We start from the raw sequence: 115,343 nt of genomic DNA, 5'->3' as shown, positions 1-115,343 counted from the left end.
GCAAATCCTGACGAGAAGCTCGAAGTTCGGCTCGCGCTCATCCGACACGTACCTGGCGTATCGAGGCTGGCTTAGTCCCAGGCCGTGGGCGACGTCCGAATCCGTCAAGCCCAACGCTTGTGATCGAGCCCTCAGTTTTGCGCCAAATCCCTTCATGTCGAGATTTGTGGCGCCCCAGCCTCATCCTTGCTATTACCGTTTTGGCAATAATTTTCATGCCATTCCGACATTATCCTTATCGCCGATTTCCCCGGCGTCTGAGCCCATGACTGTTACGCTGACATTTCGTGAAGCCGAGTGCCTGCGGCTGCTGGCCGAAGGGGAAGGCGTCAAACACATCGCGTTCGAATTGGGCATCAAGCCCAAGTCCGTGGACGCCTATCTGCTTCGTGCGCGCCGGAAATTGGGGGCCAAGACGTCCACCCATGCCGTCGCCGTGGCCATGTCCATGGGCTTGCTGAAACCATGAACGCCGCCCGCAGCACATCAAGGATTCGAAACCTCCTGAAATGCTGGAGGACCAGGTTGCCGGACGAAATCGTTCTGGCAAACCAGATCGAGGTCGCCCTGATCACGACCCTCAAGGAAATCTCCGATCACGTGGTGACGCGGATCAGGATTCCGGACATCGAGCATGCCACGGACAAAGATTGGCTGAACGTCGCTTCTGGGCTGGTCGCTGATAAGGATCCGTTCCCTTATCGAGAGGACATCATTGGAAGCGCGCTATGGCTGGCTGCGGGCGATATCCCGTGGGCCAGACTCATGCTGGTCCTTTATGCCTCTCAAGTCGCGGCGAACAAGCTGAGCCAAGTTCATCGTTTGGCTAGGAATCTTTCCTGCGGCCAATTCGATCCGGTCACGGTGCTGAAAGATTACCGGGCGTTGGACACGGTGAGGGATGCCGTCACCGAGGACATCCGCACCGAATTGCTCAAGGAACAATCCCAGCAGTTGCCGGAAACCAACAGCCAGACGATGTGGTTCAGGCCGGTTCCGTTCACAGCGGATCTTGGAAAATACGAAGCCCTGCGTCGGCCGATGAGGTTGGTGGGCACCACCGATCTGGTGTCCGCACAGAAAACCCTGGTTTCCGAATTCCCATGGCTGGCCGAAATCATCGAGTCGATCATGATGGATCTGCGCCTCGGCCAAGCTTGTGGGCGTCCCTACATTCGTATTCGGCCCGTCTTGCTGCATGGCGCGTCTGGGATCGGGAAAAGCCGATTTGCGCGACGGCTTCTGGAGGTGTTGCAGATTCCCGTCACGACGATCATGGCGGCGGGAGTGTCCGATAACAGAATGATGGCCGGGACGGCGAAGGGATGGTCATCGGCCACGCCCAGCTTGCCGGTGAAGACGATGTTGGCTGACGGGGTGGGCAATCCCGGTTTCATCATTGAAGAGATCGATAAGGTCGGCGGTAGCGATCAGGGTGGCAGGCTGGCCGACACGTTGTTGGCCATGACCGATCCCGAGGTCTCGAAACGGTGGTTCGATGAATGCGTTTCGGCATCGGTGAACCTGTCGAAGATGAACTGGATCATGACGGCGAACCGGCTTGACCAGGTGCCCGCGCCTCTTCGCGCCAGGTGCATGGTGTTGCTGGTCAAAGGCCCGCAGCTGACGAACTTCGAAGCCGTCCTCAGAACCGCGCAACGGGACATCGCCGACGAGTTCGATATCCACCATGCGATGCTGCCTCGATTGGACGAGCAGGCCGTTGAACTGATGCGCCGGGAATTTTGGCGTGGCGAACTGAATGCCCGACAGTTAGCCGGAATGGTTCGGCGTGCCCTAACTATCGCCGCCGGCGGCGGCGAACATCTCGTCAGCTAATTTCCCAATGCCGAGGTCATATTCCCCTGCCGTGGGCGCGCGAATGGCCGCCCGCGACCTTGGGAGGGTGCTGCGCGCAGCCAGACTGCGGCGCCGCATGTCCAAGACCGCAGTCATCAATCTGGCGCTCATCTCCCAACAAACGCTGGATCGCGTTGAACAGGGCGACCCCACCGTTTCCTTCGGCGCCTATGCCGTCGTGCTGCATGCGGTTGGCCTGGGCAGCGCAATGGTGCTGCTCACCGACGACAACGGCTAACAGGGCCGCGTTCGGCCGCCCGCCATCTGAATCTTGAAAGGAAAACCATGATCTATACCGACCGTCCCTATGCTCCTAAACTGGCGGCCAGGGAAGCCGACATTTACTGGCGGCTCAGCAACGATCTCAATCTCTTTGCCCTGGGGCATTCGCCACACATGGAGATCCTGGCGGGGGCACCTATCATCGAAAATTACGCGATCTTTGAACGTCCCAGCATCTCGCTGCGCGGCATAGTCACCGATCACCCGCGTCTTGGGAACGGCCCGGTGATCACCAGCCAGGTGCTGCTGTTCAATATCCCCGATGGCTGGATCCGGACGCGGTCTCGATATTATCGCCTTGGCCAGCCCCATGAGATGTTCGACAGGGACGCAGGAAGTACCCTGTTGCCGACACGGTGATCACATCAGCTTGACGCCGGGGGCGGGTGATTGGGCCAGTAGCTCATCGACGGCGGTCATGATCCGCTTCGACAGCAGGTACTGGTCCATATCCCCCTGGGCCATCCATTCATCGGCCCGCATCGCAGCGAAGACGGCTGCCTCGGCACCGAAGCGCTTTACCAAGGCGTAAGCGGCGGCCCACACGTCCCGGTCGCTGACATCGGCCATCACGGGTCTCCATTCGTCGACACGTCATAGTAACCAAATCACAATAGAATGAATTCGGAAATTACGCTTTCACGTCACAATAATCTAATTCTTATCCAGAATTACGCGAGGCTGCTTCATGTGAATTGACATAACAAAATATTTCAACATACGATTACAGTATTAAAAAGGATATAAAATGAACCGTAAGAAATATATAAATATATTTGATTATGCATACTGCATCAGGGAAAATCTAAGGTCAGGGCATACCGAGGCTGCCAGGCATTTGCTAAATCAATTGAAAGAGAATGGCTATGGAAATTTATCAGATGGCGATATAATAAATATATTCCCGCCATCTGATAAAAAGACATTACACAAGAGAACAAAAGAATCCAGATCTAAATTTTTGGAACGTCTGGGTCATATTTTTCTTTATTTGATAAATCGATGAGATTCAGCAAATTTTCCTTAAAGTATTTTTCTGCGGCAGCTACGCTTAAAAATCTACCAACAGGATTCCCATGGGAGTTATACAGAACGGCACTAGATTTTCCTGAAGGCCAATAGAATTCAACAATATAATAACCATACTCCAGCTCTATCATCTTCGAAGAAGAAGGTGCCATGCTGAGATTTGCATAAAGATACGCAGTTGAATTATCGATATATCTGTGAATTGCTTCTATTGCAGCCGCAATCGTAGGAAAAACCCCAAGATCAGTGCCGTCCGTCCCTACCGCCCTCCAAGCTTCTCTTCCATTCTCTGTTTTTTCTTTATATACTGACAATCTATTTCTCCTGCCAATTTCTTGTGTAGATTAACTCGTCGCCATTGGGTTCTAAAATCTCTAAGTTTCTGAGAAGCCCTTCCTCAGAATAAAGATTGCGAGCCGCAGCCACTGAGCAATTCGATGCGGGCGATATTTGAACAACTGGTAGAGTGCTGTCAACGACAGCCAGCTATTAGCAAGCCTATGCGATGAAGAACATAACAGTGCAGCCCCGCCCCCTGTATCAGGCCCTCACGCGCCCGGTAGCCAGGATTCCTACTGCCCGTTCCTGGTCGCCCGCATGCCGCCTTCCAGGGCTTCGGTCTCGCACACGAACGCCCCCTGTTTGGTGGCTGCGTACCACCGCTGGCCCTTGAAATGGAAAACGCCGGTGGCCGTGTTCACCCACACCACGACATCCTTCGGGCAATGGGCCTGGGCTGACTGCTCTGTCTGGAACAGCGTCACAGACGCGGCCGACGAAACCTGAGCGCCTGTGAACAGCAGCCCGATGGCCAGCAACGTCGCTGCCGCCAAATCTTTCAGCCGCCGAAGCCCGACAACCTGCATTCCCTGATCACTCCACCAGTTGCATTTATGAATCCAGAGGATACCATCCTCAGCGTGCATACACCGATCAGGAATTCAACAATGCGCTATCTGGCGTTTATCACCGTCGCGCTATGCGGCCTGGCCCTCAGTTCAACGGCTGAAGCACGCGGCCATGGTGGTCATAGCGGCCATAGCCACGCCCGTAGCCATCGATCCTACAGCCATGACCACTACGTCCGCCCTCATGTCACCAAGCGGGGCACCTACGTCCACGGGCACATGCAGACCAACCCGAACAAGACCCGCAACGACAACTATTCCACCAAGGGCAACACAAACCCCTACACTGGCCAGTCCGGCACCAAGCCCCGCGACGGCCAAGCTCCCCACTGACAACGGCCCAGAGCGTGATCAGCATCTTCGTCGCCGTCACCGATTTCGACTGGTACCAATATCTCGCTGCCCAGCCCGGCCTTGAGGAGGTCAACTTCTGGCAGCCCGGCGGCAAGACTGCCTTCAAGGCCCTCAGGCCAGGTGAGCTATTCCTGTTCAAGCTCCACAGCCCGCGCAATTTCATCGTGGGCGGGGGCATATTCGGGCACGCCTCTTTCCTTCCGGTTTCCATGGCCTGGGAAGCCTTCGGCCATAGCAACGGCGCCACCTCGCTTATGGAGATGCGAACCAGGGTAGCGCGCTATCGTCGGGAACAGCCGGATCATCGTCAGGACTATCAGATCGGCTGCCGCCTGCTCGAACAGCCCTTCTTCTTCCCAGAGGATCAATGGATCCCAGTCCCACAGTCCTGGTCTCCCAACATCGTCGTCGGGAAATCCTTTTCGGCCGACGAAGGTGATGGTCGATTCCTATGGGATGCGGTCCAGGACCGTCTTCAGGGCCTTCCCATGGCTGCACCGCGTACTACCATCGATGACGCGCCCATCCGCAGATATGGCGCCCCCACGTTGATCACGCCACGCCTGGGACAGGGTACGTTCCGCGTCGCGGTTACCGACAGCTATGGACGCCGGTGCGCGGTGACAGGCGAGAAGACGCTGCCTATCCTCGACGCCGCCCATATCAAGGATTTCGGCGAAGGCGGTGATCACACCGTGGACAACGGCCTGCTGCTTCGCACCGATATCCATCGCCTGTTTGATCGAGGGTACGTCACCGTCTCGGATGACCATCGGTTCATCGTCAGCCGCCGCCTGAAAGAAGATTTCGACAACGGACGGCACTATTATGAACTCCACGGAACGCCGATCAGGTTACCTGATACACCGGCAGCCCGGCCGTCAGCAGAAGCCATCAGTTGGCATTGGGACAATCGCTTTCTCGGATAATACAGAATATTACGAAAGACCACGCAATAATTTCCATATCAAGAACAGGATGCCAAAGATATGACTAGAAAACTCATGAAACGCCACAAGTTCATTCATGACGACTTTGCGTCGTCGCTTGGCATCCTGGCGGGTGATTTACTGGAATGCCTCTATAATTTCCAGGAATTTCCATCTGGATACGCGGCTATCATAGATAATACAGAGGATGTTCGGTTGAACAAAATAATATCATCAATATTTTATTCATTGACTCCTAACAATAGAGATTCAAATGTAATTCTGCGCTTCGCAAGAGAGCGCGGCAATACTAGAATTGATGACGATCTTCGTTTGACTAGAGCGACTATTGCGTCGGAGACGCAAAATATATCAGCCTTTCCGGATTTGTCTATTTTTATAATTTATTTATCAACAATACTGGCACAACATAGATTTGTTGAAATATTTTGCGGAATTGGAAGCAATGAAGAAAGAATGACAGGCCATATAATATCAGAGATATTTAGCTCTATAGAATATGTCTCAAGGGAGACAATTTCTAATATGGAATTATTATCAAAGAAAAGAAAATATTCTGGGACGTGGCGAAAAGAAATAAATAACTACATTAGTTTTCTAAAAAATTCCGTTCAATTTGCTTATGCTGATATTGCAAATCATAAACAGGAAAAGGACACGGGAGGAGATTTTGGTATTATATTTGTTTTCCCAGGAAACAATGGAGAAATGGCGTACATACCATTGAGATTACAAGCAAAAAAAGCAAATAAGTCAGGCGTTTCTGACATAAGCCCAAAAAGGCGTAAAAAAGATTACCAGCTTAGCCGACTTGAAGAAAGTGGATGCGGATATTATATATATTATTTTGAGGGAGAAGCCAATTTCAAACCAATTATCCCATTAATTCAGAGCTGCATAGATGTTAGAAAGCAATATGTTGACGATGGGAAAAGCACATTTAGGGTAAATACATTTATCGGATCGCAGGATTTGGCATCTTTCTTTTTAGATATACTATCATTCGAAACGGAATTAATCAGGAAGAATTCGATGGCCGAAGCTATCGGAATCTTAAAAGGTAAAAATTACGATCCGCCAAATTTCTTAATTGCAATAACAGCCTCTGCGCCACCTACTTATCAAGTTAGAGTTGATCTCCGGCGTGCGCTACCGGAGAACAGGCATCTAAAAGAGGAAAACAGGACAGTACGACGCAAAAACCTCAATCACAATCCCTTAGACTAAGACTGTGGCTATATTTTAGAATATCAAGGAACATCAATACCGTCATCTTCTCCTCCCATCTGCAAAGCCTGTAAGAGAGCGGCGACGTCAGCATCAGGCAGGTCCCCCTTAGTCCTATTGGCTGCCCAAGAGGTTATCTGGATGTTTCCAGGCTCATAGTGCCCATCCGAACAAATCCGATCCACACTCGGCTGTAACCACTTATCACCCTTGATTAGCTTACGCCTTGTTATGGCACACCGATAATCTTTCTCCTCAAGAAGTCTAATAATTTCCAACTCAAGCTCAGCCTTCGTGAACCGTATCTCTTTATTCTTAATTACCCTCTCTACGATCTGCCCGTTAGAATGCTTAGCCGTATTCATTACGCTGTCAGTCATCCTTGCAACTTCACGGAGCCATTCATCTGGAGCTACCGGTACATCCGGGCCAGGCTGCCATCCAGCGGCCATAGCGGCGTCCATCATATCTTGCCTAGTATGCCATTCAGTTAGCGGCTGCCCCATGATCAGCTGGATGAAGTAGCGATCCTCCTTGATCGTTCCCATTGTGGCCTGCTGTGTCAGCCAGTTTATGGCCTTAGGATGGAGCGTATGCCGCTCCAGCAGCCGACCAGCCCGGTCAGAATTCTTCCACCCCCCATCGATCTTACGGGCTAACAGGTAAGATTCTCGCGCGTCCGGAGGATTGGAATTTTCCTCCATATAGGTGTCGATGATCTCGTAGCCTGGAACTGCATGCCCCCAGTAGAGATACCCAGGGCCAAGAGTCAGCCACAGATCATCCGCGCCAGACTCGCAGAATCTACCGATGTCGTTGGTGTAGCGTGTGGCTATTCCCGAATCCACCGGGGCGCCGGTTCTGTCCGAGATTTGGCTCCGAAACCAAGCCTTTGTGCCAGGGACATCTCCTTGTCTCCAGAGGTCGAAGGCTTGCTTCGCCACTCCGAAAATCAGGTACTGCTCTTCCAGCCCCAGAGCCAACCAGCGCCCCTTCGACCCTAGATTAATTGTCCGGACATTCGGCATCGCTTCCACCCGATTAGCTGCTCGCTGCGGCGTGACACCAATTTAAGCGGACAGATAAAAGGCACCTTGCCCGCGTCACGTGCACAACCTAGAATTATGCAAGCGATGAGCTATCACAAGGGAAACCCCATGCGCCATCTCGTTGTTGCCTTCCTCGCCGCCACCCTTTTGGCTTCTCCGGCCGCATTGGCCGCCGAAGGCAAGCACTATTCCGACCCCGCCGCCGCAGCTAAGGCCTGCAAGTCGCCCGTTGTGTGGGTGAACCCCAATTCCCAGATCTATCATCTGCCGGGAAGCCACTACTACGGCACGACCAAGGACGGTTACTACATGTGTGAAAAAGCGGCCCAGGCCGCCGGAAACCGCCAAGCTGATAGCCATTGAATAGATTGACCATATGTCATCTTTTTCAAAGCGCAATATGACGCGCCGGATTCAGGCACCCTATTAGATATCAACATGATGGACGGGAAAGATGTTTAAACACATGGCGACAAAATCCACGCAAAAGCCTAAAGCAAAACTTGGTGATTATTGCATTACGGCGGCGCAACACAATAATCCTGATAACCATTGTGCATCACAATTTTTCATAAGAATTTATCAACACAACATTCTTTCCGGTCTCGATGAATGGAGTGTAATTGGTTGGAGGAATTCCTACTATGTTGTGGACTTATTAAAGGGCGGCGAGACAGTTTACTCAGCAAAAGCAAATGGAAAGAATCCGTACCTTGGGGACAAAATAGAATTTGAGCTAAGAATAGCTCATAATGGAGTCAATTATAAAATCGAAGATATGCCAACAAAAGAATAGTTGAATCTACACGCATAAAGCGTCTGATCTACTTTTTCAGAAAATTTCGCGCACCCAGAATTATATAACCAACACCTCCGCAGCGTTATCCACGCCCCGGCGCCGACTGCCCCCAAAAGCTAAGGCGGCGGCGGGGGGTGGGTAACGCGTTCTGCACCGCCGTAAACTTTCTTGCCCCAAAACATACCAAAACAACCCATTCGTTTACGATTTCAACGGATGGCCACTCAAATATCTTGAAAAATATGATATAATTCAGTAACTTAAGATGTAGTTTACGGTGACCGACGTCCGTTAATAGAGCTGTCCCCCAGCGGATGAGAACTGCAGCACGTGGCCGCCGCCCTGGGCGCGCAGATGGGGCAGGACCGCGCGGATCAGTTGGATGGAGCCGATCAGGTTGGTGTCGATCTGATGGCGGATCTGGTCGTCCGTCACCTCCTCCGCCGCCCCGAACAGGCCGTAACCGGCATTGCTGACAACCACGTCTATGCGGCCGAGGTCAGCGAAGGCCTGGTCCACCACCCGGCGGATGGCGACGGTGTCGGTGAGGTCCAGGGTCGCGATCCGCAGGCGGTCGCCGTGTGGGGCCTTCAGATCGTCCAGCGCGCCTTCGCGGCGCAGGGTGGCGGCCACCCGGTCGCCCCGGGCCAGCAGCTTTTCCGTCAATATCCGGCCGAAACCGGACGAGGTGCCGGTGATGAACCAGGTGCGGGGCGGGGTTTGGTTGGTCATGGCGTCGTTCCTTCATGGAGTACCGGCGCTTGCGTGCCGGCCGTCTTCAACAAGGTAGGCGCCATCCAATCATGGTACTATCCGCACAGTTCCGCATGACCTGGTGAAAATTTCCCATGAATAGCCCGCCCACCCTGGCCGACCTGAAGGCCTTCGCCGCCATCGCGGCCCAGGGCGGTTTCCGCAAGGCGGCCGACAATTTGGGCCTGTCGCCCTCCACCCTCAGCCACATCATGCGCACGCTGGAACAGGATTTGGGCGTGCGGCTGCTGCACCGGACGACCCGCAGCGTGGCGCCGACGGAGGCGGGGCACCGGCTGCTGGAACGCATCCGCCCGCTGTTGCGCGACCTGGATTTGGCCCTGCAGGATATCGGCGACAGCCAGGGCCAGCCGTGCGGGTCCCTGCGCATCAACGCCAATGAAGGCGCCAGCCGCCTGTTGCTGCGCCAGGTGGTGCCGGCCTTCCTGGCGCGCTATCCCGGCATCGCGCTGGACCTGGTGACCGACGGGCGGCTGGTGGACATCGTCGGCGACGGTTTCGATGCCGGCGTCCGGCTGGGCGAGGCGGTGCCCCTGGACATGGTCGCGGTGCGCTTCGGCGGCCCGGTGCGTTTCCTGGCGGTGGTGGCCCCGGCCTATCTGACGGGCCGCGCAGCACCACAAACCCCCGACGATTTGGCCCACCACGACTGCATCCGCATCCGCATGCCCAGCGGCAAACCCTACCGCTGGGAATTCGCCCGCAACGGGCAGGAGATGGCGGTGGACGTGCCCGGCCCCCTGACCCTGGACCACGTGGAGCTGATGGCGGAGGCGGCGGCACAGGGGCTGGGCATCGCCTATGTTCCGGACCGCACGGCCCGGCCCTACCTGGACAACGGCGCCCTGGTGCCGGTGCTGGACGACTGGTGCCCGGCCATCCCCGGCCTGTTCCTGTATTATCCCGGCGGCCGGCACCTGCCCGCCACCCTGCGGGCCTTCATCGACGTGATGAAGGAAATGGCCGCCTGATCCGTTGCGAACCAATACTTGCAGCACCTGAGTATTGCGTTCTGAGTTCCTGTGTTTCCTATTCCGTCGATAGGTTGCGCGTGCCTGTATACACGTAGCCGGAATTTTCGAGGTCCAGGAAGACAATATTTGAAATTGGCCCCGATTCGACGCCGGGCAGAAGTGTATCAGCCTTCCGTTCCGCATCGGGGAGAGAAGGCTCGGCAACAACGATCCGGACACGCTTTTTCAGAAGCGCATTGACCATTCCGATATTCGGATTGTCATTCCCGCCATGGGCCGCCCCATAGGATTGGGAATTCAGCGCCGTTTGCGTCCGGGCGCCGTGCAGAACGATTACGAACCTCAAATTCTCCGCCGGGACGCCGGCCGCCTCGTACATCGCCTGGAACGCGGCCACTTCGCGAAGACTGGAATCTTGGCCATCTTCCCCGACCTGCGAGTTCGCATCGAACACAAACTTGTAGGTCGTCGATGGTACCGGCGTGATCTTTTCAGGAAGGGCGCTTTCCGCCAGTACCTGGGGACCATAGCTCGCGGCGATGGCCAAAGTCAGTATCGCAAGAACCGTCCGGCGCATGCGCCGCGCCCCAACCAGCACCACACCTGTCAACACAGCCCCACCCATCATTCGGCCAAATCGCACAGCGATGAGTATTGCACTTGCGACGCAGTTTCAATGTCCACTTGAAGGCTCAGTCCCCCTTCTCGGAAATTGATGCGCTGGGCGATGCTTCGGTGCTTGTGACCCGGTCGAGGTTCGCGATCAGGCGCGTGAGCAGATTGACGAGCGTCCCGGCCTCCTCATCCGTGAAGTTACCCAATACCTCACGATTGCCCCGGAGCAGGACCGCAACCGCATCCGGCAGGCGCGCCTCCGCGCGCGCCGTCAGCGTGATGCGGCTGCTGCGCCCATCGTCCGGGTCAGGGGCACGTTGGATCAGCCCGTCCCGCTCCATGCGGGCGAGCATCTGCGCCATTGGCGGCTGCTCAATCTTGGCGAAGCGGGCGAGGTCCCGTTGCGTGCTGGCCCGACCGTCCCGAAGGGCGACCAGCACGGGCAGATGCCCGACGCCGAAGCCAAGCGGCTTGAGCCGCGCTTCGCTGAGACGGGCGAATCCGCGCGCCGCTAGGCTGATCAGGTGACCCGGAGTCAAGAGGACATCCCCATCCATAACGCTTCCCCTTGCCTTCGTGGTCATGCAGATATATATGTGCATATATAAATGATGCCCCCCCCGGACGCAATGCCGGCGCCTGTCAAAGGGAGAGATCAATGGATCGTGATGTCGAGCTCCTCAAGCGTCTCTATGATCGCTTCAATGCGCGGGACATCGACGGCGTGCTGATCGCCCTCGCCGACGACGTCGCCTGGGCCAACGGCATGGAGGGTGGCCACGTCCATGGCCGGGAGGCCGTTCGCGAATATTGGACACGCCAATGGGCCATCGTGAGCCCACGCGTCGAGCCGGTCGGCTTTCATCGGACTGCGGATGGCGCCATCGTCGCGGAGGTCCGGCAGTCTGTCTTCGATCTGGAAGGCAGACCGCTTCAGGGACAGACGCACGGTCTTAAAGACAAGACGCTCGCCCACGTTTTCCGCTTGCGAGAGGGCAAGGTGGTTCGCTTCGATATAGGGGATGCCGGCTAATACCAAATTGCGTTGAGTTGAACTCAACGCAATTTGGTATCGGCGGCGACCGCCGCCGCGCGCCGTAAGGTGCGGAAGCCAAGCCGCCGGATGGCGGCGCCGGCGCCTGAGGGCGATGAGCCTGACCGTAGGTCGGGATCATCGCTACCTGGTATCAGGCCTGGGGGAGGCTCAAGCCTGCGCCGCCTCCTTTACCTCGCGCGCCACCAGCCGGTCCAGCAGGGGGAAGTTGGGATCGCCCAACCAGGCCCGCACCGCCGCCACATCGGACAGGGCGTGCAAGGCGGCCGTCGCCTGTTCCGGCCGGCCGACCTTGATGGCGATGCCGCCCAGATCGTTGACACAGTCGAAGGCGTGTTCGTCCGGCACGTCGTCGCCGATGAAGATGGGCCGCCGGCCACGGAACGTTTCCGTGGCCATGAAGCGGCGGACCGCCTCCCCCTTCAGGGCCCGCGCCGGCATCAGTTCCACGCCGACGTTGCCCTCCACCACCCGATAGCCTTCGGGCAAGCCCGGCAGGGCGCCCTTGGCCAGGCGGGTGATGTGGGCCAGCAAGTCGGGGTCGGGGCCGGTGTGCAGGGCCAGGACCGGCCCCTTGCGTTCGATCACCAGGGTGCGGCCGAAGTCGGCCTCCATCCGCCGGGCCAGGTCGGCCAGGGCCGGCGGCTCGGGCGCCGCCACGGCCGGTTCATCCGGTGACAGGCGGATCTCCAGGCCGAAGATGCCGCCGGCGCGCAGCACCATGGGCTGGAACAGTTCATCGATGGAGGCCAGCGACCGGCCGCTGATCACGGCCACGGCGCCATCCAGCTGCCGGTCCAAGGCCAGCAGCAGCTGGCGCAATTCATCATCCACCGACACGGCGGTGGGGTCCTTCTGGTGTTCCAGCAGGGTGCCGTCGATGTCCAGGAACACGGCCCAGCGATCCCCCACCTTGGGGGCGGCGGCGACGGGGGCGGTCATGGTGTCAGAGATGCTTGGGCTCAACGGTCTTTCCTTTTCCCATGCCCACCAGCCGCACCACGTTGCGGCCCAGCTGACGGCCCGAGGCGGCAAAGCCCGAGGCCCCCGCCAGGGAACGGTTGCGGGACTGCTTGGCCAGCTTGGCCGTGACGTGTTCGGTCTGGTGGCGTTTGCGCAGGCGGACACCGTCCATCAGCAGGTTGCCCGCCCAGCGGTAGATGTTGTTCTCCCGCACGGTCTCACGCATGCGGCGCATACGCTCACGCTGCTCCTCGGCCGACATGGTCAGGCCGCGGGCCAGCGCGTCGGCCATGCCGCAGGTATCATAGGGGTTGATGATGATGGATTCGGGCAGTTCGCGTGACGCGCCGGCGAAGCTGCTGAGGATCAGCACGCCCTGTTCATCCTCACGCGCCGCCACGAACTCCTTGGCCACCAGGTTCATGCCGTCGTGCAGGCTGGTGACCATGCAGAGGTCGGCGGCGCGCAGCAGGCCGTAGACCTCATCCTTGCCGTAACTCTCATTCAGCATGTGGATGGGCTGGTAGCCGTCGTGACCGTAGCGGGCGTTCAGTTCGTCCACGTAGTCCAGGCATTCGCGCTGGCACTGCTGATAGGCCGGCAAGGCGGTACGGCTGGGGGCCGCCACCTGCAGGACCACCATGCGGCCGATCCATTCCGGATGGGCCTTGAACAGTTCCTCCACCGCGCGGAAGCGGTCGATGATGCCCTTGGTGTAGTCGAACCGCTCCACCCCCACGCACAGCTTCACGCCCTGGGGCAGGTTGAAACGTTCGAACACGGCGCGGCGGCAGGCCGGCACCGGCGGCTGGTGTTCCAGCGAGGCCGGCGGCCATTCCACCGAGATGGGGTGGGCGTTGATGTGGGTGGTGTGCCCGCCGAAGGTGATGGCGGATTCATCCCGGTCCACCCGGCTTTCCAGGAAGCGGTCCACCGTGTCGATGAAGTTGTTGCAGTAGTACGGAATGTGGAAGCCCACCACCGAACTGCCCAGCAGGCCGTCCAGGATGCGCTCCCGCCACGGGCAGATGCCGAAGATCTCCGCGTTCGGCCAGGGGATGTGCCAGAAGGTGATGATGATGGCGTTGGGCAGCCGCTCGCGGATCATGCGCGGCAGCAGGGCGAAGTGGTAATCCTGGATCAGGACCACCGGCCGTTCGTCCCGCGCCTCCTGCACCACCACGTCGGCGAAGCGGCGATTCACCGCCTCATACACCGCCCAGTCGTCGGCGCTGAAGCTGGGCCGGGTGAAGGCGACATGGCACAGGGGCCACAGCCCGTCGTTGGAGAAGCCGTAGTAATAGTGCTTCTCCTCATCCTCCGTCAGCCAGACGCGGCGCAGGGTGTAGGCGGGGTGGTCGGGCGGCACCTGGATGCGGTCCTTGGCGTCCACCGTCCGCCGGTCGGCGCTGCCGCTGCCATGCGCGATCCAGGTGCCGGAACAGGTGCGCATCACCGGATCCAGGGCCGCCACCAGGCCGCCGGCCGGTGCGCGCAGCCTGACGCCGCCGTGACCGTCATCGTCATGGATAAAAGGCTCGCGGTTGGACACCACGATCAGTTGGGCGTCCGTCAGCTCGGTCTTCAGCAGGCGGCGCAGGGTGTCGGGCGTCCAGGTGCTCAGGCCAAGGCGGTCGGCGGCATCATGGGGGGCGGTGGCCTGCACCGCCTGCCGGGCGGCGCGATGGGCCTCATTCGCCCGGCTGACGGCATGGTGGCCGCCGGTCTGCCGCGCCTCCCGCACCACACGCCGCGTTTCCTCATAGCTGGGGATGACCGCCTCATCCTCGAAACGGCGTTCCGCCCGCCCGCGCCGTCCGCGCAGCAGCAGGACGCCGGACAGCCCCAGCGCCAGAATTGACAAGAGCAGGCTGAAGCCGATCAGGAAGACGGTCACGGTGTTCCGCGTCAGCAGGGCGCCCAGGTCGATGTCCGTCATGGCGTCACACACATACCTTATCGGTTATGAAGCCTATGCCTGGATTTATGATTACAGTAATCAGGGCATATATCGCGGCACCCGAACAGATATAGGCGAATCGCGCCGATCTATTGGTGCGGGCTTCAATATTCATATGGGAATTCTAGAGTCGAGATTGTGTCGAAAACAAGGCAACCGGGACAGGTCGACAACGGCAAAACTGCATAGACCGCCGGGCCCACCACCAGCGGCGGTAGCCGCACCCTCAAGCCTACGCCCTAGATCGTCCGGAGATTGAGGGCATCGATCAGGACCGCACGATCAGAGGCACCAGACCCTCCTCATGATCGGCGATGGAGGCGATGACCTGACCGCCCATGCGCTGGAACGACAGATCCACGGTGTTTTCCCCCACCGTCACGCGGCGCACCGTCAACTGGTCGATACCGATGGGCAGCTTGGGCCGGTTGACATGGATTTCGCCCCGCCAGCCATCGACCTCAATGCCCAGGCAGGCCTGCAGCAGCATGAAGACGGAACCGGCGGCCCAGGCCTGCGGCACGCAGGCGACCGGGTAGGCGATGGGGGTTTCGCCCTGGGTGCGGGGGAAGCCGCAGAACAGCTCCGGCAGGCGCATGCCGAAACGCACCGCCGCCTCGAACGTGTCGCTCATCAGCCGGATGACGCCGGTGCGCACGCCGTAGCGCGCCAGGCCAGCGGCGCAGATGGCGGTGTCGTGCGGCCAGACGGAGCCGTTGTGGTAGGACATGGGGTTGAAGGCGACCTCCGTATCCGCCAGCGTGCGGATGCCCCAGCCGGTGTGGAAGGCGCCGGCCAGCAACTGGTCCGCCACCCGGTGCGCCCGTTCCGGCGACGGCAGGCCGACGAACAGCAGATGCCCGACGTTGGAGGCGCGCACGCGGCAGGGCCGCCCCTTGCCGTCCAGCGCCAGGGCGTAGAAACCCATGTCCTCCATCCAGAAGTGGGTTTCGACGGCGTGGCGCAGCGCCTCCGCCTTATGCTGCCAATAGGCGGCCTGCGCATCCTCCCCCCGGCGGAAGGCCAGGCGGGACAGGCCGCAATAGGCGGCGTAGACGTAACCCTGCACCTCGACCAGGGCGATGGGCCCCTCCGGCAGGCTGCCATCGGCATGCTGGATACTGTCGAAGCTGTCCTTCCAGCCCTGGTTGGCCAGGCCGGACTCCTCCGCCCGCTGGTAATCGACGAAACCGTCGCCGTTCTGGTCGCCCGCCCCCTCCATCCAGGACGCGGCGGCGCACAGCGATGGCCACAGCTGGTCGATGAAGGCCATGTCGCCGGTGCGGTCGGCATAGACCGACGCCAGGTAGATGTAGAGCGGCGTGGTATCGACGCTGCCGTAATAGCGGCCGAAGGGCAGTTCGCGCAGCACCGCCATTTCGCCCTTGCGCGTCTCATGCAGGATCTTGCCGGGCTGCGCGTCGCTGAAGGGGGCGGTCTCCGTCGCCTGGTGGGTGGCCAGGAACGCCAGCACGCCGCGCGCCAGGCGCGGGTTCAGCCACATCATCTGCAGGGCGGAGATGATGCCGTCGCGCCCGAAGGCGGTGGAGAACCAGGGGATGCCGGCGTAGGGGTAAGGACCTGTCGCCAGTTCGGTGGTCAGCAAGGCGGTGTCGGCCTGGGCCCGCGCCAGCCAGTCGTTGAACACCCGGCCGCTGCTGTAGACGCTGGCGCCCCGCCGGCGCTTGGTGCGCATCTCCAGCCGGGCGCGCACGGCGGCGGCCCGGAAGCGCACGCGGCCGGGCGTGGCCGTGCGTTCCGTTCCCACCTCGATGTACAGCACGTGCTCGCCCCGCGTCGGCAGGGTGATGTTGAACTGGGCGCGGTCGCCCTGAAGCCGGTCCGGCACCTGGGAAAAGGACAGCGCGGCCGTGCGCACCACCTTGTCCAGGCCCTCGTAGCTGAGCGTCACGCCATCGCCCGACAGTTGGGCGTCATGGGTGCGGCCGCGCAGTTGGCGGGTGGAGCCCCGCACCTCGAACATGTCGCGGAAGTCGGCGGTGAAGTTGAACGCCAGCGGCACGACGATGTCGCTGCCGCCGAAGTTGGACAGCGTCACCCGCTCATACAACCGGTTCTGCCACAGGATACGGGTGCGTTCGATATGGATGACACCCCACAGCGTCATGCCGCCACCGGGGGCCGGCATGGGCACGTTGGTGCTGTTGGCGGTGAACAGGATGTTGTCCTCGCTGAGCGAGGCGCCCAGCAGCGACGGTTCCTTGTCACCTATGCGCAGCTGATAGCGCGACAGGATGCGGGTGTCGTCGACGAACAGGCCGTCGCCCTGCCCCTGGATGTCGCCGTGGGCGTCGGCCACGACAAAGCAGTCGCCATGTTTCAGAGCGAACAAGCGGAAGGTCTCTCGTGGGCCGCCGCCATCGGGACCGGCCAGGCCGATGGCGGGGTCGAGCTGTCGTTCATCTAGGGCTGCCATTGTGGTCCCGCAGTCCTTTCAGGGTGTTGGAAGGCGAAGTTCAGGGGGTGGGACGGGCAGCGGCCGGTGCCAGGAAACCGGCAGAGGCACCGGCCGTGCCGGACAGCAGCGCGGTGTAGGCCGCCACGTAATTGCGGGCCATGGCGGTGACGGAGAAGCGTTCCTCGAACACCTGGCGGATGCGGGCGCGGTCCAGGGTGCGGGCCTGGGCCACGGCGTCCACCGCCTCCTCCACCGAGTTCACGACGAAACCGGTGACACCCTGGTCGATGATCTCAGGCATGGCGCCATTATCCCAGGCGATCACCGGCGTGCCGCAGGCGAAGGCCTCGATCACCACCAGGCCGAAGGGCTCGGGCCAGTCGATGGGCATCAGCAAGGCCGCGGCATCGCCGAGGAAATCCGGCTTCTGCGCGTCGTTGATCTCACCCACGTGCTGGATGGCCCGGCCGTCGATGCGGTCCTTGATCTCCGCCTCGAAATAGGCGCGGTCATCGTCACCCACCTTGGCGGCCATCTTCAGGTGCAGGCCGGAACGCTCGGCGATGTCGATGGCGCGGTCCGGCCGCTTGTCGCGGGAAAAGCGGCCCAGGAAAGCCAGATAGTCGCCGATACCGCCGGGACGGCCCTGCGGCGGGCGGTACAGGTCCGGCGGCAGGCCGTGATAGACCGTGGCCAGCCAGTTGGCATTGGCCAGCGGCCGCCGCTGCCGGTCGGAGATGGAGATCATGGGATAGCGCGGCCACAGATCATAAGCGGGCGCCAGGTCGACATAGTCCAGCCGGCCGTGCGGCGTCGTCACCGTGCGCTGCGCATGCTCCTGGAAAAAGGGGAAATGCATGAAATGGCTGAGGTGGAAGTGCAGGACGTCGAACTCATCCGCCCGCCGCCGCACCTGTTCCAGCATGGCCAGATGGGCCGCCACCGGCGATTTCAACGGCGCGTCGTCCAGCCACAGCGCCTTGGGCCGCATGGGCACCAGCGTCGCCTTGGTCTTGGACTCCCCGCTGGCGAACAGCGTGACGTCGTGGCCCAGGTCAACCAGGGTATCCGTCAAATAAGATATAACCCTTTCCGTACCGCCATAAAATGTGGGTGGCACGGATTCATAAAGGGTGGCGATTTGCGCAATTCTCATCGACGGTTCTTCCCCAGATCGATGACGGAATTTCCAACGCCACGACGGTGATTACTGACCGCCTGCCGCTGAAAGGACAGCGACAACGGTAGCATCGCCCAAGGGAGGCAACCATAATTCTTAATGAATAGGCGATGGGTCCGAAGCGAAGGCGTTCGCTTTCAGACGCTTAGGCTAGGCCCCCCAGCGAAAGGCCCCATGATCCGAAAGCGGAAGCGGGCCGGACTATCCGGCCATAGGCCCCACCTTATCGTTCCGCCACCGTACCGCCGGGAAAACGACAATCATGATCGCCCCGTTATGGTCGATCAGGGTGAAGAAGGGCATTAGCACGCCAGACTGGAAATACGCGCCTTTATAAGGCTGCGGCTGCGATCATCTTATCTTTGTGCCGCCAGAATTCCCCGAACCGCCCATGACATCAACAGAAACACGAATGATATAAAAAGAAGACCCAATATAATCAATAAACCTTGGTCATTATTCTCCTCAAGGCACAGGACCACCTTTCTCGCAAAACCGAAACCCAGCAATCCGAAACCATAGGCCGCCAAAATGAGCGCATTTATTATTATCAGAAAAGATGAGAATAAAATAAGCCGCGTGAATGAATTGTGGACATTCTCTTTCCCAAATCGCATCGACCAGAACCCACGCGATTATACGGTCTTTGCCAACTTGGCACGGGCGGCGTAACGCTCCCGCAGGGCGTCGTCGGCGCCGGGGCCGGGCACCAGGCGAAAGTCGCGGCTGGTCGCGGGCTTGCCGCTGACGCGGTCCACCAGCATCAGGTCGGCCGGCTGGCCCGTCTGGGTGTCGACCAGTTGCACCGTCGGCCCCTCGGGCGAGAAGTGGCGGTTGCCCCAGTCCATCAGGGCCAGCGTGACCTGGCGGAAGTCGTTCCCCCGTTCGGTCAGCACGTACTCGTAACGTGGCGGACGGGCGTTGTACTGGCGCTTTTCCAGCAGCCCGGCCTCGACCAGGGCGGTCAGGCGGCGGGTCAGCATGTTGGGCGCGATCTCCAGGCTTTTCTGGAACTGGTCGAAGCGCGTCATGCCATGGAAGGCGTCGCGCAGGATCAGGATGCTCCACCACTCCCCCACCCGCTCCAGGCTGCGGGCGATGGGACAGGTCAGGTCTTCAAAACTTTTACGCTGCATCAGGGGCCTCGGGGCCGGCGGACGGCGGCGCCATCCAGCTATCATCCTGCAACTTTACGGCCCCGGCAGTGGGCTGCGCAAGGCTTGCCCTAAAAGCGCAAGTTCTGGAACCAACGGAACAGGCCCTGCACGCCGTCGAACAGGGCGCCCAGATGCAGGCGGTCCATCATGTCCTGCCAGGCGCCGGTCCAGGTGGACAGCTGGTCGGTGAAGCCGTTGATGGGCAGGGCGCCGGTCCAGTCGGCCAGGGGCTTGGCCCCCAGCAGCAAGGCAACCAGGGCACCGGCGGCGAGCGATACGGCGACCGGCACCGCGCGGGCGGGTGCGGCCCCCTCGATCACCTCGGCGGGGTTGTAGCGGGGACGGACGGGCGGGATCACGGTCACGGGTGCCCCCTCAGAACTGGAAATAGATGAAGGGTGCCACGCCCTCGGGCGCGCAGGCCTGGATCAGCACCAGCCCCAGGCCCATGGCCGCCCCCTTGACGGCCAGCGGCACGCGGACCAGAGCATCCTCGATGCGGGCCAGGCGGTCGGCCGGCAGGAACTGGCTGGCCATGGTGCCCGCGACCAGCAGCAGGGTCAGCGGCGTGGCCGCCCCGGCCACCTGCCCCCAGCGGCCGAAGCCCGCCAGGAAATGGCCGGCCACCTCCAGCGACGGGGCGCGGAAGAAGATCCAGGTCAGGCAGACGAAGTGGAAGGTGGCGACGATGGCGGCCACCCGGGCCCAGCCGCGGAAGGGCGGCGCCTCCCACTCACCAATGGTGATGGCGCGAAGGCGGTTCACCAGGAACTCCACCACCAGCATGCCGCCGTGCAGGGCGCCCCAGATGACGAAGGTCCAGTTGGCGCCGTGCCACAGGCCGCCCAGCAGCATGGTGATCATCAGGTTGCGGCAATGCTTCCACGTGCCGCCCCGGTTGCCCCCCAGCGGGATGTAGAGATAGTCGCGCAGCCAGGACGACAGCGAGATATGCCAGCGCCGCCAGAAATCCCGCAGCGAGGCGGAGCGGTAGGGCTGGTCGAAGTTCTGCGGGAAACGAAAGCCCAGCAGGGCCGCCAGGCCGATGGCGATGTCGGTGTAGGCGCTGAAATCGCAGTAGATCTGCATGGCGTAGCCGTAGGTGGCCAGCAGCAGGTCCAGGGCGCCGTACTTGTCCGGGTCGAAGAACACCGGATCCACCAGGTCGGTCGCCAGGTAGTTGGCCACCACCACCTTCTTGAACAGCCCGCCCAGGATCAGCAGGTAGGCGCGCGTGGCGCGGATGTCGTCCGGATCCGGCCGGGCCGCGATCTGCGGCAGGAAGTGGGAGGCGCGGACGATGGGCCCCGCCACCAGCTGCGGGAAGAAGGAGATGTACAGCACCAGCTGCATCAGGCTGGCCGGCCGGGCCAGCGTGCCCCGGTACAGATCCACCAGGTAGGAGATGCCGTGGAAAGTGAAGAAGGAGATGCCGATGGGCACCAGCACGTCCAGGAACCGCACCTGGACATGGGCGCCCAGGATGGTCAGCACGTCGTTGGTGGTGGCGGTGGCGAAGTTGGCGTACTTGAAGAAGGCCAGCACGGCCAGGTTCACGGCCACTGCCCCGCCCACCACCCACTTGCGGCGGCGGGGATCGGCCTGGCGCACGATGGCCTGGCCCGCCAGCCAGTTGAACAGGGTGCTGCCGCCCAGCAGGAACAGATAGCGCCAGTCCCACCAGCCATAGAAAAAATAGCTGGCGGCGGACAGGAAGGCCACGCGCGACCGGGGCCAGCGCACCAGGGCCCAGGCGACGGCGAAGACGACCAGGAAGAACAGGCCGAAATTCAGGGTGGGAAACAGCACGACGGAACCCGCCCCTCAGTGTGTCGATGTGCCGGCAACGCCGGCTGCGGCAGCGGTGGCGAGCGGCGCCGTACCCGGCTGGACATACCCCTGGTACTGGTCCATCAGCCAGGCGAAGAAGGCGTTGGCCGTCAGGGTGTAGCCTTCCTGCGTCAGGTGCACATGATCCGGCCGGCCCAGCGGCACCGGCTGGCGCACCCAGCGGTCCATGCCGCAGGCGCCCGGCATCACCTGCGACCAGTCCCAGAAGACGTAGCCGCCCTTCCTGGCGCCGTCGGCCTGCAAGGCCCGCACCCGGCCCAGCATGGGGGGCGTGTACCAGGCGCACTTGTTTGCGGCGGGCTGCGTCTCCTGGCAGGGGAAGGCCGCGTCCTTGTCCGCCACCTTCTTGCAGGCCGGCGATTCCGCCTGGCCGTCCAGGGGGCCCAGCACGATGGTGGCCACCGGGCCGGCATTCACCCGGCGCAGCGCCGCCTGGAAGCGTTCGTTGTAGGCCGCCAGATCCAGGCTGCGGTCGAAACCCTCATTGGTGCCGTAGGCCAGGATGACCAGGTCGGGATGGCGCTTGGCCAGTTCCAGCGCCACGGTTTCCGGGTTCCAGCGGTCCATTGTGGTGAGGCGGGCGCCGACCACGCCGGCGCTGTCGAACACCACGCCGGGCGTGGCGCGGTCCAGCGACCAGCCGGCGATGTCCACCGGCCGGGCGTCCAGCGCCACCAGCTTCAGCACCTGGGCCTTGCCGGCGGTGGGCAAGGTGATCCAGTCGGCCTGGCCGGTAGGGCCGCCGGTGGGGATCTGCTTGACCACGCGGTCGTCGATCAGCACCAGCAGGTCGCCGCCGCCCGGCTGGCGCACCACGGTGACGCCGGCGATGTCGAAACCCAGGCCGTCCTTGGGTGTGACGCTGATGGCGGCCCCCCGCGACCGGCTGCGCGCCAGGAAGCCGGTGATGCCCCAGCCGGGGGGCGGCTGGTCGCTCAGGCTGTTGAAATACTGCCACTTGCCGTCCTGGCCCACGGCCACGTCGGCGCGGCGCGAGCCGATATAGGGCTTGCCCGCCGGCATGTAGCCGGGACCGGCCGACCCGAACCGTTCCTGCAAGGCGTCGCGCAGGCGGGTGGTGAAGACACCGCCGGCGGTGTGACTGTCGCCCAATTGCACGATATCCACCGTGCCGCCGTGCCCCGCCTCGATGGCGGCCAGGCGCTGGAACAGGCGTTCAAAACCGGGATTGCCGTCATAGGGCGACGGCACGCGCACCGGCAGCGCCTTGGGCAGGGTGGCGGGACCGGCGGCGGCGACGCGGGTGGCCGGCACGGTCGCCGAAGCGGTGCCGGCCTTGGGCGCACCGCTGCAGGCGCCGGCGGCGGCCAGCATGAACACCAGGGGGATGAAACGACGGCGCATGGCGCTCAAGACTGCTTGCGGAGCGTAAGGACGGGCGCCGGCATGGGAACGGTCAGCGGCGGGGCGGCCAAGGGCGGGGCCAGCGGGCCGATCCGGGGACCGATGGTCAAGGGGGCGGCGATGGGCGTCATGCTGGGCTGGGCCGGGGCCGCGATGGGACCGGCCATGGGGGCCGCCACCGGCTTAATGGGCACCGGGGTGGGGCTGGCATCCGCCTGCCGGGCGATGCGGGTCAGCACCTTGGACGCCAGCAACTGATAGCCGTAACCGGTGAAGTGGATGCCGTCGTCGGAGCGCAGCGCCTGGCTTTTTTGGCGCGAATCGTCAATGCGCAGCATGAAGTTGCCATCCGGGTCCAGATAGTCCTGGTAAGTGGGCAGGAAGATGGCGCCGTACTTCTTGGCCTCCGTCTCATAAAGGCCGGTCATGTACTTGGCATCCTCATTGGTTTCCGGCTTGCGCATGACGGGCAGGCCCAGCCACAGGGTGGTGACGTGATGGTCCTTCAACGTCTGCAGCAGCCAGTCGATGCGCTGGGTGTAGACATTGGTCCAGCCCGGCGACTTGAACAGATAGCCCCGGCGATTCTCATCCCGCACGCCCTGCATGTCGTTGGCGCCGAACATGACGACGGCGAAGCCGCCGTCGCCCGCCTCTTCAATCTGGCGGGCGGTTTCCGTGCGCCAGTTGGCGTAATCCGGCCGCGTCAGGCCGGAGCCAAGTTGCGAATGGCGCACCAGATGGGTCTGCGGCGACGACTTCAGATATTCGTACAGCCCGCTCCACACCCCGTCGGCCAGGGAATCGCCGTACACGGCAACGGTGCCGGATGGCGCCGACGGGGCATCGGCCCGCGCGCCCGCGATGGCATCCGCACAGAGAAACGCACTGAAAAGAACCAACAACAGGCGTTTCATCACCCGCCCCCGCACTGCCTGAAATACCATGATCCGAAAATCTTGGAACCCCCAAGCCCCCAGGCCTGGCGACGGTGGCAATATCACCGTCCGCCCTGTCATAGCCGGACTCCCCCTCGCCTGTCACGCGCGGCCTGGGCAACCCCCGGCGGTACGGCCGTCAACTTGCCCAATCGGTTGCAAAACTCCGCCTTTTGGACGCCATTCTTTAGGCACAATGGGCGGGAGAATAAGGGGGTGTCTTTGGTTTATAATGGTTTTTGAAGATACCCGTCGCCAGCCGGTGCGCTCCGCACAGGTGCTGGGGGACGGGGTCGGCCTTGAACGAGAAAGGTCTTAAAAAAATGCGCCGTCTTCGCCTCATCGCCGGGCTGTTCGCCGCCCTGGTCGCCCTGCCCGTCGCCGCCAAGGCGGAATACGCCTACACCCAGGGCGGCACCACGCTGCGCGCCGGGCCTGGCGGCGGCTATCCCGCCATCGCCCGCCTGCCGCCGGGGGTGGGGCATCAACGTCTATGGCTGCCTGTCCGGCTGGTCATGGTGCGACGTGGACTTCCAGGGCTACCGCGGCTGGCTGTACGGCGGCGACATGCTGTACCCCTACCAGGGCAACCGCGTCTTCCTGCCGCAATATGGCGGCGTGATCGGCCTGCCCATCATCACCTTCTCCTTCAACGATTACTGGGGCCGCTACTACCACGACCGGCCCTGGTTCAACGACCGGGGACGCTATGCCCGCATCGCCCCGCCCCGCGCGCCGGCCTGGCGCGGCCATCCCGGTTTCGATCCGCACGGCCCCGGCGGCGGCCATGGTGGCCCCGGTCCGGGTCGGCCCGGCCCGGGCCCGGGCGGCCACCCCGGTGGCAACCCCGGCGGCGGACATCCGGGCGGCAACCCCGGCGGCGGACATCCGGGCGGCAACCCAGGTGGTGGCCACCCGGGCGGTAATCCGGGCGGCGGTGGCCATCAGGGTGGTGGACACCCGGGTGGTGGCGGTGACCACGGTGGCGGCGGTGACCACGGTGGCGGCGATCACGGAGGTGGCGGCCATGGCGGCGGCGACCACGGCGGTGGCGGCGACCACGGCCCGCACCGCTGATCCGGTGACAGGATGATTTGAGGAAGGGCGGCCCCAACCGGGGCCGCCCTTTTTCTTGCGCCAATCTTCATGAGGGCCGGCCGGAAAGTCGGGCGTGACCGCCGCGTATCACGGGTGCTGAAGACATTCGGCATCCGGCCCCTTCGTGCCCCCGCACGAGAGGCCGGGACGAAGCCTGTCCCGTGAACGAGAAAGGTCACGAAAAATGCGCCGTCTGCGCCTTATCGCCGGACTGTCCGTCGCCTTGGCCATCCCCCTGGCCGCCCTGCCCGTCACCGCCCGGGCGGAATACGCCTATACCCAAGGCGGCAGCATGCTGCGCGCCGGCCCCGGCCTGGGCTATCCCATCGTCGGCACCCTGGCCAACGGCACGCCCCTGACCGTCTACGGCTGCCTCGCCGGCTGGACCTGGTGCGACGTCGGGTTCCAGGCCTTCCGCGGCTGGATGCCCGGTGGCGAGATGCTGTACCCCTACCAGGGCAACCGCGTGGTCATGCCGCAGTATGGTGCCGCCATCGGCGTGCCCATCATCACCTTCTCCTTCAACGAATACTGGGGCCGCTATTACCGCGGCCAGCCGTGGTTCGCCGAAAGCTGGCGTTGGAGCGGCGGCCCCCATGGCGGTCCGCACGGTGGCCCCCATGGTGCGCCCCCGGGAGGATGGAACGGCCATGGCGGCGATCCGCATGGCGGGGCCCCTCAAGGCGGTGGCCAGAACCATGGCGGCGGCGATCCCCACGGTGGGGGCGGCGGCCAGGGCAACCAGGGCGGAGGAAACAGCCAGAACGGCGGCGGCGGCGGCCAGGGGGGCGGTGGCCAAGGGGGAGGCAGCCAGGGTGGCGGTCAAAACGGCGGCGGCGGCCAGGGCCCGCACCCCTGAACCATCGCATGACGTGCTGACGCGGGAACGGGCGGTCTGGTGATTGGCTGCGGCGGTAACTGAGCACCACCGCAGCCCCCTATCCCTCACGGCTTGAACGCGTAGCGCACCGCCACCGGGGCATACAGGTCCCACACGCCACCGTCATGCAGGGAACGCAGCAGCTTCACATATTCGGCGTGCGCCCAGGCCAGCGGGGTGGCGCTGTCGGTGCCGGCACCGGGCTTGTAACCGCGCCCGCCGTCGCTGCCCACACCGTCCCACACCTGTTCCGGGATCATCAGTCCCTGGTTGGCGAAATGCTCCATGGCGCGGACATAGGTGGTGCGGATGGCCGCCACCTCCGCCGGCTTGGTACCGCCGGGCTTGGCCGCCGCCAGCGCCAGTTCATAATGCCCGCGTTCCCCCGTCAGCAGGGGCCAGACGCGGCCGCGCTGGGTCGGGCTCATGGCGCCGCTGACGGCGTAGTTGGCGCCGTTGGTCCGATCCTCGCCATAGCCGTCGTTGCCATAGCGCCGCCAGCCGGGATAGGCCGCCGCGTCGCCATCGAAGTGGAAGGTGTACTTGAGCCGCAGGTTCTCCGGCAGCGCCTCATTATCCAGCACCGACAGGCTGGACTTGATCACCGGATCGGTGGGGGCCCGCACGCCGTAGCGCACCAGTTCCAGGAAACCGGCGTCGGCGTAGGCGTCCTCCGTCAACGCCTGCTGGCCGTTGCGCACCGCCAGCGGCGTGTGGGCGTTGGGCTGGCCGGTGGGCGCGATGCGCAGATAGTAGGCGACCTTGGAACCTTTCGGCGCCAACTGGCCGTCGGTGGTGACGGTCGCGGCATTGAGCCCGGCGGAGTACTTGTCGGCAGCCGCGTAATAGCGCTTCACCGCCGCCTCATCCCCCGCCTGGCCGGCCAGTTCAGCCGCCGCCGTCAATCCTGAGATCACCGCCGCGGTGGTGGCGGGGGAGTTGCCGCCCTGCTCCTCCCACCGTTCCTGCTGGGTGGCGGGCGGACGGATGGTGTCCTTGTTCCAGCCGATGCCGGCGGTGCCGCCCTTCACCAGGAAGTCGGCGGCCGGCTTCACCATCGCGGGATAGAGGGCGGCCACGTCGGCGTCGCTGATGACGTTGTTGCGCCACAGGCGCCAAGCCAGCATCAGCGGCATGGCCGTCTGGTCCAACTGCACACCCACCCATTCCGGCGTGCCATCCACATGGGTCTTTTGCAGGAACCAGCCGCCATCGCCATGGTTGCCCGGCGTCTTCGGCCCCACCTGGACGGTCTTCAAATACGCCAGCGCGGCCTTCGGCGTCTCGGTGTCGCCCAGCGCCAGCAGGGCCATGGCACACTGGTAGAAGTCGCGCGGCCACACCGCCTTGTAGCCCGTTTCCGGCTTATCTGCCTTCTGGGCGTCGCCCCAGGGGGCGGACAATGAGGCGATTAGCGCGCCGGGGTGGGTCTTGTCCTCCTGCGCCTTCAGCACCAGCGCGCTGGCGTACAGCAGCCTGCCACCGTCCGTCGCCTCCTTCGCCAGGTCCGGCAAGGCCGACAGGCGGCCCTGATAGCCTTCCCAGCCGGCGTTATAGGCCGCCAGCACGGCGTCGTGCCCACGCTTCAGGGTGGCGTCGGCCGCAGCATTGGCCGCCTGCGCGCTGTCGCCGAAGCCGACGACGATGTCGAACGTCGCCTCCCCCGTCACCGGTGCCAGCGCGCCGGCCAGGGCCACATTGCCGGCCTTGTCGCCGGTGGTGATGTAGGCGGCATCCAGCTTGCCGCCCGCCTTCAGTTGCGCCAGGCCATCCGACGCGCCCACGAAACCCACGCTGGCCGCCGTGAAGCCGGTGGACGCCTTCACCACCAGGTGGCGGGCGCCCTCATAGGCGTGCAGGGTGCCCCCGGCCACGTCGGCCCTGTCGCCGCCGCCGGTGCCGGCCATCTGCGGGTCCACCAGCAGGTAGGGCGTAACCGTGCCGCCGCCCTTGGCCCGCACCGTCACGCGCACCACCAGGGTATCGGCGGCGGGGTCGGTGAAGATCTGCTTCTCGATCTCGTACTTGCCGTTTTTGGCCTTGTTCACGACCCTGTAAGCCAGGGAGCGGGGGCGGCCGGCGGCATCCACGTCGAGATAGCTGGTGGCGCTGTCGGTGTCCGCATCCTCCACATCCAGGAAACCGCCGCCCTGGATGGCCAGCTTCAGCTCACGCAATTGCACCTCGTGGATCAGGCCGTACATGGTCTCCGTCACCACGCCGTGGGCCAGAGAGAACCAGACGCGCGACGGCACCGCCTTTTCCGGCCGGGCGCTGTACGCGTGATAAGCCGTGCCGATGCCGGTCTTGCCCGCGTACGCCCCCGTCGCCGCCCGCCCCGGCGCGCCCGGCGCCACGTCGGCGAAGGCGGCACTTCCCAGCATCGTGCCCGCCAGCAGTGCTACGACACAGCCCGCGCGCGTCCATCCCATCGTCTTGTTGCTCGTCATTTCATCACCAGGCTTGAAGACCAGGGCCCTACTGTCCCCCCAGGGCATACGGCATGGCGTCCTGAATACGTATGGGAGGGGCCGGGCGAAAGGGGGAAATACGTATGGTGGAACGCAGAAGGACGGCGCAGGGCGGGGATGCGTTTTCAAGGACGGCCCAGCCCGTGAAGGTCTCCTGGCCCCCACCGTTAAACCCAAACCGGCGTCTGTTGCGACGGATGTGGCGGGTGTCGGACCAACAACTGGGAAATTTGGTGTGAAGATGATGAGCGGCAGCGGCAACCAACCAGCCCTTCAGCGGCCAAACCGACGGGGCATACGGGCCATCATCGGGGCGATGCTGGCGGCAATCGCCCTGCTGGTCGTCGTCGGCGTCGCGGTGCCGTTCGTCAAGCTGGCCACCTACACCGACCCCTACCGGGCCAAGGTGGCGGCAGCCGGCTATGTGCCCAAGACCGTCCAGGTCAACCAGGTCACCCTGAGTTATGTCGAGGGGCCGGACAACGGGCCACCGCTGGTGCTGCTGCACGCCCAGTTGCTGGACTGGTACAGCTACAGCCGCGTGCTGCCGGCCCTGGCCAAGTCTTTCCACGTCTATGATGTGGACTATCCCGGCCACGGCAAGACGGTGACGCCGGCGGATTACCCCATGACCGCCAACCGGATCGGCGCCGATCTGGGCGATTTCATCCAACGGCAGATCGGCCAGCCCGTCTTCATCACCGGCAATTCGTCCGGCGGACTGCTGACCACCTGGCTGGCGGCCAACCGGCCGGAACTGGTGCGGGCCGTGGTGCTGGAGGATCCGCCCCTGTTCTCATCCGAATATCCCCGCATCCAGCGCACCATCGCCGACCGCGCCTTCATCACCAGCTACACGGCCACCAAGGATCATCCAAAGGACTTCCTGCTGTACTGGATCCACGGCAACGCGCAGTTCTTCCGCAACAATGTCGGCCCAGGCATCCCCTTCCTATTGACGGTGGCGGTGCGGGCCTATCGCTGGACCCATCCGGGCCAGCCGGTGGATATCGGCCTGCTGGGCAACGACACGGTGCGCATGCTGGTGCGCGGCCTGGGCGAATACGACCCGCGTTTCGGCGCCGGGTTTTATGATGGCAGCTGGAACCGGGATTTCGACCATGCCGAGGCCCTGGGCCGCATCACCTGCCCCACCTTGCTGATGCAGGCCAACTATTCCACCCTGCCCGACGGTACCCTGGACGGCGCCATGGGCAAGGACGACGCCGACCGGGCCATGTCCCTGCTGAAAAACGGCACCTACGTACGGGTGGACGCCACCCATGTCGTCAACCTTGCCAAGCCCACAGAGTTCGTCAAAATCCTGGAGGGCTTTTTCCAGGGGAAATGAACCATGCCCCACATCCTGGTCGCCACCTTCAACGGCGGGCTGTTCCGCGTCACACCCGAGGCGGCCATGGTGGAATTCACTGGCCGTTTCGTCCGCAGCCTGACGCCCGACGGCAAGGGCGGCGTGCTGGCCATCGCCGACGGCAACCGCCTTTACCGCCGCTCACCCGAGGGCGCCTGGGCGGTGATCGCGCAAAGCGACCATGAGCTGGCCTGCTGCGTCGCCGTGGGTGAGGTGATCTTCGTCGGTACGGAGGACGCGCGCCTGTGGCACCTGGATGCGGACGGTATCTGGCATCATCTGGACAGCTTCGACGATGTGGAGGGCCGCGACACCTGGTATGCCGGCGCCATGCTGGTGGACGGGGTGCTGCGCGGGCCGCCGCTGGGCGTGCGCACCCTGGCGGTGACCTGCGACGGCGCCGCCCTGTTGGCCAACGTACATGTCGGCGGCATTCCGCGTTCGGCCGACGACGGCCAGACCTGGCGGCCCACGCTTCCCGTCGATTGGGACGTCCACCAGGTCAACGCCCACCCCACCCGGCCGGACCTGGTGATCGCGGCCGCCGCCGCCGGCCTGTGCCTCAGCCGCGACGGGGGCGCCACCTGGACCCTGGAGCGACGCGGCCTGCACGCCACCTACGGCTCCGCCGTCGCCTGGGGACGGCATGATTTATTCGTGGCGGCCTCCACCGACCATTTCTCAGCGCAAGGCGCCCTCTACCGCCGGCCGATCGACAGCGATGGGCCGCTGCAGCGGGTGGGCGACGGCCTGCCCCCCTGGCAGGACGGCATCATCGACAGCGACTGCATCGCCACCCGCGGCGCCCTGGTCGCGATCATCGACCGGGCGGGCCGCCTGTACCTGTCCCAGGACGACGGCAATACCTGGACGGAACTGCCCCACCGCATCCCGGGGCCGATGGGGCTGCACATTTTGTAAGCACATCAGAGCTTAGGGGTTGCCTAAAACACCCCGGCAACTCTTACCAATCCAAAGAGAGTATCTGGTTTTGCGTGGGATGTGCTTGTCGGCGCGATTGGGCACTGGCGGTCGAGACTTCGCCGGCATCGATTGGGCAGCCCCTAGCCGACCTGAACAGATGGAACCATAAGCAGTGGCATATTGCGAATCAGCACCGGCATGAGTCCGGAATAGGTGCACCCAACGCATTGATGAATCAGTAGAAGTATCATTCGGAGCGGGACCCGATCGAGCCCCCTTTCTCCAACCTCTCAATTCCTTCAATATGTTGCTTATGTTTCGCCCGGATCTCCACTTAGGCCCTGGTTTGGTTTAAAATCAGCAAAAGCTGGACACCCTGCATCACAACGCCCAAGAAGATATCGGTGGCGGTCTAGCTGGCACTTTCAATGCCGATGAGATGATAGAAGCGACGAACCATGGCTAGCATTAGGGCCATCGTAAAACCGGAACTTCTCGCCTGGGCTCGAAAACGGGCAAAGGTGAAGTCGGAGGATGCAGCAAAGGCAGCTCATATTACTGTAGAGCGCCTAACTGCATGGGAAGTCGGGGAAGAAGCCCCGACTGTGGCACAGCTTCGCCTCCTAGCCGCAAAGTATCAATTTCCTCTGGCCGTGTTCTATCTGCCAGAGCCACCGAACGACTTCGCCCCGTTGCGCGACTTCCGACGCCTACCCGATGTGGAAGACGAAGAGATTGGGGCCAAATCTGGCTTTCCATATCCGTGCGGCCTACGAACGCCGGGAGCTAGCCTTAGAGCTATTCGAGGCCCAAGGAACTAAGCCGGAAGCGTTTCCCCTCAAGGCGACGATCAAAGATGATCCGGAAGAGGTTGGCCGGCAGATCAGAACCCTTCTGGGCGTAGACGATGATAACCAGAAGCAGGCAGCACGGAACGCCTTCGACTTCTGGCGCCGCCGGATGGATGAGCACAATATCCTTGTGTTCGTGGTCAGCGGCCCTCATCGGGCGGTCGAATTATCGCAAATGCGCGGCTTCGCAATCGCCGGCACTGAATTCCCCGTAATCGTGGTGAACGGCCGCGACTACAGCCAGGGGGGAAAAGCCTTTACCCTATTGCACGAGTTAGCCCACATCGCTCTGGGTGAAAGCGCCATTTCGAATGGCGCTGCCGAAGACCTAAGCAGCAGTCCGGAGGAGCAGCAGATCGAACGTTTCTGCGATGCCGTCGCTGCAGCCGCTCTGATGCCCAAGCGTCTGTTAACCATAATGGCCCAGAGTTTCCCTGCCGGCGTACGAGAATGGACCGATGCTGAGCTACGCAGTATTGCGGGCGCAATCGGCGTTAGTCGTGAAGCTCTGTTGATCCGCTTTGTTACCCTGAAGCGGGCAACCTGGGACTTCTACCACGAGCAACGGCAGCGGTTTATTGAGGAGTACCGTCGCCTAGCTGAAGAAAGAGCCAGGGAAGACAAGAAGCCCACACCGATTAAACGCAGCGTTATGCTTATGAGTTGGAATGGCCGTGGATTCACGCGCTTGGTACTGAGTAGTTATTATAATCGCCGAATCACACTGAACGACGTTGCTAGCTATTTGGGAGCAAAGATAAATCATATTTCGGCGCTTGAACGTGCCGCCTTTCAAATGGCGGAGTAAATGTGAATGCCGATGGCGATCTACTGCGTCGATACCAGTTCTTTAATCGCCGCCTGGCAGGAGCGATATCCCATTGAAAATTTTCCGTCCTTTTGGCGAAAGATTGAAGATCTAATCAAGGGCGGCCGTCTCGTTGCTCCTATCGAAGTTTTACATGAAACCTCGAAGCGCTCTGATGATTTGTATGCCTGGCTAAAAGCGAGGAACACGGCCTTTTACGAATTGGACGATGAGGTGCAAGTTGCTGCGGCTATGGTCCTGGGTCGTTTCCCTCGCCTTGTAGGCGAAAGGAAGTTGCGCACCTCAGCCGACCCGTTTGTGATCGCCATGGCTCATGTCCAAGAACTGCAAATCATCACTGATGAGAAACCGACTGGATCACTAGCCCGCCCCAACATCCCAGACGTGTGCGCCGCGATGGGTATGACTTGGTTTGGTCTCCTGGAAATGATCCGGGCCGAGAAATGGGTGATCGGTTAGTCGAGCGTACGCGAGAATTAGCGCCGGAGTATAGTTTAGGGAGTGATCACACACCTTCGGGCCGTGACAGCACCACGCCGCCGAAGGGCGGCAGGGTCCAGCCACCGGTGCCGGGGGTGGGCCCGTTCACCCCGTCCGCCACCGGCCAGTTGGCCCCCTGCGGCGTGGTCCAGGCCCCGGGACCAAAGTTGAACAGGCACAGCAGGGACTCGTCCCCATGCCTGCGTTCGAAGACCAGCACCTGGTCCGTCGCCTCGATGAAGCGCATGTCGCCCACGGCCAGGGCCGGATGGGTCTTGCGCAGGGCCAGGATGCGCCGGGTGGTGGCCAGGTGGGAGGCAGGATCGGCCGCCTGGCGGTCCACCGCCAGGGCGTCATGATCGCCGCCCACCGGCAGCCAGGGCCGGGCGGTGCTGAAACCGGCATTGGCCGCACCGGCCGTCCAGGGCATGGGCGTGCGGGCACCATCGCGGCCCAGGGTCAGCGGCCAGTTGGCGATGGCCTCGGGGTCCTGCAACTGATCGAACGGGATGGCCACCTGGGTCAGGGCCAGTTCCTCCCCCTGGTACAGGAAGATGTTGCCGCGCAGGCAGGCCAGCAGCAGAACCGCCATACGGGCGAAGGCGGCGCGGTCGGCCTGCGTGGCCCAGCGGGAGACGCAGCGCGGCGCATCATGGTTGGAAAAGGCCCAGCTGGGCCAGCCCAGGCCCGGTTCATCCGGCCACAGTTCCAGCGCCCGGCGCACCAGCTGGGGCGTCAGCGTGTCGGCATAGAGGAAGCTGAAATCATAGGCGCTGTTCAGCCGCGTGTTCCCGGCGGTGAACGCCTTCATCTCCCGGTCGGCATTCGGCCCGCCGACCTCCGCCACCGTGAAACGATCGCCATCGTAGCCGTCCAGCACGCCCCGGATGCGTTCCAGGAAGGTCGGGATGTCCGGGTGGGACATGTTCCGGGTGTGCAGCTGGAAATCGAACGGCCGCGTGCGCGCCATCGCCTGATCCGGGTTCACCGGATTGTCGGTGAAGGCGGGATCGTGCATGGAGAAATTGATGGCGTCCAGGCGGAAGCCGTCCACCCCCCGGTCCAGCCAGAAGCGCGCCACGTCCAGCAGGGCGTCCTGCACCACCGGATTGTGCACGTTGAGGTCCGGCTGTTCCGTCAGGAAGTTGTGCAGATAATACTGGCCCCGCCGCGCGTCCCAGGTCCAGGCCGGGCCGCCGAACACGGATTGCCAGTTGCTGGGCGGGCTGCCATCCGGCTTGGCATCCGCCCAGACGTACCAGTCGGCCCGGGGGTTGGTGCGGTCCTGCCGGCTTTCCTGGAACCAGCCGTGCCCGTCGGAGGTGTGGGAATAGACCTGGTCGATGATGACCTTGAGGCCCAGTTCATGCGCCCGCGCCACCAGGGCGTCGAAATCGGCCAGGGTGCCGAACAGCGGGTCGACATCGCGGAAATCCGACACGTCGTAGCCGAAGTCCCGCATGGGGGAGGTGAAGAAGGGCGACAGCCAGATGGCATCCACGCCCAGACCGGCCACATGGTCCAGATGGCCGGTGATGCCGGGCAGGTCGCCCACGCCGTCGTTGTTGGCGTCGGCGAAGCTGCGCGGATAGATCTGGTAGATCGCCGCCCCGCGCCACCAGGGTCGGGGGACGCCCGGTCCGGTTTGGGTGGGGTCTTTGGTGGTCATGAAGCCTCTCCGGAAACGCGGACGACGTAAACAAGCGGGCCCACCCGCTGGGTCAGCGGCCCAACAAGAAACCTCAACCTACGCGTTCACTGTTTCAGTTGAGGTACGGCCGGCCCCAGGGGGCCAGCCATTCCACAATGAGGATCACGCCGCTGTCTACTCGGTGCGCAGGGCTTCGATAACCGGTACCCCCGACGCCCGCCATGCCGGCAGCATGCCGGCCAGCAAGGCCACGGCCACGGCGGCGCCCAGCGCGACCACCCCACCCCAGGGCGCGCCCTGGTAGTCGAAGGGGTAGCGGATGATGCCCCGGCCGAAAATGTCCACCACCGGCCGGCCGATCAGCGGCGCCAGGGCCATGGCCCCACCCCACCCGGCCAAGGCGACGGCCGCCGCCTCATACAGGAACAGCCGCAGCAGGGCGGGGCGCCGCCCGCCGATGGCCTTGAGCACCCCGACCTCCCGCGTGCGCTCCACCACGCTGACGCTGATACAGGCGGCCAGGCCCAGCGCGCCCGTCAACAGCGCCAGGACGGCGATGAACAACAGCACGCCGGTGACCATGTCCAGATGGCCATTGATGATGTCCACCAGAGTGGCCGCCGTCTCCGTCCCGCCGACCCGGACACCGGCGGCGGGCAACGCCGCCTCCAGCGCCTGGGCCACGCGGCGCGGGCTGGCCCCCGTGGCCAGGGTCAGCAACAGCAGGTCTGTTCGCCCCCCCTCCGCCAGACCGGGGACCAATCGGGGCGGCACGTAGACGCGGGCCGGCCCGAATTCCCGCACCACGCCCACCACGGTAACCGGCACGGCACCGCCCGCCAGGCTCAGCCGATAGTGGCCGCCCAGCCGCACCGCCGGCAGGTCGGCCAGCAGCTTTTGCGTCACCACCACCCCGTCCGGCAGCGACGGGTCCAGCCACCGCCCGGCCAGGATGTCGGGGCGCAACAGCCGCGTGCCGTCGGGTGGGACCACGACGGACACGGGATTGCCCAGACGCCCGCCCTCCGCTGTGGCCAGCGTACCGGGAAGCGCGGTCCAATACTCCGCCGCCGCGACCTCCGGCCGATCCGCCAGCAGCGTGCGTAGGCGGTCGATGGGATAGGGCTGTGCCAGGTCCACCGTCAGGTCATAGGGCCGGCCGCGCAGCACCGCCGCCGCCGTCCCCTGCATGGAGGCGCGGACGTTCAGCGCGGTCAGGAAAAAGGCCAGCCCCAGCGCCAGGACCAGGGCGCTCAGCACGGCGGGGCGCGGCCGGCGCAGGATGCCGCCGATCGCCAGGCGCGGCAGCGGCGGCAGGCGGCCGAGCATCCGCGCCACCGTCTCCACCCACGGTCGCAGGCTAACGCCGCCACCCCGCGCCAAGGCCTGCCGCACCGGCGGGCGCGCCGCCCGGCCCACACCCCAGGCGGCCGTCAGGCCGGGCACCGCAACACCGAACGCCAGGACAGCGGCGGCCACCCACCAGGGGGGTGCGGGGGTCAACAGGTCAAAATTATGCCGGCCGGCGATGGACCGGGCGATGACGACGCCCAGGCGCAGGGCCGGCCACAGGCTGGCCAGCGCGGCCAGCAGCCCCAGGGCGCCGGCCGCCAGCAGGTGGTCGCGCACCAGCATGCCCCGATCGGCACCCAGGGCCCGCAGGATGCCGATGGTCCGCCGTTCCCGCGTCATGATGCCGTCGATCAGGTTGACCACCAGCACCGTCCCCATGGCCAGGGACACGGCGGCCAAGGCGCCCATCAAGGCCAGCAACGCATCCAGCTGGTTCTGATGGCCGTGCCGGGGAACGTCCCACGCGTCCAGCCGGCGCACCGTCACACCGGCCTGGGCCAGCGCCGCCTCCACCCCCGGCGCCAGGGCCGTAGCGCTTTCCGGCCCGGTGGCGGCACGGGTGGTCAGCAGCAGGCGCGTGCCGTCCAGCACGGGCGCACCCGCCGCCTGCCAGGCCGCGAACGTGGCGCGGGTGACATAGCCGTAGAGCCGCATTTCCATGCGCGACGGGTGCTGGCCCGGGTCGAAGGCGTATCCCGCCACCTGGGCGGTGACGCCACCACCATCGGCGAAACGCAGGGGCAACGCACCCTGCGGACTGCCGGCCAGAAAGGCGGCGCCGTCCCGCTCGATCAGCATTTCCCCCGGGGGCGGCAGCCAATGGGCGGGATCCAGCCCGGGCCCGGGCTGGAAGGTCGCGATCCTCAGATGATCGAAATCATCGACCACCGACAGCTCCAGCGGCATCCACCGATCCGCCCCCACTTGCGCCCGGGCCATCAGCACGGGGCGTTCCTCCACCGCCGTGATGCCGGGCAAGGCCGCCAGCCGGGCCAGGACCTGGGGTGTCGCCCTGTCCACCCGCACCACCAGGTTGGGCGGGTTGGTGCCACGATAGTTGGCCTCCAGATCCGTGCGCAGCAGGGAAAAGGCGGCCAGCACCACGCCGGCGCCGAACAGGCCCACCGCCAGCCCCAGGAAGGCCAGCGTGGTGCGCCCCCAGCGCAGGCTGAAATCCCGCCGCACCTTTATCAGACGCATCGACATGCCCATCACGCCCCCTCCCCGCCCACGACACCGTCGGCGATGCGCAGCACGCGGTGATACCGCTCCAGGCCCCGGCCTTCATGGGTGGCGACGATGACGGTGCGGCCCTCGGCCACGCAGCGGTCGAACAAGGCCGCCACCCGGTCGCCGTTGGCCTGGTCCAGGTTGCCGGTGGGCTCATCCGCCACCACCAGGGGCGGGTCGTTGGCCAGGGCGCGGGCGATGGCCACCCGCTGCTGTTCCCCGCCCGACAGCCGCGAGGGCAGGCGGCCGGCCAGGTCGGCCAGGCCCACGCCATCCAGCAGCGACAGGGCCTGTGCCCGCCGGCGCGATACCGGCACCGTCCCCACCAGATCCATGGCCAGGACGATGTTCTCCAGCGCGGTCAGGGTGGGCAGCAATTCGAAGAATTGGAAGACGATGCCGACATGGACGCCGCGGAAGCGGGCCAACGCGCCCTCCCCCAGGGTGTCCAGCGCCATGCCGGCGACGGTGACCCCGCCCTCGCTGGGGTAATCGATGCCGGCGACCAGGTTCAGCAAGGTGGATTTGCCGGAGCCGGAGGCGCCGGTGACGGCGACATATTCCCCCTTGGCGATGGTCAGCGACGTGGGTTTCAGCGCCGGATAGTCGCCGCCGCCGTGACGGTAGCGCCGGCCGGCACCCCGCAACGCGATCATGGGCTGCATGAGGCCCCCTTCCCGTTTCATGGAAGGGACAGGATGAGCGCGCCTTGTCCGGCGCCTTCGCGTGGAGTGTGGGGAAAGTGTGTGGGGGGCGGCCGCCCTCAGCCCGCATCCCAGGGGAAGGACAGGGTGGCGGTGGTGCCACCATCCACCACGCTGTCCAGGCTGACGCGGCCGCCCTGCGCCACCACCAGCGCGCGGACGATGCTGAGGCCCAGGCCGGTCCCACCAATGCCCCGGTGCCGTTCCACCCGGTAGAAGCGGTCGAAGACATAAGGCAGGTCGGCAGCCGGAATGCCCCGGCCGTTGTCGGTGACGGTCAGCCGCCAGCCCTCTTCCTCAGCTGCCAGGGCCAGGTGGACAATGGGATCGGGCCGGCCGTGAACGGCCGCCGCCGCGTTCTCCACCAAGTTGCCCAGGGCCTGCAGCAGGCGCTGGGGATCAACGGACACCACACGGTCGGCGCTCACCGCCAACGTCATCGCTACCCGCACGCCGGTTTGTTCCAGACGCTGGCGACTGCGGGCGAAGGCGTCACGGGCCCAGTCGGCCAGGACCACCGGCTTCCGCGCCGACGGCACCGCCCCCTCCGCCACCGTCGCGGCGTCCAGGATGTCGCCGATCAGCCGATCCATCAGGGCGATCTCCGCATCCATCTGCGCCAGGTGGGGGCTGGCCTCCTGCGGCCGCCGCGCGACGGTTTCCCCCAGGGCGCGCAATCGCGCCAGGGGGGAGCGCAGTTCGTGTGACACGTCGGCCACCAGCCGGCGTTGGCGCAATTCGCTGTCCCGCAAGGCCAGCGACATGTCATTGAATGAAGTCACCAGGCCCGCCAGTTCACGCTGGCGCGGCGGGGCCAGCGTCTGCCCGAAATGGCCGCCGGCCACGCGGCCGGCCAGGTCGGACAGGGCGCGAAAGGCCCGCGTCAGCGTGCGCACCGGCGACCAGACGATGATGGCGGCCAGGAGCACAAAGCCCAGCAACAGCGGCAGGAATTCCACATGCATGGGAATCAGGGGCCGGCCGGTGCGACTCAACACGACCTTGCCTCCGCCGGGCAGTGGCGCCACCCCCACCAGCACCTGCAAATCATCCTGCTGCGGATCCGGCGGCGGCCGGTCCGGCCGGCTGTCGGCCACCAAGGCGCCGGCACTGTCCAGGACGGTCAGCCGCACACCGCGGTGCGTCGCCGCCCAGTCGCGAGCCATCCCGGCAGGGTCGGCACCAACCGGCCAGCGGGCCGCCAGCCAAGTCGCCTCATCCCCTATGTCCCGCTGCCACACGGCATACAGGTAATGGCCCTGGAAGTGGAAGGAGAGCGCCACCATCATGGCCAGGCACAGCCCCACCAGCAGCAGGGCACGCCAGAACAGCTGGCGGAACAGGCTGCCGCCCGGCCGGGGAGCCGCCGTCACGGCAGGTCAAACCGGTAACCCACGCCCCACACCGTCTTGATGAAGGCGGGGGTGCGGGGATCGTCGCCGATCTTGCGCCGCAGATTGCTGATGTGGGTGTCCACCGCCCGGTCGAAGGCATCGGTTTCACCCCCGCGCACGCAGTCCAGCAGCAGATCGCGGTTGAAGACGCGGCCGGGCTCCGCCGCCAGGCGGGCCAGCAGGTCGAACTCCGTGCGCGTCAGGTCCAGCGGCCGGCCATGCAGGGTGGCGGCACGATGGTCGGCGTGGATCAGGAAGGGGCCGACGCGGCTGCCGGCCGGGGGTGCGGCCTCCACCCGGGCGCAACGGCGCAGCACGGCCTTCATCCGCGCCTCAAGCTCCCACAAGCTATAAGGCTTGGGCAGGTAGTCGTCGGCGCCCAGATCCAGGCCCAGGATGCGGTCGGCCTCCTGCCCCCGGGCGGTGACCATGATGATGCCGATGTCGCGGTTCCGCCGGATGCGGCGGCAGAGGGATAGCCCATCCTCACCCGGCAGCATGATGTCCAGGATCGCCAGGTCCACGGGATGGGCATCCAGGTGCGCGTCGGCACCGGCGCCGCCCGTGACCCAGGTGACAATGAAACCGCTGTCGGCCAGATGGCGCACCACCAGGGGGGCCAACCTGTCGTCGTCCTCCACCAGCAGGATGCGGGCGGCATTGGGCAGGGATTGGGTCATGAGGGGCCTCACCTTGGGGCAGGCGGGGAGCGCACGCAAGCCCAGGCCCACGGAACCAGGCAACTCACGACTTGGCGAATTTCAAATCGCCGATGCGCGACACGATGGTACGGAGCAAGGGCGAGGTGTTGGCCGCGTTGTAACCGACCGACAGGTCGATGGTCGGCGCCACGCCGGCCAGCGGCCGGCTGACGACCGTCGGCGGCAACAGGTTGCGGGCGTAGAGCGGCATCAGGGCGATGCCGCGGGTGGAGGCGACCAGCGACACCGCCATCGACAGGTTGTCGACCAGATGGTGCGGGGTCAGGTCGATGCCCAGCCGGGCGCCGTAGGCGTCCGTCACCAATCGCAAGGCCGGGGACTTGTCGTGGGGAACGCCGACCAGCGGCTGCCCCACGATATCCTGGGCGGTGATGGCGTCACGGGCCGTCAGGCGGTGGTCCGCCGGCATCAGCACGATCAGCGGCTCATCCATCAGCCGCGTGAAGACGATGCCGGCCGCATCGCGCTCGTGCCGCAGGAAGGCCAGGTCGATCCGGCGGCGCATCAGGCCGTCGGCCAGGTCGGGCGACGACAGGCTGTGGATGACGACCTCGGTATTCGGCAGTTCGTCGCGCATGATCGCCATCACCGCCGGCAGCCACTGGAACTCATGCCCCGTCAGGAAGCCCAGGACGAAGGACGGCTTGGCCGGCGCCGCCGCCCGCCGTGTCGCCTCCACCGCCGCCTCCACCTGCACCAGGACGACACGGGCGTGATCCAGGAACACCCGGCCGGCGGGCGTCAGTTCCACGCCCTTCACGCCCCGGATCAGCAGGTCACAGCCCAGTTCGGCCTCAAGGTCGCGCATCTGCCGGCTGAGCGACGGCTGGGCGGTGTGCAGCCGCCTTTCGGCGGCAACCGTCAGGCTGCCCTCCTCCGCGACGGCGATGAAGTAACGCAGGTGGCGTAAATCCATAAGCCATACTTTATGGGCATGGACCGATAGGAACAAAGTCTTTTTCAGCGCAGCATGAACGGCCCATTTTCCTTTCAACGGCGACTAAAACAGCCCGCGTCGCAGCGATCCCAGAAGCCCCTGTGGGCCGGTGATCAGACGTGTCAGGCATGACAAACCACGCCGTGTCGAAAGGAACTAAGATGACCACCCCCGTCGTTCTGATCACCGGCGCGCTGACCGGCATCGGCCGCGCCACCGCCTTCGCCTACGCCGAGAAGGGCGCGAAGGTCGTCGTTTCCGGCCGTCGTGAGGACACCGGCAACGCCCTGGCCACCGAGTTGCGCGCCACCGGGGCGGAAGCCGAATTCATCCGCGCCGACGTCCGCCATGAGGATGAGGTCCGCGCCCTGGTCGATGGGACGGTCCAGCGCTTCGGCCGGCTGGACATCGCCGTCAATTCCGCCGGCACCGAGGGCACGCCCGGCCCGGCCACCGAGCAGACGCCGGAAAGCTACGTCGCCACCTTCGACACCAACGTCCTGGGCACGGTGCTGAGCATGAAGCACGAACTGCGGGTGATGTTGGCGCAGGGCGGGGGCAGCATCGTCAACATCTCCTCCACCTTCGGGCATGAGGGCGGGGCCGGCGCTTCCATCTATGCCGCCAGCAAACACGCCGTCGAAGGCCTGACCAAGTCGGTGGCGCTGGAGGTCGGAACCCAGGGCGTCCGGGTCAACGCGGTGGCGCCGGGCCCCATCCAGACCGGCATGCTGGATCGCTTCACCGGCGGCGAAGAGGTCAAGGCCTATCTCGCCACCCTCAACGCCCAGAAACGGATCGGCCAGCCGGACGAGATCGCCAGGGCCATCCTCTACATCGCCTCAAACGACGCCAGCTTCGTCACCGGCCACATCCTGACCGTCGACGGCGGCAAGTCGGCTGGCTGACGCCAGGCACAAACTTAAGGACAACCATCATGTCTTCGGATTTGAAACTGTACGAATCCAGCGCCTCCCCCAATTCGCGCCGGGTGCGCATCTTCCTGGCGGAGAAAGGGATTTGCGTCACCCGCGTTCCGGTCGATCTGGGCGCCCGGGAGCAATTCTCCGACGCCTACGCCCGGATCAATCCGCGCCGGGTGGTCCCGACGCTGGTGCTGGCGGACGGCACGGCCATCGGCGAGGTGCCGGCCATCCTGCGCTACCTGGAGGAGGCGCACCCCGGCACACCGCTGCTGGGCACCTCGCCCACCGAAAAAGCGCTGGTGGTGATGTGGGAACGCCGGATGGAACTTGAGGGCTTCGCCGCCGTCATGGAAACCGTCCGCAACAAGGTGCCGGGCCTGGCGGGCCGCGCCATCGCCGGCCCGCACGACTACGCGCAGATACCGGCCCTGGTGGACCGTGGCCGGCAGCGCATCGCCGATTTCCACGCCGACCTGGAGGACAGGCTGGCCGAGGTCCCATTCGTCGCCGGCGACCGGTTCAGTGCCGCCGACATCACGGCGGTCGTCACCCTCGACTTCGCGGCCAAGGCCCTGGACCTGCCCATCCCGGAAGGCCACGCCGCGACCCAGCGCTGGTACGACACGATCGCCGCCCGCCCCGGCTTTTCAGCGTGACGCCATCCTGAACAGCAAACGGTGGCGCCCATGCCGGGTCGGCGCCACCGTCGCGTGCATGTCCCGCGTCAAAGTGGTCCGGGCGTGGCATAGGCCGGGTGCAGCACTGGCAGTGCTACGCATTCTCACTTATCATTCTGGGTGTTAACCAATTCGCCCCAAGCCCGGCTCAACGGAACCGGGTCCATCCGGAGGGAAACAATGTCTCGGACCATCCTGCGCACCGCCCTGCTGTCGGCCACCGTCATGGCCGCCCTGGGCGTTGCCGGGGCCGCCGTCGCGGCCGCCCCCGTCATCACCACCGTCCACCTGATCACCGCCGACGGGGTGGGGGCCGCCGTCGGCACCATCACCGCGACGGAGGGCAGCGGCGGCCTGGTGCTGACCCCGAAGCTGACCGGCCTGCCCCCGGGGGTGCACGGCTTCCACCTGCATGCCAACGCGTCCTGCCAGCCGGCGGAAAAGGATGGCAAGCCCGGTGCCGGCCTGGCCGCCGGCGGCCATTTCGATCCGGCCAAGACCGGCAAGCACATGGGCCCCACCGCCGATGACGGCCACAAGGGCGACCTGCCGCCCGTGGCCATCATGGCGGACGGCACCTCCTCCCCCGAGGCGCTGACCGTGCCGCACCTGAAGCTGGCCGACCTGGCCGGCCACGCCTTCGTCATCCACGCCGGCGGCGACAACTTCTCCGACAATCCGGAACCGCTGGGCGGCGGTGGCGGCCGCATCGCTTGCGGCGTGGTCGGCGACAAGTAAGGGCGCACTCGCACGGGCCCGGCAGCGGCATGACGCAGAGCGTCATGCCGCTGCCGGCTGCGACTGCAGCCGCCGGAGATTTCCGGGGAGCATCAGCGGACCGGAAACCGAGGATGAGGCAAGCGACCGGATGGTCGCGCCCGCCGGTTGAGAGGACATTTGATCGGATCGATCAAATGTCGCGCATACGAGCGCCCGTTTTATTTTTTGAAGGCCGTGAATTTTTCGTCATTGTTACAGTTCGTCGCATCCCGCCCTTGTTGGGGCCCGCGACCTCTGCCTATAGTGATAGGCATAAAGGCGTGGCGATCAGCCAGCCGCCAAAACGGGTCGGGAGGGTGCTGGACGGAAGACGGGGCCGATGGCCCGCCGCATCCATGGTTTGCCAGCACCACCCATCATGAACGCGGGGGCGTTATGGGTGAGTGGGCGGAGGCCGCGAACGCGGAATCCATACCGACGGCGCAGGAACGGGCACGCGCCCTGAACGCGACGGCCGTGCGGGCCATGGCGGCGGGACAACCGGGCCGGGCGCACGCCCTGCTGGCGGAGGCGCTGGCCCTGGCTGCTGATGAGCTGCCGCTGTGGCTGAACCTGGCGGGGGCGCGGCGCGCCCTGGGCGACATGACGGGCGCGCTGGCGGCACTGGACCAGGTGCTGCTGCTGGACCCGCGCAATTTCATGGCCCTGCTGATGCGCGGATCGCTGCTGGACACGATGGGCCAGGCGCGCCTGGCAGGCGCGGCCTATGGTACCGCCCTGTTGCTGGCGCCACCGGACAGCGCGCTGGACGCGCCCACGGCCCGGGCGCTGGCCCGGGCGCGCGACCGCCACAGCCTGTATCTGGCGGAACTGGACACCTTCCTGAAAGGGGAGATCGGCGACAACCTGGCCCGCTGCCGCAGTACCGAGGCGCGGCGCATGAACCGTTTCGTCGATATGGCGCTGGGCCGCACCAAGCCCTATCACCAGCAACCGGCGCAGTTCTTCTACCCCGGCCTGCCGGCCATCGAATTCTTCGACCGGGAGGAGTTCGCCTGGCTGCCGGACCTGGAGGCCGCCACCGACGCGGTACGGGCGGAGTTGGCGGGGGTACTGGCGGGCGGGGAGGATGATCCCACCCGCTTCGTGCCCTATATCGCCTATCCCGACGGCCTGCCGCTGGACCAGTGGGCGGAACTGAACCATTCCCCGCGGTGGAGCGCCTTCCACTTCATGCATTACGGCCGGCCGCACGCGCAGAACCGTGCCCGCTGCCCGAACACCGCCGCCTTGCTGGACACCATGCCCCAGCCGCAGGTGCCGGGCAAATCGCCGGCGGCCATGTTTTCGGTCCTGAAGCCCCGCACCCGCATCCCCGCCCATACCGGCGTCGCCAACACCCGGCTGGTGGTTCACCTGCCCCTGGTGGTGCCGGGGGCTTGCGGCTTTCGCGTCGGCAATGAGACGCGGGAATGGAAGGTGGGCGAGGCCTGGGTGTTCGACGACACCATCGAGCATGAGGCCTGGAACGACAGCGACCAGACCCGTGTCATCCTGCTGTTCGACATCTGGCACCCGCACCTGAGTGCTGAGGAACGCGCCATGGTCACCCGGGTGATGACCGGCATCGACGCGTTCAATGGCAACTCAGCGGACGGCGGCCTGTGACCCCGTGTTGGCGGCCCTCTTGGCGGCGGCCTTGCGATTGCGGTTAACCACCATCTCATCATGCAGGCGGGCGATCATGGCACTGCCGGTGCGCACGAACAGGCCGGGAATAACGGCATGGATCAGGCAGGCCAGGCCCGCCAGCACCATGCGCACCCCGAAGGAGGTCGCGACCAGGGCATGTTCACCATAGGTCTCATCGACCGTGCGCGGATGGTCCAGAAACAGCTTGTTCAACATCGCCTTCCCCGTCGCCCCTGTTTGCCTCAGGCGATAGCATAACCCCGCTTTCCTTGAGAAAAATCCCAAACCATCCCATTATATTCCAATATAAACGCAATTATATCCCATTAAGGGGCATCGTATTGGTTGAACTTGACAAGATCGACATCAAGTTGCTGCACCTGCTGCAGGACGACGCCTCGCTGGCCGTGGCGGATTTGGCGGAACGGGTGGCGCTGTCGGCCAACGCCTGCTGGCGGCGGGTGAAGCGGCTGGAGGAGGCGGGGCTTATCCGCCGCCGCGTCGCCCTGCTGGATGCCGACCGGCTGGGCTGCGGCATCACCGTCTTCGTGGCCATCCGCACCAACCAGCATAACGAGGACTGGCTGGAGAACTTCGCCCGCGGCGTCGCCGACATCCCGGAGATCGTGGAGTTCTACCGCATGAGCGGCGACGTGGATTACCTGCTGAAGGTCCTGGTGGCGGACATCCCGCATTACGACCGGGTGTACAAGCGCCTGATCAAGGTGACGCAGTTGACCGACGTCAGTTCCAGCTTCGCCATGGAACGCATCAAGTCCACCACCGCCATCCCCCTGCCCCTTCCAACGACGTGATAGGCGCGGCCTTTGATCGTGACCGATCAAGGCCCCCTCAGGCGCCGGGCGCCAGCATCCGCTGGCTTGGCTATCCTCGTTCCGCCCTGCGGTGCTCACTCCGGGGCTGGCAGTCGCCAGCCCCCAGCGATACGACTCAAAGTTTCGGGCAACTGGCATGAGTGTTGGAAAAGCGCGGCTTTCCTGGTTTTGCAAGGCATACAACGAAGGCAAGGTCGCAATAGGCCGCCATCTGCGGCATGGTCGGCCTGTCGATAGTCCGCGTGGGTGCACGCGCGGACCTTTTTTCATGCGCGGTTTCTCAAGGTCATGCCCGCGCAGGGGCGTCGTGGGGGCATGCTGCCGTGGACATGCTGTTGAAACAGCGGGTACGACTGGCGGGGTTGGCCGCCCTGGGCGGCATCGTCGCCTTGCTGCTGATCATGCAGTCCATCTTCGCCGAGGTGGTCAGCAGCGAGCGGTGGGTGAACCACAGCCACCAGGTTCGCGCCACCGCCGGCCAGTTGCTGGGCGCCGTGCTGTCGGCGGAATCGGCCCAGCGCCTGTACCTGCTGGAACGCACGCCGGAGGGACAGGATCGCTTCCAGGGCTATCACGATGACGCCGGCACCCTGATGCTGGCCCTGGGCACCCTGGTCGGCGACAACGCGGAGCAGACGCGCCGGGCCGCCACCCTGACATCCCAGGTCAATTCCCTGCTGGAGGCCCTGCGCGCCGCCATGGTGCAGCGCGCCATGGGCACGGCCCCCGATCCCATCACGCTGGAGCGCAGCGAGAGCCTGATGACGGAGGTGCGCCAGCAGGTGGCCGTCATCAACGGGGTGGAGCAAGCGCTGCTGAACCAGCGCCAGAGCCGGGTCGATACCCTGCGCCTGCTGTTCGTGGCCGGCAGCGTGGTCATCTGCCTGGTGGCGGGCGGCCTGGTGTGGCGCCTGTCCCGCGGCGCCATGAACGAGGCCGACCGCGAAAGCCGCATGCGCCAGCAGTTGCAGGACATGCTGGATGAGAAAGGCCGCCTGCTGCGGGAGATCAACCACCGCGTCGGCAACGGCCTCGCCATGATCGGCACCCTGCTGCAATTGCAGACCCACGACACCAAGGACCCCCAGGCCGAACGCGCCCTGGCCGAGGCGCGCACCCGCGTGCTGGCTATCAACGAGGTCCACAAGCGCATGCTGCAGGCCGAGACGGTGGACGAGGTGGAGTTCGGCGCCCTGCTGCCCGCCTTCTGCCGCGAGGTGGCCGCCGAATACGGCGCCCTGGATCGGGTGCAGGTGACCAGCACGCCGGTGCTGTTGCCGGTGGAAACCGGCGTGGCCCTGGCCCTGATCCTGAATGAGATGCTGACGCCGACCCTGCGGCGGTCGACCGACCTGTCCAGCCCCGTCCAACTGACGCTGGGCGTGGTGGACAAGCGCCTGTCCTGCACCATCGACGACCCCAGCGGCCAATTGCCGACCGACATGGGGGCGGCCCGGCTGGCCGGCATCGGCATGACGGTGGTGCAGGCGCTGTGCCGCCAGATCGGGGCGGAGATGGCCTTCGACAAGGCCGGCACGCAGTTCTACATCTCCATCCTCGTGCCCGAGGCGCACAGCGTGCAGGCGGCTTAATTCGCCCTCAAACGCCGGGTGCCGGCATCCGCCAGCGGCACCCTTGAGGCCGGGAAACAACCCGAAAGACGGGGCGGGAATCTGCCCACCTCTGCTAAAGAGTTGAAACGGCGGTTGAAAAAGGCCGCCGCCCGGGGCCGTGGCCTGTATATCCTGTCATGGGGTTCCGTTATGATGCCTCGATGACGAGGCCCAGCCCGGAAAGGCGTGACGGCTTGCCAAGCGACTACCTGAGGATGCGCGGCAGAGGCCTGCGTGCCCGTCTGCAAATCCTGCTGTTGCTGGTGGTGGCCCCGCTCACCGGCCTGTCCATCATCGACTATGGCGCCCGCCGGTCGGAAGCCATCGAGGCCGGCCAGGCCCAGGCCTTGAGCCTGGCGCGCGCCGTGGCCGAACAGCAGTCGCTGCTGATCACCCAGGCCCGGCGCATCGCCGACACGCTGGCCAGCGAAAGCGCCAAGCTGCCGACCGACCAATGCGTGGAGGATGCCCGGCTGATGAAGACGGCGCATCCCTGGATCGTCAACCTGAACCTGATGGGACCGGACGGCCAGGCCTTCTGTTCCTCCGCCGATCCGCCGTTCCAGAACTACGCCGACCGCCCTTACTTCCAGGCCATGATCAAGACGGGCCAGCCCTCGATCAGCGACTTCCTGATCGGCCGCCCCACCGGCCGGCCGGTGGTGGTGGTGGGCCAGTTGCAGTCCGGCCCCAAGGGCGACATCCTCCGCGTGGCCAGCACCGCCATCAGCCTGGATTGGCTGGAATCCATGGGCCGCCACATGGTGGAGCGGCGCAACGCCGTGTTCCTGGCGGTGGACCGCCAGGGCACGGTGCTGGCCCGCTTCCCCGAGATCGAGGGGGTGGTGGGCGTCTCCTACGCCGACACCGCCCTGATGCGGACGGTATTGGCCACGGATGACGGCGTGACCGACGCACCCGACCTGCACGGCGATGGGCGCCTGTTCGGCATCGTGGCCGTGGGCGATACCGGCGCGCGGGTGGCGGTCGGCCTGTCCAAGGCGGACGTGGTCGGCCCCGCCAACATCGACTTCCGCCGCAACCTGCTGGTGGTGCTGACCGTCACCCTGGGCGCCTTCGGCTTCGGCATGGCTGGGCTGGAGCTGTCGGTGCTGCGCTGGCTGAAGGGCCTGAGCAACGCGGCCCAGCGCATCGCCGCCGGCGACCGCACCACCCAGGTGGAGGACCCGAACGCCGGCCCGGAGCTGGCGGCGGTGGCCCAGGCCTTCAACGCCATGGCGGGCGCCGTCGCCCGGCAGGAAACGGAACTGGTGGCTCGGGAAGAACGCTTCCGAGACCTGACGGAGGTTTCCACCGACTGGTACTGGGAAAGCGATGAAAACCACCGCCTGACCTATGTGTCCGACGGCGTGCTGCCTGTGGTCGACGAGGTGGGCAGCCTGCTGGGCCGCACGCGGCGGGAAATGGCGACCGACAGTGATGCGCCCCACTGGGACGTCTATGAGACCCTGCTGAACACGCGCACGCCCTTTCGTGACTTCACCTATTCCGTCGTGGGCCCCAGCGGCCGCATCCTGCACCTGGAGATCGCCGGCCGGCCCTTCTACGCGGCGGACGGCCGCTTCCGCGGTTACCGCGGCGTCGGCCGCAACATCACCCCACTGGTGGAGGCGCGTCAGCACCTGCAGGAACGCGACCGGCTGCTGACCACCATCCTGGAATCCATCGACCAGGGCATCGTGGCCTTCGATGCCGACCTGCGGCTGTCCATCCGCAACCGCCGCTTCCTGGACCTGATGGGCCTGGGTGCCGACGCCTGCCCGCCCGGCATGCCCCTGCCCGACCTGCAACCCCTGCTGCAGGACGGTGGCGGCGACCCGCTGGCGGGTGTGCGCCCCCCGCCGGCCGGTGGCGGCGCCCACGCGCTGGCGAAAACGCCCCAGCACCTGACCTATGAACTGAACCGGCCCAACGGCTGCACGCTGGAGGCACGGGCCACCCCCATGGCCGGCAGCGGTTTCGTCGTCAGCTACACCGACATGACGGTGCAGCGCCGCCAGGTGTCCGACCTGATCGATGCCCGTGACCGCCTGACGGCCCAGGCGCGCGAGCTGCGCACCCTGGCGGAGGAACTGGACGCCGCCCGTCGCTCGGCGGAGGCCGCCAACGCCGCCAAGTCCGACTTCCTGGCCAATATGAGCCATGAGATCCGCACGCCGATGAATGGGGTCATGGGCATGGTCCAACTGCTGCTGGACAGCCCGCTGACCTCCGAACAGGCCAACTTCGCCGCCATCATCCGCGACAGCGCCGACGCCCTGCTGTCCATCATCAACGACATCCTGGACATCTCGAAACTGGAAGCCGGCCGGGTGGAACTGGAGGAGGTGCCGTTCGCCATGGCGGACGTCATCGGCGGCGTCATGGCCATCCTGGGCCCCCGCGCCCGCGACAAGGGCATCCGGCTGGAATCGGTGGAGGTGGGCGGGCCGCCCGGCCATTACCGGGGCGATCCCCTGCGCCTGCGCCAGGTGCTGCTGAACCTGGTGGGCAACGCCGTAAAGTTCACCGAAAGGGGCAGCGTCACCCTGGAGGTGGAGGTCGGCATCAACAAGGACGGCCTGGCGCCCCTGCATTTCGCGGTGAAGGACACCGGCATCGGCATCAGCCCGACGGCCCAGGCGCAGCTGTTCCGCAAGTTCGGCCAGGCCGACACCTCCATCTCCCGCCGCTTCGGCGGATCCGGCCTGGGACTGGCCATCTCACAGCGCCTGGTCGCCCTGATGGGCGGCGCCATCACCCTGGAAAGCGTGCCGGGCCAGGGCAGCACCTTCGCCTTCACCGTGCGCCTGGCCGTCGCCCGCGCCAAGGAGGTGCCGGGCCGTACGCCGGCCACGATCAGCGGCCCGCCGGTGCGCGCCCGGCGGGCAGCACCGCCGCCGCCCACGCCCGTGTCCGCCAGCCTGCCCACGGGCGGCGGCGCGCCCCTGCTGGTGGTGGACGACAACCACGTCAACCAGACGGTGGCCAAGACCATGCTGGAACGGCTGGGTTATGCCGTCAGCATCGCCGGCGACGCCCAAAGCGCCCTGGAACAGTATGAGCAGGGGGATTTCCGCATCGTCCTGATGGACATCCAGATGCCGGGCATGGACGGTGTCCAGGCCGCCGGCCGCATGCGCGAGATCCAGGCCGCCCGGGGCCGCCCGCGCACCCCCATCATCGCCATGACCGCCAACGCCATGGCCGGCATGCGTGAGGAATACCTGGCGACCGGCATGGACGATTATGTCGCCAAGCCCTTCGCCCTGGCGGTGCTGGCCGACACCGTGGCCCGGTGGACCACCACCGGAACCGCCGCCGCCCCTTCACCCCCATCCCCCGTGATGGCCGCGCCCAAGGCCGTCGTGGCGGCGGAGCCGCCGGTGCTGGACCCGGCACCCCTGCGCCAGCTGGGGGAGTTGCTGGACACCGACACCCTGGCGGATCTGGTCATGGCCTCGGTCGCGGAATGCGAGGCGCGCGTGGCGGCACTGGAAACCCTGGCCACCACCACCGACGCGGACGCCATCGCCAAATCGGCCCACACCCTGATCGCCACCGCCGGCGACATCGGCCTGCGGCAGATGCAGGCGCAGGCTGGCCGCCTTCAGACTGCCGCGCGCGCCGGCGATCTGGCGGCGTGCCGGACGGAGATCACCGCCCTGATCGCGGCCCTTCCCGCCGGCTTGGCCGCCGTCGCCATGGTGCTGAAACCCATGCTGAAAGGAAGCGCCGCGGCGGGGAAGGCCTGAACGGGAAGCCGGCGCCCGCCGATTGAGGGCGCGTCTGTCCCGCTCAGCGCACGCTTTCCCGTCCCCACCATTCGTCGGCGGTGGGCAGGGTGCCGTAGCTTTGCCGCAGCGCGTTGGACCAGTGGTCGCGCACATGCTGGAAATAGCTGTCGGCCTCGGTGATGCGGCGCTGGACGCGCAGGGCCAGATCGTCGCGATGGTAGACCGCCAGATCGATGGGCATGCCCACCGACAGGTTGCTGCGCAGCGTGCTGTCCATCGACACCAGCACCAGCTTCACCCCGTCCTGCACCGGCGTGTCGTAGGAGACGACGCGGTCCAGGATGGGCTTGCCGTACTTGTGCTCCCCGATCTGCAGGTAGGGCGTCTCGGGCGTCGCCTCAATGAAATTGCCGGGGGAATAGATCTGGAACAGGCGCATGCCGCGCCCCTTGATCTGGCCGCCCAGCAGGAAGGAGGCGTCGAACGACACGCCCTGGGCCTTCATGGCCAGACCGTCCGTGTCGTAGACATCCCGGATGGCGGCGCCCACCAGCTGGGCCGCGCGGAACATGGACGGCACCGTGGCCAAGGTTTCCGGGTCGGCGTCGCCGATGGAGACACCTTCCTGCAGGCGGTTGACCACCGATTGGCTGATGGACAGGTTGCCCGCCGTCAGCAGGATCATGCAGCGTTCGCCCGGCGTCTCGAACTTGTGCATCTTGCAGAAGGTCGAGATGTTGTCGACGCCGGCGTTGGTCCGGGTGTCGGACAGCATCACCAGTCCGGCCTTCAAAAACAGGGCGACGCAGTAAGTCATCTGGGGCCTCGAGTTACCGTACCGACCCCTCCCGGGGGTTCTCGTTCAATTGAGCGGAACGGACACCTGCGGAAAGGCACCCTATCCCCTTGCCACCGTTTCATACCCTGAACCGTTGTGCGCGACCAGGGGTGGAGTCCCGCCGGCCCCGATTTAGGGGACCGGCGGGTTGGCACGGGCGGTGGGACCGGTTAGCGGACGTTCAGGTAGAAGGCGCTGATTTCCTGGCCCAGGCGCAGCATGTCGTCGATGAACTGGGTCACATATTCATGCAGGCCGAACTGGAAGATGTCCTCCACCCGGCCATACCGCAGGCGGGCATGGATTTCGCCGGCCAGGCGATGGCACTCGCCCCGCTGGCCGCCGTAGCGCACGGCCAGGGCCTCCAGCAGATCGGCCACCTGGGCCATGCAGGCCACCAGCGACCGGGGCATTTCCGGCTTCAGGATCAGCAGATCGGCGATCAGCCAGGGCTTCAGCCGGTCATGGTAGACCCAATGATAGCTGCGCAGGGCCGACACCGCGCGCAGGATGTTCTGCCACTGGTAATAATCCAGCACGCCGCCCACCCCTTCATAATCGGGCAGCAGCACATGGTATTTGACGTCCAGGATGCGGGCGGTGTTGTCCGCGCGCTCCAGCAGGGTGCCCAGGTGGGTGAACAGGTAGCTGTCGTCGCGCAGCATGGTGTTGGCGTAGCTGCCGCAGAACAGCAGGGAGCGCTGGACGATCCAGTCCAGCAATCCCGGCAGGCTGTCGGCGGCCAGCCGATCAGCCTTCAGCGACCGGCTCAACTGCCAGGTTTCGTTCAGCGCCTCCCACGTGTCCACGGTCAGGGCGGTGCGCACGGCGCGGCCGTTGCGCCGCGCGGTTTCGATGCAGGACACGATGCTGGACGGGTTCTCCGGATCCAGCACCAGGTAGTCCAGCACCAGCGAGGGCACGACCTCGCCATGCTTGGCGAGGTAGCCCGGCTCCGTCCCGGTGGCCACCAGGGTGGACCGCCATTCGTTGCCGGGGTTGTCCAGCGACAGCGCCATGTTGGACATGCGGTTGCCCACCTGGACCTGGCGCGCCACGCTGGCCGCCCGCTCCATATAGCGGGCCAGCCAGAACAGTCCGTCTGCGGTACGGCTCAGCATTCGGTCAGCGCTCCAGTACCCAGGTGTCTTTGGTGCCGCCGCCCTGGCTGGAATTCACCACCAGGGAGCCTTCGCGCAAGGCCACGCGGGTCAACCCGCCCGGCACCACCCGGATCTCCCGCCCATTCAGCACGAAGGGGCGCAGATCGACATGGCGCGGGGCGATGCCCTGCTCCACGAAGGTCGGGCAGGTGGACAGGGCCAGCGTCGGCTGGGCGATGTAATCCGCCGGCCGCGCCTTGATGCGGTCGGCGAAGATGGCGCGGTCGGCGGCGGTGGATTGCGGCCCGATCAGCATGCCGTAACCGCCGGACCCCCGCGTTTCCTTGACCACCAGTTCGTGCAGATGCTCCAGCACGTACTTGCGGTCGTCGTCCCGCTCGCACAGGTATGTCGGAACGTTCAGCAGGATGGGCTCTTCCCCAAGGTAGAAGCGGATCATTTCGGGGACGAAAGGATATATGGCCTTGTCGTCGGCGATGCCCGTGCCAACCGCGTTGGCCAGGGTCACCCGGCCGGCGCGGTAGGCCGCGAACAGGCCCGGCACGCCCAGCGCGCTGTCGGGACGGAAGGTCAACGGGTCCAGGTAATCGTCGTCGATGCGGCGGTACAGCACGTCCACCCGCTTCGGCCCCCGGGTGGTGCGCATGTAGACGAAACCCTCGTCCACGAACAGGTCGCCGCCCTCCACCAGTTCCACGCCCATCTCATCCGCCAGGAAGGAATGTTCGTAGTAGGCGCTGTTGTAGGAACCGGGCGTCAGCACCGCCACCGTCGGCTCATCCCGGCAGGCGGGCGGCGCCACCGACTTCAGCGTGTCCAGCAGGTCTTCCGGATAGTGGGCCACCGGCGCCAGCTTGTGCGTGCCGCACAAATCCGGCAGCAGCCGCATCATCGCCTCGCGGTTCTCCAGCATGTAGGAGACGCCGGACGGCGTGCGGCAGTTGTCCTCCAGCACATAGAACTGGTCGCCGTCCAGGCGGACGATGTCGATGCCGGCGACATGGGTGTAGGCGCCGGCCGGCGGCAGGAAGCCCTGCATCTCAGGCCGGAAGCTTTCATTGCCCAGCACCATCCGTTCCGGCACCTTGCCCGCCCGCAGGATGTGGCGTTCGCCGTAGACGTCCGCCAGGAAGGCGTTCAGCGCCCGCACCCGCTGCGTCAGGCCGGCCGACAGCCGGTCCCATTCGGCACGCGCCAGCACCCGCGGAATGATGTCAAAGGGGATCAGCCGTTCGGGGTCGCCCCCTTCCGTGTAAACCGCGAAGGTGATGCCCACGCGCCGGAACAGTGTCTCCGCCTCGCGGCGCTTCAGTTCCAGTTTGTCGGACGGCATCTCGCGCAGCCATCGTTCGATGTCCACATAAGGGCCGCGCACTTCATCCGACACGCCCATTTCATTGAATGGACCGCCTTCTATCGCCATAAACCCCTTCCCCATCGGTAGGCCCGATAGATTGGTTGAGCAAGAGCCACGCCAACTCGGCCCGGGCTAGGCTCTGCCTACGAAAAGTGCGTTTCGGCCGAGGCCAGGAACCTCGACCGCTTAAAACACAGGCAACCGCCTGGTGGTCATCGCTCAAAAATTAACCAATCGCCTTATCCGCGCGCTTGATCACCGCCTAAGGTGGCGAACAAGCCATCACCTTACACGCTTGAGGCCCGTGAATACCCTTCTTCTGCTACGCGCCGTGCCGGCATTCGAGATCCGCTATGCCAGCGCACCGCCGGTCAAGGCCGGACGGCGACCGTCAAAAGAAGTTCATGCGGGCGGGGGGCGTTTCAAGCCGGCCGGCGGTATCGCTTAAGCCATCCCGCTTAAGCCCATTCCGTCCAGGAAGGCGCCGGCCGCGCGGCTTAGGCCCCGCTCGGCATGGCGCAGCAGGGTGAAGGCGCGGGGCGGCAGGTCGAAGGGCACGGGGTGCAGCAAGCCGACCTCGATCCCCCCGCTGGCGACGGAGGCCGACAGGGCGGCGGCCCCGCCCCCGGCCTCCACCGCCGCCCGCACCGCCTCATTCGACGGCAGTTCCAGGGCGATGGGCAGGCTGGCCGGATCCACACCCATCGCCGCCACCGCCGCCAGGAAGGCGGACCGCGTGCCCGACCCGGGTTCCCGCATCACCCAGGGGGTGCCCTCCAGATCAGCGGCGGTGACGTGCTCGCGGAACACCCAGGGATGGTCGGGCGCCACGACGATGACCAGCTGGTCCAGCGCCACCTGATGGGCCTGAAGGTCCATCCCCTCCACCGCCCCTTCGACGAAACCCAGGTCGGCCACACCGTCGCGCAGGGCCGCGGCCACCTGGGCGGTGTTGCCCACCGCCAAGTCCAAATCCACGCCGGGATGGCGCCGGCGGAAGGCCACCAGGTGGCGGGGCAGCCAATAGCTGGCGATGGTCTGGCTGGCCTGCACCCGCAGATGCCCGCGCTGCAGGCCCGACAGGTCGGCCAAGGCCCGTTCCGCCAGATCCGCCCGCGCCAGCACCGCCTTGGCCTCCGCCAGGAACAGGTGGCCGGCCTCGGTCAGGGTGATGCCCCGGCCGACGCGGTTGAACAGCGGCGTCTGGTAGCGGTCCTCCAGTGCCGCGATGGCCGCACTGGCCGCCGACTGCGCCAGGTTCAGCGCCTTGGCCGCCTGGGTCACATGCTGGCGTTCCGCCACGGCCACGAAGATGCGCAGTTGTTCTAGCGTCACGGGTGAGGCCCATCCCTTCATCGGCCGTGCCGGCCCACATCGTTCGGCGGCACTGTACAGGGTCACGCCGAATGGGCATCGCCGATATTTCCAGTTGGCATTCCGACAGATACCGACGGTACCAACCTTGCCATGCCATAATCATTCACGGATTATAGGGCACCATGAGGGTTCGAGTTTCTGCCCTTGATCCAGGAATTGGTCATGCGGGACGTTACGGTGCCAGTGATGACGACGGTGAACGCGCCCTATCGCGCGAAGCTGTCCGCGCGCCAACTCGCGGAGAAGATTGCGGACACGAAGAGCGCGGATGAGTTCGTCGTCCAGGTTTACGCCTTCTTCTCCGAGGTTCCGCCCACCCTGCAAGCGCAGTTCATTACCGCCATGGGCGTGGATATGACCGAGGCACGCAGGGTCGCTAAGATCTTCGCCAGACTATCGGGCCAACAGCTTCCGCTGGCGGCGTAGCCGTCAATGGCCAGGGAAAATGGCCAGTGGCACGTGCTGTTCGACATCGCCATCAGCATTTTCGCCCAATTCAGGATGCGGCAGAATATCGAGCCCGCATGGACCTTTGGCGGCGGCACAGCCCTGATGTTGCAGATAGATCATCGGGAGAGCCACGACATCGATCTCTTCCTGCATGAGTCGCAGTCGTCTTTTCTGCCATACCTTAATCCGGAGACGCAGGGTTTCGTCCTGACCCAACTACCGGACGACTATGCCGAAACGGCAGGAACATTGAAGCTCGCTTACAAAGACATCGGTGAGATCGACTTCATTTGTTGCGCCAATATCCTGGAAAACCCCGCGCATCTCAAAACCGTGCGTGGGCGGGCCGTCCGGATGGAAACACCCGCCGAAATAATTGCCAAGAAAATATACTATCGTGGCGGCAGCATTCAGACGCGTGACATGTTCGACTTGGCTGCAGTTATCCATACGTATGGCATTGATTATGCGGCCATGGCGCTGAAACAGTGCGGCCGCGAAAGACTTCAGAAGGCCAGGGCATCCATCAACTCTTGGCCCCCTGAAATTGTCGCTGCGGCCAACTCACAACTCATGGTCCGCGGCAGGGCACGTGCTCTGATCAAGGACAGCCAGTCTCTCAGTAGCGCCGCCATTGAAAAGGCGTTGGCTAGCTTGACGCCCCCCCAGAAAACGGACTGATCCCCAACGCCAGCGCATCTGCGGTGGTCACACCGTTCGGAAGCGGGCAGGCGCTGTCCGGAAACGAACAAACTTGCGGAAGCTCAGTGGGCTTATCTGAGTATTATCAATGCCCTGAGCTGTGGTCCGCCCCTTGCTTACGCCAAAAGCCAAACGGGTGAAAGCGGGGGGCGGCATGATGGGGGGACGGATGCTGGCGACCATCGTGGGGCAAGCCTTGCGCGGCGTGCGCCGCACGCGGCCCGACGTGCTGGTCACCTTCATCGGCATGGCCATCGGCCTGACGGCGGCCCTGCTGATGGCGCTGCTGACCCGCGACCAGATGACGTTCAGCCATTTCATCCCCGCCCACGACCGCACCTACCTGCTGTCCGGCACGCTGTCAGCCCCGGGCCAGGCATCGCGACATGAGTGGATGACGCCGGGGGCCGCCGCCCGGCTGATGGCGGCCGATATGCCGGGCGTGGAGGCCACCACCCGGTTCAGCGACGGCATGCTGGTCATCCGCCGGGGCGACACCGCCTTTCGCGAGGGCATCGCCTGGGCCGACGCCACCCTGTTCCAGGTCCTGCCGCTGCCGGTCGTGGCGGGGGAGCCCGCCTCAGCGCTGTCCACCCCTGACGGCCTGGTCCTGACCCGGTCGCTGGCCCGCAAGCTGTTCAGCCAGGACGCCCCCCTGGGCCAGACGGTGGACATGGGGGGCCAGTCCTTCCGCGTCATGGCGGTGGTGGAGGATCCGTCGCCGCGCGGCCCCCTGCGCCAGGTCAGCGCCTTCGCCGCCGGCGGCAACGCCAAATCCTATCTGACCTATGCCGATGCCGACACCCGCATGGACGCCAGCACCTTCACCCAGGCCTTCACCTATTTCCGGATGCGGCCCGGCACCACCCCGGCATCGACGGACCAGGCGCTGGCCGACCTGCTGAACCGCCATTGGAAGCCCGAGGACGCCCGGCAGATGCGGCTGCGCGCCGTCCTGCTGGACCGGATCGAACTGGACCCCGACCTCAACGCGCATATCCGGGCGCTGATGGGCATGATGGCGGCCATCACCAGCCTGACCCTGGCCATCCCCTGCATCAACTTCGTGGCATTGGCCACGGCGCGGGCCGGCCGCCGGGCGGTGGCGGTGGGCATCGCCAAGATGGGGGGTGCCCGGCGGCGCCACCTGATCGCCCAGTTCCTGCTGGAGACCACCCTGCTGGTGGCGCTGGCCATGGTGATCGCCGTGTCCTTCACCGAACTGGCCCTGCCCACCGTTAACCGTGTCCTGAACACCTATATGGCGCTGGATCTGGGCGCGCCGGACGTCATCGCCATCATCGTGGGCCTGGTCCTGGCGGTCGGCGTCCTGGCCGGCGCCTACCCTGCCTTCGTCCTGTCCTCATACCGGCCGGGGGCGGTGCTGAAGGGGGTGGGTGGCACCACCGACACCACCAGCCGCATCCGGCAGGGGCTGGTGGTGGGCCAGTTCATGCTGCTGATCGCCCTGCTGAGTGTCACCCTGGTGGTCTACCGCCAGCAGGTGCTGCTGACCCGTGGCCACCTGTCCTACGATCCATCGAACGTCGCCGTGATGACGGGCACCTGCCCCCCGGCGCTGCGCGACGGCCTGGCGGGGACCGGTGGCGTCACCGGCGTCTCCTGCACTGGCGTGGAAACGCTGAACGTCCAAGGTTTGGGCTACAAGGCCGCCCTTTCCGACGGCGGCACGGTGGCCATCAGCGGCCAGCGGGTGGATGCGGCCTTCCTGCCGCTGTTCCATATCCAGGCCCTGGCCGGCCGCCTGTTCGACCCCGCCCGCGCATCCGACCAGGGGGCCGGGGCCGGGAACACCGTTATCCTGAATGAGACGGCGGTCCACGCGCTGGGCTGGTCCCGACCGGAGGAGGCGGTGGGCCGGACCGTGCGCCTGTCGTTCCAGGATGACCAGGCACCGGTGGAGGTCATCGGCGTGGTGCCCGACTTCACCATGGGCAGCGTGGAGGAGAGGATACCCGCCACCGCCTTCCGGCTGCGCGGCCGGGCCATCGACGCGGCGGAAGACAGCCTGATCTACCTGAAACTGGCGGGCGGCGCCCCCGCCGCCACCCTGGCGGCGGTGGATGAGGTCCGGCGCCGCACCAATCCCGGCCAACCCACGGACCGTTTCTTCTTCGACGACCACCTGGCCATGCTGACCCTGCTCATCCGGCTGGAAACACAGATCTTCACCCTGTTCAGCGTGGTCAATCTGCTGATGGCCTGCGCCGGCATCTACGGCCTGTCGGCCTTCACGGCGGAGCGGCGGACCAAGGAGATCGGGGTGCGCAAGGTCTATGGCGCCTCCGTCCCCGACATTGTCCGCCTGTTGCTGTGGCAGTTCGCCAAGCCGGTGCTGTTGGCGGGGGTGCTGGTGTGGATCCCGACATATCTGGGCCTGCGCCACTGGCTGGACAGCTTCGCCAACCATGTGGAGATCGGCCCGTTCAGCCTGCTGGCCCCCATCGCCGTGGCCCTGGTCATCGCCGGGCTGACGGTGGGCGGCCAGTCCATCCGCGTGGCGCGCGCCAAGCCGATCCGGGCTTTACGGTATGAGTAGTTCCCTCAGACGCCGGGCGCCGCCATCCGGCGGCTTGGCTTCCTCGCTCCGGCGGACGCGGTCGCGTCCTACTGACGGTACGGCGTACCGTCAGCCCACCGCCACGATCAGGCCCAGGCTGACGCCGGCGATGAACAGGCTGGCCAGCGCGCCCAGGGCCAGCGGGGCAATGCCCTTGGCCGCCATGCGGCCCACATGGGTGTGCAGGCCCATGGCGGCCAGGGCCAGGGTCAGCAGGGTGGTGGTGACGCCGGGCGCCCAGTCCTTCACCAGCGTGGGCACGGCGTGCAGGCTGTTCAGCGCCACCAGGGCCATGAAGCCCAGGATGAACCAGGGCATGGGCACCGGCTGGCCGGCGGTGCCCTCGCGCCGGCGGCGCATGAAGCCCAGGGTCAGCACCAGGGGCGCCAGCAGGGCCACGCGCGACAGCTTGGCCACCGTGCCGAATTCGCCCGCCTGCTGCCCCGCCTGGAAGGACGCGGCCACCACCTGCGCGATCTCATGGATGGAGGCGCCGGCCCACAGGCCCAGTGCGCGCGGCGCCAGGTGCAGCGCAGCACCCAGCGCCGGATAGGCCAGCATGGCGATGCTGCCGAACACAGTGACGCAAGCCACGGCATAGGCCGCGTCCTCATCATCCGCCTGGGTGACGGTGTTGACCGCCACCACCGCCGACGCCCCACAGATGGACGTACCGGCGGCGATCAGTTCGGCCAGGGGGGCCGGCACGCCCAACCAGCGGCCCAGCGCCTTGGTGACGACGAAGGTGGACACCAGGCTGACCGCGATGATGGCGACACCCACGGGGCCCACCGCCGCCACCTGGGCCGCCGTCAGTTGCAGGCCCAGCAGGGCCACCGCCAGGCGCAGCAGCCGGCGCAGCACGAAGGTCACGCCCGCCTGGGTCACTGACGGCAGCCCCACCACGGCGCGCAAGGCGATGCCGGCCACCACCGCCAGGATCATGGGGCTGAACAGCGCCAACCCCGGCACGCGGTGCAGCGCCAGCCCCGCCAGCGCCGGCACCAGGCAATACCCCAGGCCGGGCGCCAGACCCACGACCTTGGCCAGCGGGCCGGTTGAGACAACGGGGGAAACGGACGGTGTGGATGACACCTGAACCATGGCGGCGGTCCTCGGACGGCGGACGCTTTCCCGACCGGAAAGCGAAAAGGGGGCACGGCCCTGTCCGGACCGGCCCCCTTAAGATCGTCCACCCCGGATCAATCATCCAACTGATTGTTCCGCACATTTCAATCTAAAAATCAGATTAGTCAGCCGCAACCTTGCGGCCATGCGCACCGGCCGCGACCTTGGTCTTGGCGGGCTTGCCCTTACCCTTGCCGTGGGTGTGCGTCGCGACCTTGGTCTGATGAACGCCCCGGTTGGGCTTCTGGGCGGTGGCCACGACGGTGACACGGTGGCGGGCCGTGGCGTGGGCGGCGCGGCCGCCGCGCTGCACCGGTACCACGGCGACCTGGACCCGGCGCACATGGCCGGCATGGGCCAGGCGGCCGGTGCCGTGCGCCTTGGCCACGCGGGTCATGGGACGGCCGGCCGCCAGCGCCACCAAGTGCGGGTCGGTGTCCTGGTTGGCGAAGGCGTTGTCCAGCAGCGTCGCCATCAGCTTGTCGCGGGCGCCGGCGCTGCTGCCGCCGAACACCACGCCGAACAGGCGGCGGCCGTCATGCACGGCGGAGGAGACGAGGTTGGAGCCGGAGGCGTTGGTGAAGCCGGTCTTCAGCCCATCCATGCCGGGATAGCGGTACATCAGGCGGTTGTGGCCCACCAGGTGCCGGCCCTCGAACTCGAAATCATGGGTGGAGAAATAATGGTATTCGCCGGGGAAGTCATGGTGCAGGGCCATGGCCAGGCGGCCCATGTCGCGGGCGGTGGTCACCTGCTGGGGATCGGGCAGGCCGGAGGCGTTGCGGAAGGTGGTGTGGGTCATGCCCAGTTGATGGGCCTTTTCCGTCATCATCTGGGCGAACATCGCCTCACTGCCGCCGGACAGCGCCTCACCCACCACGGTGGCGCCGTCGTTGGCGGAAATGACGATCATGCCCAGGACGCAGTCCCTGACGGTGATGGTCTGGCCGATCTCCAGCCCCAGCTTGGTCGGTTCCTTGTTGGCGGCGTTGCGCGACACCGGCAACTCGTCTTCCCAATGCAGGCGGCCCTGGTGGATGGCCTCGAACGCCAGGTACAGCGTCATCATCTTGGTCAGGGAGGCCGGGTGGTTCTCCTCATCCGGATTGACGGCGTTCAGCACCTCACCGGTGCTGCCGTCCACCACCAGGGAGGCGTAACCCGCCATCGCCGGATGCGGTGCCGACACCAGCCCCAGGGCCAGCGCGCCCATGGCGGCGGCCACCGTCGCACCCACGGCCGCCAGCCGGCGGAATCCCCGCCGCGCCATCTCCATCGCCCCCTTCATCCCCACCTTCACCACTCCTTCAGCCCCGAACGCGAATCAAGAGTTAGGGGTAGAAGATTCCGGTGAATCTGTCCAGGTATTGGGTGTCGCAACGGCACCGAAACAATATAGGCCGAGTGAAGGGGAAGCGGATCAGTTCCAATCGGGGACGGCCGGCACGCGCATCGTCTCCACCGCCGGCAGGTCGATGCCGAAATGATCGACCAGCAGCCGGTGCAGCGCGGCGCGGTCCTCCAGTTGCCAGGTGGTGATCCGGCCCATCATGTCCTTCTTGACCTCCCGGTTCATCAGGCTGATCCGGCCGCCATTGAGGAAACGGTTCATCATCAGATTGGCGGTGAAGATCGAATCCGGATGCGTGGCGACGTATTGGCTCGACATCTCGAAGTCGACGGCATAATCGACCGAAAGGTCGGACACCCAGAGGTCGATGTCCTTGTCGCCCTGCCGGCTGCGCAGCACCCAGACATTACCGTCACGGGTCATCCAATGCCGCGAAGGGCCCGGCTGCGTCATGCCCAGATCCTCAAGAATGATGGGGACATGGGTGCCGGGTCCCCCGAAGCCGGGGTCCACGATGAAGCGCCCCTGCGGCAGATCCACCACGATGAACATATGGGTGCGCGGGGACTGCGCCCGGGGGGTCGTCAGCACGACGCGGGCCAGATGGCGGGAAACCGTGTAGCCCATCGCCTCCAGCACGGCGGCAAACAGCGTGGCGTGTTCGAAGCAGTAGCCGCCCCGGTGGTCGTGGACCAGCTTGCGCTGGACACTGTCCAGGTCCAGCCGGATGGGGCGCCCCAACAGGACGTCCAGGTTCTCGAACGGGAAAGTCCACAGATGGGCGAGCAGCAGCTCCCTCAGCGTCTTCATGTCAGGCTGAACCGGTCCTTCCCATCTCCTGCGCTGCGCGGCCGGTTCGGTCCACCCCATACGCTCCAGATACGCGCCCAGGCGCCCCAGATAGGCAGCGAGGTCGATTGTCATGGATAGGGGGCTCCTGGAAGGGGCGCACGCGGGATCGCGGCGGGGGAGTTGCACGGCAACATCATTCATAATCCGTCGCCCCTACACGCACCAGTGCCGCTGGCGCGGGAATATTTTTCTCACATTTCCCTGATTTGTACCTTATACCCCGGGTTCCAACCCCGCCATCAACGGTGGTAGGGTAACGGCGCAGCGGGCATACCGCCCCAATTCAAACTTGACCACCACGGGCACGGGCACCACGTCCACGAACGGTGACGCCCCCTCCGATCTTGGGAAATTGGAACAGACGATGAGCACGCAAGCCCTACCGGCCTTCTACCAGCGCCCCCGTCCCCTCCAGGCGGAACGTGACGGCGACCTGTCTCTGGCCGCGATCAAGGACTATCACTTCGCCGCCAACGCCAATTCCGTTCCCGTCATCGCGGCGGAAATGACCCTGGCCTGCAAGGTCTATCCCCTGCTGTTCGTGGACGGCGCCACGCCGCAGGCCGTGGCCCTGCTGGGCCTGCGCAATGGCGAGAACCTGTTCGTGGACGCGGACGGCACCTGGGCCGCCGGTGCCTACGTCCCGGCCTATGTCCGCCGCTATCCCTTCATCTTCATGGAAAACCGCGACCGCGCGGAATTCACCCTGTGCATCGATGAGGCCGCGGCCGCCGTCACCCGGGGCGGGGAGAATCCGCTGTTCGTGGACGGCCAGCCGACGGAGGCCACGCGCAACGCCCTGGCGTTCTGCAGCGACTACCAGGGCCACTATGCCTTCACGGCGGAGTTCGTGGCCGCCGCCGCCAAGGCCGACCTGCTGGTGGAAAACCGCGCCGACGTCACCCTGGCCGATGGCCAGAAGCTGAGCCTGGCCGGCTTCAAGGTCATCGACGAAGCCAAATTCAACGCCCTGCCGGCGGAAGAATTCCAGCGCTGGCGCGAGCGCGGCTTCCTGCCGCTGGTCTATGCCCACTTCGTGTCGATCAGCAACTGGGCCAGCCTGGTGGACCGCACCTCGCAGCGCCCGGTGCCGGTGGCGAATTAAGACGGCCTTGCCTGTCTGACATGGAACGGCGGCCCTCACGGCCGCCGTTTCCATTTCAGGCCCCCAGCAAATCCGCCACCGCTTCGCCGATGGCCAGGGACGAGGTGAGGCCCGGGCTTTCGATGCCGAACAGGGCCACCAGGCCAGGCAGGCCGTGCACCGCCTCACCGTCCAGGCGGAAGTCCGGCTGCGCCTCGCCGGCCCCATGGATCTTGGGCCGCACGCCGGCATAGTCCGGCACCAGGGCGCCGTCGGGCAGGCCCGGCCAGAAGCGGCGGATATAGCGGTAGAAGCCGTCCGCCCGAATAGGGTCCACCCGGTAGTCGGGGGCATCCACATATTCCAGGTCGGGGCCGAAACGGGCCTGGCCGCCCAGGTCGCGGCGGTAATGCACCCCCAGCGCGCCGGGGATGGGCGGCGGATAGACCAGGCGCTTGAACGGCGCCCGGGCGTTCAAGGCGAAATAGCTGCCCTTGCCGTAATGCGCCCGGGGGATCAGCTGGGCGGGGAAGCCCTCGATCTTCGCCGCCACATCCTGGGCTGACAATCCCGGCGCCGTCACCAGCAGGCGGGTGGTGATGGCATAGGGATCACGACCACCGGTGCGCACGGTGAAGCCACCGGGCAGGGGCTCAACCCCCACGACCGGCGTGCCGGTGACGACGGCACCGCCCCGGCCCTCGATCTCTCCCCGCAGCGCCACCATGTAGCCATGGCTGTCGAACACGCCGCTTTCCGGCGACAGCAGGGCGGCCACGGCGCGCAGTTCCGGTTCCAGTGCATGCACTTCCGACCCGGACAGCCAGCGCATGCCCTCGACCTGGTTGATCTCGGCCTGGCGGGCGATGGCCTCCAGGCGGGGGATCTCCGCCTCTTCCGTCGCCACCACCAGTTTGCCGCACTTGTCGTACGTTACGCCGTGCGCGTCCAGGAAGGGGTAGAGCAGGCGGCGACCGGCCACGCACAGGCGCGCCCGCAGCGAGCCGGTCGGGTAATACAGGCCGCCGTGCGCCACCTCCGAAATTGCGGGAGGAGACGCCCTGGCCGATGGCGTCCTCCACCTCCAGCACGGCGACGGTCAGGCCACGCACCGCCAGCGCCCGGCCGCAGGCCAGGCCCACGGCGCCCGCACCCACCACCACCGCGTCGAAATCGGCCTCGAAGCCGGCCATGCAATGCCCCTTAACCCTGGTCAACAAGGGCACAATTGTGCCCACCCGAGCGCTCGTTCCGCAATGCCGCCGATGCTTGGAACGCATGGGTCATTGCGACAACTCAATCTTGTGCAGGACGTTTAAATAAAATTGTTCGGTCCCGCCCATCCGGCGTATTACCTTGGTTAGCTTTCGTTTACCTAAGGAAAATGCCGCAGGCCGTGGGGCCGGCGGTATGGTTTGTCGTGGGGTTACGCATGGGGTTCAGGATGGCCTTCCGCATCGGCCTTGATGATTCCCGGGGGAAGGCATGACGCCGGAGGAAGACCGCACCCGCACGCTGCACGACTTGGTGGAACAGCTGTCGCCGGAGGCCGCGCGCAAACTGTTCGAGGAAGTGGAGGACGCGGAAGACCAGAACCGCACCGTCGTCCGCCGTGCCCTGATCCGCAAGCTGAACGCCCAGCGCCGCGCCCACGCCCGCCGGCAGTTCACGCAACTGTTCGAGCCGTTCCTGGCCGACGACCCCTGGCTGCTGCGCGACGAATTCCATTGCGCCGGTGCCATCCACCCGCTGGACATCGGCGGCCTGTGGTCAGCCTTGGCGGCCAAGCCGTTGGCGCCGCTCAGCCGGTCGGTGGATGAGACACTGACGGCGCTGGCGCAGGAACAACCGCTGTTCATGGTGCTGCGCACGCCCAAGGCCCTGGCCCTGCGGGAGGAGTTGCGCATCACCGCCTGCGACCTGCTGGCCAAGATCCAGAAGGACAAGACCGCCCCCCGCGACCTGCTGGAAACCATCAACGCCTGGCGCAAGGCGGAGGCGGGGCGCAAGTCCCTGGGCGTCAGCCCCCGACCGCTGGTGGCGGACCGACCTGTCGATGTTCAGCCTGCTGCTGGAACACGGCAGCCACTACGCCCGCCTGGCCATGAGCCTGCATGACAAGGACGACCCCGACGGCAATGTCGGGGCCACCGCCGTGCGCCGGTTCGCGCCGGCCGGCGTGCCGCCCACCGTGGCGGCCCAGCTGAACCGCCTGATGCCGCTGGTGCTGCTGAACCGCCACCGGGCCTATCGCCAGATGGCGGGATATCTGGCGCAGGGGCCGGCCGACTGGCAGCCCATGCTGCTGACGGCCCTGGTGCGCCATCTGGGCCGCATCTGCCAGGTCCTAGCGGACGAGCTGTGCCAGCTGGCCGGTGCCGGCGAGGTCGCCCGCCGCCCGCTGGTGGTGCCGGCCGAACGGCGCGACCTGCTGGAACGGGAACTGAACCATCTCAGCGAACTGCTGTCGCTGTTCGAGGAGTTCGAGATGCTGCGCGACGGGCGGGAGACCACCCTGGCCTACGGCCATCTCGACAGCATGATCAAGCGGGTGGAGAACGCGCTCTACCCCTATCTGTCCGTGCGCGTCATGGCGGCGGCCCAGGCCAAGGGCCGCATGGCCATCGACCATGTCGCCCTGACCTGGGTCCTGGGCTTCGTCGTGCGCTGGCGCAACACGCTGAGCCGCAGCCTGCATTGGGGCACCGGCTTCAGCAGCTTCCGCGACCGGCTGGTGGAGGATCTGTCCGACACCTACCACAACGCCTTTTCCAAGCCGGAGATGGGCGACAGCCGCGAACGGCTGGGCCTGGCGGTGCGGGTGGCGGAGCTGTCGCAGGCCATCGGCGCCGACCTACGGGAAAGCATGACCCTGCTGGACCAGGGCTTGGTGCAGACGGCGGCGGAACGCCTGCGCGACACCACGCCGCTGACCGGGGCGGAGAACGGCCTGATCGCCACCCTGCTGGCCAAGGCGCAGGACGAACTGCGCCGCACCCGCCACTGGCGCGACCCGGCGCTGGTGGATTTCGTGGCCCTGGCCGACGGGCGCGGCCTGAAGGATGAGTTCGGGAAGTAGTTCCAGCGGCCCCATGCCGCTGTAGGCTGCGACCGCAGCCGCCGGAGCTTTCCGGGGAGCGCAGCGGACTGGAAAGTGAGGATCAGCCAAGCCGACGGATGTCGGCGCCCGGCGCCTGAGGGACTATCATCAAGCCCGGGCCAGGCGGCGGGCCTTTTGCCGGACGCCGCCCAGCACGGCCGCCAGCGTCATGCCCAGGCCGCCGGCCAGCACGTACCAGGCGGGGCGGATGCCGGCGTCCAGGTCGAAGGCGAGGTTGGCGTCCAGCACCAGATCGGCCGGGATGTGGCGCACCAGCTGGAAGCCCAGCGCCTCCACCCCCGCCGTGGCGGCGGCCACCACGACGCTGAAGGCCAACAGCAGCGGGACGGAGCGCACGGGGCTGCCCATGCGCTCGGCCAGCAGCCGGTTCAGCAGGCGATAGCCCAGCAGCCAGGCCAGCCAGCCCGCCATCAGCGTCGGCTCCGTCACATCGGCCTTGGCCTGCATGAAGTAATGGATGATGCCCAGCACGGCGATGGGATAGGCCAGCAGGTGCAGCCGCCGCCAGCGCAGGCCGCCCAAGGCGCGGATCATGCCGTCGGTGGAGGTGATGCCCAGCGCCACCAGGCCCAGCAACGCCACAAAACCGATGGCCAGGTAGACGCGGTGGATGATCTCCGCCGCGACGTGGGGCAGGTCCAGCGACTGGTCGGCGACGTAGCCACCGAAATGCACCACGGCGTACAGGCAGGCGGCCACGCCCACGCGCCGCCGCACGCCCATCAGGGCCGGCCAGCGCGCCACCCGCGACAGCGGCGTCACCAGCAGGGACAGCAGCAGGAACCGGAAGGTCCAGAGCCCGACCTCATGGATGAAGGCGGTGTAGGGCCGGGGGCCCAGCCGGCCCAGGAAGGCATCGGCGACGACCAGGACCATGGGCAGGCACAAGGCCGCCAGCACCCCGGTCAGCAACCAGGAGAAACGACCCGTCCGGTCCCGCCATAAACGCCAGTCCATCACCCTACCCTATACGGCCGTCGAGCCCGTCAACGTGGGGGCGGCGCCCGATGGCGGCAAGGGTGATGCGGATGCCCTAACGCCGCACCTGCACGAAATCTGCACAAAATTGCTGAAAACCTACACGGGGGCGCCGAATTGGCTGCGTGTTCGACGGGCATACAGGGCGGCATGACCGTCGCCGCCACCCCCATCGCCGCCCCCGCCCTTCCCCACACCGTCCTACGCGACGGCTGGTGGCTGGCGCGGCCACCCCGCCCGCCGGCGATCATCCTGCCCTTCCCCACCCCGACCCAAAAGACCAAGAAGCCATGACCGACACCCTGGCCGTTTCCAACGCCGCCCCACCCCTGGGCGGCGACGCCCCCCGTCTGCACGCCGGCATCCTGCTGGTCGGCTTGGCCACGCTGGCCACCTGGCTGTTCTACGATCCGCCTTTGGGCGTGGCCTTGCCCCTGTTCCTCATCTTGCTGTGCGCCGCCGCCTTGGCCCTGACGCCCATCACCGCGGGCTTGCGGCCGCGGATGCTGGCGTTCGCTGCCATGATCGCCGTGCTGGCGGCCCTGGTGAACGACGTCGGCACCCTTTCCCTGTCATTGGCCATCATCGCCATTGCCGGGGCCTTGCTGGCGCTGACCGGCCGGTGGCGGGACGGGCTGGGGGCCAAGGCGATGGCCATCGGCGCCCTGCTGGTCACCGGGCCCAAGCGGCTGGTGGCCGACAGCCTGGATGGTTGGGCCTGGTGGTGTGAGCGGCAACGCGCGCCCATCCTGCTGCCGCTGGTCATCCGCTGGGCCGTGCCGGTGGGGTTGGGTCTCATTTTCTGCCTGCTGTTCGCCAGCGCCAATCCCCTGCTGTCGCTGTGGCTGTCCCGTCTGCCCTGGGCCGCGGCCGGCGATCTGGTGGACATCCGTCGCCTGCTGTTCTGGGTTGCGGCCCTGGCCCTGATCTGGCCGTTCCTGCGGCTGGTCGCGCCCAAGGCCATGGTGGCGGCGGCAAGGTTGCCGCAAGCGGAGGGGCTGGGGGCTTGGCGCGCGCTGCTGCTGAGCCCCGCCACCCTGGTTCGCGCGCTGGTGCTGTTCAACGGCCTGTTCGCCCTGCAATCCGCCCTGGACCTGTTCTACCTGTGGACAGGGCACGCCCTGCCCGACGGCATCACCCACGCCAGCTACGCCCACCAGGGCGCCTATCCGCTGGTGGTGACCGCCCTGCTGGCGGCTGCCTTCGTGCTGCTGGCCCTGGGCCGCCAGGCACCGTCGCGGCTGGTGACTGGCCTGATCATCGCCTGGGTGGCGCAGAACATCCTGCTGGTGCTGTCCGCCATCCTGCGCCTGGCGGCGTATGTGGCAGCATATTCGCTGACGGAATTGCGCCTCGCCGCCTTCGTCTGGATGGGGCTGGTGGCGACCGGCCTGGTCCTGATCCTGGTCCGCATCGCGCTGGATCGGCCCAACCGCTGGCTGGTGGGCGCCAACCTGTGCACCCTGGCGCTGACCTTGTATGCGCTTTGCTGGATCAACAGCACCGCGCTGATCGCCGACTACAACGTCGCCCATTGCCAGGAAATGGCCGGCGACGGCCCATCGCTGGATTGGATTTACCTGGCGCGCCTGGGACCTCAGGCCCTGCCGGCGCTGGATCATTACCGCGCCGCGTTGCAGGATCGGGCATCCCCGCTATCGACCACGGACGAAAAGGCCCTGACGGACCGGGAAGCCACGTTGAAAGCCGGCTACCAAACCCGCCTGGCCGACTGGCGCAGCTGGAGTTTGCGGGAGGAACGCTTGCGGCACTACCAGGCGGCGCACCCGGATGGTATCGATCTGGAGGGGGGCCCCCGCGACGGGGCGGCCGCCCGCGCCGAAAGCCAGCCTTGATGGGGACCATGCACCGCATCCTTGTCGTGGACGATGATCCGCACATCCGGGACGTCCTGTGTTTCGCCCTGGAAAAGGCCGGCATGGCGGCGGATTGGGCCGGCAACGGCGTGGAGGCGCTGGACCGGGCGGCGCGCACCCCGCCCAGCCTGGTGGTGCTGGACGTGGGCATGCCGGAGATGGACGGGCTGGAGGTCTGCCGCCGGCTGCGCCGCACCTCGGACGTGCCCATCCTGTTCCTGTCCGCCCGGGATGAGGAGATCGACCGTGTCCTGGGGCTGGAGATCGGTGGTGATGACTATGTCACCAAGCCGTTCAGCCCGCGCGAACTGGTGGCCCGCATCAACGTCATCCTGCGCCGCGCCCGGGGCGGGCCGGCGGCGGAATCACCGGCCGCCCCGCCCCTGACCCATGGCGCGCTGGTGCTGGACGGCGGCGCCCACCGCGCCACGGTCGCCGGCCGCGACCTGGGCCTGACGGCGCGGGAATTCATGATGGTGAAGACCCTGGCCGCCCGACCGTCGCAGGTGTTCAGCCGCAACCAGCTGATGGACGCCGCCTATCCCGACAATGTCCATGTGTCGGACCGCACCATCGACAGCCACGTGCGCAACATCCGCGCCAAGTTCCTGGCGGCCGGCAGCGCGGACGGGGTGGAGACGGTGCACGGCGTCGGTTTCCGCCTGGGAGCGTGTACGGGCGGCAGCGCCCCGTGACGCCCATCCGCATCAAGACCAAGTGGCGCCCGTCGCTGGGCATGGTCGTGGTCGCCGTGCTGCTGGCCGTGGCGGCGTTGCCGCTGGCCAGCCTGTTCTTCTTCCGCCTGTATGAGAACCAGCTGGTCCGCCAGACGGAGGCGGAACTGATCGCCCAGGCCAGCGTGCTGGCCGCCGCCTACGCGCAAGGGGTGGAAGAGGCCGCACCGGCCCCCACCCTGTCGTCCACGACGGTGGCGGCCCCCGACCCGGCGGAGCGTTTCCATCCCATCGAACCGGGGCTGGACCTGGCGGGCGACGACGTGCGGGGCGCCCGCGATGCCGCGGTGCCGGCGACGGCAGCCATCGACCCGACCCTCCAGGCCGTCGGCGACCGGGTCTACGCCCTGGCGCGGCGGGCGCAGGACGTCACCCTGTCGGGCGTGCGGGTGCTGGACTTCAACGGCACCGTCCTGGCCGGCAACGAAGAGGTCGGCCTGTCGCTGGCGTCGGTGCCGGAGGTGGCGGGCGCGCTGGCCGGCCATTACCAGGGGGCGCTGCGCGTCCGCCAGTCACAGCACGCGCCGCCGCCGCTGTATTCCATGAGCCGGGGCACCGGCATCCGGGTGTTCGTGGCCCTGCCCGTCATCGTCGGCGATGGCGTGACCGGTGGGCATGTGGCCGGCATCATCTATGCCTCGCGCACGCCCAACAACATCTTCCGCCACCTGTATGGCGAGCGGCACAAGGTGGCCCTGGCGGGCGGCGGCATGCTGGCCATCATCCTGGCCGTGGCCTTCGTCTTTTCCCGCACCATCACCCGCCCCATCCACCAGCTGGTGCGCCAGACCCGGGAACTGGGCGTGGACTCAAGCGGCGATGGCAAGCCGACCGTCGACACCGCATGCCCCGCATTACGGCACGCGGGAAATCGCCCTGCTGTCGCAGAGCTTCCAGGACATGGCGCGGCGCCTGTCGGACCGCTCACGCTACATCACCACCTTCGCCGCCCATGTCAGCCACGAGCTGAAGTCGCCGCTGACCGCCATCCAGGGGGCGGCGGAACTGCTGCACGACGATCTCGAGGGGGATGGGCCACCGATGGACGCGGCCCGCCGCCGCCGCTTCCTGGGCAACATCCTGGCCGACACGCGGCGCCTGACCGCCCTGCTGCAACGCTTACGCGACCTGGCGCAGGCGGACAACCCGGTGCGGGGCGGCCGCTGCACCCTGGCGGAGGCGTTGACGGACGTGCGCACGCGGTTCCCCGGCCTGGCGATCACCATCGCCGGGGCGGCGGAGACGGCGGTGGCCATGTCGGCGGAGAACGCCGTCATCCTGTTCAGCCACCTGGCCGACAACGCCGGGCGGCACCATGCCACCACCCTGACCATCGACATCGCCGAACGCGACTGGGCGGTGGTGGCCACCGTGGCCGACAACGGCGACGGCATCTCCTCCAGCAACGCGCCCAAGGTGTTCGACGCCTTCTTCACCACCCGGCGGGACAGCGGCGGTACCGGCATGGGCCTGCACATCGTGCAATCGCTGCTGCGGTCCCACGGCGGCGACATCCGGCTGACGGATGGCACCGGTTCCGGCGCGACGTTTGAGGTGACCTTGCCGCCCGTTGTTTAGGTTCCCTCAAGCGCCGGGCGGGCGCATCCGCGCCCTTGGCTTGTCCTCAGTTTTCAGTCCGCTAACGCTCCCCAAAAACTTCCGGCGGACGCCGTCGCGTCCTGCAGCGGCATGGATCGTGCCGCTGGTGTGGGTTAGCGCTTGCCCGCGACCGCCGCCGCTAGGTCGGCAATCACGGCGATGGCGAAGGCCGCGGCACCGCAGGTGAAGATCAGGGCGTAGTTCTGGCCGCTGTGGCTGAACAGGTAGGAATAGGCATAGCCGGCCAGGGCCTGGAACAGGGCGAAGGCGGTGGTGGCGTGGCTCCACGCCGCCTGCTGCTGCTTGTGGCTGTGGGGCAGCAATTCGCGGATGCGGCCCAGCACCAGGGGCACGATGCCGGGGGTGAACAGCCCCAGGATGACGGTCGCCAGGCCGATGGCCAGCGGATGACCCGACACGGCCAGCAGGCCCATGGCCCCCACCTGCAAGGCCAGCGACAGGCGATAGGCCCGCCCCGCCCCCATGCGGTCGGCCAGGGGCCCGCTGAGCATGGGGCCGGCAATGGCCGCCAGGCCATACAGCACCCAAAAGAGCGCCCCCACCTCGGCCCCCCGCCCCAGGCCGCGCGCCACGTAATCGACCAGCAGCACCATGGCCGGCACCAGGCCCAGGGCGTTCAGGGCGTATTCGGCGTACAGCACGCGCAGCAGGCCACCGCTCCGCCCGCCCTCCACGTCCGCCACGGGTGCCGGGGCCGGCAGGTCATGGGCCGGCCAGCCGAACCAGCTGACCGCCGTCAGCAGCAAGGCCAGCCCGCCCAGCCCCACCCAGGTCTGCACCAGGCCGATGCGCAGCAGGGCCGGCACCAGGGTGCCGGACGCGGCGATGCCCAGGCCCAAGCCGACGAAGATGATGCCGCTGACCAGGCCGCGCCGGGCCGGCGGGATGTGGGGCAGGATGCTGGTCGCCACCAGCACCATGATGGCACCGCCGGCCAGGCCCGACAGGAAACGCCAGGCGAAGAACCAGGTGACCGACAGCGGGAAGGCGCAGGCGAAGAAGGCCGCCGTGACCGCCACCATCATCAGCCGCAGGGCCCAGCGGCTGGTCAGCGCCGCCGCCAGCGGCCGGCCCAGCAGCGCGCCGGCCAGATAGCCGGCGAAGTTGGCGGCACCCAGGGTCACCACGTCGGCCGCCGAGAACCATCGCGCCCCGATCAGCACGGGGATCAGCGGCGTATAGGCGAAGCGCGCCAGGCCGATGGCGACCAGGCTGCCGCATAGGCCGGCAACGGCCGCCATCCAGGATTTGGCGGACAGGCGGGGGGCGGCGTGGGCCGTGGCCCCGCCGGTGGTGACGCTGGACATGACGATGCCTTTGGCCCGGATGGGTGTTACTTGGTGGGACTGCCGCCGGCCGACGTGCTTTGCGCCGTCTGGCCGAACAGGATCTTCTTGCCCTCTTCCGTCACCGTGGGGCGGGTACGCAGCGGCTCGCCCTTGGCATAGGCGCGGACGGTGGCGGGGCGGGCGGCCACCGCCTGGAACCAGCGCTTCAGGTTGGGGAAGTCGTCCAGGTTCTGCTGCTGGCGCTGCCACGGCACGATCCAGGGATATATCGCCATGTCGGCGATGGAATAATCGGCGCCGGCCACGAAATCCCGTCCCGCCAGCCGCCGGTCCAGCACGCCGTACAGGCGGTTGGTCTCATTGACGTAGCGGTTCATGGCGTAGGGGATCTTCTCCGGCGCATACTGGACGAAGTGGTGGTTCTGCCCGGCCATGGGGCCCAGGCCGCCCATCTGCCAGAACAGCCATTCCGTCACGGCTTTCCGCCCCCGCACATCGGCGGGCAGGAAACGCCCGGTCTTTTCCGCCAGGTACAGCAGGATGGCGCCGCTCTCGAACACGGTGATGGGCTCGCCCTCATCCGCCGGTGCGGTATCGATGATGGCCGGCATGCGGTTGTTGGGCGAGAAGGCCAGGAAGTCCGGCTTGAACTGGTCACCGGCGCTGATGTCCACCGGGTGGATGCGATAGTCCAGGCCGGTTTCCTCAAGCAGCATCGTGATCTTGTGGCCATTGGGCGTGGGCCAGTAATAAAGCTCGATCATCGCGGCACCTTTTCTTTCGGATCATTGGGCTTTGGGGCCATGGGGGATCAGTGGATCGGGTCCAGCAGGGCCAGCGCCGGGCGGGCCATGCCCTCCAGCACCGCGCGTTCAGGAGCCGTGCGCGCCATGACGCGGATGCCCAGCACCAGCCCCTGGAACAGGCGGGCCAGGTCATCCGCCGGCTGCGATGCCGCGATGCTGCCGTCGTCCTGGCCAGCCTGGATGTGGCGCCGGAAGAAGGCGTGGATCTGCGCGAAGGCGGCGGAAATCTCTTCCCGTACCTCCACCGCCGCGGCATCCAGGGTAATGTTGACCAGCATGCAGCCGCGATAGGCCGGGTCGGCCAGCGAGCGGTCAATGACGTCGGCCATGAAGCCGGCCACGGCATCGCGCGGCGCCAGCCCGTCCAGCCGGGCGATGCGCTGGTGCAGCGTTTCCTTCAGGTACAAATCTAGCGCCTTCAGGAACAGGCCGCGCTTGTCGCCGAAGGCGTTGTAGAAGCTGGCGGTGGTCAGGCCCATGCGGGCGGCCAGATCGCGGGTGCCGGCCCCGCCATAACCCATCGCCCAAAAGCCATCGATGGCCGCCTTCAGGGCCTGGGTCTCATCAAACTCACGCGGTCGCGCCATGGTTCTGTACCGTTCGCTCTAAAACACAGCCTCAATTTAGAGCAGTCGATACAAAATGCAAGGGCAATGCTACCCCCATTTCCGTCAAAGGAAATCGACAACCATTGATGGCTCATTCATCACGCTATACAATTAATTCCGCGCGCCTGGTCGATTTGACCGCCAGCCATCCGCGTACCGGGCCTGGGCTGCCTTCCTGACGATAAATCCAATGGTCGCGAACCACCGCCATCAAGGCGGCCATCGTGGACATATGCCGGAGAGGGGAACGGCGATGGAGAAAGTGCCGGTCGTCTTTGGGTTGGTGATCGCCGCCGGCTTGGGCGGCTACCTCGCGATCCTGTTGCGCAGCGTCGTTTCCCTGACCTACGGCCTGCTGTCCGTATTGCTGAGCCTGATCATGGCGGCCCTGCCGATCGCGATCTGCCTGGTGCAAACCAAATCCAAGGACAGGACGCTGAAAAAGCTGCTCAGCCTGTCGGATGAGCCCGTGGCGAAAAGCACCTATTATCGCATCGCCAAGATATCGGTCGGCGCCATCAATCCCGTGGCCCTGGGCAGTGATTACCTGCTGCCGATCATCGTGCTTTTCTCGGTCACCTCGGTCTCATTCATTTCCATGTACTTCTCCCTGGATTTCAACCACATGCTGGAAATCCGGAATCCGCTGCTGGGCGGCGCCCGCATGCTGACCACGACAGACCCCTTGGAGATCAAGGCGTACCAGGAAGGAACCTTCACCGTCGGGGCGATGGCCTTCATCGGCGCCTACGTCTACATGCTGTACCGGCTGTTGGATCGGACCAACAACAACGACATCTATCCCATATCCCTCTATTACTACGCGGCTCGTATTCCCATCGCCACGCTGATCGCCGCCGTCCTGCGGCAGTCGATCCCACAGACCACGGCGGAACTGTCCGTCCTGCTGCCCTTGCTGGGCTTCGTCGTCGGGTTGGCCCCGGACCTTTTCCTGGTGACGATGACGCGGCGCGCGTTCCAGTTCATCAAGGTCTTCGGCGTCAAGGATGACCCGCCGGTCGAGGCCCGTCCGCCGGCCATGCCGCTGCTGATGCTGAACGATCTCAGCCGCGACAAGATCGACCGCCTGCAGGAACTGGGAATCGACAGCGCCCAGGTTCTCGCCTGCCAGAACCCCTTCATCATCTGGCCCAGGCTGCCCTACGATCTGGGCCTGATCGTCGATTGGATCGCGGCGGCCCAGCTTTATGCCCTGCTGGGGGCGGCGGGGCTGGAGAAGGCGCGGGCCCGCTATGTCACCGACATCTTCGACCTGCACCTGCGCCTGGGCAAGCCGGCGGCGGCGACAGCGCTTTGCCAGACCCTGGATTTGACGTCAGCGGAGGCGGAGGGCCTGGTGGCGCAGCTGGAGGCCGACCAGTCCTTCACCCGGCTGCGCGAGGTCCGCGACCAGTTGCGCCCGGAGTCACGGGATGCCGCCCATGGGGATGACCTGCGCACACGCCCCCACCCCGCCGCCCGCACCCATCGCCGCCAACCCCACGCGCACGTGGACATAACGCAGGTTCCCGCAGGCGTGGTCATCACGGCGGTGACGGTCCCGCCGCCGGCAAACCCAGGGGGGCTGTAAACCGTGCCGATGCGCCGGACGGCCAGGAAATCCGACTGGGTCAGTGGGTATTCACAGGACGCCCCACGCCCATCTCCTTCAACGGCACCGCCGCGTCGGCCAGCAGCGCCGGGGCGATGACGGCGCCGGCCGTCACCAGCGCCTTGCCCTGGACGAAGTCCTTCATGGCGTTGACGCAGTCCAGCGCGATGACCCGGCCCTGCCGCAGGTAGATGACGGAAAAGCTGTGCGCGGCCCGGTCGCCCCGCAGGATGGCGGTATCGTGCCCCGTCGACAGGCCGACGGTCTGCAGGCGCAAATCATATTGGTTGGACCAGAAGGCGGGGACGCCCGGCACCGCAGGCTCGCCACCCGCCAGGTGCTGGGCCACGACCTGGGCCTGGTCCATGGCGTTCTGCACGGATTCGATGCGGATTCGGGCACCGTCCGCATAGGCGCTGACCTGCGCCGCGCAGTCGCCGATGGCGTATACGCCGGACAGGCTGGTACGACACAGGGTGTCCACCTCCACACCGTTGCCGCCGGCCGCACCGGCGGCGCGCAACGGCGCAACGGCCGGTTCGACGCCGATGCCGGCGATGACCATGTCGGCCGGCAGGGTCGCGCCGTCGGCCAGCCGCACCGCCGCCACCCGGCCGTCACGACCCGCCAGGCCGGTAACGACGGCGCCCAGGTGGATGTCCACACCCCGCGCGCGGTGCGCCTGTTCATAGAAGCGCGACAGCGCCTCACCGGCCACGCGGGCCAGGACGCGCCCCTGCCCCTCCAGCACCGTGATGTGTTTGCCGGCCCTGGTGAGCACGGCCGCCGCCTCCAGCCCGATGTAACCGCCGCCGACCACCACGATACGCGCCACGGACGGGAGCTCGCCGCGCAGCCGGTCCACGTCGTGGCGGGTGCGGATGGTGTGCACGCCGGCCAGATCATGCCCGGCGCAGGACAGGCGCCGGGCGTCGCCGCCGGCCGCCCACACCAGGGTGCCGTAGCCGCACGTTGTGCCATCGTCCAGCGCCACGGTTCGGGCCGTTGCATCCACCGCCACCACCCGCCGGCCTGTCACCAGATCCACCGCCCGGTCCGCCCAGAAGGCGGCCGGGCGCAGCAGCAGGCGATCGAACACCCGCTCCCCCGCCAGATAGTCCTTGGACAGCGGCGGGCGTTCGTAAGGCGGGTCCGGGTCGGCGCCGATCAGGCGGATGGTGCCGCCGAATTTCCGCTGCCTCAGGGCCTGGGCCAGATGGGCGCCGGCATGGCCGGTGCCGACGATGACGATGTCGCTGTGTTCCATAAGTCCGATCCGCTGACGGCTCACCCCAAATCAGCGCCGCCGGGCGCCCCTGGCAAGGCCGCAAGCGGGCACGCTTATGTTGCAGGATCGTCATCGCCGCCGGACTGAAGACGTCTCACGCCCCCCAGACGTCGCGGGCGAAGCGCAGGACGTTGCCGCCCAGGACCTTGTCGATGCGGGCGGGCTTGTGCCCGCGCTTGGCCAGCAGTTCGGCCAGGTGGGTGAACTGGCCGGGGCCGCGCAGATCGACCACGAAGGGGTAGGTATCCGCGGATTCACCCTTGGCGCTGATGCCGGCGGCGCGGCGTTCCTGGATCTCTTCCCGCAGGACGGCGCGATAGTCGTCCAGACTGTCGATGGCGGTGACGTCGCCGTCGGTGCCGATGGCGACGTGGTCCTCACCACAGACGGTGAGGGCGTGTTCCAGGTGGCGCACCAAATCCTCGGCCTTGGCATGGCCGTCGGGCGCCAGGAAGGGCATGAAATAGATGCCGACCACGCCACCGCCTTGGGCCACGCCGCGCAGTTCCGCGTCCGTCTTGTTGCGCGGCAGGTCGCACACGGCGCGGCAGCCGGTGTGGCTGATGGTGATGGGGCCCTTGGCCACCGCCAGCGCGTCCAGGCAAGTCTTCTCGCCACTGTGCGACAGGTCGACCATGACACGGGCGGCCTGCAGGCGCCGTACCGCCTCGCGCCCGAAATCGGTCAGGCCGGTGTTGGGCGCCATCGACCCCGCCCCCAGCGGGTTGGCCGGATTGTAGGTCAGCTGGATGATGCGCACACCCAGATCGGCGAACAGGTCCACCCGGTCCAGGTCGGCACCCAGTTGCACCGCGTTCTGGAACCCATAGATGACGCCCAGCTGGCCGGAACCTTGCGCCGCCACGATGTCGGCCGCGCTGTACACCTTGCGCAGATCGGCCGGATGTTCGCGGATGAAGCGGTCCCAGCGGCCGATGTCACGCACGGTCGATTCGAACGGGTCCTGGGGACCGGAGACGTAACCCAGGGTCAGGTTCACGGCGTTCAGGCCGGAACGGCGCACGTCGGCCAATGCCCGCGCGTCCACCTGGGCGGTCGGCACATCCGGCAGATGCGCCGCCGCCGACTGCGGGTCCCGCTTGGCAGTCACCGCCAGGTTGGGGTTGGAGAAGCCGCCGAGGAAATTGATGACGGGCGCACGCACGGCAGGCTCCACAGCAGAAGGACGGTCGGGATTGGTGGGGGGTGGCGGCACGGCGCCGTCGGGCGCGCGGGCATGGGCCAAGGCACCACGCGCCGCGGCGGTGCCCGCCATGGTGAAGGCAGCACCGGCCAGCACGGCACGGCGGTCCAGCATCGTCATCCTTGTCCCTTCCCCCACCTGTTCCCGGCATCACGATTGCCCAAACGCGCGCGGAAGGAAAGCCGGATTACCGGTTGAGTGCACGGGTGAAATCGGCGATCAGCCGCGCCACCTCCCCGGGCGATTCCAGCATGGACAGGTGCCCCGTCCCCGGCAGCACGTGCAGCGTCGCCTGGGGGATGCGCGGCAGCAGTTCGGCGCGCAGCAGGTCCACCGTATCGACCCGGTCCGCCTCACCGGCGATGACCAGGGTGGGCACGTCGATGGCGCCCACCACATCCCTGATATCCTCAAGGCTGGTGGCGTTGGGCCAGGCGGCCTTGGCCGGCGGCGCCCCCCGCAGGCTGTCCGCGATGACCTGTTCCCGGTCCCGCGGGCTCAGCGGCTTGGCCGTCAGCACATGGTCGATGGTGGCCTCCACCGACGCGCGGGACTCATAGGCACACGCCATCATCGCCCGCGCCTTATCCGGCAGGGCCATGGGTTGCGGCGGCGACGGCGCCATCAGCACCAGGCCCACCAGCCCCGCCGGACGGCGCGAGGCCAGCAGTTGGGCCACCTTGCCGCCCATGGAATGGCCGACCAGCACATAGTGCCGCAGGCCCAGGGCCCGGATGACGCCCTGGGCGTCATCGGCCAGATCGGCCAGGCCGTAGCCGCCGGCCGGCGCGTCGGACTGGCCCCAGCCGCGATGGTCGAGGGCGATGGTGCGGTGGGACGGCGCCAGGGCGGCGGTGACATGACGCCAGGTGCACGACGACCCGCCCCAATAGTGCAGAAAGACCAGCGGCGGTTCCCCCCGCCCCTGTTCCTCCACATGAATCCGGATGCCGTTGGATGCGATTTTCATGGGTACGCCCTTTCTCACGCCATACGCCCAACCGAACGTGGCGGGGCTGGCGGGAAGGATGGATCACGTATCATTGGGCGATAATCGGCGATCTGTTATCATCAGCCGATAGCATGGTTATCAGATGAGAATGACATGGATCGCCTGACCGGCATGGCGGTGTTCGTCGCGGCGGTGGAGGCTGGCAGCCTGAGCGCCGCCGCCCGCCGCTTCGGCCTGTCGGCCTCCATGGCGGGCAAGCACGTCGCCGCGCTGGAGGCCGACCTGAACGCCCGCCTGATGCAGCGCAGCACCCGTCGGCTGACGCTGACGGAGGTGGGGCAAGCCTATTACGCCCGCTGCCAACACATCCTGGAGGAGGTCGATGACGCCCGGCGGGAGGCGATCGAGGCCCAGCAGACGGTGCGCGGCGTGTTGCGCCTCGCAGCGCCCGTGACCTTCGGCGCCCTGCATCTGGGCGGGGTGGTGGGCACGTTCCTGGACCAGCATCCCGGCGTGACCGTGGAGATCGCGCTGAGCGACCGGCATGTGGATTTGCTGGCGGAGGGCATCGACGTCGCCATCCGCATCGGCCGGCTGCGCGATTCCGACCTGGTGGCCCGACGGCTGGCCCCTTGCCGCATGGTGTTCTGCGCCGCCCCGGCCTTCCTGGCGCGACACGGCACGCCCAGGACCATCGAGGCGATGCGTCCCCTGCCCCGCCTGGCCTTCAGCGACGCCGTCTCGGCCGGGGACTGGACCGCCATCGACGCGCAGGGCCGGCCCCACATGATCGACGGCCCGGTGCGCATGGCGGCCGACAACATGCAGATGCTACTGGCGGCCGCGTTGGCCGGCGCCGGCGTGACCTACGGCCCCAGCTTCGTCTTCAGCGCGCACCTCGCCACCGGCGACCTGGTGGCCCTGCTGCCCGACCACCGGACGATGGACCTGGCCATCCACGCCGTCTATCCCTCCCGCCGCCACGTGCCGCTGAAGCTGCGCCGCTTCGTCGACCACCTGGCCGCCAGCTTTGGAGAGGTGCCGCCATGGGATCTCAAGGAGGGGACGGCATGACCGGGACCGAATTGAGGGTGCTGATCATCGGCGGCTACGGCACCTTCGGCGGCCGTATCGCCACCCTGCTGGCGGATGAGCCGGGCCTCACCCTGCTGATCGCCGGCCGGTCGGGCGCCAAGGCCGCCGCCTTCCGCGCCAGCTTGGCACCATTGAAGGGGGCTACCCGCCTGGTCCCGCTGGCGTTTGATCGGGATGGCGACTTGGCCGCTCAACTGGGTGCGGCCGCCCCTGATCTGGTGATCGACGCCACCGGCCCCTTCCAAATCTATGGCGCAGCACCCTATCGCGTGGTGCGGGCCTGCATCGACCTTGGCATCCCCTACATCGACCTGGCGGACGGCACTGATTTCGTGACCGGCATCGCCGCCTTCGATACGGCGGCCAAGGCGGCCGGCGTGCCGGTCCTGTCCGGCGTCAGCAGCTTCCCCACCCTGACCGCCGCCGTGGTCCGGCACCTGGTGCCGGGGTGGACCCGGGTGGCGGACATCGTGGCCGGCGTCGCCCCGTCCCCCCACGCCGTGGTGGGGCCCAACGTGCTGCGCGCCATCGCCAGCTACGCCGGCCAGCCCGTTCCCCTGGTCCGCGACGGCCGCCCCGCCACGGGCCAGGCGATGACGGAAACGCGGCGCCTGACCATCGCGCCACCGGGCTATCCGCCCCTGCGCAGCACCCGCTTTTCCCTGGTGGCGGTGCCGGACCTGAGCGTCCTGCCGCCCCTGTGGCCGGGCCTGCGCTCCATCTGGGTGGGCGCGGGCACGCGACCGGAAAGCGTGCACCGGGTGATGAACGCGCTGGCGTGGCTGGTGCGCCTGAGGGTGCTGCGCAGCCTGTCGCCGCTGGCCCCGCTGTTCGTCTGGGGTGCGGGACGGCTGCGCTGGGGTGAACATCGCGGCGGCATGGTGGTGGCCGTCACCGGCCGCGACGCCCAGGACCAGCCGGCCGAACGATCCTGGCACATGGTGGCGGAGGGTGACGACGGCCCCTACATTCCCGCCATGCCGGCCGTCGCCCTGGTGCGGCGATGGCTGGCGGGCCAAGTGCCGGAACCCGGCGCGCGGGCGTCGGTCACCGATCTGGACCTGGCCGACTACACCCCGCTGTTCGCCGCCCGCGCCATCCATACCGGCGTGCGCGAGACACCGCCGCCCGATGCACCACTGTTCCAACGGGTGCTGGGCAACGCCTGGGAAACGCAGCCCACGGCCTGGCGCCGCCTTCACACCGTATCATCCACCGGCCTGACCGCCAGCGGCCGGGCGTCGGTGGAACGGGGCCGTGGGCCCCTGGCCCGCCTGGCGGCGCGCCTGGGCGGCTTTCCCCCCGCCAGCCCGGATTGCCCGGTCAGCATCACCATGACCCGAGCGCCCGACGGTGGCGAACTGTGGCGGCGCGACTTCGCCGGCCACCGCTTCGCCAGCCGGCAAGGCCTGGGCCGGGGCCGCAACGCCCATCTGGTGGTGGAAAGTTTCGGTCCCGCCGCGTTCGCCTTCGCCCTGGTGCGCGGCGACGGAAAGGTGACGCTGGCCCTGCGCCGCTGGACCCTGTTCGGCCTGCCCCTGCCGCTCTGGCTGGCGCCGCGTACGCAGGCGTTCGAGACGGTGGAGGCGGCGCCAGACGGCGACCGCTTCCGTTTCGACGTCCGCCTCAGCCATCCGCTGGCCGGGCTGATCGTGCATTACCGGGGCTGGCTGCGGCCCGAATGAGAAACGGGCCCTGGGACGGATAAGGTCACCCCTTCCGTCCCAGGGCCCGCCTTCAGCCCCCTTAGAAGTTCCAGCTGGCGCGCAGGACGCCGGCGTGGCTCTGGTAATCGCTGCGCAGGTCGCCGTTGTATTCCAGCCGCAGGCTGAGACCGTCGCCCTTGGCCAGGGTGGCGCCCAAGGCTATGGCGACACCATCGGCGCTGATCCGGCCCGTGGTGCTGGCGAAGCTGACGCCACCCAGCACCGCCGTGGTCGAGACCGGGCCGCTGAGGTAATCGTGCACCCACGCCAGCTTCAGGTCCGGCAACAGGCGGCCGAAGGCGGTGTCGACGCCCGTGTCCAGCTTGAAGCCCAATTCCTGCTCCAGACTGTTCGTCGCCATGGCGCCGACAGCCAGATCCAGCACGCCGGCGTCATGTTCGCTGTAGGCGTGGTTGGTCAGGCGGCTGGCCTGCAGGCTCCATTGCGGCGTCAGGGTGAAGCCGTTGTGGTCCGGCATGGCATAGCCCACCGTCACCTTGCCCACATACTGCTCCCCACCATAGTTGGCGTTGGCGCGGGCGCCCAGGAAGTCGATGTCACGACGCTGGTCGTAGTGGTTGTAGCCGAACGCCACCTGGCCCTGGACCGACAGCCGCTGTTCGGCGAAGTCCGGCCGCCAGACGCTGTAGGCCGTCAGCTGGTAACTGCCCACCCGCGTCAGGCTGCCGGCGGTGTCGCCCTGGCCCACCGCGGCGCTGTTCAGCCAGCTGAACGCCAATCCGGCCATGACCTCGCGGTTGATGTACCAGTCGCCACCCAGGACGATGCCCGCACTGCTGGCGCGGTAGCCGGCCGCGTCCGTGGCGTTGGCGCGGAGCGCGCCGCCGCCCAGGATTTCGCCCCACAGCACGCCGTTCATGGTGCCGTCGCCAGCTGCCGCGCCGCCCTTGCCATAGCTGTCCATCAGGCCCGCCACCGTCTGCTGGTGCTGGCTGATAGCCGTGGTGGTCGGCGTGAACAGGGTGGTGGTCAGCTGGGGCGTCAACTGGTTGGGGGCCAATTGGGCCACCGCCACCTGCTGCGCCTTGCCCGTCAGGCTGGACAGCGGGTTCAGGACCGCCGCCTGGAAGGCCTGTGCCGCCGCGCTGGTGTTCACCGCGATCTGGTCCAGCGCCACGCCGGTGCCCACCGCCGCGCCGCCTTCGGCCCGGCCGATGGACGCGTAACGCACCGCTGGTGGCGTGGTCGTGCCGGAACCCGACGAACCACCCGTGCCCGTGGAACCGCCCGTGCCGGTGCCACTGTCGCCACCGCTACCCGTATCGGTGCCTGTGCCGGTCCCGCTGCCGGTGGTACCGGTGCTGGCGGTGTTCAGCGTCAGCACCAGGTCGGTCTTGCCGCCGCTGGTGATGGTGCTGCTGGTCACCGTGTAGCCGGCGGCCGTCAGCACCAGGTTGCTGGTCGTCAGACCGGTGCCCGCCGACACGATGGTATAGCTGCCGGCCGACAGGTCGCCCTTCAGCGTAACGGAACCACCGGTCAGGCTGGCCGATCCGCTGATCACCAGGCTGCCGTAGCTGCTGGTGCTGGCGACGCCGATCACCAGGTTGCCCGCCGTCTGGCTGTAGCTGCCGGTGATGTTGATGGCGTTGTTCACCAGCAGGGTCGCCCCGCTGTTCACCACACTGTGGCTGCCGACATTGATGTTGTCGTTCAGCAACAGGGTGCCGGAGACGAAGCGCAGGTCGGCCAGGGTGTTGGTGATCTGGCCGATGCCACCGTTGCTGCCCGTCAGGGTGCCCGGCGCATCGTCCGTGCCGCCGCTGATCGACAGATCGTTGGTCGAGTAGTTGGCGATGTCGCCGACGATGGCGCCGGTGACCGACAGGGCCCCCAGCGTGCCGGTGCTGGCGATGTACAGCGCCGTGGCGCCGCCGGCCGTGTTGGCCAGGGTGCCGGTGACGTTCAGGCTGTCCAGGCTGCCGCCGATGTAGTCGTTGCCGGCCACGCCCAACAGGGTGTTGCCGCTGATCGACGCGATGCCATCCAGGCCGGTGATGCCGCTGGTGACGGTGGCACCGGTGTAGCTGGAGCCCTCGCCACCCTGGATCAGGGCGACGCTGTCACCCACGAAGTAGTTGTCCTTGGACGACAAGCCGGCCGAAACCGTGCCGCCGGTGACCACCGCCGCCCCACTGACAGTCAGCACATGGCCGTTGACGTTCAGGCTGCCGCCGGTCTGGCCGTAATCACCGGTGACCGCCACGCCGCCGGCCAGCGTCAGGTTGGCGCCGGCGTTGGTGACCGTGTGGCCGGTCACGTCGATGGCATCACCCAGGCTGAGATCGCCCGAGGCGAACACCAGGTTGCTGTTGGCGTTGCTGATGGTGCCACCGGTGAGGACGCCCACCGTGCCGTCGGAACCGCCGGTGATGACCAGGTCATTGGCGCTGGTGTTGACCACGTTGCCGGCAATCATGCCGCTGTTGGCCACCGTGCCCAGGCTGCCGCTGTTGTAGATGGCCCAGTTGGCGCCGCTGATGGTGCCGCTGTTGACCAGGGTGCCGATGGTGCCCCGGTTGTAGACGCCGGTCGACGCGCCGGTGATCAGGCCGGCGTTGGACAGGGTGCCGATGCTGCCGCCGTTGCCGACGCCGACATACTGGCCGCTGATCACGCCGCCGACGCCGTTGGCCCAGCGTGCCGATGCCACCCTTGTTGTTCAGGCCCCAGCCACCGCTGATGGTACCGGTGTTGGACAGGCTGCCGATGACGCCGTCGCTGCCGTTGTAGATGCCCGACGACGGGCCGCTGATGCTGCCGCTGTTGGACAGCAGGCCGATGGTGCCCTGGTTCAGCACGCCGGAATACTGGGCGCCGCTGATCACGCCGCTGTTGTTCAGGCTGCCGATGGTGCCCAGGTTGAGCACGCCGTAGGCGTCACCGGCCAACACGCCGCTGTTGCTGACGGTGCCGACGGTGCCGGTACCGGCGACATAAGCGGCCGTGGCCACGTTCGCGATGGTGCCGGTGTTGTCCAGGTTGGCCAGCATGCCGCCGACATAGTCGTTGGCCTGCGACAGCAGCAGGTCGACGGTACCGCCGATGGTGACCACGCTGGTCGCCACCGCCAGCCCGGTGATGCCGCTGGTGATGTCCACGCCGGTGTAGCTGGAACCAGCCCCACCCTGCACCAGGGTGCCGGTGCCGCTGCCCGCCAGGTAGTTGCCCGCCGCGTCCAACTGGGTGGTGGTGATGGCGCCGCCACTGATGCTGGCGACCCCGCTGACCACCAGGGTGTAGGTGCCCAGCGCCAGCGTGCCCGTCGCCTGGCTGTAGTTGCCAGTGATACTGACCGTGCCGGCCAGATCCAGGGTGGCGCCGTTGTTCACCACCGTATGCGTGCCGACATCGATGGCGTCGCCCACCACCTGGCTGCCGCCCGCGAACACCACGTTGCTGGCCGTGTTGCTGATGGTGCCGCCCGTCAGCGTGCCGCCCGTGCCGGTCAGCACTAAGTCGGTCGCTGAAAGGTTGACCACGTTGCCGACGATGGTGCCGCTGTTGGCCACGGTCCCCAGGGCACCGCGGGTGTACAGCGCCGTGGGGGCGCTGATCAGGCCGGCATTGGTCAGCGTGCCGATGGTGCTGTCGCTGCCCACGAAGATGCCCAGGACACCGCCGCTGATGGTGCCGCTGTTGACCAGCGCGCCCACCGTGCCATCGACCAGGGAGATGGCGCTCATCCCGCCGGACATCAGGCCGTTGTTGACCACGCTGCCGATGGCGCCCTCGTTACCCAGTTCCAGCGCCTGGTTGGTGCCGGCAATGGTGCCGTCGTTGACCAGGGCGCCGATGGTGCCGGAGTTCCAGATGGCCATGTCGGCGGTGATCAGGCCGCTGTTGTGCAGCGTGCCCAGGGTGCCGAAGTTGGCGACGCCGCCGCTGGCGCCACCGGCGACGGTGCCGCTGTTGTCCAGCAGGCCCAGGGTGCCGGCGTTGCCGATGCCCACATTGCCGCCGCTGATCAGCCCGCTGTTGTTCAGGGTGCCCAGGGTGCGTTCCACCCAGATGGCGCCGGTGCCGCCGGTGATGGTGCCGGCGTTGGCCAGCACATCCACCGGCCCGTCGGCCCAGACGCCGACGGTGCCGCCGATGCTGCCCTGGTTGTTCAGGGTGCCCAGGGTGCCCAGGACCTGCACGCCATAGGCGCTGCCGGTCAGGACGCCGGTGTTGCTGAGCGTGGCCAGGGTGCCCCTGGCCCCCACCGCCACCGCCGTGGTGGCGTTGATGGTGCCGGTATTGGCCAGGTTGCCATAGACGGTGCCGATGTAATCGCTGATCGCCGTGACCACCAGGTCGGTGGCGGTGCCGTTGGCGATGGTCGCCAGGACGCCGTTGCTGGCGGTCACGCCGCTGACGGTCAGGCCGCCGGCCGCCTCCAGCACCGTGCGGCTGTCACCCACGATGACGTTGCTGTCGGTGGCCGCCGCCGCGCTGACGCTGCCGCCGGTCAGGTTGGCGGAACCGGTGACCACCAGTTCGCCACCCACGCCGGCGGACAGGCCGCCGGCCGCCTGGCTGTAATTGCCGCTGACGGTGACGATGCTGGCCAGCACGACGGTCGCGCCGTTGTTCACCAGCGTGCCCGACACCAGGCTGACCGTGTCGTTCAGCAGCAGGTTGCCGGACGATAGAACGACATTGCCGCCGTTGGGCAGGCTGATGGTGCCCAGCGTGCCGCCGGCATTCCCGGTGAACGTGCCCACCGTGCGGCCTGTGCCACCGGCGATGGTCAGGTCGCCGCCGCTGGCGTCCACGACGTTGCCGGCGATGATGCCGCTGTTGGCCAGCAGGCCGAGGGTGCCCTGGTTGTAGATGGCGGTCTGGCCGCCGGTGATCAGGCCGGCGTTGGACAGGGTGCCGATGCTGCCGCTGTTGCCGACGCCGACATACTGGCCGCTGATGACGCCGCCGACACCGTTGGCGAGCGTGCCGATACTGCCCTTGTTGTTGACGCCCCAGCCACCGGCGATGGTGCCGGTGTTGGACAGGCTGCCGATCGTACCGCCGGTGCCGTTGTAGACGCCCGACGACGGGCCGGTGATGGTGCCGCTGTTGGACAACCAGCCGATGGTGCCCTGGTTGAGCACGCCGGAATACTGGGTGCCGATGAGGGCGCCGCTGTTCTGCAGCGTGCCGATGCTGCCGGCGTTATAGACCCCGTCCAGGCCGCTGACCGTGCCGCTGTTGGCCAGCGTCCCGATGGTGCCGCCCTGGTTGTAGACGCCCAGCGACGCGCTGGAGATCAGGCCGCTGTTGGCAAGGGTACCGATGCTGGCGAGGTTCCAGACGCCCACCGGAGTGTCGCCGGCGGTGTCCAGGATGGTGCCGGCGTTGCTGAGCAAGCCGATGGTGCCGGCGGCATTGTAGATGGCGCCCGAGGCGCCGACGATGGTGCCGGTGGCACTGTTGACCAGCGTGCCGATGGTGCCGCGGGCGAAGTTGTAGATCGCGGCATGCGTGCTGGCGGTGATCAGGCCGTCGTTGACCAGGGTGCCCAGGATATGGCTGTTGGCGACGGCGTACTGGCCGCTGCTGCTGATGGTGGCGCCCATGCTGTTGTCCAGCAGGGTGACCGTGCCGGTGCTGTAGACGGCGTTCCCCTGGGCGAGGATGGCGCCGCCGTTGATCAGCGTGCCGATCGTCGTGCTGCTGACCACACCCAGCGAGCCCGTGATGGTGCCGCCGTTGGTCAGCAGGTCCACCGTGCCGGTGTTCTGGATGCCCGCGTTGGTGCCCGCGATCGTCCCCTCGTTGTCCAGGGTGCTGATCGAGCCCCCGTTCAGAACGGCATAGACGTTGCCGCCCAAGGTGCCGCTGTTGGTCAGCAGGCCCAGCGTGCCGCCCGACACGATGCTGACGCCATAGCGGGTGCCCACCAGGGTGCCGCTGTTGGCCAGGGTGCCCAGGCTGCCGGTGGACGCCACCAGCACGCCGGTGGTGGAGTGGATGACGCCGCCGGCGGCGTTGCCCAGGCTGTCGTAGCTGCCGCCGATGTAGTTGCCGGTCTGGGTCAGCACCAGTTCCTGGTAGCTGCCGTTGGTGACCGTGGTATAGGCGGCGTTGGTGGCCGTCAGGCCGCTGACCACCAGGGTCCCGGCCTCCAGGATGGTGTAGCTGGTGCCCGACAGCACGTTGGTGGTGCCGGTGGCGGCGACGACGGCGGTGTCGATCAGGCTGCCGCCGGTGATGCGGGCCGTGCCGGTGACCACCAGTTCCTGGTCGCCCACCACCAGGGCGCCACCCGTCTGGGTGTAGTTGCCGGTGATGGTGACATTCGTCACCGTCAGGCTGCTGCCGCTGTTGACCAGCGTGCCGCTGGCCAGCCGGACCGCGTCGTCCAGCAGGACATTGCCCGACGCCAGCACCACGTTGCCGAGGGTGTTGGTGATCGTGCCCTGGCTGCCGGCCGCATAACCGGTGAAGGTGCCCACGGCGGTACCGGTGCCGCCGGTAATGGTCAGGCTGCCGCCGGTGTTGACGATGTCGCCGGCGACGACGCCGCTGTTGGACAGGGCGCCAAGGGTGCCGCTGTTGTGGATGGCGGCGATGCTGCCGCTGATCGTGCCGCTGTTGGACAGCGTGCCGACGGTACCGATGTTGTAAAGGCCGGTGGCGCCGCCGATGCTGCCGACCGTTGGACAGCAGCGCCAGCGTGCCGCTGTTGTTCACCCCCACCGCGCCGCCGGTGATGGCGCCGGTGTTGACCAGGGTGCCCAAGCTGGCGGCGTTCAGGACGCCGCTGCCATCGCCATGGATGCTGCCGCTGTTGGTCAGCAGATCCAGGGTGCCGGTGAGGTTGGCGACACCGGCGGCGTTGGCGCCGGTGGCCAGGATGACGCCGCCGTTGGACAGCGTGCCCAGGGTCCCGTAGTTGGCGACGCCGGCGACGGCACTGCTGCCGCTGGCGGTGATGGTGCCGCCGATGCTGTTGACCAGCAGGCCCAGCGTGCCCGCGTTGGCCACGGCGGCGATGCTGGTGCCGCCGGCGACCGAGATGAGGCCGGTGTTGACCACGGTGTCCAGGACGCCGTCGCTGTAGATACCGGCGTAGCCGCCGCTGATGGTGCCGGCGTTCGACACCAGGCCGATGGAACCATCGACGGAGAGCCCGGTCGACGCGCCGGTGATCAGGCCGGCGTTGGTCAGCGTGCCGATGCTGCCGCGGCCCCCGATGCCGACATCCTGGCCGCTGACGACGCCGCCGATGCTGTTCACCAGCGTGCCGATGCTGGTCCGGTTGTCGATGCCCCAACCGCCGGCGATGGTGCCGCTGTTGGACAGGCTGTCGATGATGCCGGCCTTGTTGTAGATGCCGGTCGACGGGCCGCTGATGGTGCCGCTGTTGGACAGCCAGCCGATGGTGCCGGTGTTGCGCACGCCGGAAGCCTGCTGGCTGACGATGGCGCCATTGTTGACCAGCGTGCCGATGCTGCCGCCATCGTTGTAGATGCCGGTATTATAGGCGCTGACCTGGCCGTTGTTGACCAGCGTGCCGATGGCGCCGGTGTTGTGCACGGCGGTATTGCCGCCGGTGATGGTGCCACCGTTGGACAGGGTGTCGATCGTGCCGGCGTTCTCGATACCGTATTGCCCGCCGGTGATCAGCCCGTCGTTCGTCAGCACGGCGATGGTGTTGCTGGTCTTGATGCCATCGTTCAGGGCGGTGATGACGCCGCCGATGCTGTTCACCAGGGTGCCGATGACGCCGTCGCTGAACAGGCCGTTCCCCAGGGTACTGGTCGCGATGATGCTGCCGCCGTTCAGCAGGGTGCCGATGGTGCCGTCGTTGACGATACCGCTCTGGCCGCTGATGACACCGGTGTTGGCCAGCAGGCCGATGGAGTCGCCGGACAGGTTGAAGACACCCATCCAACCGGCCAGGGTGCCGACGTTGGACAGGGTACCGATGCCCCCCTCGTTCCGCACGGCGGCGGAGGACGTGGCGGTGATGGCGCCATCGTTCTGCAGGGTGCCGATGGTGCCGCCGTGGTTATAGACGCCGTAATAGGCGGAGGCGATGGTGCCGCCGTTGTCCACCAGGCCGATGGTGCCCTCGTTGAACACGCCCGCACCGGTCACCGCCAGCGTGCCGGTGTTGGACAGGGTGCCCAGGGTACCGGTGGTGGCGACGATCACGGCGGTGGTGGAGTTCACCAGGCCGGTCTTGCCCAGACTGCCGTAGACGGTGCCGATATAGTCGCCGGTCTGCGTCTCCACCAGGTCGACATAGGCGCCATTGGTGACGGTGGTGAAGCTGTTGTTGAAGGCCGACAGGCCGTCGGTCACCACCGTCCCGGCCTCGACAATCGTGGCGCTGGTTCCGGCGAACACGTTGACGGCGCCGGTGGCGGCGGGAAGGGCGGTGGCGGAGATGACGCCGCCAACGATGCTGGCCGTGCCGGTGACCAGCAGCGGCTGGCTGCCCACCACCAGGGAACCGCCCGACTGGGTGTAGTTGCCGACGATGGTGATGCCGGTGACCGTCAGGCCGGCGCCGTTGTTGACCAGGGTGCCGGAGGCCAGGTTGACCGCGTCGTTCAGCAGGATGTCGCCCGACGCCAGCACCACGTTGGAAACGGTGCTGGCGATGGTGCCCTGGCTGCCCGCGGCATAACCGGTGAAGGTGCCCACGGTGCCATTGGTGCCGCCGGCGATGGTCAGGGCGTGGGCGCTCAGCACATCACCGGCGACGGTACCGGTGTTGGTCAGCAGGCCCAGGGTGCCGGTGCTGGCGATGGCGTAGCGGCTGCCGCTGACGGTGCCCGCGTTGGCCAGGGTGCCCAGCACACCAGCGTTGTAGACACCGATGCTGCCGGTGATCGACCCATCGTTGATCACGGTGCCAATGGTGCCGGCATAGACGTAGACGCCGGCCGTGCGGGCGGAAATGGCGCTGTTGTTGACCAGCGTGCCGATGCTGCCGGTGCTGAAGACGCCGCCCATACCGCTGGCGCCGATGCTGCCGTCGTTGACCAGCACACCGATGGTGCCGGCGTTGCCGACACCGAACTGGCCCGAGATGCTGTCCTGATTGCTCAGCGTGCCGATGGTGCCGTAGTTGGAGACGCCGGTCGTGGTGCCCACGATGTCGCCGCTGTTGACGAAGGTGCCGATGCTGCCGCCGACGGTGTTGGAAACGGCGGTCTTGCCCGAGACGCCGCCCTGATTGGCCAGCGTCCCGATGTAGCCGGAGTTGGAGACGCCGATCGTGACGCCAGCGATGTCGCCGCCGTTGCTCAGGATGCCGATGGTGCCGCCGGTATAATTGAAGACGGCCGCCGCGGTACCCGTAAGGGTGCCGCCAACCCCGTTGGTCAGGGTGTCGATGGTGCCGCTGCTATAAACGGCATATCTGCCCGAGACGCTTCCCGCATTGGACAGCGCGCCGACATGGCCGGTGTTGTAGATGCCGCCCGAAGCGCCCGTGATGGTGCCGCTGTTGGAAAGATTGCCGACGGCGCCGGCGTTCTGGATGCCATAGCCGGAACGGCCGGTGGCCGCGACGATGCCGGCGTTGGTCAGCGTGGCGATGCTGCCGGTGGCAAGGTTGTAGATGCCGGTGTCGCCGGCGGTGACGAGGCCGCCCGCGTTGTTGGCCAGGATGGTCATGAGACCGGCATTGCGCACGCCGGCGCCGTAACCCGAGATCGTGCCGCCGATGCTGTTCACCAGCGTGCCCAGCGTGCCGCCCACGGTGTTGTAGACACCGTACGCCCGGCCGCCGATGCTGCCGCTGTTCGCCAGGGTGCCGATGCTACCGCTGTTGTAGAGACCGGTGCCGGTGCTGCCGGTGAGGGCGCCCGCGTTGTTGAGTGTGCCGATCACGCCGGCGTTGCTGACGCCCACGGTGCCGCCGACGACGGTGCCGCCGGCGGCGTTGACCATCAGGGTGATGGTGTGGCCGCTGCTGTTGGCGGCACCCACGCTGCCGCCGTGGATGGTGCCGGCGATGCTGTTGACCAGGGTGCTGACCGCGCCGTCGTTGCTGATGCCCACCAGGCTGCCGAAGATGGTGCCGTCGTTGGACAGGGCGCCCAACACGCCCACGTTATGGATGCCGGCGGTACGGCTGGCGGTGATCAGGCCGCTGTTGGCCAGCGTGCCGATGTTGCCGTTGTTGTAGACACCGGAGCTGTGGCCGGAAATGGTGCCGCCGATGCTGTTGACCAGCGTGTTGATGGAGCCGTTGTTCCAGATGCCGTCATAGTTGGTGGCGGTGATGGTACCGCCGTTCAGCAGCGTGCCGATGGTGCCGCGGTTGTGAATGCCGCTGCTGCCGCTAATGGTGCCGTCGTTGGACAGCGTGCCGATGCGGGCGGAGGTTGTGTTGGCGATGCCGGAGTTGGCACCGGAGATGAGGCCGCCGACGCCGTTGCTCAGCAGGGTGATGGTACCGCTGTTGAAAATGGCGGCGGCGCCCGAGGCAGCGATGGTGCCGGTATTGACCAGCGTACCCATCACCTCGCTGTTGTTCACGCCGTAATCATCAATGCCGCTGGCGGAAATGAGACCGCTGTTGGTCAGGGTGTATAGCGTGCCGCTGTTGCCTACAGCGCCGCTATAGCCGTAGACGGCGGTGCCGCCGAGGGCCTTGATGGTGCCGGCGTTGACCAGCGTGCCAAGGATGCCGCCTTGATAGTTGTTCACGGCGACAGAAGCGCCGGAGATGACGGCGCCAACGCTGTTGACCACGGTTCCAATGAGGCCACCGCCGTTGTTCCAGATGGCCGACCAACTGGTGCCGACAATGGAACCGCTGTTCAGGATGACGCTGATCGTGCCGCCATTGGAAATGGCGCTGCCGCCACCAAGAAGGACGCTGTTGGCCAGCGTAGCGATCTGGCCCGTGTTGGCGAGGGCGAGGCCCCCGATGCTGCCGCTGATCGTGCCGCTGTTGGACAGCAGGCCGATGTAGCCGCCATTCCCTATCACCTCGTTCGTACTCGCCGTCGCGATCCGGCCGAGGTTGGACAGCGTGTTGATGGTGCCGAAATTCACCAGGACGTAATTGACGGCTGTAATGGTGCCGGTGTTGAGCAAAAGCCCCACGTTGCCATTGTAATTGTTACTGAAGCCGATCGCACTGACGGCGCCCCTTATGAGACCGTCGTTTTCCAGCGTGCCGATGGTGGCGCTGTTGCCCAATACCGTCGTATTGCCACCGGTGACGATGATGGCGCCGGCCGCGGTCACCACATAATCGGACAGGTTGGTGGTGACGGTCTGGCGGGTGGTCAGCGTGGTGCTGATGGTGGTCTGCGCCTGGGCGGACAAGGGTGCCGCCAATCCGATGCCCACGGCCAGCAGCGAGGCGCCGGCCAGCAATCGGCCCCGGTTGCCCTGGACGGTGCCCTGTTCCGCCGCACCATGAGTCACAGCGCCAGCAACGCCGACGTTCGCAATCCGCCCCATCATTCCCACCTTCACAGAATATTCCCAACCCCGGGGCGCCCGTTCAGACGCAGCCCCCCAGGCGCCACTGAACCCGGAGTATTGTTTCAGCCCCCTAACCGATCAACCAGGATGTTAACGGCATGCGTCAATGAACGGTGGAAAATGCGCATTAAATTGCCGCATCCACTTTATGACGAAATCTGATTTCGCGGAAAATCCGCACAAACAACTAAATCATATACGCTTATTACTAGATGTTATTACTTGTGACGAGATGTGATTGCAATTTTATCCTAAACTTGTATGCACATCGTGGCCGTGGGCTATGCTTCTGCTTGATGCCATCCCGAGTCGCGCCATCCGCTGGCGAGGCTTCTGACCGGCATCCGGACAAAAAAGCCCCCCCCCCGCCCGGTTGCCCAGGCGGGGGTTTGGCAGTCGCGATGTCAGGCTATCCTATACGCGCGGCATTTGAACGTGACCGTTCAAATGCCCCCTCACACGCCGGGCGCCAGCATCCGCTGGCTTGGGCTTCCTCGCTTTCCAGTCCGCTACGCTTCCCGGAAAGCTCCGGCGGTCCCGGTCGGGACCTACAGCGGCACGAGTCAAACACGCGTGCCGCTGGTGTTAGAAGTTCCAGCTGGCGCGCAGGACGCCGGCGTGGCTCTGGTAATCGCTGCGCAGGTCGCCGGTGTACTCCAGCCGCAGGCTGAGGTTGTCGCCCTTGGCCAGGGTGGCGCCCAGGCCGATGGCGACACCGTCGGCGCTGACCCGGCCCGTCGTGCTGGCGAAGCTGACGCCGCCCAGCACGCCGGTGGTGCTCACCGGGCCGCTGAGATAGTCGTGCACCCACGCCAGCTTCAGGTCCGGCAGCAGTCGGCCGATGCCGGTGTTGAAGACCGTATCCAGCTTGAAGCCCACTTCCTGGCTCAGGCTGTTGGTGGTCATGGCGTCGACCGCCAGGTCGGCCACGCCGGCGTCATGTTCGCTGTAGGCGTGGTTGGTCAGGCGGGCGGCCTGCAGGCTCCACTGCGGCGTCAGGGTGAAGCCGTTGTGGTCCGGCATGGCATAACCCACCGTCACCTTGCCCACATACTGCTCCCCGCCGTAATTGGCGTTGGCGCGGGCACCCAGGAAGTCGATGTCGCGACGCTGGTCATAGTGGTTGTAGCCGAACGCCACCTGGCCTTGAACCGACAGCCGCTGTTCCGCGAAGTCCGGACGCCAGGCGCTGTAAGCGGTCAGCTGATAGGTCGCCACCCGCGTCAGGCTGCCGGCCGAAACGCCCTGGCCCACCGCGTCGCTGTTCAGCCAGCTGAACGCCAGGCCGGCCATGACTTCCGGATTGATGTACCAGTCGCCGCCCAGCACGATGCCGCCGCTGCTGGCGCGATAGCCCGCCGCGTCGGTGGCGTTGGCGCGCAAGGCGCCGCCGCCCAGGATTTCGCCCCACAGCACGCCGTTCATGGTGCCGTCGCCGGCCGCCGCACCCGTCTGGCCGTAGCTGTCCATCAGGCCCGCCACCGTCTGCTGGTGCTGGCTGATGGCGGTGGTGGTGGGCGTGACCACCGTGGCGGTGAGCTGCGGCGTCAGCTGGCTGGGGGCCAATTGGGCCACCGCCACCTGCCGCGCCGTGCCCGTCAGGCTGTTCAGCGGGGTCAGGATGGCGCTCTGCACCGCCTGGGCAGCATTGCTGCCGCTGGCCGCGATCACGTCCAGCGCCGCACCGGTACCCACCGCCGCACCGCCCTGGGCCTGGCCCACCGCCGTGTAGTTGGTGCTGGGCTTGGTCGTGGTGGTCGTGCCACTGCCCGTGCTGCCGCTGCCCGTGTCGGTCCCGGTGGTGTCTGTGCCGGCCGTGCCGGTCCCCGTGCCCGTCCCGCTGGTCCCGGTACCCGAACTGGTCGTGCCGGTGCTGGCCGTGCTGAGGGTCAGCACCAGGTCGGTCTTGCCGCCGCTGGTGACGGTGGAACTGGTCACCGTGTAGCCGGCGGCGGTCAGGACCAGGTTGCTGGTCGCCAGGCTGGTGCCGGCGGACACGATGGTGTAGCTGCCAGCCGCCAGCGAACCGCTGGTGGCCTTCAGCGTGACACTGCCGCCCGTCAGGCTGGCGCTGCCGCTGATCACCAGGCTGCCGTAGCTGCTGGTGCTGGCAACACCGATCACCAGGCTGCCCGCCGTCTGGCTGTAGCTGCCGGTGATGTTGATGGCGCTGTTGACCAGCAGGGTCGCACCACTGTTGACGACGCTGTGGCTGCCGACGTTGAGGTTGTCGTTCAGCAGCAGGGTGCCGGAGACAAAGCGCAGGTTGGCCAGGGTGTTGGTGATCTGGCCAATGCTACCCGAACCGCCGGTCAGGGTGCCCGGCGCATCATCGGTGCCGCCGCTGATGACCAGGTCGTTGCTGGAATAGTTGGTGACGGCACCGATGATGGTACCGCTGTCGACCAGTGCGCCCAGCGTGCCCCCCGCCTCGATCACCAGGGCATTGGGGCCCAGGATGGTGCCACTGTTCACCAGGGTGCCGATGCTGCCGGCATCGACGATGGCGCTGGCGCTGGCCAGGATGGTGCCGCTGTTCACCAGGCTTTCGATGGCGCTGGCGTTGTACAGGCCGGTCCAGGCCGTCAGCGTGCCGCTGTTGTTCAGCAGGCCGATACCGCCGTAATTGCGGATGCCGAAGCCGGACGCGCTGCTGATCAGCCCGCTGTTGTCCAGCGTGCCCATGGCGCCGCCGTTGTAGACGGCCCAGGCGGAACGGTTCGCCAGGGTGCCGTTGTTGGTGAAGGTCCCGATGCTGCCGGCGGCGGCCACGTACAGGGGGACGCCGTTGGTGAGGGAGATGGTGCCGTTGTTGACGGCGGACGCCAAGGTGCCGCCGATATAGTCGTTGGCCGCCACCGCCAGCAGGGTGTCGCCGCTGGTGACGCCGGAGGTGGTCAGGCCGCCCACGCCGCTGGCGACCTGGGACGGGGCATAGCTGGAACCAGCACCGCCCTGGACCAGGGTGGCGCTGTCACCCGCCAGATAGTTGGCCGTGGCGGACAGGCCGGCATCGACCACGCCGCCGCTGATGACGGCGGTCCCGCTGACGTTCAGCACATGGCCGGCGACAGCCAGGGTTCCGGCCGACTGGCTATAGTTGCCGGTCACCGCCACGTCGGCGGCCAGGGTCAGGTTGGCGCCGGCGTTGGTGACCGTATGGCCGGTCACGTCGATGGCATCATCCAGGCTGAGGTCGCCGGACGCGAACACCAGGTTGGCGGCCGCGTTGCTGATGGTGCCGCCGGTGAAGACGCCCACGGTGCCGTTGGAACCGCCCACAATCACCAGATCGTTGGCGCTGGTGTTCACCACGTTGCCGGCGATGGTGCCGCTGTTGGCCACCGTGCCCAGGCTGCCGCTGGTGTACAGCGCCGTGGCGCCGCTGATCACGCCGCTGTTGTTGAGGCTGTCGATGGTGCCGCGGTTGTACAGGCCGTAAGCCTCACCGCTGATCGTGCCCCGGTTGTCGACCAGGCCGATGCTGCCCTGGTTATACAGGCCGGAGGCCTGGTACGACGGGGCGTCCACCAGCGAACCGGTGTTCAGCACCGTGCCGATGGTGCCCTGGTTGTACAGGCCCACGACGCCCGTGACCGTGCCGCTGTTGGTCAGCAGGCCGACGGAGCCGACGTTGCGGATGCCGAAGCGGGTGCCGTCCAGGACGCCGCTGTTGCTGAGGGTGCCGATGGTGCCGGTGGCGGCGACATAGGCGGCCGTCTGCACGCTGGCGATGGTGCCGGTGTTGTCCAGGTTGGCGAGCGTGCCGCCGACATAGTCGTTGGCCTGCTGCAGCAGCAGGTCGACGGTGCCGCCGATGGTGACGACGCTGGTCGCGACCTCCAGCCCGGTGATGCCGCTGGTGATGTCCACGCCGGTGTAGCTGGAGCCCGTGCCGCCCTGGACCAGGGTGCCGGTGCCGCTGCCCGCCAGGTAGTTGCCGGCGGCGTCCAGCTGGGTGGTGGTGATGGCACCGCCACTGATGCTGGTGACACCGCCGACCACCAGGGTGTAGGCGCCCAGCGCCAGGGTGCCGGTGGCCTGGCTGTAGTTGCCGGTGATGCTGACCGTGCTGGCCAGGTCCAGGGTGGCGCCGCTGTTGACCACCGTGTGGGTGCCGACGTCGATCGCGTCGTTCAGCTGGGTGGTGCCGGAGGCGAACACCACGTCGGCGCCGGTGCTGCGGATGGTGCCCTGGCTGCCGGCGGTGTAGCCGGTGAGGGTGCCCACCGTCCCGCCGCTGCCGCCCACGATGGTCAGGGCGGTGGCCGACTTGTTCTCGATGTCGCCGGCGATGGTGCCGCTGTTGACCAGGGTGCCCAGGGTGCCGTTGGTGCCGACATAGACGGCCGACGCGCCGGTGATCAGACCGCTGTTGTTCAGCGTGCCCAGGAAGTGCTGGCTGATCGCGACGGCGGTATAGCTGCCGGACAGCGTGCCGCTGTTCATCAGGACGCCCAGCGTGCCGCTGGCCGCCACCTGCACCGCCACGTCGGCGGAGGTCACGGTACCGCTGTTGATCAGGGTGCCCAAGGTGCCCGAGACCCGGACGCCGGTGAGGCTGCCGGAAATGACGCCGCTGTTGTCAACGGTACCGCCGATGCCGGCAACCTGGACGCCGGCGCCGCCGGTGATGGTGCCGCTGTTCGACAGCGTCCCCAGGGTGCCCAGCATATCGACGCCGACGGACGAGCCGGCGATGGTGCCGCTGTTCGACAGGGTGCCCAGCGTGCCGGTGCTGGCGACATAGACGCCGTAGGTGGCGCCGATGCTGCCGGTGTTGCCGATGCTGGTGAGATTGCCGCCGACATAGTCGCTGGTCAGCAGCGCCTGCAGCACCTTCACCGTCGCGGTGGAGGAGACGGGGCTGCCCTCGCTCAACGACAGCACGGTGCCGCTGGTGACGGTGGTGGCCGCGATGGCGCCGACCTTGGCGCCGGTGACGGCGACCTGCGCGCCGGTGTAGCTGGACAGGGTGGAACCCTGGACCAGGTCGACGGTCTGGCCCGCCAGGTAGTTGGCGGTGGACGACAGGCTGCCCTTCACCGTGCCGCCGGTGATGCTGGCGGTGCCGCTGACCACCAGTTCCGCCCCGCTGCGCAGAACGACGTTGCCGGCACTCTGGCTGTAATTGCCGATGATGTTGGTGGTGGTGGCCAGCGTCAGGCTGGCACCGTTATTCACCACCGTGTGGCTGTCGGTGACGAGAAGGTCGTTCACCAGCAGGTTGCCGGAGGCGAACACCAATTCGGCGTTCTCGCTGGTGAGGGTGCCCTGGCTGCCGGCATAGCCAGTCAGGGTGCCGATGGTGCTGCCCGAACCACCCGCGATGGTCAGGGCGTTGGCCGACCGGTTGGTGATGTCGCCGGCGATGGTGCCGCTGTTGACCAGCGTGCCGATGCTGCCCTGCGAGCCGAGATAGAGGGCGGCGGTCGACTGGCCGCTGATGGTGCCGCTGTTGTTCAGCGTGCCGATGCTGCCGCGCACATCCAGCGCGATGGATTCGGCGCTGATCGTGCCGCTGTTGGCCAGGGTGTTGACCACGCCGGACAGGTAGATGGCCGTGCTGGCGCCGCGGATCAGGCCGGCGTTGCTGAGCGTACCGATGGTGCCGGGGATCCACATGCCGGTCCGGCCACCGATGGTGGCGCCGACGCTGTTGGCCACATAGCCCAGGGTGCCCTGGACGACGACGCCGTAGTTGGTGCCGGCGATGGTGCCGCTGTTCGACAGCGTGCCCAGCGTGCCGGTGCTGCCCACATAGACGCCGTAGGTGGCGCCCAAGGTGCCGGTGTTGCCGATGCTGCCCAGGGTGCCGCCGACATAGTCGCTGGTCAGCTGCGCCTGCAGCACCTTGACCGTCGCGGCGGCGGAGACGGGGCTGCCCTCGCTCATCGACAGCACGGTGCCGGTCGTCGTGATGGTGGCGACGGCGGCGCCGACCTGCGCGCCGGTGACCGTGACCTGGGCCGCCGCATAGTTGGACAGGGTCGAGCCCTGGACCAGGTTGATGGTCTGACCCGCCAGGTAGTTGCCGGTGGAGGCCAGCGAGGCCTTGACGGCGCCGCCGGTGATGCTGGCGTTACCGTTGACCACCAGTTCGCCGCCGCCACTCACGATCAGGCTGCCGGCGCTCTGGCTATAGTTGCCGATGACGTTGACGACGCTGGCCACCGTCAGGGTGGACCCACTGTTCACCACCGTGTGGCCGGTGGCGTTGATCAGGTCGTTCACCAGCAGGTTGCCGGAGGAGAAGACCAGGTTGGCGGCGGTGCTGGTGATGGTGCCCTGGCTGCCGGCGCTGTAGCCGGTCAGCGTGCCGACCGTGGTGCCGGCACCGCCCGCGATGGTCAGGGCGGTGGGCATGTCGATATCGCCGGCGATGGTGCCGCTGTTGATGAGGGTGCCGATGGTACCGCCATCTGAATAGATGGCGTCCCGGCCGCCGCTGATCACACCGCTGTTGGCCAGCGTTCCGATGGTGCCGGCGGAGGTGATGTATACGCCGTAGGTCTGGCCCTGGATGGTCCCTGTGACGCTGTTGTTCAGCGCGCCAATCTTGCCGTGGTAAACCTGAACGCCGGTAGAATAAATGTAGGAAGAAAAAGTACCACCCTGGGCCGTGATGAGGCCGCTGTTGTTCACGGTGTTGATGGTGCCGTACGTGTAAACGCCGCTCTTCGGGGCACTAATCGTACCGCTGTTCGACAGGGTGCCAAGGGTACCGGAATTGTTGAAGCCGTTGCCACTGACCGCCACGATGGTGCCGCTGTTGATCGCGGCCGTCATCACGCCGGAATTGAAGGCACCGTAGACGCCGGAAATATACCCCTGGTTCAGCAGGGTGCCGACCGTGCCGCTGGCGTACACGCCACTGGAGATGGTGGAATCATCGAAGCCGCCGGTGCTAGTGATTGTGAGGTTGCCACCGGTCCAGGTTGCCCCACACGCGCTCTGGCTGGAGACGATCGACGTGGAGGTAATGGTGGCGACGCAAGCCGCCATTGCCGGTTCGGCCACGGCCGGCGTCAGCAGCAGGAGCGACACCCCCGCCAGCAGGCGCGCCCGGCTGCTCCGCAGCACCGAACCCTGCCCCACAACCGCACCACCCGTGCGCGCGCCAACCTTCACAGAGCGTCCCATCATCCCATCCATCTCGGTCATGTCGCCGTTTGATCCATCCGCCCCCAAGGCGGCGCCCGGCTTTTGTAGAGGCGGAAAGGTATAATAAGTATTAAGGCAAACACCAATCGATAATATTGAAGAGTATCAGTATGTATTAATCTGAAATAATCACAATATGTCAGGACTTGTCTGATATCGCCCTTTGAGGCGGCCCATCCCCTGCATCAATGCTCGAAAACTATATTTGCACTCTTGGATTTCCGGCTTTCTGCGGCCGATGGGTCACAACCCGGAACGGCGAACGCCGGACAGGTGGCGTGCGCGCGGCGCAGATGACAGGCCCCGCCCGCTGGCGTAAGGTCCGCGCCGGTTCCGGGAGCCGCCCGGGGCCAAGCCAGTTGGACCACACCGGCGGGGCCCCGCAAAGCCGCCGCCGGACAAGCCGGGCCAAGAGAGGCCGGGCAGGGCAAGCCGGGAGTTAACCCAATGCCAGACGTCGGCGGTGAAAGCCGGGAGTTCACCCTGTTCCCCGTGGCCAAGGACGCCACCAGCTACCGCAAGCTGACCAGCGACCATGTGTCGGTCACCAGCTTCGACGGGGAGGAGGTGCTGAAGGTCGAGCCCGAGGGCCTGCGCCTGCTGGCCGAGCAGGCCTTCATGGACATCAACCACCTGCTGCGCCCCGGCCATCTGGCCCAGTTGCGCGCCATCCTGGATGATGCCGAGGCCTCGCCCAACGACCGTTTCGTGGCGTTGGACCTGCTGAAGAACGCCGCCATCGCGTCATCCGGCATCCTGCCGATGTGCCAGGACACCGGCACCGCCATCATCATGGGCAAGAAGGGCCGCCGCGTCTGGACCAAGGGCGGGGATGAGACCGCCCTGGGCAGCGGCGTGCTGGACGCCTACGCCAAGCGCAACCTGCGCTACAGCCAGGTCGCCCCCCTGTCCATGTATGAGGAAAAGAACACCCGCACCAACCTGCCGGCCCAGGTCGACATCTATGCGGAGGGCGAGGACGCCTACAAGTTCCTGTTCATGGCCAAGGGCGGCGGGTCAGCCAACAAGACCTTCCTGTTCCAGGCCACCCCGTCCGTGCTGGCGCCCGACCGCCTGCTGCCCTTCCTGGAAGAGAAGATCAAGTCGCTGGGCACGTCCGCCTGCCCGCCCTATCACCTGGCGGTGGTCATCGGCGGCACCAGTGCCGAGATGAACCTGAAGACGGTGAAGCTGGCCTCCGCCCGCTATTACGACGGCCTGCCCACCCAGGGCTCGGAAAGCGGCCACGCCTTCCGCGACCTGGAGATGGAGGCCGCGGTCCACAAGCTGAGCCAGACCATGGGCATCGGCGCGCAGTTCGGCGGCAAGTACTTCTGCCACGACGTGCGCGTCATCCGCCTGCCGCGCCACGGCGCCTCGCTGCCCATCGGCATCGGCGTGTCATGCTCCGCCGACCGCCAGGCCATGGCCAAGATCACCCGCGACGGCATCTTCCTGGAAGAGCTGGAGCACGATCCCGCCCGCTTCCTGCCGGAAATCGACGCCGGCGACCTGGAAGGCGAGGTCGTCAAGATCGACCTGACCCGGCCCATGTCGGAAATCCGCGCCACGCTGACCCAGTACCCGATCCGCACCCGCGTCTCGCTGACCGGACCGCTGATCGTGGCGCGCGACAGCGCCCATGCCCGCCTGCGCGCTGGGCTTGAGGCCGGCCAGCCGCTGCCTGATTACTTCAAGAACCACCCCATCTATTACGCCGGCCCCGCCAAGACGCCGACGGGCTACGCCTCCGGCTCCTTCGGGCCCACCACGGCCGGGCGCATGGACAGCTTCGTGGACCAGTTCCAGGCGGCGGGCGGTTCCTTCGTCATGCTGGCCAAGGGCAACCGCAGCCCGGCGGTGCGCGAGGCGTGCAAGAAGCACGGCGGCTTCTACTTGGGATCCATCGGCGGTGCGGCCGCCCGCCTGGCCCAGGATTGCATCAAGAAGGTGGAATGCATCGCCTTTGAGGATTTGGGCATGGAAGCCATCTGGCGCATCGAGGTCGAGGACTTCCCCGCCTTCATCGTCGTGGACGACAAGGGCAACGACTTCTTCCAGGAATTCACCTGACCCCTGGAATTGACGCTTGAGTGACGAACCCCGCCGGCGCCCTGCCGGCGGGGTTTTTCTTTTGCATGCCAGCACTTCGGGACCCATCCGTCCTCCACGCGGTTATCCCCCCGACCATTGGACCAGGAAGGGATGACCGGAATGAGCAAGACCGTCGCCGACATCATGGTGGAAACCCTGCGCGCCGCCGGCGCGCGGCGCTGCTACGGCGTGCCGGGCGATACCCTGAACTACTTCACCGACGCGCTGCGCCGCAGCGACCTGCGCTGGGTCCATGTGCGGCATGAGGAGGCGGGGGCCATGGCCGCCGGGGCCGACGCCCTACTGACGGGGGAACTGGCGCTGTGCGCCGGGTCGTGCGGCCCGGGCAGCCTGCACTTCATCAACGGCGTGTGGGAAAGCAACCGCAACCGGGCGCCGGTGGTGCTGATCGCCAGCCAGGTGACGCGGGACGAGCTGGGGTTCGACTTCCCGCAGGAGGTGGACTTCAAGGCAGTCTACAGCGCCGGCACCGTCTTCTGCCAGGAGATCCGCACCCCCGCCCAGGCCCGGCGCATGACGGCAATGGCGGCGCAAGCGGCCCTGGTGAAAAAGGGTGTCGCCGTGCTGATCGTGCCGGTGGACATCTCCAGCGCCGACGCCCCCGACGAGCCGGACTTCGCCGTCCACCGCGCCCGCCCCGTCATCCGCCCCAGCGAGGCGGAACTGGACGACATGGCGCGCCTGCTGAACGCCGGCACCAAGGTCGCCATCTATGGCGGGTCAGGCTGCGAGAACGCGCACGACCAGGTGGTGGCGCTGGCGGAACGGCTGAAGGCGCCGGTGGCCCGCACCTCGCGCGCCAAGGACTTCCTGGAACACGACAACCCTTATGACGTGGGCATGACCGGCATCTTCGGCACGGCCGGCGGCTATCGCGCCCTGATGGACTGCGACACCCTGCTGCTGCTGGGCTGTGATTTCGCCTGGCGGCAGTTCTATCCGTCCAAGGCCAGGATCATCCAGCTGGACATCGACGGCGCCCATTTGGGCCGCCGCCACCCGGTGGATGTGGGCGTGGTGGGCGACGTCAAGGCGACGCTGGAGGCCCTGCTGCCCCGGTTGGAGCCGCGAGACGACCGCCGTTTCCTGGACGCCGCCCTGGCGCAGGCCGGCAAGGCGGAGGCCAAGCTGGAGAAGCGCGCCAAGGGCGCCAACAACGTCACCACCATCCACCCGCAATATCTGACGGAGGTGGTGGCCCGCCACGCGGCGACGGACGCGGTCTACACCGCCGACGGCGGATCGCCCATGGTGTGGTGCCTGCGCCATGTGCCGTCCACCGGCCAGAACCGCACCGTCGTCAGCCTCAGCCACGGCACCATGGCCAACGCCATGCCCCAGGCGCTGGGCGCCCAGGCGGCCTTCCCCGGCCGGCAGGTCATCTCATTGTCCGGCGACGGCGGCCTGACCATGCTGATGGGCGATCTGCTGACCGCCGTGCAGGAGAACCTGCCCATCAAGGTGGCGGTGTTCAACAACGGCTCCCTCGGGTTCGTGGAGATCGAGCAGAAGGTGGAGGGCTTGCTGGACACCTACACCGACCTGAAGAACCCGGACTTCGCCCGCGTGGCCGCCGCCATGGGCCTGTGGGGCCGCCGGGTGGAGCAGCCGGAGGAGTTGGAGCGCGCGGTGCGCGACTGGCTGGACGCCCCCGGCCCCGCCTTGCTGGACGTGGTCACCGACCGGTACGAGCTGGTGATCCCGCCCAAGGTCGCGCCGGCCCAGGTGATGGGCACGGCGCTGTATTCCGCCAAGGGCATCCTGGCCGGCCGCGCCGACGAGGTGTTCAGCCTGATCGAGGGGGCGGTGAAGCCCTGACCGCATTCGCTTGACCAGACGGTGGCAAACATCTAAAGGTTGTTTGCCACCGTCTGGTCACAGGCCGGGGACAGGGTGTCGCGCGTACTATCCCGACAGGGAGCCAACGCCACCACCCTTAAGAAACAAAGCTGCCAGAACCATTCCCGCACTGCGCCCCGGCGCCGCTATCCCCCAGGCGGCGCGGGTGCGTGGCCTGGCCGGCTGCCAGTGCCCCTCCCTCCGCGTCCCGATCCGCCGGCGGATACCAGGCGGACGCCCGAGGGATTTTGATCATGGTCGACCTGAACCGGCCCGCCGCCCCGCGCCCGCGTGGACGCGGCGTCCCCTTCCGCACCCTGCTGGCCACCTCCGCCGCGCTGGTCGCCTTGACGGCGGCGGGCGCCCAAGCCCAGCAAGGCGCCCTGCCCACCGGCGGCAGCGTGGCCGCCGGTGCCGCCGCCATCAGCCAGACGGGCGGCGACATGACCATCGTCCAGTCCAGCCCCCGCGCCGTCATCAACTGGCAGAGCTTCAGCATCGGTACCGGCAACGCCGTCACCTTCCAGCAGCCGGGATCCGGCGCCGCCGCCCTGAACCGCGTGGTGTCGGGCATCCCGTCCGACATTCTGGGCAAGCTGACCGCCAACGGCCAAATCTTCATCGTCAATCCCGCCGGCATCACCTTCGGCAAGGGGGCGACCGTCAACGTGGGCGGGCTGATCGCCAGCACGCTGGACATCGCCAACCAGGACTTCATGGCCGGCAACGATGTCTTCACCCGCAACGGCGCCACCGGCGGCATCACCAACCAGGGCAGCCTGACCGCCGCGGACGGCGGCTATATCGGCCTGCTGGCGCCGGAGGTGGTGAATGAGGGCGTCGTCACCGCCAAGCTGGGCAGCGTGGTCCTGGCGGCCGGGGAGAAGGTCACCCTGACGTTTGCGGATGGCGGCGGCGTCACGGTGGCGGTGGACCCAGCGGCGATGCGGGCGCTGATCATCAACCGCCGGCTGATCGCGGCACCGGACGGCCAGGTGGTGCTGTCGGCCAAGTCCGCCGACGCCCTGCTGGGCGGCGTCATCAACAACAGCGGCGTGATCGAGGCCAGCGCCCTGTCCGCCCATGGCGGCGTGGTGACGCTGGACGCCTCATCCGCCATCGACAGCAGCGGTACCATCGCCGCCGACGGCATCGGCACGGGCAACGGTGGCGGCATCCGCCTGACCTCCGCCGGCAGCACGACGGTGACCGGCGCCCTGTCCGCCAAGGCGGGGGCCGAGGGCGGCGACGGCGGCAGCATCGAGACATCCGGCGCCAATTTCGCCATCGCCGACGTGCGCGTCGACACCAGCGCCCCGCATGGCAAGACCGGCACCTGGCTGCTGGATCCGTCCAACCTCATCGTGACCGCCGCCGGCGGCACCTCCGACGCCAATGTCAGCGTCATCAGCAACACCACCGTCGAAACCGCGCTGGCCACCACCAACGTCACCTTGCAGACCGGATCCACCGGCGGCGCCAACGGCGACATCCTGGTGGCCGCCCCCATCAGCTGGACCGGCGGCAACAGCCTGACCCTGGCCGCCTATCGCGACATCACCGTCAGCGCCGGCATCACCCACGGCGGCACCAGTGCGGCGACACTGGCGCTGAACTACGGCACGGGCGGCAGCGGCGCGCTGGACGTGAACCAGGGCGCCAAGGTGTCCTTGCGGGCGGCGGGCGACGCCCTGTCCATCCAGGGCCTGGCCTACACCCTGGTCAACACTCCGGCCCAGTTGCAGGCCATGGCGGACGATTTGGCCGGCCATTACGCCCTGAACGCGGACCTGGACATGGCCGGCGTCGCCTTTACTCCCGTGGGTGGTAACGGCGATGCCTTCAGCGGTGTCTTCCAGGGCCTGGGCCACGGCATCGCCAACCTGGCGGTGGGCGGCACCGGCCAGGTTTATGTCGGCCTGTTCGGCGACAGTTCGGGCCTGCTGAACGATGTCATCCTCAATCAGGTGGCCGCCGCCGGCCTGGCGGACGTGGGCGGCGTCACCGGCCGCAACAGCGGCACCATCCGCCACGCCCAGGTCACCGGCACGATCAACGGCGACAGCTACAACGCGGACGGCATCGGCGGCCTGGCGGGCGTGAACCAGGGTGTCATCGACACATCCTGGTCCAGCGTCGCCGTCGCCATCGGTGGCGTGGACAGCACGCGGGTGGGCGGTCTGGTCGGCCTGAACGCCGGCACCATCAGCGACAGCCACGCCCTGGGCAGCGTCACGGTGGGGGAGAATTCCGGCGGCAATTTCCAGGGCGGGCCGCCGCCGGTGGCCAGCGGCGTGGGCGGCCTGGCCGGCGCCAACACCGGCACCATCCTGAACAGCTACAGCCTGGCGGCGGTGACGGCAGGCGACTACAGCGCCAACATCGGCGGGCTGGTCGGGGATAATGAGGGGCTGATCAGCCACGCCTTCGCCCTGGGCACCGTCCGCGCCGGCATGTACAGCGCCGTGGTCGGCGGCCTGGTGGGCGGGAACGGCTATATCTCGGTGGAACAGCGGGGCAAGCCGGCCACCATCGTCAGCGGCACCATCACCGACAGCTACGCCGCCAATTCGGTGATCGTCGGGCCCGGCAGCGGTCTTCTCGGCGGGCTGGTGGGGCGCAGTCAGTTGGGCACCATCGCCAATTCCTATGCGGATGGCGGCACCCTGGGCAGTGGCGTGGCCGGCCTGGTGGGCGAGAACGACGGCGCCCTGACCAACAGCCACGCCACCGGCGACACCACCGGCGCCTCCGGCCTGGTGAACCTGAACACGGGCACCATCACCACCAGCTATGCCACCGGCAACGTCAGCGGCACCGGCACGCTGGGCGGGCTGGCGGGCACCAATACCGGCGTCATCATCGCCAGCCATGCCACCGGCCGGGTCGTGGGCATCCGGGACGGCAGCTTCATCCCCCAACAGCAGGTCGGCGGACTGGTCGGCATCAATGGCGGACTGATCAGCGCCAGTTACGCCACCGGCGGCGTGCAGGGCACCGACACCAGCGGCGGGCTGGCGGGCGTCAATGCCGGCACCATCGTCAACAGCCACGCCAACGGCGCCGTCATCACCAGCAACGCCACCGGCCTGGTCACGGGCACCCAGGTGGGCGGCCTGGCGGGCGTCAATTCCGGCGTGATCACGGCCAGCTACGCCACCGGCAACGTCACCGCCGGCGACAACAGCCGCTATCTGGGCGGCCTGGTGGGGTACAACACCGGCGCCATCAGCGACGCCTACGCGTTGGGCAATGTCCAAGCGGGCAGCGGCAGCGGCAGCATCGGCGGCCTGGCCGGCTATAACGGGCCGATCACCGACGGCGCCAATGCCGGCGGCGGCGCCAAGTCCATCAACCACAGCTTCGCCACCGGCGATGTCCTGGTCGCCTACCTCACCTATGACGGCAGCGGTGCCGCCGCCGTCGGTGGCTTGGTCGGCATCAACGCCGGCACCATCGCCGCCAGCTACGCCACCGGCATGGTGGGCACGGGCAGCATCAGTTCAGGCGTCGGCGGGCTGGCGGGTGTCAACAGCGGCACCATCGGCGGCAGCCAGGCCGCCAACCCCACCGTAGCCGCGCGCACCGGCAGCAGCCAGGTGGGCGGCCTGGCGGGCGTCAACAGCGGCGTCATCCTGAACAGCCAGGCCACCGGTTTCGTGTCGGCCGGCCTTTCCCAGTATGTGGGCGGGCTGGCCGGGGCCAACGCCGGCAGCATCCGCGACAGCTGGGCCAGCGGCGGGGTGAACGGCGTCCGCTGGACCGGGGGCCTGGCCGGCGTCAACAGCGGCACCATCCTGAACAGCCAGGCCACCGGCGCGGTGGACGGCACCGCCTATTCCCCCCAACCCAGCGGCTATGCCGCCTTCGACGTGGGCGGATTGGTGGGCGAGAACACCGGCCTGATCGCCAACGCCCAAGCCAGCGGCGGCGTGCTGGCCAGCGGACGCGGCAGCACGAACGTGGGCGGCCTGGTGGGCGCCAACGGCGGCACCATCCTGAACAGCCAGGCCACTGGCAACCTGACGGGCGGCATCGACACCTCGGAATTCGGCGGGCTGGCGGGAACCAATACCGGGCTGATCGATGCCGGGGTCGCCGCCGGCAACCTGTCGACCGGGTACGGCAGCGACCAGGGCGGATTGGTCGGAAGCAACGGCGGCACCATCCTGAACAGCCATGCCACCGGCAACGTCAGTGCCGCGACCCAGGATTCCTATCGGACCGGCGGCCTGGCGGGAACCAACAGCGGCCTGATCAGGAACAGCTGGGCCAGCGGCAACGTCATCGGCGATCCGGACAATGGGCTGGGCAACCTGGTGGGGGTCAACGGCGGCACCATCGAGGACAGCCACGGTAGCGGCACCGTCAACGGCGTCCCCAATCCCTGACAGGGTGCGACGGCGCCCCCGCGCATACCCGCCGCATTGCCCCCGCCCCGGCCGTGGATTAAATTGAGGCGACAACATCCATTCAGGGCCGGGCCGGGACATGGCGAAGACACGGGCGCCGCGTGATTGTCGAATGGGCTTGCGGGCCTGCCTGGCCGCCGTTGTCCTCTTGGTCGGCGCGCCGGCACGCGCCCAGTCCGACCATGCCCAGTCCGATGGCCCGCCACCGGCCAAGACCGGGGATTCCGCCACCGGCAGCGTGACCATCACCGGCGAGCGGCCCACCAACCAATCGCTGGACAGCGTGGTCAGCGGCTTCGTGCGGTCGCGCACCACGCTGGCGCCCCACCTGGACCAGATCATCCGCTGGCGCAAGCCCATCTGCCCCCTGGTGCGGGGCGTGAAACCGGAGTTCGTGACCTTCATCACCGCCCGCATCGAGGGCATGGCGGAGGAGGTCGGCGCCCCCGCCCTGACCAAGGCCACCTGCAAGCCGGATGTGGAGGTCATCTTCACCGACCAGCCGCAGGCCATGATGGATGAGGTGGCCCGCAAATCGCCCGTCCTGCTGGGCTATCATTTCGTGAACCAGACCCAGGCGCTGGCCAAAGTCACCAAGCCCATCCAGGCCTGGTACGTGACCGCCACGTCCAACGGCGTCGACACCTATATCAACGATCCCTATGAGATGATGCCGGGCGGCGCGCTGGGCAGCCGCCTGGACCACGGCCACCTGGTCAGCGTGTTCGACCATGTGCTGGTCGTGGTGGACATGACCCGGATCAACGGCCGGCACCTGGGCCCCATCGCCGACTACGTGGCGATGCTGACCCTGGCCCAGCCCACGCCCAGCGGCGGCTGTGACGGCCTGCCCAGCCTATTGGACCTGTTCGCCGACACCTGCCCGGACCGGCAGAAACCGGAAATGCTGACCTCCGCCGACAAGGCCTATCTCGAGGGCCTCTATTCCGTGACCCCGGAAGACGTCGGCCCCCTGCAACGCGCCGCCATCGAGACACACATGCTGAAAAGCCTGGATGGGCCGTAAGGCGTGAGGTTGGATTCAACGACCGCTTAAGAATCCTCGATCAGCATATACATTTTATATTGAAAATACTCACTAGAATTCTCATTATTTCACTTATGATTCGCGCGCAATGTCAATTCCTCAGAAAAGGATATACTCCGATGATTAATATTAATGACTACATTTCCAAATACAAAATATCGGATGAGGATAGAAAAAAATTAGAAAATTCCACTACAGACCCAATTGTATATCATATATGGAAAGAAAATAAAGAAAGAAAAGAATGCGTCTATAGTGAAATAGGACCAATAATTTTCAGATATATGGATATAAGAACAGAAGCTCCAATAAGATCAGGATCATATTGGACACAAGCCTTAATTGAGGATTCAGAATATGCTGGATATACCATTGGAATATTTTCCGTACAAGCAAAATGGCGCATCGAACTCAAATTAAGCGCCGATGAATGGATATCAAATTTTGATCATGGCGAGTGCAGACAGGGATTAATTAGAGAATTTACGAATATATATCCCATACCACAGAACAGAATAAATTGGTTTAAAATGAATGATGAGATAATTTCATGATAAATTCTATAAAATACACCGAATGAAAGCAGGATTTTTTACTCAAATAATCATGCGCCAAACTTCGGGTTTTTACCAAAACCATAATCATTTTAAATTATCTCTCCCTATTTTTTTCTCCCAACGCATCTGTGGCAGAGAATCACCATTGTCGGCTTCCCCAATGGCATCATCCGGCAAATCATAGTTTCAGTGGAGAATCCAGCATGCGCGGCGGCGGCCAGGCAAGTCAGGACGGGCATCATGGATGACATCGACACCGACCGGATCGACCAGGCGGTCTTGGCGCTGCTCCACCTCGGGCTGCACGAGGAGGACCGGACGTAGAAGACGTTCGACTGGGCGGCGATGAACCGGCTTCATGAGCAAGGCCTCATCACCGACCCGGTGGGCAAGGCCAAGTCCGTGATGTTCACGGAAGCGGGCAAGCGGCGGGCCGAGGAACTTTTCCGAGAACTTTTCGGCCGCCGTTCCTAGGTTCGCACCCTACGGAGCGTGTTCGGCCATAGGCTGATCGCAATTCACAGCTCCGCCCATTCCTGGAGAAGGTTGTGATAGCTGTTGGTGAGCGAGAGGATCGCGGGGTCGGCGTCATCGACCCGCATGCGCAACTGGCGGATGGCCTTGTCGAGTTGATAGAGCAGGTCGCGGTGCGCGTGGTTCTTGACGATGGACTGCGTCCAGAAGAACGCGGCCAGGCGTGACCCGCGCGTGATCGTTTCCACCCGGTGCAGGCTTTGGGTGGGATAGACGATCATGTCGCCGGCGGGCAGGCGGACCGGCCTTTCCTCAAAGCCCCCCTCGATGATCAACCCCCCGCCGTCGTAGTTCTCCGGATCGTTGAGGAACAGGGTGGAGGACACGTCGGCGCGCATGCGCGGCCCCCCACCCGGCATCACGCGGATGGCACCATCGACATGGCTGCCGAAGTTCATGCCCTGGTCATAGCGGTTGAACATGGGCGGCAGCACGCGCAGCGGCAACGCCGCCGAGTTGAATTCCGGGTTGCGCCCCAGCGCGCGCAGGACGATCTCCCCCAGCTCTCGCGCCTCAGGCGACTCCACCGGCAGCTGAAGATTGAGCTTCGCCTTGCGGGCCTGCTCACCGGACGTCGATTGCCCCTCGATCCAGCGGGACTGAAGCATCACGTCGCGGCAATGCTTCAGCTCGGCCGGCGTCAGGACTTGGGGGATGTGGAGCATCATGGCGTTCTGTCCTGTGGGATGCGGCACGCACTGAAATCCTGCCGCATCCCATACCTTCCTTCACTTTGTGGGGGCCACGCGATGATTGAAGTCAACCAAGCGCAGCCCACCCGTTCAAACAAGCGTGGCGGTTCTAGAAACCCGCCCCGACAGTGACCATCACCATGCGCCCGGCAGAGGGGATGGCGCGGGCAGTGTTCGCGTTCTCCCCAGGGAAGAAGCTGTCATAGTTGGTGCGGTTCAACAGGTTGTAGCCATTGACCGCGATGCGGTAATTCTTGACCTCATAAGACAGCAGGCCGTCGAAGGACAGGTTGTAGGGCACCCGCGCCATGCCGTCGGTCCGCGTGACGATGGACGATTTGTAGATCGCCCCGCCGCCCACCTTCAGGTTGCCCAGCGTAAGACCGATCGCCTGCGTCAGGTCATACGTGGTCCACAGCGAGGCCGAATGTTCCGGCACGCCCTGGACATCCTTGCCGATGTTGGCGGCCGTGGCCGAACTCAAAGTTTCGCCGTCCAGATAGGTGTAGCCCACGTTCAGGGTCCAGGCCGCCGTGATCTGGCCGGTGAGGCCGATTTCCACGCCCTTCACCCTCTGCTTGTCCCCGGTCGATACCAGGGCACCGGTGCCATCCAGGAAAAAGGCGTTGTTCTTGGTGACCTGGAACAGGGCGCCGGTGACGCCCAGCTTGTCATCCAGCAGGCTGACCTTGGCGCCCACCTCCAGATTGGTGCTGCGCTCCGGATCGGTGTTGACCCGGGCGGTGTTGATCGGGTTGACGTCGGAGGTGATGTTCTGGCCGAAGGGCAGGTTGGTCGCGGTCGACCAGCTGAAATAGAAGGTCTGGCTGCTGCTGGGTTCCCAGATCAGGCTGGCCTTCGGGCTGAAATAGCCCGCCGAGGCGTCGGTGACGGTTCGCGTCGTGGTCGCGAGCTGATCGTACGTGGAGTCGAAACGATCCCAACGCCCGCCGCCCAGGACCGAAATCTGGTCGGTGAGCCACAACCGTTCGCTGGCGAACAGCGCGTAGTTCTGCTCATCGGAGCGCTTCACATTGCCCGGATTGACGTTGATCGCATAGTTCGCCGTCGTATTGGGCGTCAGCAGCCGTGGCACCGGGTTCTTGGTGACGGAGTAGGCATAGCCCTGGCGGAAATCCTTGGCGTAGGACAGGTCAGCGCCGAAGACCAATTCGTTCCACAGGCCAGCGGTGTTGAAGCGGGCCACGCCGGTGCTCAAATTCTGGATGCTCTTGGAATCCTGGACATAGGTGGGGCCGCCACCCGAGCCGTAGACGATGGTGGGATTGCCGCCAGCGAAGAAGGTGTTGGCGCAATTCTGGTCGCACGACGGCGTCGTGGTGCTGAAATAGCGATGGTAGGTGGCATAACGCGTATCGTTGGTGATCGTCAGCCAGTCGGCGGGTTTCGTCGAAAAGCGCGACGTCACCATGTCGATGTCCGATTTGTCCCGGTCGGTGCTCTTGCCGTAATAGTTGGAGCGTGAGACGCCGTAGGACGTCACCGGGATGCGCACCTGCGTGGCCGTAGGGGCGATCAGCGGCACGCCATAGTCGGGCGTGCGGTCGTTGGTCTGGTGGAAGTAGTTGAGATACCAGGTGGTGTCCGTGCCCAGCCCCACACCGAAGGAAGAAGCGACACCCCAGCGGTCGGACTTCACCGTGTCGCGATCAACGATGTCCTGGTTATGGAACATGCCGACGACACGCAGGGCCGTCGTCTCGTTGAAGGCGTAGTTCATGTCGCCGGTCGTGCGCACATATGAGCCGGAACCACCCGACACGCTGACATCACCGGAGGTGCCGGGCTTGGCCAGCTTGCTTTCGCTGTTGATGGCGCCGCCGGTGGTGCCGGCCCCGAAATTCTCCGACGACGGCCCTTTCAGGACCTGCACCTGTTCGTAATTGAAGGCGTCGCGGACATAGACGCCGAAGTCACGCAGGCCGTCGAGATAGGAACTGCCCAGGGAGTCGAAACCGCGGATCTGGAAACGGTCGCCGTTCGGACCGCCGTTGGCCTCGCCGATGGAAACGGTGATGCCGGGAACGTTGCGTAGCGCCTGTTCCAGCGTGGTGACCTGCTGTTCGCGCATCACCTCCTGGTTGACGACGTTGACGATCTGCGGCGTGTCCTGCACCTCGCTGTCCAGGCGGGCCACGCTGCTGCGGTTGCGCAGGGTGTTGGGCAGGCGGTTGGTCTCGGCCACGCCCTGGTCTTCCACGCGCACCGCGCCAAGATGGACGGCACCATCCGCCGCCTGGCCTGGGCCGGCCGCCTCCAGCTGCACGGCGTCATGCCCGACGAACCGGAAGGTCAGGCCCGTTCCCGCCAGCATCCGGCCCAGCGCCTCCGCCGGGGCGAAGTCGCCCACCACGGCGGCACTGGTCCGCCCCTCGATCAGCGGGCCCTGCCCCGTCACCTGCAGGCCGGACTGCTGGCTGAACACCAGGATGGCTTCACGAAGGGGCTGGGCCGGAACGTTGAAGTGATGCTGGCCCAAGGCCTGCGCCTGCGCGGTCGCGGCTGTCCCCGCCCCCGCCAGCGTCGTGGTCATCAGCAGCGCGCCCACCACCACCGCGCGGCGCATCTTGAACCGTTTCGTCATGCTTTTCCCCAATCATCCGTCAAGTCGACCCATCAACGGCACCTTTCTGCAAATGCGATGCAGTGGCACCTTATGGAGAGGATGATCGGTGGCCCGGCTTTTCCGTTAATCCGCGCACTTTATTTTCGGGGCCTTGCCAATTTCCTGAAATCGTGGGGCGTCAGGCGGCGGTCACGATCATCAGCCAGGGGGTGATGCGCACGACGCGCCCGCCATAGGGCGAAACGATGAGATTGAGGCTGCGCGCCGGATCGCGAAAATCGTAGGTGCCGGTGACGGGCATTGCGCCCAGCGCCCGGTCGGCCAGCACGATTTCGCCATGGTACCAGGGCCGTATCTCGGCGATCGCCTCGGCGATGGGGCGGTTGCGGACGG

The 115,343-nt window shown here is 66.3% G+C and carries 87 protein-coding genes and 1 pseudogene (2 of these 88 only partly in view); 42 read left to right on the top strand and 46 right to left on the bottom strand.

The genetic code is table 11. The annotated features are described in order from the left end of the window. Nucleotides 1-156: the start of a helix-turn-helix transcriptional regulator gene (locus PW843_28405; protein MDE1150489.1), read on the bottom strand. It extends 186 nt beyond the left edge of the window; 156 of the gene's 342 nt are visible here — the first part of the coding sequence; the start codon lies at nt 154-156; its stop codon lies off the left edge, out of view. Nucleotides 157-265: 109 nt separating this feature from the next. On the opposite strand from PW843_28405, the gene PW843_28400 reads away from it, so the two are divergent. The 4 genes from PW843_28400 to PW843_28385 are packed head-to-tail and all read left to right on the top strand — an operon-like array spanning nt 266 to nt 2,502. Further along, entirely contained in the window at nt 266-469 is a 204-nt protein-coding gene (locus PW843_28400) for a helix-turn-helix transcriptional regulator (GenBank protein MDE1150488.1), read from the top strand. Nucleotides 470-525: 56 nt separating this feature from the next. Beyond that, nucleotides 526-1,839: an AAA family ATPase gene (locus PW843_28395; GenBank protein ID MDE1150487.1), complete on the top strand. Its 1,314-nt coding sequence runs from the start codon at nt 526-528 to the stop codon at nt 1,837-1,839. Nucleotides 1,840-1,882: 43 nt separating this feature from the next. Continuing rightward, a complete protein-coding gene (locus PW843_28390) occupies nt 1,883-2,098 on the top strand; it encodes a helix-turn-helix domain-containing protein (protein ID MDE1150486.1) in 216 nt (71 codons plus the stop codon). Nucleotides 2,099-2,145: 47 nt separating this feature from the next. Continuing rightward, complete coding sequence (locus PW843_28385; GenBank protein ID MDE1150485.1) at nt 2,146-2,502, top strand: hypothetical protein; 357 nt, start codon at nt 2,146-2,148, stop codon at nt 2,500-2,502. Here the strand turns inward: PW843_28385 and PW843_28380 are convergent, their stop codons facing one another. From PW843_28380 to PW843_28370, 3 genes are all read right to left on the bottom strand, one after another. Continuing rightward, a complete protein-coding gene (locus PW843_28380) occupies nt 2,503-2,712 on the bottom strand; it encodes a hypothetical protein (protein MDE1150484.1) in 210 nt (69 codons plus the stop codon). It lies immediately after the preceding gene. A 383-nt stretch (nt 2,713-3,095) separates the two neighbouring features. After that, entirely contained in the window at nt 3,096-3,485 is a 390-nt protein-coding gene (locus PW843_28375) for a hypothetical protein (GenBank protein MDE1150483.1), read from the bottom strand. A gap of 258 nt (nt 3,486-3,743) precedes the next feature. After that, entirely contained in the window at nt 3,744-4,037 is a 294-nt protein-coding gene (locus tag PW843_28370; protein ID MDE1150482.1) for a hypothetical protein, read from the bottom strand. Nucleotides 4,038-4,118: 81 nt separating this feature from the next. Between PW843_28370 and PW843_28365 the strand changes: the two genes are divergently transcribed. From PW843_28365 to PW843_28355, 3 genes are all read left to right on the top strand, one after another. Beyond that, entirely contained in the window at nt 4,119-4,412 is a 294-nt protein-coding gene (locus PW843_28365; protein ID MDE1150481.1) for a hypothetical protein, read from the top strand. Between the two features lie 14 nt (nt 4,413-4,426). Further along, nucleotides 4,427-5,362: an HNH endonuclease gene (locus PW843_28360; protein ID MDE1150480.1), complete on the top strand. Its 936-nt coding sequence runs from the start codon at nt 4,427-4,429 to the stop codon at nt 5,360-5,362. Nucleotides 5,363-5,437: 75 nt separating this feature from the next. Then, the gene (locus PW843_28355) at nt 5,438-6,610 is read left to right on the top strand and encodes a hypothetical protein (GenBank protein MDE1150479.1); all 1,173 of its coding nucleotides are present in this window, start codon (nt 5,438-5,440) and stop codon (nt 6,608-6,610) included. Nucleotides 6,611-6,633: 23 nt separating this feature from the next. Here PW843_28355 and PW843_28350 read toward each other — a convergent pair whose 3' ends face one another. Further along, nucleotides 6,634-7,593 (bottom strand): hypothetical protein, encoded by a 960-nt coding sequence (locus PW843_28350; GenBank protein ID MDE1150478.1) that lies wholly within the window; start codon nt 7,591-7,593, stop codon nt 6,634-6,636. Between the two features lie 150 nt (nt 7,594-7,743). Between PW843_28350 and PW843_28345 the strand changes: the two genes are divergently transcribed. Together PW843_28345 and PW843_28340 are read left to right on the top strand one after the other, a co-directional pair. Next, a complete protein-coding gene (locus PW843_28345) occupies nt 7,744-8,022 on the top strand; it encodes a hypothetical protein (protein ID MDE1150477.1) in 279 nt (92 codons plus the stop codon). Between the two features lie 103 nt (nt 8,023-8,125). Further along, entirely contained in the window at nt 8,126-8,455 is a 330-nt protein-coding gene (locus PW843_28340; GenBank protein ID MDE1150476.1) for a hypothetical protein, read from the top strand. Between the two features lie 294 nt (nt 8,456-8,749). Here PW843_28340 and PW843_28335 read toward each other — a convergent pair whose 3' ends face one another. Continuing rightward, nucleotides 8,750-9,190: an SDR family NAD(P)-dependent oxidoreductase gene (locus tag PW843_28335; GenBank protein ID MDE1150475.1), complete on the bottom strand. Its 441-nt coding sequence runs from the start codon at nt 9,188-9,190 to the stop codon at nt 8,750-8,752. Nucleotides 9,191-9,306: 116 nt separating this feature from the next. On the opposite strand from PW843_28335, the gene PW843_28330 reads away from it, so the two are divergent. Beyond that, entirely contained in the window at nt 9,307-10,203 is an 897-nt protein-coding gene (locus PW843_28330; protein MDE1150474.1) for a LysR family transcriptional regulator, read from the top strand. Nucleotides 10,204-10,261: 58 nt separating this feature from the next. On the opposite strand, the gene PW843_28325 is transcribed toward PW843_28330, so the two are convergent. Together PW843_28325 and PW843_28320 are read right to left on the bottom strand one after the other, a co-directional pair. After that, a complete protein-coding gene (locus tag PW843_28325; protein MDE1150473.1) occupies nt 10,262-10,834 on the bottom strand; it encodes a hypothetical protein in 573 nt (190 codons plus the stop codon). Nucleotides 10,835-10,898: 64 nt separating this feature from the next. Continuing rightward, on the bottom strand, nt 10,899-11,378 hold the full coding sequence (locus PW843_28320; GenBank protein MDE1150472.1) for a winged helix DNA-binding protein: 480 nt from the start codon (nt 11,376-11,378) through the stop codon (nt 10,899-10,901). Between the two features lie 101 nt (nt 11,379-11,479). Here PW843_28320 and PW843_28315 point away from each other — a divergent pair, with 101 nt between their 5' ends. Then, nucleotides 11,480-11,854 carry a nuclear transport factor 2 family protein gene (locus PW843_28315; protein ID MDE1150471.1) on the top strand — a complete coding sequence of 125 codons (375 nt, stop codon included), beginning with the start codon at nt 11,480-11,482 and terminating at the stop codon, nt 11,852-11,854. Nucleotides 11,855-12,025: 171 nt separating this feature from the next. Here PW843_28315 and otsB read toward each other — a convergent pair whose 3' ends face one another. The 9 genes from otsB to PW843_28270 all read right to left on the bottom strand — a co-directional run bounded on the left by otsB (nt 12,026) and on the right by PW843_28270 (nt 23,687). After that, the gene (gene otsB, locus PW843_28310; GenBank protein MDE1150470.1) at nt 12,026-12,817 is read right to left on the bottom strand and encodes a trehalose-phosphatase; all 792 of its coding nucleotides are present in this window, start codon (nt 12,815-12,817) and stop codon (nt 12,026-12,028) included. 4 nt (nt 12,818-12,821) lie between these two features. Continuing rightward, on the bottom strand, nt 12,822-14,777 hold the full coding sequence (locus PW843_28305) for a trehalose-6-phosphate synthase (GenBank protein ID MDE1150469.1): 1,956 nt from the start codon (nt 14,775-14,777) through the stop codon (nt 12,822-12,824). A gap of 289 nt (nt 14,778-15,066) precedes the next feature. Then, nucleotides 15,067-17,235 (bottom strand): amylo-alpha-1,6-glucosidase, encoded by a 2,169-nt coding sequence (locus tag PW843_28300; protein MDE1150468.1) that lies wholly within the window; start codon nt 17,233-17,235, stop codon nt 15,067-15,069. A gap of 40 nt (nt 17,236-17,275) precedes the next feature. After that, a complete protein-coding gene (locus tag PW843_28295; GenBank protein ID MDE1150467.1) occupies nt 17,276-18,373 on the bottom strand; it encodes a glycosyltransferase family 4 protein in 1,098 nt (365 codons plus the stop codon). 659 nt (nt 18,374-19,032) lie between these two features. Continuing rightward, nucleotides 19,033-19,533, bottom strand: a complete 501-nt coding sequence (locus PW843_28290) for a helix-turn-helix domain-containing protein (protein MDE1150466.1) — start codon at nt 19,531-19,533, stop codon at nt 19,033-19,035. An 89-nt stretch (nt 19,534-19,622) separates the two neighbouring features. Then, nucleotides 19,623-19,919, bottom strand: a complete 297-nt coding sequence (locus PW843_28285; GenBank protein ID MDE1150465.1) for a hypothetical protein — start codon at nt 19,917-19,919, stop codon at nt 19,623-19,625. 10 nt (nt 19,920-19,929) lie between these two features. Next, entirely contained in the window at nt 19,930-21,363 is a 1,434-nt protein-coding gene (locus tag PW843_28280) for an MBOAT family protein (protein MDE1150464.1), read from the bottom strand. A gap of 15 nt (nt 21,364-21,378) precedes the next feature. Next, on the bottom strand, nt 21,379-22,770 hold the full coding sequence (locus PW843_28275) for an SGNH/GDSL hydrolase family protein (GenBank protein MDE1150463.1): 1,392 nt from the start codon (nt 22,768-22,770) through the stop codon (nt 21,379-21,381). A 5-nt stretch (nt 22,771-22,775) separates the two neighbouring features. Next, entirely contained in the window at nt 22,776-23,687 is a 912-nt protein-coding gene (locus PW843_28270; protein ID MDE1150462.1) for a DUF459 domain-containing protein, read from the bottom strand. Between the two features lie 546 nt (nt 23,688-24,233). On the opposite strand from PW843_28270, the gene PW843_28265 reads away from it, so the two are divergent. Continuing rightward, nucleotides 24,234-24,785, top strand: a complete 552-nt coding sequence (locus PW843_28265; GenBank protein ID MDE1150461.1) for a hypothetical protein — start codon at nt 24,234-24,236, stop codon at nt 24,783-24,785. 205 nt (nt 24,786-24,990) lie between these two features. Beyond that, a complete protein-coding gene (locus PW843_28260; GenBank protein ID MDE1150460.1) occupies nt 24,991-25,665 on the top strand; it encodes an SH3 domain-containing protein in 675 nt (224 codons plus the stop codon). A gap of 86 nt (nt 25,666-25,751) precedes the next feature. Here the strand turns inward: PW843_28260 and PW843_28255 are convergent, their stop codons facing one another. Beyond that, entirely contained in the window at nt 25,752-28,118 is a 2,367-nt protein-coding gene (locus PW843_28255) for a glucan 1,4-alpha-glucosidase (GenBank protein ID MDE1150459.1), read from the bottom strand. Nucleotides 28,119-28,398: 280 nt separating this feature from the next. Between PW843_28255 and PW843_28250 the strand changes: the two genes are divergently transcribed. The 4 genes from PW843_28250 to PW843_28235 all read left to right on the top strand — a co-directional run bounded on the left by PW843_28250 (nt 28,399) and on the right by PW843_28235 (nt 32,592). Continuing rightward, nucleotides 28,399-29,508 (top strand): alpha/beta hydrolase, encoded by a 1,110-nt coding sequence (locus tag PW843_28250; GenBank protein MDE1150458.1) that lies wholly within the window; start codon nt 28,399-28,401, stop codon nt 29,506-29,508. 3 nt (nt 29,509-29,511) lie between these two features. Then, nucleotides 29,512-30,450, top strand: coding sequence for a hypothetical protein (locus PW843_28245; GenBank protein ID MDE1150457.1), 939 nt, complete (start codon nt 29,512-29,514; stop codon nt 30,448-30,450). 720 nt (nt 30,451-31,170) lie between these two features. Continuing rightward, a complete protein-coding gene (locus PW843_28240; protein ID MDE1150456.1) occupies nt 31,171-32,112 on the top strand; it encodes an ImmA/IrrE family metallo-endopeptidase in 942 nt (313 codons plus the stop codon). A 6-nt stretch (nt 32,113-32,118) separates the two neighbouring features. Continuing rightward, nucleotides 32,119-32,592: a DUF4411 family protein gene (locus tag PW843_28235; protein ID MDE1150455.1), complete on the top strand. Its 474-nt coding sequence runs from the start codon at nt 32,119-32,121 to the stop codon at nt 32,590-32,592. Nucleotides 32,593-32,638: 46 nt separating this feature from the next. On the opposite strand, the gene PW843_28230 is transcribed toward PW843_28235, so the two are convergent. The 6 genes from PW843_28230 to PW843_28205 form a co-directional block, all read right to left on the bottom strand. After that, complete coding sequence (locus PW843_28230; protein ID MDE1150454.1) at nt 32,639-34,282, bottom strand: alpha-amylase family glycosyl hydrolase; 1,644 nt, start codon at nt 34,280-34,282, stop codon at nt 32,639-32,641. Nucleotides 34,283-34,438: 156 nt separating this feature from the next. Continuing rightward, a complete protein-coding gene (locus PW843_28225; GenBank protein ID MDE1150453.1) occupies nt 34,439-36,823 on the bottom strand; it encodes an FtsX-like permease family protein in 2,385 nt (794 codons plus the stop codon). A 5-nt stretch (nt 36,824-36,828) separates the two neighbouring features. Beyond that, a complete protein-coding gene (locus PW843_28220) occupies nt 36,829-37,512 on the bottom strand; it encodes an ABC transporter ATP-binding protein (protein MDE1150452.1) in 684 nt (227 codons plus the stop codon). 98 nt (nt 37,513-37,610) lie between these two features. Then, entirely contained in the window at nt 37,611-38,924 is a 1,314-nt protein-coding gene (locus PW843_28215) for a HAMP domain-containing sensor histidine kinase (GenBank protein ID MDE1150451.1), read from the bottom strand. After that, nucleotides 38,921-39,625: a response regulator transcription factor gene (locus tag PW843_28210; protein ID MDE1150450.1), complete on the bottom strand. Its 705-nt coding sequence runs from the start codon at nt 39,623-39,625 to the stop codon at nt 38,921-38,923. Before PW843_28210 ends, PW843_28215 begins: the two co-directional genes overlap by 4 nt. Before the next feature lie 64 nt (nt 39,626-39,689). Next, nucleotides 39,690-40,583 (bottom strand): LysR family transcriptional regulator, encoded by an 894-nt coding sequence (locus PW843_28205; protein MDE1150449.1) that lies wholly within the window; start codon nt 40,581-40,583, stop codon nt 39,690-39,692. A 182-nt stretch (nt 40,584-40,765) separates the two neighbouring features. On the opposite strand from PW843_28205, the gene PW843_28200 reads away from it, so the two are divergent. From PW843_28200 to PW843_28185, 4 genes are all read left to right on the top strand, one after another. Then, on the top strand, nt 40,766-41,512 hold the full coding sequence (locus PW843_28200) for a glucose 1-dehydrogenase (GenBank protein MDE1150448.1): 747 nt from the start codon (nt 40,766-40,768) through the stop codon (nt 41,510-41,512). Between the two features lie 29 nt (nt 41,513-41,541). Then, the gene (locus tag PW843_28195) at nt 41,542-42,186 is read left to right on the top strand and encodes a glutathione S-transferase (GenBank protein ID MDE1150447.1); all 645 of its coding nucleotides are present in this window, start codon (nt 41,542-41,544) and stop codon (nt 42,184-42,186) included. Nucleotides 42,187-42,387: 201 nt separating this feature from the next. After that, nucleotides 42,388-42,945 (top strand): superoxide dismutase [Cu-Zn] SodC, encoded by a 558-nt coding sequence (sodC, locus tag PW843_28190; protein MDE1150446.1) that lies wholly within the window; start codon nt 42,388-42,390, stop codon nt 42,943-42,945. A gap of 417 nt (nt 42,946-43,362) precedes the next feature. Further along, a complete protein-coding gene (locus PW843_28185) occupies nt 43,363-44,595 on the top strand; it encodes an aspartyl/asparaginyl beta-hydroxylase domain-containing protein (GenBank protein MDE1150445.1) in 1,233 nt (410 codons plus the stop codon). Here the strand turns inward: PW843_28185 and PW843_28180 are convergent. Then, nucleotides 44,575-44,835, bottom strand: a complete 261-nt coding sequence (locus PW843_28180) for a DUF6356 family protein (protein MDE1150444.1) — start codon at nt 44,833-44,835, stop codon at nt 44,575-44,577. The genes PW843_28185 and PW843_28180 overlap by 21 nt on opposite strands. 125 nt (nt 44,836-44,960) lie before the next feature. Between PW843_28180 and PW843_28175 the strand changes: the two genes are divergently transcribed. From PW843_28175 to PW843_28165, 3 genes are all read left to right on the top strand, one after another. After that, nucleotides 44,961-45,434 carry an Lrp/AsnC family transcriptional regulator gene (locus tag PW843_28175; GenBank protein MDE1150443.1) on the top strand — a complete coding sequence of 158 codons (474 nt, stop codon included), beginning with the start codon at nt 44,961-44,963 and terminating at the stop codon, nt 45,432-45,434. Nucleotides 45,435-45,784: 350 nt separating this feature from the next. Then, nucleotides 45,785-47,047, top strand: coding sequence for a histidine kinase dimerization/phosphoacceptor domain -containing protein (locus PW843_28170; protein MDE1150442.1), 1,263 nt, complete (start codon nt 45,785-45,787; stop codon nt 47,045-47,047). 236 nt (nt 47,048-47,283) lie between these two features. Continuing rightward, the gene (locus PW843_28165) at nt 47,284-50,823 is read left to right on the top strand and encodes an ATP-binding protein (GenBank protein MDE1150441.1); all 3,540 of its coding nucleotides are present in this window, start codon (nt 47,284-47,286) and stop codon (nt 50,821-50,823) included. A gap of 43 nt (nt 50,824-50,866) precedes the next feature. Here the strand turns inward: PW843_28165 and PW843_28160 are convergent, their stop codons facing one another. The 4 genes from PW843_28160 to PW843_28145 form a co-directional block, all read right to left on the bottom strand. Beyond that, nucleotides 50,867-51,622: a proteasome-type protease gene (locus PW843_28160; protein ID MDE1150440.1), complete on the bottom strand. Its 756-nt coding sequence runs from the start codon at nt 51,620-51,622 to the stop codon at nt 50,867-50,869. 191 nt (nt 51,623-51,813) lie between these two features. Beyond that, on the bottom strand, nt 51,814-52,764 hold the full coding sequence (locus tag PW843_28155; protein ID MDE1150439.1) for an alpha-E domain-containing protein: 951 nt from the start codon (nt 52,762-52,764) through the stop codon (nt 51,814-51,816). 4 nt (nt 52,765-52,768) lie between these two features. After that, a complete protein-coding gene (locus PW843_28150; protein ID MDE1150438.1) occupies nt 52,769-54,160 on the bottom strand; it encodes a circularly permuted type 2 ATP-grasp protein in 1,392 nt (463 codons plus the stop codon). Nucleotides 54,161-54,568: 408 nt separating this feature from the next. Then, nucleotides 54,569-55,459 carry a LysR family transcriptional regulator gene (locus PW843_28145; GenBank protein ID MDE1150437.1) on the bottom strand — a complete coding sequence of 297 codons (891 nt, stop codon included), beginning with the start codon at nt 55,457-55,459 and terminating at the stop codon, nt 54,569-54,571. Nucleotides 55,460-55,663: 204 nt separating this feature from the next. Here PW843_28145 and PW843_28140 point away from each other — a divergent pair, with 204 nt between their 5' ends. The 3 genes from PW843_28140 to PW843_28130 all read left to right on the top strand — a co-directional run bounded on the left by PW843_28140 (nt 55,664) and on the right by PW843_28130 (nt 59,213). Further along, nucleotides 55,664-55,927, top strand: coding sequence for a hypothetical protein (locus PW843_28140; GenBank protein ID MDE1150436.1), 264 nt, complete (start codon nt 55,664-55,666; stop codon nt 55,925-55,927). A gap of 33 nt (nt 55,928-55,960) precedes the next feature. Beyond that, the gene (locus PW843_28135; GenBank protein MDE1150435.1) at nt 55,961-56,632 is read left to right on the top strand and encodes a nucleotidyl transferase AbiEii/AbiGii toxin family protein; all 672 of its coding nucleotides are present in this window, start codon (nt 55,961-55,963) and stop codon (nt 56,630-56,632) included. Between the two features lie 190 nt (nt 56,633-56,822). After that, nucleotides 56,823-59,213 carry an ABC transporter permease gene (locus PW843_28130; GenBank protein MDE1150434.1) on the top strand — a complete coding sequence of 797 codons (2,391 nt, stop codon included), beginning with the start codon at nt 56,823-56,825 and terminating at the stop codon, nt 59,211-59,213. A 90-nt stretch (nt 59,214-59,303) separates the two neighbouring features. Here PW843_28130 and PW843_28125 read toward each other — a convergent pair whose 3' ends face one another. The 3 genes from PW843_28125 to PW843_28115 all read right to left on the bottom strand — a co-directional run bounded on the left by PW843_28125 (nt 59,304) and on the right by PW843_28115 (nt 62,637). Continuing rightward, nucleotides 59,304-60,338 (bottom strand): putative sulfate exporter family transporter, encoded by a 1,035-nt coding sequence (locus tag PW843_28125; GenBank protein ID MDE1150433.1) that lies wholly within the window; start codon nt 60,336-60,338, stop codon nt 59,304-59,306. A 145-nt stretch (nt 60,339-60,483) separates the two neighbouring features. Further along, nucleotides 60,484-61,650, bottom strand: a complete 1,167-nt coding sequence (locus PW843_28120) for a D-alanyl-D-alanine carboxypeptidase (protein ID MDE1150432.1) — start codon at nt 61,648-61,650, stop codon at nt 60,484-60,486. Nucleotides 61,651-61,782: 132 nt separating this feature from the next. Further along, nucleotides 61,783-62,637, bottom strand: a complete 855-nt coding sequence (locus PW843_28115; GenBank protein MDE1150431.1) for an arylamine N-acetyltransferase — start codon at nt 62,635-62,637, stop codon at nt 61,783-61,785. Between the two features lie 292 nt (nt 62,638-62,929). Between PW843_28115 and PW843_28110 the strand changes: the two genes are divergently transcribed. Beyond that, nucleotides 62,930-63,670, top strand: a complete 741-nt coding sequence (locus PW843_28110) for a SapC family protein (protein ID MDE1150430.1) — start codon at nt 62,930-62,932, stop codon at nt 63,668-63,670. Between the two features lie 55 nt (nt 63,671-63,725). Here PW843_28110 and PW843_28105 read toward each other — a convergent pair. Then, a pseudogene (locus PW843_28105) lies at nt 63,726-64,842 on the bottom strand (NAD(P)/FAD-dependent oxidoreductase). A 292-nt stretch (nt 64,843-65,134) separates the two neighbouring features. On the opposite strand from PW843_28105, the gene PW843_28100 reads away from it, so the two are divergent. Continuing rightward, on the top strand, nt 65,135-65,767 hold the full coding sequence (locus PW843_28100) for a hypothetical protein (protein MDE1150429.1): 633 nt from the start codon (nt 65,135-65,137) through the stop codon (nt 65,765-65,767). Then, entirely contained in the window at nt 65,706-66,728 is a 1,023-nt protein-coding gene (locus tag PW843_28095) for a hypothetical protein (protein ID MDE1150428.1), read from the top strand. The genes PW843_28100 and PW843_28095 overlap by 62 nt, the downstream gene beginning before the upstream one ends. 129 nt (nt 66,729-66,857) lie before the next feature. On the opposite strand, the gene PW843_28090 is transcribed toward PW843_28095, so the two are convergent. After that, nucleotides 66,858-67,727 (bottom strand): ferric reductase-like transmembrane domain-containing protein, encoded by an 870-nt coding sequence (locus PW843_28090; GenBank protein MDE1150427.1) that lies wholly within the window; start codon nt 67,725-67,727, stop codon nt 66,858-66,860. A 171-nt stretch (nt 67,728-67,898) separates the two neighbouring features. On the opposite strand from PW843_28090, the gene PW843_28085 reads away from it, so the two are divergent. The 4 genes from PW843_28085 to PW843_28070 all read left to right on the top strand — a co-directional run bounded on the left by PW843_28085 (nt 67,899) and on the right by PW843_28070 (nt 71,937). Next, nucleotides 67,899-68,042 (top strand): hypothetical protein, encoded by a 144-nt coding sequence (locus PW843_28085; GenBank protein MDE1150426.1) that lies wholly within the window; start codon nt 67,899-67,901, stop codon nt 68,040-68,042. Continuing rightward, entirely contained in the window at nt 68,039-69,604 is a 1,566-nt protein-coding gene (locus PW843_28080) for a DUF4173 domain-containing protein (protein MDE1150425.1), read from the top strand. Before PW843_28085 ends, PW843_28080 begins: the two co-directional genes overlap by 4 nt. Nucleotides 69,605-69,612: 8 nt before the next feature. Next, nucleotides 69,613-70,320: a response regulator transcription factor gene (locus tag PW843_28075; GenBank protein MDE1150424.1), complete on the top strand. Its 708-nt coding sequence runs from the start codon at nt 69,613-69,615 to the stop codon at nt 70,318-70,320. Between the two features lie 858 nt (nt 70,321-71,178). Further along, the gene (locus PW843_28070; protein MDE1150423.1) at nt 71,179-71,937 is read left to right on the top strand and encodes a HAMP domain-containing sensor histidine kinase; all 759 of its coding nucleotides are present in this window, start codon (nt 71,179-71,181) and stop codon (nt 71,935-71,937) included. 134 nt (nt 71,938-72,071) lie between these two features. Here PW843_28070 and PW843_28065 read toward each other — a convergent pair whose 3' ends face one another. Genes PW843_28065 through PW843_28055 form a run of 3 tightly spaced genes read right to left on the bottom strand, consistent with a single transcriptional unit; the run spans nt 72,072 to nt 74,661 of the window. Next, nucleotides 72,072-73,286 (bottom strand): YbfB/YjiJ family MFS transporter, encoded by a 1,215-nt coding sequence (locus PW843_28065; GenBank protein ID MDE1150422.1) that lies wholly within the window; start codon nt 73,284-73,286, stop codon nt 72,072-72,074. 26 nt (nt 73,287-73,312) lie between these two features. Then, nucleotides 73,313-74,032 carry a glutathione binding-like protein gene (locus tag PW843_28060; GenBank protein ID MDE1150421.1) on the bottom strand — a complete coding sequence of 240 codons (720 nt, stop codon included), beginning with the start codon at nt 74,030-74,032 and terminating at the stop codon, nt 73,313-73,315. 47 nt (nt 74,033-74,079) lie between these two features. Further along, nucleotides 74,080-74,661 (bottom strand): TetR/AcrR family transcriptional regulator, encoded by a 582-nt coding sequence (locus PW843_28055; GenBank protein ID MDE1150420.1) that lies wholly within the window; start codon nt 74,659-74,661, stop codon nt 74,080-74,082. Between the two features lie 274 nt (nt 74,662-74,935). Between PW843_28055 and PW843_28050 the strand changes: the two genes are divergently transcribed. Beyond that, entirely contained in the window at nt 74,936-76,273 is a 1,338-nt protein-coding gene (locus PW843_28050; protein ID MDE1150419.1) for a hypothetical protein, read from the top strand. Between the two features lie 40 nt (nt 76,274-76,313). Here PW843_28050 and PW843_28045 read toward each other — a convergent pair whose 3' ends face one another. The 3 genes from PW843_28045 to PW843_28035 all read right to left on the bottom strand — a co-directional run bounded on the left by PW843_28045 (nt 76,314) and on the right by PW843_28035 (nt 79,756). Continuing rightward, complete coding sequence (locus tag PW843_28045) at nt 76,314-77,561, bottom strand: FAD-dependent oxidoreductase (GenBank protein MDE1150418.1); 1,248 nt, start codon at nt 77,559-77,561, stop codon at nt 76,314-76,316. 115 nt (nt 77,562-77,676) lie between these two features. After that, complete coding sequence (locus tag PW843_28040) at nt 77,677-78,906, bottom strand: membrane dipeptidase (GenBank protein ID MDE1150417.1); 1,230 nt, start codon at nt 78,904-78,906, stop codon at nt 77,677-77,679. A gap of 67 nt (nt 78,907-78,973) precedes the next feature. Continuing rightward, nucleotides 78,974-79,756 carry an alpha/beta hydrolase gene (locus tag PW843_28035; protein ID MDE1150416.1) on the bottom strand — a complete coding sequence of 261 codons (783 nt, stop codon included), beginning with the start codon at nt 79,754-79,756 and terminating at the stop codon, nt 78,974-78,976. 135 nt (nt 79,757-79,891) lie between these two features. Here PW843_28035 and PW843_28030 point away from each other — a divergent pair, with 135 nt between their 5' ends. Both PW843_28030 and PW843_28025 read left to right on the top strand, forming a co-directional pair. Further along, on the top strand, nt 79,892-80,812 hold the full coding sequence (locus PW843_28030; GenBank protein ID MDE1150415.1) for a LysR family transcriptional regulator: 921 nt from the start codon (nt 79,892-79,894) through the stop codon (nt 80,810-80,812). Beyond that, on the top strand, nt 80,809-82,518 hold the full coding sequence (locus PW843_28025) for a DUF4166 domain-containing protein (protein ID MDE1150414.1): 1,710 nt from the start codon (nt 80,809-80,811) through the stop codon (nt 82,516-82,518). The genes PW843_28030 and PW843_28025 overlap by 4 nt, the downstream gene beginning before the upstream one ends. Nucleotides 82,519-82,579: 61 nt before the next feature. On the opposite strand, the gene PW843_28020 is transcribed toward PW843_28025, so the two are convergent. The 3 genes from PW843_28020 to PW843_28010 all read right to left on the bottom strand — a co-directional run bounded on the left by PW843_28020 (nt 82,580) and on the right by PW843_28010 (nt 101,148). Next, on the bottom strand, nt 82,580-85,213 hold the full coding sequence (locus PW843_28020) for an autotransporter domain-containing protein (protein MDE1150413.1): 2,634 nt from the start codon (nt 85,211-85,213) through the stop codon (nt 82,580-82,582). A gap of 2,501 nt (nt 85,214-87,714) precedes the next feature. Next, a complete protein-coding gene (locus tag PW843_28015) occupies nt 87,715-93,981 on the bottom strand; it encodes a hypothetical protein (GenBank protein ID MDE1150412.1) in 6,267 nt (2,088 codons plus the stop codon). Between the two features lie 606 nt (nt 93,982-94,587). Beyond that, nucleotides 94,588-101,148 carry a hypothetical protein gene (locus PW843_28010; GenBank protein MDE1150411.1) on the bottom strand — a complete coding sequence of 2,187 codons (6,561 nt, stop codon included), beginning with the start codon at nt 101,146-101,148 and terminating at the stop codon, nt 94,588-94,590. A 465-nt stretch (nt 101,149-101,613) separates the two neighbouring features. Here PW843_28010 and PW843_28005 point away from each other — a divergent pair, with 465 nt between their 5' ends. From PW843_28005 to PW843_27985, 5 genes are all read left to right on the top strand, one after another. Further along, nucleotides 101,614-103,239: a fumarate hydratase gene (locus PW843_28005; protein ID MDE1150410.1), complete on the top strand. Its 1,626-nt coding sequence runs from the start codon at nt 101,614-101,616 to the stop codon at nt 103,237-103,239. A gap of 141 nt (nt 103,240-103,380) precedes the next feature. Continuing rightward, entirely contained in the window at nt 103,381-105,099 is a 1,719-nt protein-coding gene (locus tag PW843_28000; protein ID MDE1150409.1) for a thiamine pyrophosphate-binding protein, read from the top strand. 275 nt (nt 105,100-105,374) lie between these two features. Then, nucleotides 105,375-109,511 carry a GLUG motif-containing protein gene (locus tag PW843_27995; GenBank protein ID MDE1150408.1) on the top strand — a complete coding sequence of 1,379 codons (4,137 nt, stop codon included), beginning with the start codon at nt 105,375-105,377 and terminating at the stop codon, nt 109,509-109,511. Nucleotides 109,512-109,644: 133 nt separating this feature from the next. Then, complete coding sequence (locus PW843_27990) at nt 109,645-110,559, top strand: hypothetical protein (GenBank protein ID MDE1150407.1); 915 nt, start codon at nt 109,645-109,647, stop codon at nt 110,557-110,559. Nucleotides 110,560-110,699: 140 nt separating this feature from the next. Continuing rightward, the gene (locus PW843_27985) at nt 110,700-111,134 is read left to right on the top strand and encodes a hypothetical protein (protein ID MDE1150406.1); all 435 of its coding nucleotides are present in this window, start codon (nt 110,700-110,702) and stop codon (nt 111,132-111,134) included. A gap of 521 nt (nt 111,135-111,655) precedes the next feature. Here the strand turns inward: PW843_27985 and PW843_27980 are convergent. From PW843_27980 to PW843_27970, 3 genes are all read right to left on the bottom strand, one after another. After that, nucleotides 111,656-112,339: a Fe2+-dependent dioxygenase gene (locus tag PW843_27980; GenBank protein MDE1150405.1), complete on the bottom strand. Its 684-nt coding sequence runs from the start codon at nt 112,337-112,339 to the stop codon at nt 111,656-111,658. 133 nt (nt 112,340-112,472) lie between these two features. Further along, complete coding sequence (locus PW843_27975; protein ID MDE1150404.1) at nt 112,473-114,968, bottom strand: TonB-dependent receptor; 2,496 nt, start codon at nt 114,966-114,968, stop codon at nt 112,473-112,475. Between the two features lie 160 nt (nt 114,969-115,128). After that, nucleotides 115,129-115,343 carry the end of a FecR domain-containing protein gene (locus tag PW843_27970; protein MDE1150403.1) on the bottom strand. It continues 757 nt past the right edge of the window, so only the last 215 of its 972 coding nucleotides appear in the window; the start codon falls outside the window, past its right edge — the gene reads right to left on this strand; the stop codon is at nt 115,129-115,131.

The organism is Azospirillaceae bacterium, assembly GCA_028283825.1.
Taxonomy (GTDB): domain Bacteria; phylum Pseudomonadota; class Alphaproteobacteria; order Azospirillales; family Azospirillaceae; genus Nitrospirillum.
Note: the sequence above shows the minus strand (reverse complement) of the source record. Positions and strands in the feature narration are given on the sequence as shown.

What these genes read in the sequence shown, in the direction of transcription:
- PW843_28205 (MDE1150449.1), bottom strand. Translation starts at nt 40,583, where the DNA reads ATGGATTTACGCCACCTGCGTTACTTCATCGCCGTCGCGGAGGAGGGC.
- PW843_28140 (MDE1150436.1), top strand. Translation starts at nt 55,664, where the DNA reads ATGCGGGACGTTACGGTGCCAGTGATGACGACGGTGAACGCGCCCTAT.
- PW843_28400 (MDE1150488.1), top strand. Translation starts at nt 266, where the DNA reads ATGACTGTTACGCTGACATTTCGTGAAGCCGAGTGCCTGCGGCTGCTG.
- otsB (MDE1150470.1), bottom strand. Translation starts at nt 12,817, where the DNA reads ATGACCGCCCCCGTCGCCGCCGCCCCCAAGGTGGGGGATCGCTGGGCC.
- PW843_28130 (MDE1150434.1), top strand. Translation starts at nt 56,823, where the DNA reads ATGCTGGCGACCATCGTGGGGCAAGCCTTGCGCGGCGTGCGCCGCACG.
- PW843_28295 (MDE1150467.1), bottom strand. Translation starts at nt 18,373, where the DNA reads ATGAGAATTGCGCAAATCGCCACCCTTTATGAATCCGTGCCACCCACA.
- PW843_28065 (MDE1150422.1), bottom strand. Translation starts at nt 73,286, where the DNA reads ATGTCCAGCGTCACCACCGGCGGGGCCACGGCCCACGCCGCCCCCCGC.
- PW843_28275 (MDE1150463.1), bottom strand. Translation starts at nt 22,770, where the DNA reads ATGCGCCGTCGTTTCATCCCCCTGGTGTTCATGCTGGCCGCCGCCGGC.
- PW843_28365 (MDE1150481.1), top strand. Translation starts at nt 4,119, where the DNA reads ATGCGCTATCTGGCGTTTATCACCGTCGCGCTATGCGGCCTGGCCCTC.
- PW843_28060 (MDE1150421.1), bottom strand. Translation starts at nt 74,032, where the DNA reads ATGATCGAGCTTTATTACTGGCCCACGCCCAATGGCCACAAGATCACG.
- PW843_28305 (MDE1150469.1), bottom strand. Translation starts at nt 14,777, where the DNA reads ATGACGGACATCGACCTGGGCGCCCTGCTGACGCGGAACACCGTGACC.
- PW843_28115 (MDE1150431.1), bottom strand. Translation starts at nt 62,637, where the DNA reads ATGACAATCGACCTCGCTGCCTATCTGGGGCGCCTGGGCGCGTATCTG.
- PW843_28255 (MDE1150459.1), bottom strand. Translation starts at nt 28,118, where the DNA reads ATGGGATGGACGCGCGCGGGCTGTGTCGTAGCACTGCTGGCGGGCACG.
- PW843_28005 (MDE1150410.1), top strand. Translation starts at nt 101,614, where the DNA reads ATGCCAGACGTCGGCGGTGAAAGCCGGGAGTTCACCCTGTTCCCCGTG.
- PW843_28250 (MDE1150458.1), top strand. Translation starts at nt 28,399, where the DNA reads ATGATGAGCGGCAGCGGCAACCAACCAGCCCTTCAGCGGCCAAACCGA.
- PW843_28170 (MDE1150442.1), top strand. Translation starts at nt 45,785, where the DNA reads ATGCTGTTGAAACAGCGGGTACGACTGGCGGGGTTGGCCGCCCTGGGC.
- PW843_28035 (MDE1150416.1), bottom strand. Translation starts at nt 79,756, where the DNA reads ATGAAAATCGCATCCAACGGCATCCGGATTCATGTGGAGGAACAGGGG.
- PW843_28230 (MDE1150454.1), bottom strand. Translation starts at nt 34,282, where the DNA reads ATGACCACCAAAGACCCCACCCAAACCGGACCGGGCGTCCCCCGACCC.
- PW843_28165 (MDE1150441.1), top strand. Translation starts at nt 47,284, where the DNA reads ATGCGCGGCAGAGGCCTGCGTGCCCGTCTGCAAATCCTGCTGTTGCTG.
- PW843_28055 (MDE1150420.1), bottom strand. Translation starts at nt 74,661, where the DNA reads ATGGCGCGACCGCGTGAGTTTGATGAGACCCAGGCCCTGAAGGCGGCC.
- PW843_28290 (MDE1150466.1), bottom strand. Translation starts at nt 19,533, where the DNA reads ATGCAGCGTAAAAGTTTTGAAGACCTGACCTGTCCCATCGCCCGCAGC.
- PW843_27980 (MDE1150405.1), bottom strand. Translation starts at nt 112,339, where the DNA reads ATGATGCTCCACATCCCCCAAGTCCTGACGCCGGCCGAGCTGAAGCAT.
- PW843_28315 (MDE1150471.1), top strand. Translation starts at nt 11,480, where the DNA reads ATGGATCGTGATGTCGAGCTCCTCAAGCGTCTCTATGATCGCTTCAAT.
- PW843_28210 (MDE1150450.1), bottom strand. Translation starts at nt 39,625, where the DNA reads ATGACCCAATCCCTGCCCAATGCCGCCCGCATCCTGCTGGTGGAGGAC.
- PW843_28010 (MDE1150411.1), bottom strand. Translation starts at nt 101,148, where the DNA reads ATGATGGGACGCTCTGTGAAGGTTGGCGCGCGCACGGGTGGTGCGGTT.
- PW843_28345 (MDE1150477.1), top strand. Translation starts at nt 7,744, where the DNA reads ATGAGCTATCACAAGGGAAACCCCATGCGCCATCTCGTTGTTGCCTTC.
- PW843_28075 (MDE1150424.1), top strand. Translation starts at nt 69,613, where the DNA reads ATGCACCGCATCCTTGTCGTGGACGATGATCCGCACATCCGGGACGTC.
- PW843_28015 (MDE1150412.1), bottom strand. Translation starts at nt 93,981, where the DNA reads ATGATGGGGCGGATTGCGAACGTCGGCGTTGCTGGCGCTGTGACTCAT.
- PW843_28235 (MDE1150455.1), top strand. Translation starts at nt 32,119, where the DNA reads ATGCCGATGGCGATCTACTGCGTCGATACCAGTTCTTTAATCGCCGCC.
- PW843_28100 (MDE1150429.1), top strand. Translation starts at nt 65,135, where the DNA reads ATGACGCCGGAGGAAGACCGCACCCGCACGCTGCACGACTTGGTGGAA.
- PW843_28110 (MDE1150430.1), top strand. Translation starts at nt 62,930, where the DNA reads ATGAGCACGCAAGCCCTACCGGCCTTCTACCAGCGCCCCCGTCCCCTC.
- PW843_28155 (MDE1150439.1), bottom strand. Translation starts at nt 52,764, where the DNA reads ATGCTGAGCCGTACCGCAGACGGACTGTTCTGGCTGGCCCGCTATATG.
- PW843_28150 (MDE1150438.1), bottom strand. Translation starts at nt 54,160, where the DNA reads ATGGGCGTGTCGGATGAAGTGCGCGGCCCTTATGTGGACATCGAACGA.
- PW843_28160 (MDE1150440.1), bottom strand. Translation starts at nt 51,622, where the DNA reads ATGACTTACTGCGTCGCCCTGTTTTTGAAGGCCGGACTGGTGATGCTG.
- PW843_28045 (MDE1150418.1), bottom strand. Translation starts at nt 77,561, where the DNA reads ATGGAACACAGCGACATCGTCATCGTCGGCACCGGCCATGCCGGCGCC.
- PW843_28380 (MDE1150484.1), bottom strand. Translation starts at nt 2,712, where the DNA reads ATGGCCGATGTCAGCGACCGGGACGTGTGGGCCGCCGCTTACGCCTTG.
- PW843_28000 (MDE1150409.1), top strand. Translation starts at nt 103,381, where the DNA reads ATGAGCAAGACCGTCGCCGACATCATGGTGGAAACCCTGCGCGCCGCC.
- PW843_28030 (MDE1150415.1), top strand. Translation starts at nt 79,892, where the DNA reads ATGGATCGCCTGACCGGCATGGCGGTGTTCGTCGCGGCGGTGGAGGCT.
- PW843_28120 (MDE1150432.1), bottom strand. Translation starts at nt 61,650, where the DNA reads ATGAAGGGGGCGATGGAGATGGCGCGGCGGGGATTCCGCCGGCTGGCG.
- PW843_28085 (MDE1150426.1), top strand. Translation starts at nt 67,899, where the DNA reads ATGACCGTCGCCGCCACCCCCATCGCCGCCCCCGCCCTTCCCCACACC.
- PW843_27995 (MDE1150408.1), top strand. Translation starts at nt 105,375, where the DNA reads ATGGTCGACCTGAACCGGCCCGCCGCCCCGCGCCCGCGTGGACGCGGC.
- PW843_28245 (MDE1150457.1), top strand. Translation starts at nt 29,512, where the DNA reads ATGCCCCACATCCTGGTCGCCACCTTCAACGGCGGGCTGTTCCGCGTC.
- PW843_28325 (MDE1150473.1), bottom strand. Translation starts at nt 10,834, where the DNA reads ATGATGGGTGGGGCTGTGTTGACAGGTGTGGTGCTGGTTGGGGCGCGG.
- PW843_28320 (MDE1150472.1), bottom strand. Translation starts at nt 11,378, where the DNA reads ATGGATGGGGATGTCCTCTTGACTCCGGGTCACCTGATCAGCCTAGCG.
- PW843_28070 (MDE1150423.1), top strand. Translation starts at nt 71,179, where the DNA reads ATGGCAAGCCGACCGTCGACACCGCATGCCCCGCATTACGGCACGCGG.
- PW843_28225 (MDE1150453.1), bottom strand. Translation starts at nt 36,823, where the DNA reads ATGTCGATGCGTCTGATAAAGGTGCGGCGGGATTTCAGCCTGCGCTGG.
- PW843_28195 (MDE1150447.1), top strand. Translation starts at nt 41,542, where the DNA reads ATGTCTTCGGATTTGAAACTGTACGAATCCAGCGCCTCCCCCAATTCG.
- PW843_28370 (MDE1150482.1), bottom strand. Translation starts at nt 4,037, where the DNA reads ATGCAGGTTGTCGGGCTTCGGCGGCTGAAAGATTTGGCGGCAGCGACG.
- PW843_28090 (MDE1150427.1), bottom strand. Translation starts at nt 67,727, where the DNA reads ATGGACTGGCGTTTATGGCGGGACCGGACGGGTCGTTTCTCCTGGTTG.
- PW843_28095 (MDE1150428.1), top strand. Translation starts at nt 65,706, where the DNA reads ATGTTCAGCCTGCTGCTGGAACACGGCAGCCACTACGCCCGCCTGGCC.
- PW843_28355 (MDE1150479.1), top strand. Translation starts at nt 5,438, where the DNA reads ATGAAACGCCACAAGTTCATTCATGACGACTTTGCGTCGTCGCTTGGC.
- PW843_28220 (MDE1150452.1), bottom strand. Translation starts at nt 37,512, where the DNA reads ATGCAGCCCATGATCGCGTTGCGGGGTGCCGGCCGGCGCTACCGTCAC.
- PW843_28050 (MDE1150419.1), top strand. Translation starts at nt 74,936, where the DNA reads ATGGAGAAAGTGCCGGTCGTCTTTGGGTTGGTGATCGCCGCCGGCTTG.
- PW843_27985 (MDE1150406.1), top strand. Translation starts at nt 110,700, where the DNA reads ATGATTAATATTAATGACTACATTTCCAAATACAAAATATCGGATGAG.
- PW843_28385 (MDE1150485.1), top strand. Translation starts at nt 2,146, where the DNA reads ATGATCTATACCGACCGTCCCTATGCTCCTAAACTGGCGGCCAGGGAA.
- PW843_28040 (MDE1150417.1), bottom strand. Translation starts at nt 78,906, where the DNA reads ATGACGATGCTGGACCGCCGTGCCGTGCTGGCCGGTGCTGCCTTCACC.
- PW843_28335 (MDE1150475.1), bottom strand. Translation starts at nt 9,190, where the DNA reads ATGACCAACCAAACCCCGCCCCGCACCTGGTTCATCACCGGCACCTCG.
- PW843_28025 (MDE1150414.1), top strand. Translation starts at nt 80,809, where the DNA reads ATGACCGGGACCGAATTGAGGGTGCTGATCATCGGCGGCTACGGCACC.
- PW843_28340 (MDE1150476.1), top strand. Translation starts at nt 8,126, where the DNA reads ATGGCGACAAAATCCACGCAAAAGCCTAAAGCAAAACTTGGTGATTAT.
- PW843_28270 (MDE1150462.1), bottom strand. Translation starts at nt 23,687, where the DNA reads ATGAAACGCCTGTTGTTGGTTCTTTTCAGTGCGTTTCTCTGTGCGGAT.
- PW843_27990 (MDE1150407.1), top strand. Translation starts at nt 109,645, where the DNA reads ATGGGCTTGCGGGCCTGCCTGGCCGCCGTTGTCCTCTTGGTCGGCGCG.
- sodC (MDE1150446.1), top strand. Translation starts at nt 42,388, where the DNA reads ATGTCTCGGACCATCCTGCGCACCGCCCTGCTGTCGGCCACCGTCATG.
- PW843_28390 (MDE1150486.1), top strand. Translation starts at nt 1,883, where the DNA reads ATGGCCGCCCGCGACCTTGGGAGGGTGCTGCGCGCAGCCAGACTGCGG.
- PW843_28200 (MDE1150448.1), top strand. Translation starts at nt 40,766, where the DNA reads ATGACCACCCCCGTCGTTCTGATCACCGGCGCGCTGACCGGCATCGGC.
- PW843_28185 (MDE1150445.1), top strand. Translation starts at nt 43,363, where the DNA reads ATGGGTGAGTGGGCGGAGGCCGCGAACGCGGAATCCATACCGACGGCG.
- PW843_28260 (MDE1150460.1), top strand. Translation starts at nt 24,991, where the DNA reads ATGCGCCGTCTGCGCCTTATCGCCGGACTGTCCGTCGCCTTGGCCATC.
- PW843_28080 (MDE1150425.1), top strand. Translation starts at nt 68,039, where the DNA reads ATGACCGACACCCTGGCCGTTTCCAACGCCGCCCCACCCCTGGGCGGC.
- PW843_28330 (MDE1150474.1), top strand. Translation starts at nt 9,307, where the DNA reads ATGAATAGCCCGCCCACCCTGGCCGACCTGAAGGCCTTCGCCGCCATC.
- PW843_28125 (MDE1150433.1), bottom strand. Translation starts at nt 60,338, where the DNA reads ATGGTTCAGGTGTCATCCACACCGTCCGTTTCCCCCGTTGTCTCAACC.
- PW843_27975 (MDE1150404.1), bottom strand. Translation starts at nt 114,968, where the DNA reads ATGACGAAACGGTTCAAGATGCGCCGCGCGGTGGTGGTGGGCGCGCTG.
- PW843_28240 (MDE1150456.1), top strand. Translation starts at nt 31,171, where the DNA reads ATGTGGAAGACGAAGAGATTGGGGCCAAATCTGGCTTTCCATATCCGT.
- PW843_28180 (MDE1150444.1), bottom strand. Translation starts at nt 44,835, where the DNA reads ATGTTGAACAAGCTGTTTCTGGACCATCCGCGCACGGTCGATGAGACC.
- PW843_28300 (MDE1150468.1), bottom strand. Translation starts at nt 17,235, where the DNA reads ATGGCAGCCCTAGATGAACGACAGCTCGACCCCGCCATCGGCCTGGCC.